General features: G+C 60.2%; 117 protein-coding genes, 1 tRNA gene, 1 other RNA gene and 2 pseudogenes (1 of these 121 cut by a window edge). 54 read left to right on the plus strand and 67 right to left on the minus strand.

Translation table 11 applies throughout. From position 1 onward, the window contains the following. Positions 1-550: IS66 family transposase (tnpC, locus tag AAFN47_RS12550; RefSeq protein WP_499809580.1), on the plus strand; the 550-nt coding region annotated here is incomplete at its 5' end. Here the strand turns inward: tnpC and AAFN47_RS12555 are convergent. The 3 genes from AAFN47_RS12555 to AAFN47_RS12565 all read right to left on the minus strand — a co-directional run bounded on the left by AAFN47_RS12555 (position 532) and on the right by AAFN47_RS12565 (position 2,105). After that, on the minus strand, positions 532-684 hold the full coding sequence (locus tag AAFN47_RS12555) for a hypothetical protein (protein ID WP_499809581.1): 153 nt from the start codon (positions 682-684) through the stop codon (positions 532-534). The genes tnpC and AAFN47_RS12555 overlap by 19 nt on opposite strands. Before the next feature lie 225 nt (positions 685-909). Further along, complete coding sequence (locus AAFN47_RS12560) at positions 910-1,638, minus strand: hypothetical protein (protein ID WP_499809582.1); 729 nt, start codon at positions 1,636-1,638, stop codon at positions 910-912. Beyond that, positions 1,638-2,105: a hypothetical protein gene (locus tag AAFN47_RS12565; protein WP_499809583.1), complete on the minus strand. Its 468-nt coding sequence runs from the start codon at positions 2,103-2,105 to the stop codon at positions 1,638-1,640. Before AAFN47_RS12565 ends, AAFN47_RS12560 begins: the two co-directional genes overlap by 1 nt. 342 nt (positions 2,106-2,447) lie before the next feature. Here AAFN47_RS12565 and AAFN47_RS12570 point away from each other — a divergent pair, with 342 nt between their 5' ends. Continuing rightward, positions 2,448-2,858 carry a DUF8243 domain-containing protein gene (locus AAFN47_RS12570; RefSeq protein ID WP_499809584.1) on the plus strand — a complete coding sequence of 137 codons (411 nt, stop codon included), beginning with the start codon at positions 2,448-2,450 and terminating at the stop codon, positions 2,856-2,858. Between the two features lie 86 nt (positions 2,859-2,944). On the opposite strand, the gene AAFN47_RS12575 is transcribed toward AAFN47_RS12570, so the two are convergent. Genes AAFN47_RS12575 through AAFN47_RS12585 form a run of 3 tightly spaced genes read right to left on the minus strand, consistent with a single transcriptional unit; the run spans position 2,945 to position 4,808 of the window. Beyond that, positions 2,945-3,799, minus strand: a complete 855-nt coding sequence (locus AAFN47_RS12575) for a hypothetical protein (protein ID WP_499809585.1) — start codon at positions 3,797-3,799, stop codon at positions 2,945-2,947. An 11-nt stretch (positions 3,800-3,810) separates the two neighbouring features. Then, positions 3,811-4,173 carry a hypothetical protein gene (locus AAFN47_RS12580; protein ID WP_499809586.1) on the minus strand — a complete coding sequence of 121 codons (363 nt, stop codon included), beginning with the start codon at positions 4,171-4,173 and terminating at the stop codon, positions 3,811-3,813. Between the two features lie 11 nt (positions 4,174-4,184). Next, the gene (locus AAFN47_RS12585; RefSeq protein ID WP_499809587.1) at positions 4,185-4,808 is read right to left on the minus strand and encodes a portal protein; all 624 of its coding nucleotides are present in this window, start codon (positions 4,806-4,808) and stop codon (positions 4,185-4,187) included. A gap of 204 nt (positions 4,809-5,012) precedes the next feature. On the opposite strand from AAFN47_RS12585, the gene AAFN47_RS12590 reads away from it, so the two are divergent. From AAFN47_RS12590 to cls, 3 genes are all read left to right on the plus strand, one after another. Beyond that, a complete protein-coding gene (locus AAFN47_RS12590) occupies positions 5,013-5,432 on the plus strand; it encodes a hypothetical protein (RefSeq protein WP_499809588.1) in 420 nt (139 codons plus the stop codon). Next, positions 5,425-6,618 (plus strand): HlyD family secretion protein, encoded by a 1,194-nt coding sequence (locus AAFN47_RS12595; RefSeq protein ID WP_499809589.1) that lies wholly within the window; start codon positions 5,425-5,427, stop codon positions 6,616-6,618. Before AAFN47_RS12590 ends, AAFN47_RS12595 begins: the two co-directional genes overlap by 8 nt. Before the next feature lie 479 nt (positions 6,619-7,097). Then, the gene (gene cls / locus AAFN47_RS12600; RefSeq protein WP_499809590.1) at positions 7,098-8,528 is read left to right on the plus strand and encodes a cardiolipin synthase; all 1,431 of its coding nucleotides are present in this window, start codon (positions 7,098-7,100) and stop codon (positions 8,526-8,528) included. Between the two features lie 102 nt (positions 8,529-8,630). Here cls and AAFN47_RS12605 read toward each other — a convergent pair whose 3' ends face one another. Next, a complete protein-coding gene (locus AAFN47_RS12605; RefSeq protein ID WP_499809591.1) occupies positions 8,631-8,957 on the minus strand; it encodes a hypothetical protein in 327 nt (108 codons plus the stop codon). A gap of 236 nt (positions 8,958-9,193) precedes the next feature. Here AAFN47_RS12605 and AAFN47_RS12610 point away from each other — a divergent pair, with 236 nt between their 5' ends. From AAFN47_RS12610 to AAFN47_RS12620, 3 genes are all read left to right on the plus strand, one after another. Continuing rightward, positions 9,194-9,844, plus strand: coding sequence for a TetR/AcrR family transcriptional regulator (locus tag AAFN47_RS12610; protein WP_499809592.1), 651 nt, complete (start codon positions 9,194-9,196; stop codon positions 9,842-9,844). 104 nt (positions 9,845-9,948) lie between these two features. Continuing rightward, positions 9,949-10,458 carry a GFA family protein gene (locus tag AAFN47_RS12615; RefSeq protein ID WP_499809593.1) on the plus strand — a complete coding sequence of 170 codons (510 nt, stop codon included), beginning with the start codon at positions 9,949-9,951 and terminating at the stop codon, positions 10,456-10,458. After that, a complete protein-coding gene (locus AAFN47_RS12620; protein WP_499809594.1) occupies positions 10,451-10,744 on the plus strand; it encodes a DUF6958 family protein in 294 nt (97 codons plus the stop codon). Before AAFN47_RS12615 ends, AAFN47_RS12620 begins: the two co-directional genes overlap by 8 nt. A 244-nt stretch (positions 10,745-10,988) precedes the next feature. Here AAFN47_RS12620 and AAFN47_RS12625 read toward each other — a convergent pair whose 3' ends face one another. The 7 genes from AAFN47_RS12625 to AAFN47_RS12655 form a co-directional block, all read right to left on the minus strand. Next, positions 10,989-11,273 carry a hypothetical protein gene (locus AAFN47_RS12625; RefSeq protein WP_499809595.1) on the minus strand — a complete coding sequence of 95 codons (285 nt, stop codon included), beginning with the start codon at positions 11,271-11,273 and terminating at the stop codon, positions 10,989-10,991. A 129-nt stretch (positions 11,274-11,402) separates the two neighbouring features. Next, entirely contained in the window at positions 11,403-11,804 is a 402-nt protein-coding gene (locus AAFN47_RS12630) for a hypothetical protein (protein ID WP_499809596.1), read from the minus strand. Positions 11,805-11,845: 41 nt separating this feature from the next. After that, positions 11,846-11,921: transfer RNA gene (locus tag AAFN47_RS12635), tRNA-Lys, on the minus strand. Positions 11,922-12,013: 92 nt separating this feature from the next. Continuing rightward, complete coding sequence (locus tag AAFN47_RS12640; RefSeq protein ID WP_499809597.1) at positions 12,014-12,934, minus strand: PhzF family phenazine biosynthesis protein; 921 nt, start codon at positions 12,932-12,934, stop codon at positions 12,014-12,016. An 84-nt stretch (positions 12,935-13,018) separates the two neighbouring features. Continuing rightward, positions 13,019-14,128 carry an endonuclease/exonuclease/phosphatase family protein gene (locus AAFN47_RS12645; RefSeq protein WP_499809598.1) on the minus strand — a complete coding sequence of 370 codons (1,110 nt, stop codon included), beginning with the start codon at positions 14,126-14,128 and terminating at the stop codon, positions 13,019-13,021. A 126-nt stretch (positions 14,129-14,254) separates the two neighbouring features. Then, complete coding sequence (gene ilvC / locus AAFN47_RS12650) at positions 14,255-15,274, minus strand: ketol-acid reductoisomerase (RefSeq protein WP_499809599.1); 1,020 nt, start codon at positions 15,272-15,274, stop codon at positions 14,255-14,257. Positions 15,275-15,294: 20 nt separating this feature from the next. Beyond that, the gene (locus AAFN47_RS12655; protein ID WP_499809600.1) at positions 15,295-15,981 is read right to left on the minus strand and encodes a TetR/AcrR family transcriptional regulator; all 687 of its coding nucleotides are present in this window, start codon (positions 15,979-15,981) and stop codon (positions 15,295-15,297) included. Positions 15,982-16,169: 188 nt separating this feature from the next. Between AAFN47_RS12655 and AAFN47_RS12660 the strand changes: the two are divergent. The 3 genes and pseudogenes from AAFN47_RS12660 to AAFN47_RS12670 form a co-directional block, all read left to right on the plus strand. Next, positions 16,170-16,481: pseudogene (locus AAFN47_RS12660) on the plus strand (ArsR/SmtB family transcription factor); the annotation flags it as partial. Positions 16,482-16,541: 60 nt separating this feature from the next. Continuing rightward, a pseudogene (locus AAFN47_RS12665) lies at positions 16,542-16,928 on the plus strand (SRPBCC family protein); the annotation flags it as partial. A 20-nt stretch (positions 16,929-16,948) separates the two neighbouring features. Next, the gene (locus AAFN47_RS12670) at positions 16,949-17,365 is read left to right on the plus strand and encodes a GFA family protein (protein WP_499809601.1); all 417 of its coding nucleotides are present in this window, start codon (positions 16,949-16,951) and stop codon (positions 17,363-17,365) included. 86 nt (positions 17,366-17,451) lie between these two features. Here AAFN47_RS12670 and AAFN47_RS12675 read toward each other — a convergent pair whose 3' ends face one another. Continuing rightward, positions 17,452-18,099: a glutathione S-transferase family protein gene (locus tag AAFN47_RS12675; RefSeq protein ID WP_499809602.1), complete on the minus strand. Its 648-nt coding sequence runs from the start codon at positions 18,097-18,099 to the stop codon at positions 17,452-17,454. Positions 18,100-18,579: 480 nt separating this feature from the next. On the opposite strand from AAFN47_RS12675, the gene AAFN47_RS12680 reads away from it, so the two are divergent. From AAFN47_RS12680 to AAFN47_RS12695, 4 genes are all read left to right on the plus strand, one after another. Next, complete coding sequence (locus AAFN47_RS12680; RefSeq protein WP_499809603.1) at positions 18,580-18,789, plus strand: SEC-C metal-binding domain-containing protein; 210 nt, start codon at positions 18,580-18,582, stop codon at positions 18,787-18,789. Beyond that, positions 18,786-19,373 (plus strand): YdeI/OmpD-associated family protein, encoded by a 588-nt coding sequence (locus tag AAFN47_RS12685; protein WP_499809604.1) that lies wholly within the window; start codon positions 18,786-18,788, stop codon positions 19,371-19,373. The genes AAFN47_RS12680 and AAFN47_RS12685 overlap by 4 nt, the downstream gene beginning before the upstream one ends. Before the next feature lie 175 nt (positions 19,374-19,548). After that, positions 19,549-20,127: an outer membrane protein gene (locus tag AAFN47_RS12690; protein ID WP_499809605.1), complete on the plus strand. Its 579-nt coding sequence runs from the start codon at positions 19,549-19,551 to the stop codon at positions 20,125-20,127. 133 nt (positions 20,128-20,260) lie between these two features. Then, positions 20,261-20,809 (plus strand): GNAT family N-acetyltransferase, encoded by a 549-nt coding sequence (locus AAFN47_RS12695; protein WP_499809606.1) that lies wholly within the window; start codon positions 20,261-20,263, stop codon positions 20,807-20,809. Between the two features lie 18 nt (positions 20,810-20,827). On the opposite strand, the gene AAFN47_RS12700 is transcribed toward AAFN47_RS12695, so the two are convergent. Further along, on the minus strand, positions 20,828-21,592 hold the full coding sequence (locus AAFN47_RS12700; protein ID WP_499809607.1) for a pyridoxine 5'-phosphate synthase: 765 nt from the start codon (positions 21,590-21,592) through the stop codon (positions 20,828-20,830). 174 nt (positions 21,593-21,766) lie between these two features. On the opposite strand from AAFN47_RS12700, the gene AAFN47_RS12705 reads away from it, so the two are divergent. Further along, entirely contained in the window at positions 21,767-22,057 is a 291-nt protein-coding gene (locus AAFN47_RS12705) for a SpoIIAA family protein (protein ID WP_499809608.1), read from the plus strand. Positions 22,058-22,194: 137 nt separating this feature from the next. On the opposite strand, the gene AAFN47_RS12710 is transcribed toward AAFN47_RS12705, so the two are convergent. The 8 genes from AAFN47_RS12710 to AAFN47_RS12745 all read right to left on the minus strand — a co-directional run bounded on the left by AAFN47_RS12710 (position 22,195) and on the right by AAFN47_RS12745 (position 29,327). Next, positions 22,195-23,322, minus strand: coding sequence for an ATP-dependent DNA helicase (locus AAFN47_RS12710; protein WP_499809609.1), 1,128 nt, complete (start codon positions 23,320-23,322; stop codon positions 22,195-22,197). A gap of 499 nt (positions 23,323-23,821) precedes the next feature. Further along, positions 23,822-24,643 (minus strand): thioesterase family protein, encoded by an 822-nt coding sequence (locus tag AAFN47_RS12715; protein ID WP_499809610.1) that lies wholly within the window; start codon positions 24,641-24,643, stop codon positions 23,822-23,824. Beyond that, the gene (locus AAFN47_RS12720; protein ID WP_499809611.1) at positions 24,643-24,987 is read right to left on the minus strand and encodes a nitrile hydratase accessory protein; all 345 of its coding nucleotides are present in this window, start codon (positions 24,985-24,987) and stop codon (positions 24,643-24,645) included. Before AAFN47_RS12720 ends, AAFN47_RS12715 begins: the two co-directional genes overlap by 1 nt. After that, entirely contained in the window at positions 24,974-25,627 is a 654-nt protein-coding gene (nthB, locus tag AAFN47_RS12725; RefSeq protein WP_499809612.1) for a nitrile hydratase subunit beta, read from the minus strand. Before nthB ends, AAFN47_RS12720 begins: the two co-directional genes overlap by 14 nt. Beyond that, complete coding sequence (gene nthA, locus AAFN47_RS12730; protein WP_499809613.1) at positions 25,624-26,241, minus strand: nitrile hydratase subunit alpha; 618 nt, start codon at positions 26,239-26,241, stop codon at positions 25,624-25,626. The genes nthB and nthA overlap by 4 nt, the downstream gene beginning before the upstream one ends. Positions 26,242-26,315: 74 nt before the next feature. After that, complete coding sequence (locus tag AAFN47_RS12735; protein ID WP_499809614.1) at positions 26,316-26,909, minus strand: LysE family translocator; 594 nt, start codon at positions 26,907-26,909, stop codon at positions 26,316-26,318. A gap of 45 nt (positions 26,910-26,954) precedes the next feature. Further along, positions 26,955-27,527 (minus strand): acetolactate synthase small subunit, encoded by a 573-nt coding sequence (gene ilvN, locus AAFN47_RS12740; RefSeq protein ID WP_499809615.1) that lies wholly within the window; start codon positions 27,525-27,527, stop codon positions 26,955-26,957. A gap of 21 nt (positions 27,528-27,548) precedes the next feature. After that, entirely contained in the window at positions 27,549-29,327 is a 1,779-nt protein-coding gene (locus tag AAFN47_RS12745; RefSeq protein WP_499809616.1) for an acetolactate synthase 3 large subunit, read from the minus strand. Positions 29,328-29,637: 310 nt separating this feature from the next. On the opposite strand from AAFN47_RS12745, the gene AAFN47_RS12750 reads away from it, so the two are divergent. Together AAFN47_RS12750 and AAFN47_RS12755 are read left to right on the plus strand one after the other, a co-directional pair. Continuing rightward, positions 29,638-31,506, plus strand: a complete 1,869-nt coding sequence (locus AAFN47_RS12750; protein WP_499809617.1) for an ATP-binding protein — start codon at positions 29,638-29,640, stop codon at positions 31,504-31,506. Between the two features lie 286 nt (positions 31,507-31,792). Beyond that, on the plus strand, positions 31,793-32,038 hold the full coding sequence (locus AAFN47_RS12755) for a hypothetical protein (protein ID WP_499809618.1): 246 nt from the start codon (positions 31,793-31,795) through the stop codon (positions 32,036-32,038). Positions 32,039-32,173: 135 nt separating this feature from the next. Here the strand turns inward: AAFN47_RS12755 and AAFN47_RS12760 are convergent, their stop codons facing one another. Continuing rightward, positions 32,174-34,015, minus strand: a complete 1,842-nt coding sequence (locus AAFN47_RS12760) for an amidohydrolase (protein ID WP_499809619.1) — start codon at positions 34,013-34,015, stop codon at positions 32,174-32,176. A gap of 442 nt (positions 34,016-34,457) precedes the next feature. Between AAFN47_RS12760 and AAFN47_RS12765 the strand changes: the two genes are divergently transcribed. Continuing rightward, the gene (locus tag AAFN47_RS12765) at positions 34,458-34,877 is read left to right on the plus strand and encodes an ester cyclase (protein ID WP_499809620.1); all 420 of its coding nucleotides are present in this window, start codon (positions 34,458-34,460) and stop codon (positions 34,875-34,877) included. Between the two features lie 157 nt (positions 34,878-35,034). Further along, entirely contained in the window at positions 35,035-35,331 is a 297-nt protein-coding gene (locus AAFN47_RS12770) for a hypothetical protein (protein ID WP_499809621.1), read from the plus strand. 12 nt (positions 35,332-35,343) lie between these two features. On the opposite strand, the gene AAFN47_RS12775 is transcribed toward AAFN47_RS12770, so the two are convergent. Then, complete coding sequence (locus AAFN47_RS12775) at positions 35,344-35,649, minus strand: YciI family protein (protein ID WP_499809622.1); 306 nt, start codon at positions 35,647-35,649, stop codon at positions 35,344-35,346. 169 nt (positions 35,650-35,818) lie between these two features. Between AAFN47_RS12775 and AAFN47_RS12780 the strand changes: the two genes are divergently transcribed. After that, complete coding sequence (locus tag AAFN47_RS12780; protein WP_499809623.1) at positions 35,819-36,301, plus strand: hypothetical protein; 483 nt, start codon at positions 35,819-35,821, stop codon at positions 36,299-36,301. Positions 36,302-36,316: 15 nt separating this feature from the next. Here the strand turns inward: AAFN47_RS12780 and miaA are convergent, their stop codons facing one another. Continuing rightward, entirely contained in the window at positions 36,317-37,189 is an 873-nt protein-coding gene (miaA, locus tag AAFN47_RS12785; protein WP_499809624.1) for a tRNA (adenosine(37)-N6)-dimethylallyltransferase MiaA, read from the minus strand. Between the two features lie 27 nt (positions 37,190-37,216). On the opposite strand from miaA, the gene serB reads away from it, so the two are divergent. Beyond that, positions 37,217-38,107 (plus strand): phosphoserine phosphatase SerB, encoded by an 891-nt coding sequence (gene serB / locus AAFN47_RS12790; protein WP_499809625.1) that lies wholly within the window; start codon positions 37,217-37,219, stop codon positions 38,105-38,107. Beyond that, positions 38,104-38,676 (plus strand): GNAT family N-acetyltransferase, encoded by a 573-nt coding sequence (locus AAFN47_RS12795; RefSeq protein ID WP_499809626.1) that lies wholly within the window; start codon positions 38,104-38,106, stop codon positions 38,674-38,676. Before serB ends, AAFN47_RS12795 begins: the two co-directional genes overlap by 4 nt. Before the next feature lie 185 nt (positions 38,677-38,861). On the opposite strand, the gene AAFN47_RS12800 is transcribed toward AAFN47_RS12795, so the two are convergent. From AAFN47_RS12800 to AAFN47_RS12825, 6 genes are all read right to left on the minus strand, one after another. Further along, positions 38,862-40,337, minus strand: a complete 1,476-nt coding sequence (locus AAFN47_RS12800) for a Do family serine endopeptidase (RefSeq protein WP_499809627.1) — start codon at positions 40,335-40,337, stop codon at positions 38,862-38,864. A gap of 103 nt (positions 40,338-40,440) precedes the next feature. Next, complete coding sequence (locus AAFN47_RS12805) at positions 40,441-40,626, minus strand: DUF2065 domain-containing protein (RefSeq protein WP_499809628.1); 186 nt, start codon at positions 40,624-40,626, stop codon at positions 40,441-40,443. A 9-nt stretch (positions 40,627-40,635) separates the two neighbouring features. Continuing rightward, complete coding sequence (gene hflC / locus AAFN47_RS12810; protein WP_499809629.1) at positions 40,636-41,568, minus strand: protease modulator HflC; 933 nt, start codon at positions 41,566-41,568, stop codon at positions 40,636-40,638. Beyond that, positions 41,568-42,647 (minus strand): FtsH protease activity modulator HflK, encoded by a 1,080-nt coding sequence (gene hflK, locus AAFN47_RS12815; RefSeq protein ID WP_499809630.1) that lies wholly within the window; start codon positions 42,645-42,647, stop codon positions 41,568-41,570. Before hflK ends, hflC begins: the two co-directional genes overlap by 1 nt. Before the next feature lie 204 nt (positions 42,648-42,851). After that, a complete protein-coding gene (locus tag AAFN47_RS12820) occupies positions 42,852-43,379 on the minus strand; it encodes a dihydrofolate reductase (protein WP_499809631.1) in 528 nt (175 codons plus the stop codon). Continuing rightward, entirely contained in the window at positions 43,376-44,170 is a 795-nt protein-coding gene (locus AAFN47_RS12825; protein WP_499809632.1) for a thymidylate synthase, read from the minus strand. Before AAFN47_RS12825 ends, AAFN47_RS12820 begins: the two co-directional genes overlap by 4 nt. A gap of 159 nt (positions 44,171-44,329) precedes the next feature. On the opposite strand from AAFN47_RS12825, the gene ssrA reads away from it, so the two are divergent. After that, positions 44,330-44,687: a transfer-messenger RNA gene (gene ssrA, locus AAFN47_RS12830) on the plus strand. 45 nt (positions 44,688-44,732) lie between these two features. On the opposite strand, the gene AAFN47_RS12835 is transcribed toward ssrA, so the two are convergent. Beyond that, positions 44,733-45,092, minus strand: a complete 360-nt coding sequence (locus AAFN47_RS12835) for an alanine:cation symporter family protein (RefSeq protein ID WP_499809633.1) — start codon at positions 45,090-45,092, stop codon at positions 44,733-44,735. Positions 45,093-45,352: 260 nt separating this feature from the next. Between AAFN47_RS12835 and AAFN47_RS12840 the strand changes: the two genes are divergently transcribed. From AAFN47_RS12840 to AAFN47_RS12850, 3 genes are read left to right on the plus strand one after another with little or no spacing between them, the layout of a single operon-like run. Then, positions 45,353-45,949 carry an SspB family protein gene (locus tag AAFN47_RS12840; RefSeq protein ID WP_499809634.1) on the plus strand — a complete coding sequence of 199 codons (597 nt, stop codon included), beginning with the start codon at positions 45,353-45,355 and terminating at the stop codon, positions 45,947-45,949. 4 nt (positions 45,950-45,953) lie between these two features. Then, positions 45,954-46,151: a DUF4169 family protein gene (locus tag AAFN47_RS12845; RefSeq protein WP_499809635.1), complete on the plus strand. Its 198-nt coding sequence runs from the start codon at positions 45,954-45,956 to the stop codon at positions 46,149-46,151. Continuing rightward, complete coding sequence (locus tag AAFN47_RS12850; RefSeq protein ID WP_499809636.1) at positions 46,148-46,360, plus strand: ribbon-helix-helix domain-containing protein; 213 nt, start codon at positions 46,148-46,150, stop codon at positions 46,358-46,360. Before AAFN47_RS12845 ends, AAFN47_RS12850 begins: the two co-directional genes overlap by 4 nt. Positions 46,361-46,372: 12 nt before the next feature. Here the strand turns inward: AAFN47_RS12850 and AAFN47_RS12855 are convergent, their stop codons facing one another. Next, entirely contained in the window at positions 46,373-50,167 is a 3,795-nt protein-coding gene (locus AAFN47_RS12855) for an AsmA family protein (RefSeq protein ID WP_499809839.1), read from the minus strand. Between the two features lie 162 nt (positions 50,168-50,329). Further along, on the minus strand, positions 50,330-51,739 hold the full coding sequence (locus tag AAFN47_RS12860; protein WP_499809637.1) for an FAD-binding oxidoreductase: 1,410 nt from the start codon (positions 51,737-51,739) through the stop codon (positions 50,330-50,332). A gap of 110 nt (positions 51,740-51,849) precedes the next feature. Between AAFN47_RS12860 and AAFN47_RS12865 the strand changes: the two genes are divergently transcribed. From AAFN47_RS12865 to AAFN47_RS12880, 4 genes are all read left to right on the plus strand, one after another. After that, a complete protein-coding gene (locus AAFN47_RS12865) occupies positions 51,850-52,329 on the plus strand; it encodes a thioesterase family protein (RefSeq protein WP_499809840.1) in 480 nt (159 codons plus the stop codon). Between the two features lie 10 nt (positions 52,330-52,339). After that, positions 52,340-53,971: a chloride channel protein gene (locus AAFN47_RS12870; RefSeq protein WP_499809841.1), complete on the plus strand. Its 1,632-nt coding sequence runs from the start codon at positions 52,340-52,342 to the stop codon at positions 53,969-53,971. A gap of 16 nt (positions 53,972-53,987) precedes the next feature. Further along, a complete protein-coding gene (locus AAFN47_RS12875) occupies positions 53,988-55,166 on the plus strand; it encodes a winged helix-turn-helix domain-containing protein (protein ID WP_499809638.1) in 1,179 nt (392 codons plus the stop codon). An 84-nt stretch (positions 55,167-55,250) separates the two neighbouring features. Beyond that, complete coding sequence (locus tag AAFN47_RS12880) at positions 55,251-56,312, plus strand: serine/threonine protein kinase (protein ID WP_499809639.1); 1,062 nt, start codon at positions 55,251-55,253, stop codon at positions 56,310-56,312. 8 nt (positions 56,313-56,320) lie between these two features. Here the strand turns inward: AAFN47_RS12880 and AAFN47_RS12885 are convergent, their stop codons facing one another. The 3 genes from AAFN47_RS12885 to AAFN47_RS12895 form a co-directional block, all read right to left on the minus strand. Then, the gene (locus tag AAFN47_RS12885) at positions 56,321-56,782 is read right to left on the minus strand and encodes a MarR family winged helix-turn-helix transcriptional regulator (RefSeq protein ID WP_499809640.1); all 462 of its coding nucleotides are present in this window, start codon (positions 56,780-56,782) and stop codon (positions 56,321-56,323) included. Then, entirely contained in the window at positions 56,779-57,939 is a 1,161-nt protein-coding gene (locus tag AAFN47_RS12890) for an Acg family FMN-binding oxidoreductase (protein ID WP_499809641.1), read from the minus strand. Before AAFN47_RS12890 ends, AAFN47_RS12885 begins: the two co-directional genes overlap by 4 nt. Before the next feature lie 93 nt (positions 57,940-58,032). Then, the gene (locus tag AAFN47_RS12895; RefSeq protein WP_499809642.1) at positions 58,033-58,920 is read right to left on the minus strand and encodes an AEC family transporter; all 888 of its coding nucleotides are present in this window, start codon (positions 58,918-58,920) and stop codon (positions 58,033-58,035) included. Between the two features lie 152 nt (positions 58,921-59,072). Here AAFN47_RS12895 and AAFN47_RS12900 point away from each other — a divergent pair, with 152 nt between their 5' ends. The 7 genes from AAFN47_RS12900 (at position 59,073) to AAFN47_RS12930 (ending at position 69,247) form a co-directional block, all read left to right on the plus strand. Further along, positions 59,073-61,544: an ATP-dependent helicase gene (locus AAFN47_RS12900; RefSeq protein WP_499809643.1), complete on the plus strand. Its 2,472-nt coding sequence runs from the start codon at positions 59,073-59,075 to the stop codon at positions 61,542-61,544. 173 nt (positions 61,545-61,717) lie between these two features. Next, entirely contained in the window at positions 61,718-63,697 is a 1,980-nt protein-coding gene (locus AAFN47_RS12905) for a bifunctional 2',3'-cyclic-nucleotide 2'-phosphodiesterase/3'-nucleotidase (RefSeq protein WP_499809644.1), read from the plus strand. Between the two features lie 115 nt (positions 63,698-63,812). Further along, positions 63,813-65,582, plus strand: a complete 1,770-nt coding sequence (gene ggt, locus AAFN47_RS12910; protein ID WP_499809645.1) for a gamma-glutamyltransferase — start codon at positions 63,813-63,815, stop codon at positions 65,580-65,582. A 40-nt stretch (positions 65,583-65,622) separates the two neighbouring features. Next, positions 65,623-65,781 (plus strand): hypothetical protein, encoded by a 159-nt coding sequence (locus AAFN47_RS12915; RefSeq protein ID WP_499809646.1) that lies wholly within the window; start codon positions 65,623-65,625, stop codon positions 65,779-65,781. A 105-nt stretch (positions 65,782-65,886) separates the two neighbouring features. Next, positions 65,887-66,486: an SCO family protein gene (locus tag AAFN47_RS12920; protein WP_499809647.1), complete on the plus strand. Its 600-nt coding sequence runs from the start codon at positions 65,887-65,889 to the stop codon at positions 66,484-66,486. 80 nt (positions 66,487-66,566) lie between these two features. Further along, positions 66,567-68,366, plus strand: coding sequence for a cation:proton antiporter (locus AAFN47_RS12925; protein WP_499809648.1), 1,800 nt, complete (start codon positions 66,567-66,569; stop codon positions 68,364-68,366). Then, positions 68,363-69,247 (plus strand): 50S ribosomal protein L11 methyltransferase, encoded by an 885-nt coding sequence (locus tag AAFN47_RS12930; RefSeq protein WP_499809649.1) that lies wholly within the window; start codon positions 68,363-68,365, stop codon positions 69,245-69,247. Before AAFN47_RS12925 ends, AAFN47_RS12930 begins: the two co-directional genes overlap by 4 nt. 5 nt (positions 69,248-69,252) lie before the next feature. On the opposite strand, the gene AAFN47_RS12935 is transcribed toward AAFN47_RS12930, so the two are convergent. Then, positions 69,253-69,426, minus strand: coding sequence for a hypothetical protein (locus AAFN47_RS12935; protein ID WP_499809650.1), 174 nt, complete (start codon positions 69,424-69,426; stop codon positions 69,253-69,255). A gap of 182 nt (positions 69,427-69,608) precedes the next feature. On the opposite strand from AAFN47_RS12935, the gene AAFN47_RS12940 reads away from it, so the two are divergent. Both AAFN47_RS12940 and AAFN47_RS12945 read left to right on the plus strand, forming a co-directional pair. Further along, a complete protein-coding gene (locus tag AAFN47_RS12940; RefSeq protein WP_499809651.1) occupies positions 69,609-71,453 on the plus strand; it encodes an aminopeptidase P family protein in 1,845 nt (614 codons plus the stop codon). Then, a complete protein-coding gene (locus AAFN47_RS12945; protein WP_499809652.1) occupies positions 71,450-71,866 on the plus strand; it encodes a DUF1801 domain-containing protein in 417 nt (138 codons plus the stop codon). Before AAFN47_RS12940 ends, AAFN47_RS12945 begins: the two co-directional genes overlap by 4 nt. 1 nt (position 71,867) lies before the next feature. Here AAFN47_RS12945 and AAFN47_RS12950 read toward each other — a convergent pair whose 3' ends face one another. The 11 genes from AAFN47_RS12950 to AAFN47_RS13000 all read right to left on the minus strand — a co-directional run bounded on the left by AAFN47_RS12950 (position 71,868) and on the right by AAFN47_RS13000 (position 84,920). Next, the gene (locus AAFN47_RS12950) at positions 71,868-72,176 is read right to left on the minus strand and encodes an AzlD family protein (RefSeq protein ID WP_499809653.1); all 309 of its coding nucleotides are present in this window, start codon (positions 72,174-72,176) and stop codon (positions 71,868-71,870) included. Beyond that, positions 72,176-72,904, minus strand: a complete 729-nt coding sequence (locus tag AAFN47_RS12955; protein ID WP_499809654.1) for an AzlC family ABC transporter permease — start codon at positions 72,902-72,904, stop codon at positions 72,176-72,178. Before AAFN47_RS12955 ends, AAFN47_RS12950 begins: the two co-directional genes overlap by 1 nt. Before the next feature lie 148 nt (positions 72,905-73,052). Continuing rightward, positions 73,053-75,191, minus strand: coding sequence for an NAD-dependent DNA ligase LigA (ligA, locus tag AAFN47_RS12960; RefSeq protein WP_499809655.1), 2,139 nt, complete (start codon positions 75,189-75,191; stop codon positions 73,053-73,055). Between the two features lie 141 nt (positions 75,192-75,332). Continuing rightward, a complete protein-coding gene (recN, locus tag AAFN47_RS12965; protein ID WP_499809656.1) occupies positions 75,333-77,000 on the minus strand; it encodes a DNA repair protein RecN in 1,668 nt (555 codons plus the stop codon). A gap of 8 nt (positions 77,001-77,008) precedes the next feature. Further along, positions 77,009-77,866, minus strand: a complete 858-nt coding sequence (locus tag AAFN47_RS12970; RefSeq protein WP_499809657.1) for an outer membrane protein assembly factor BamD — start codon at positions 77,864-77,866, stop codon at positions 77,009-77,011. Between the two features lie 273 nt (positions 77,867-78,139). Further along, positions 78,140-79,093, minus strand: a complete 954-nt coding sequence (gene lpxC, locus AAFN47_RS12975) for a UDP-3-O-acyl-N-acetylglucosamine deacetylase (protein ID WP_499809658.1) — start codon at positions 79,091-79,093, stop codon at positions 78,140-78,142. Between the two features lie 339 nt (positions 79,094-79,432). Continuing rightward, positions 79,433-81,142: a cell division protein FtsZ gene (ftsZ, locus tag AAFN47_RS12980; RefSeq protein ID WP_499809659.1), complete on the minus strand. Its 1,710-nt coding sequence runs from the start codon at positions 81,140-81,142 to the stop codon at positions 79,433-79,435. A gap of 57 nt (positions 81,143-81,199) precedes the next feature. After that, positions 81,200-82,531, minus strand: coding sequence for a cell division protein FtsA (gene ftsA, locus AAFN47_RS12985; RefSeq protein ID WP_499809660.1), 1,332 nt, complete (start codon positions 82,529-82,531; stop codon positions 81,200-81,202). Next, complete coding sequence (locus tag AAFN47_RS12990; protein ID WP_499809661.1) at positions 82,528-83,466, minus strand: cell division protein FtsQ/DivIB; 939 nt, start codon at positions 83,464-83,466, stop codon at positions 82,528-82,530. Before AAFN47_RS12990 ends, ftsA begins: the two co-directional genes overlap by 4 nt. Further along, positions 83,454-84,380, minus strand: a complete 927-nt coding sequence (locus AAFN47_RS12995; protein ID WP_499809662.1) for a D-alanine--D-alanine ligase — start codon at positions 84,378-84,380, stop codon at positions 83,454-83,456. Before AAFN47_RS12995 ends, AAFN47_RS12990 begins: the two co-directional genes overlap by 13 nt. A gap of 162 nt (positions 84,381-84,542) precedes the next feature. Next, on the minus strand, positions 84,543-84,920 hold the full coding sequence (locus tag AAFN47_RS13000) for a hypothetical protein (RefSeq protein WP_499809663.1): 378 nt from the start codon (positions 84,918-84,920) through the stop codon (positions 84,543-84,545). A 128-nt stretch (positions 84,921-85,048) separates the two neighbouring features. On the opposite strand from AAFN47_RS13000, the gene AAFN47_RS13005 reads away from it, so the two are divergent. Next, complete coding sequence (locus AAFN47_RS13005) at positions 85,049-85,456, plus strand: DUF6249 domain-containing protein (protein WP_499809664.1); 408 nt, start codon at positions 85,049-85,051, stop codon at positions 85,454-85,456. 40 nt (positions 85,457-85,496) lie between these two features. Here the strand turns inward: AAFN47_RS13005 and cyaB are convergent, their stop codons facing one another. Then, on the minus strand, positions 85,497-86,054 hold the full coding sequence (gene cyaB, locus AAFN47_RS13010; RefSeq protein WP_499809665.1) for a class IV adenylate cyclase: 558 nt from the start codon (positions 86,052-86,054) through the stop codon (positions 85,497-85,499). A gap of 115 nt (positions 86,055-86,169) precedes the next feature. On the opposite strand from cyaB, the gene AAFN47_RS13015 reads away from it, so the two are divergent. Both AAFN47_RS13015 and AAFN47_RS13020 read left to right on the plus strand, forming a co-directional pair. Next, positions 86,170-86,631 (plus strand): GNAT family N-acetyltransferase, encoded by a 462-nt coding sequence (locus AAFN47_RS13015; protein WP_499809666.1) that lies wholly within the window; start codon positions 86,170-86,172, stop codon positions 86,629-86,631. 136 nt (positions 86,632-86,767) lie between these two features. Further along, positions 86,768-87,622, plus strand: a complete 855-nt coding sequence (locus AAFN47_RS13020) for an alpha/beta hydrolase family protein (protein WP_499809667.1) — start codon at positions 86,768-86,770, stop codon at positions 87,620-87,622. 21 nt (positions 87,623-87,643) lie between these two features. Here the strand turns inward: AAFN47_RS13020 and murB are convergent, their stop codons facing one another. The 11 genes from murB to mraZ form a co-directional block, all read right to left on the minus strand. Beyond that, on the minus strand, positions 87,644-88,615 hold the full coding sequence (murB, locus tag AAFN47_RS13025; protein ID WP_499809668.1) for a UDP-N-acetylmuramate dehydrogenase: 972 nt from the start codon (positions 88,613-88,615) through the stop codon (positions 87,644-87,646). After that, positions 88,608-90,026: a UDP-N-acetylmuramate--L-alanine ligase gene (murC, locus tag AAFN47_RS13030; RefSeq protein WP_499809669.1), complete on the minus strand. Its 1,419-nt coding sequence runs from the start codon at positions 90,024-90,026 to the stop codon at positions 88,608-88,610. The genes murB and murC overlap by 8 nt, the downstream gene beginning before the upstream one ends. A 26-nt stretch (positions 90,027-90,052) precedes the next feature. Next, positions 90,053-91,144, minus strand: a complete 1,092-nt coding sequence (gene murG / locus AAFN47_RS13035) for an undecaprenyldiphospho-muramoylpentapeptide beta-N-acetylglucosaminyltransferase (RefSeq protein ID WP_499809670.1) — start codon at positions 91,142-91,144, stop codon at positions 90,053-90,055. 2 nt (positions 91,145-91,146) lie between these two features. Continuing rightward, positions 91,147-92,307, minus strand: coding sequence for an FtsW/RodA/SpoVE family cell cycle protein (locus AAFN47_RS13040; RefSeq protein WP_499809671.1), 1,161 nt, complete (start codon positions 92,305-92,307; stop codon positions 91,147-91,149). Then, positions 92,304-93,716 (minus strand): UDP-N-acetylmuramoyl-L-alanine--D-glutamate ligase, encoded by a 1,413-nt coding sequence (gene murD, locus AAFN47_RS13045; RefSeq protein ID WP_499809672.1) that lies wholly within the window; start codon positions 93,714-93,716, stop codon positions 92,304-92,306. The genes AAFN47_RS13040 and murD overlap by 4 nt, the downstream gene beginning before the upstream one ends. A 4-nt stretch (positions 93,717-93,720) precedes the next feature. Beyond that, positions 93,721-94,818, minus strand: coding sequence for a phospho-N-acetylmuramoyl-pentapeptide-transferase (gene mraY / locus AAFN47_RS13050; RefSeq protein WP_499809673.1), 1,098 nt, complete (start codon positions 94,816-94,818; stop codon positions 93,721-93,723). Beyond that, a complete protein-coding gene (locus AAFN47_RS13055; RefSeq protein ID WP_499809674.1) occupies positions 94,818-97,718 on the minus strand; it encodes a UDP-N-acetylmuramoyl-L-alanyl-D-glutamate--2,6-diaminopimelate ligase in 2,901 nt (966 codons plus the stop codon). Before AAFN47_RS13055 ends, mraY begins: the two co-directional genes overlap by 1 nt. Positions 97,719-97,806: 88 nt before the next feature. Beyond that, on the minus strand, positions 97,807-99,474 hold the full coding sequence (locus AAFN47_RS13060) for a peptidoglycan D,D-transpeptidase FtsI family protein (protein ID WP_499809675.1): 1,668 nt from the start codon (positions 99,472-99,474) through the stop codon (positions 97,807-97,809). Between the two features lie 56 nt (positions 99,475-99,530). Next, positions 99,531-99,893: a cell division protein FtsL gene (ftsL, locus tag AAFN47_RS13065; RefSeq protein ID WP_499809676.1), complete on the minus strand. Its 363-nt coding sequence runs from the start codon at positions 99,891-99,893 to the stop codon at positions 99,531-99,533. A gap of 5 nt (positions 99,894-99,898) precedes the next feature. Next, entirely contained in the window at positions 99,899-100,924 is a 1,026-nt protein-coding gene (rsmH, locus tag AAFN47_RS13070) for a 16S rRNA (cytosine(1402)-N(4))-methyltransferase RsmH (protein WP_499809677.1), read from the minus strand. Next, the gene (gene mraZ, locus AAFN47_RS13075; protein ID WP_499809678.1) at positions 100,921-101,379 is read right to left on the minus strand and encodes a division/cell wall cluster transcriptional repressor MraZ; all 459 of its coding nucleotides are present in this window, start codon (positions 101,377-101,379) and stop codon (positions 100,921-100,923) included. The genes rsmH and mraZ overlap by 4 nt, the downstream gene beginning before the upstream one ends. A gap of 479 nt (positions 101,380-101,858) precedes the next feature. Here mraZ and AAFN47_RS13080 point away from each other — a divergent pair, with 479 nt between their 5' ends. The 10 genes from AAFN47_RS13080 (at position 101,859) to AAFN47_RS13125 (ending at position 109,320) form a co-directional block, all read left to right on the plus strand. Further along, on the plus strand, positions 101,859-102,560 hold the full coding sequence (locus tag AAFN47_RS13080) for a GntR family transcriptional regulator (RefSeq protein WP_499809679.1): 702 nt from the start codon (positions 101,859-101,861) through the stop codon (positions 102,558-102,560). Between the two features lie 2 nt (positions 102,561-102,562). Then, positions 102,563-103,591, plus strand: a complete 1,029-nt coding sequence (locus AAFN47_RS13085) for an ADP-ribosylglycohydrolase family protein (protein ID WP_499809680.1) — start codon at positions 102,563-102,565, stop codon at positions 103,589-103,591. After that, the gene (locus AAFN47_RS13090; RefSeq protein WP_499809681.1) at positions 103,588-104,526 is read left to right on the plus strand and encodes a PfkB family carbohydrate kinase; all 939 of its coding nucleotides are present in this window, start codon (positions 103,588-103,590) and stop codon (positions 104,524-104,526) included. The genes AAFN47_RS13085 and AAFN47_RS13090 overlap by 4 nt, the downstream gene beginning before the upstream one ends. Positions 104,527-104,560: 34 nt before the next feature. Continuing rightward, positions 104,561-105,601: an ABC transporter substrate-binding protein gene (locus tag AAFN47_RS13095; protein ID WP_499809682.1), complete on the plus strand. Its 1,041-nt coding sequence runs from the start codon at positions 104,561-104,563 to the stop codon at positions 105,599-105,601. A 29-nt stretch (positions 105,602-105,630) separates the two neighbouring features. Then, positions 105,631-106,491, plus strand: a complete 861-nt coding sequence (locus AAFN47_RS13100) for an ABC transporter permease (RefSeq protein WP_499809683.1) — start codon at positions 105,631-105,633, stop codon at positions 106,489-106,491. Next, positions 106,488-107,273 (plus strand): ABC transporter permease, encoded by a 786-nt coding sequence (locus AAFN47_RS13105; RefSeq protein WP_499809684.1) that lies wholly within the window; start codon positions 106,488-106,490, stop codon positions 107,271-107,273. Before AAFN47_RS13100 ends, AAFN47_RS13105 begins: the two co-directional genes overlap by 4 nt. Further along, entirely contained in the window at positions 107,273-108,322 is a 1,050-nt protein-coding gene (locus tag AAFN47_RS13110) for an ABC transporter ATP-binding protein (protein ID WP_499809685.1), read from the plus strand. The genes AAFN47_RS13105 and AAFN47_RS13110 overlap by 1 nt, the downstream gene beginning before the upstream one ends. 131 nt (positions 108,323-108,453) lie before the next feature. Further along, on the plus strand, positions 108,454-108,705 hold the full coding sequence (locus tag AAFN47_RS13115) for an AbrB/MazE/SpoVT family DNA-binding domain-containing protein (RefSeq protein WP_499809686.1): 252 nt from the start codon (positions 108,454-108,456) through the stop codon (positions 108,703-108,705). Continuing rightward, positions 108,699-109,034, plus strand: coding sequence for a type II toxin-antitoxin system PemK/MazF family toxin (locus AAFN47_RS13120; protein ID WP_499809687.1), 336 nt, complete (start codon positions 108,699-108,701; stop codon positions 109,032-109,034). The genes AAFN47_RS13115 and AAFN47_RS13120 overlap by 7 nt, the downstream gene beginning before the upstream one ends. Before the next feature lie 100 nt (positions 109,035-109,134). Beyond that, complete coding sequence (locus AAFN47_RS13125) at positions 109,135-109,320, plus strand: DUF1059 domain-containing protein (RefSeq protein ID WP_499809688.1); 186 nt, start codon at positions 109,135-109,137, stop codon at positions 109,318-109,320. A 75-nt stretch (positions 109,321-109,395) separates the two neighbouring features. Here the strand turns inward: AAFN47_RS13125 and AAFN47_RS13130 are convergent, their stop codons facing one another. Beyond that, the gene (locus AAFN47_RS13130; RefSeq protein WP_499809689.1) at positions 109,396-109,815 is read right to left on the minus strand and encodes a VOC family protein; all 420 of its coding nucleotides are present in this window, start codon (positions 109,813-109,815) and stop codon (positions 109,396-109,398) included. A gap of 69 nt (positions 109,816-109,884) precedes the next feature. On the opposite strand from AAFN47_RS13130, the gene AAFN47_RS13135 reads away from it, so the two are divergent. Continuing rightward, positions 109,885-110,475, plus strand: a complete 591-nt coding sequence (locus AAFN47_RS13135) for a TetR/AcrR family transcriptional regulator (RefSeq protein WP_499809690.1) — start codon at positions 109,885-109,887, stop codon at positions 110,473-110,475. 1 nt (position 110,476) lies between these two features. On the opposite strand, the gene AAFN47_RS13140 is transcribed toward AAFN47_RS13135, so the two are convergent. From AAFN47_RS13140 to AAFN47_RS13150, 3 genes are all read right to left on the minus strand, one after another. After that, complete coding sequence (locus AAFN47_RS13140) at positions 110,477-110,827, minus strand: type II toxin-antitoxin system HicB family antitoxin (RefSeq protein WP_499809691.1); 351 nt, start codon at positions 110,825-110,827, stop codon at positions 110,477-110,479. Further along, complete coding sequence (locus tag AAFN47_RS13145; RefSeq protein ID WP_499809692.1) at positions 110,824-111,102, minus strand: type II toxin-antitoxin system HicA family toxin; 279 nt, start codon at positions 111,100-111,102, stop codon at positions 110,824-110,826. The genes AAFN47_RS13140 and AAFN47_RS13145 overlap by 4 nt, the downstream gene beginning before the upstream one ends. A gap of 343 nt (positions 111,103-111,445) precedes the next feature. After that, positions 111,446-111,703 carry the 3' portion of a hypothetical protein gene (locus tag AAFN47_RS13150; protein WP_499809693.1) on the minus strand. Its footprint extends 12 nt past the window's final position, so only the last 258 of its 270 coding nucleotides appear in the window; its start codon lies off the right edge, out of view; its stop codon occupies positions 111,446-111,448.

Genomic DNA, 111,703 nt, shown 5'->3' on the forward strand with positions numbered 1-111,703 from the left:
CTGGGCTCATGCAAGACGCAAACTACACGACCTCACCCAATCCGGCGCGGCCCCGGTTGCGCAAGAAGGCTTGGCGCAAATCCAAGAACTCTATCGCATCGAAAAAGATCTGCGCGGTCAGACCACCGACCAGCGCCGTGCTGCAAGGCAGGACCGCTCAAAACCCATCATCGATGCCTTCAAGCTTTGGCTTGCCCAAAACCGGGCCCGTATCTCGGCCAAATCGCCAACCGGAGAAGCTCTGAAATACATCGCCAAATACTGGGACGGGCTCTGCCTGTTCCTCAGCGACGGCCGCATCGAGTTAGACAACAATACCGTCGAGCGCACCATCCGCCCAATCGCCCTTAATCGGAAAAACGCGCTCTTCGCCGGGCACGATGCTGGCGCTCAAAACTGGGCAATCGTCGCGTCGCTGATCGAAACATGCAAACTCAACGGGATCGAACCCCACGGCTATCTGTCAGGTATCCTGACTGCAATTGCACAGGGCCACAAACAGGCCGACATCAACGAACTGCTTCCCTGGAACTACGCAAAGACCCTGTGACCGGCGCACCGCTTACTTTCGATCCGCCCGGCCGTGCTGATCGTCGGGCGCAGACGGTTGCCCTTCTGCTGGTAGATGTGCATGGCGCGGTTGGCGTACTGGGTGGTGTTCCAGTTGGGTGCATTGGTGGTCACGGTTGATCCTCGATGTCACGGTGTCATGGAAACATCGGAGAGGAGAGGCCGCGAACGCTGGCAGGCCCCGCCAGTATCTCGCCAGGGCAGTCGCTCCAGAGTGCTTGTCGAAATACAGGCGGGGGAGGCCGCCAGCTGCGCAGGTCCGCCCGAATGATGGGCTCAGGTTATGGGGAGAGAGGTGGGGTAAACTCGACTTTCGAAATGTGTCATCAACCCGGTTAATTATAGAAGATCAGTAAATCGCGTTAGCAGTTCCAACACACGCTTCAGCGCAAGTCCCAAGCCAATTTCTGCACCTTTCTTGACGGCCGTGTTGGCACCTTCTTCAGCGGCATTGCCAAGTCTCTTTAATAGGCCTTTTTCAACCAGTGGCGCCTTCAGCATCTGGAGTGCTGTTTCTAGCAGATCGATCAATGCCTTTCGCTGGAACTCCGTAAACGCCGCCTTATCCGGCGGCAGGTTTGTGTTGCTGGCTCGGGAAACAGCTTCGTCCAGTAATTCGGTGAGTTCAGCAATCAATTCGGCATTTTGAGCTCGATCATTTCTAACCCATTCTATGGCAACGACTTGAAGAGCTTTTTCGGGAGGGTCAGACGAGGAAGAGTCCTCTGGTGCCAATGTCTTGCGCGATGTATCAGCTATGCTTCGAATTGTTCCTTCCGCTTCTCGCATCAAAGTCATCAGCCGAGACGCGAGTTGCCTAAGCACGCTAATATTGACGGTGCCATTCAGACGATGGAACTTATACAGATCCGTGCCTGACAGACCGAAACGATTTGAAAACCCCAGTTCATCTAGAAACTGCACTGCTTCCGAAATGCCGTTATAATTATAAACTTCTACGGATTTTCGACGGTCTGCTTGGAGTTTTCTTACATCTTCTTCAAGCTCATCGAGGATCTCATAAATGATATCTATGGCACGGATGCTCGCCCCGTCTTCACTCGCCATCAGCGGAGGATCTCGCAGTTTGCCTTCATGTATTTTGTTGTGGCTATAGAAGCTTTTAGTTCGTCGCTTGTTACATAGTCAGCCGGATCCAAAGGTATGCCGTTTGGGTCCTCCGCAACGACGTCATCGTAGGCATCGCGAGCAGCACTCTCAAAGATACGGCCCAATACGAATTCGGGTGTGGGACCAGCCATTAGTAATACGACTACATATGGTACAACAGCCTTTCGCTCTTCTTTAGTTATTGTACCGGCTAGTGCAGCGTCCATAAATTGCCTACCATTCTGGTAACCGAGTTTGAAAAGCCGATCTTGTGCGGCAGTATCATGCTTTAGCTCCGCATAGATACTGCAAAGCCACGCGGAATACATAATCTTTGCAGCTTCGGCGTCCTTCTCAGCTGCACAAGCAAGAGATGTGCAAGCAACACAAATTGCAGCCACAACCATGATGAGCGTTGAGTACATCCACTACTCTCCCTGCTAGAAGTATTTAACAAGAACGGGGTTCCAAGGAAAACCCAAAAAACTCGCATTGGAAAAACTATTCAGCCCGAGACTGGACCACTGTACCCAATTTGCAAAAGAACCAAAGCAAGCTTCTGCGGGTCGGAGTTGAGCTACTTAAAACCTGTTCGCGTCTCGCAAAAGCAATCAATGGCGACCTAGGCAAACGCACCTCCTATAGCAACCGTCAGGCGAGTACCGTACGAAAAAGGTTGCAAAAACGATCATTAGCTTTCATCGTATACCTACAACAGATCAAAGTCTGAATATACCTACACGCGATCAAATGGAGGACATCAAAAAATGTTTAATTATCTATCCGCCGAGTCTCTTACAAAAGAAGAATTTCAAAAGAAGAAAGTAAATCTAATCGATAGTGATAATTCTATTTTAACTAGCCCAGAAGACATATCTAGAATCGAAAATATTCTTGATCTTTCCGAAGGTTTACTGGAAGGAATGAAATTCTATGTTTCAAAAATGCAATGTGACTGCGGACGGCAGTTGTCTTTTTACGACCTGATATTTACCGCATTGGTTGAGCAGTGGCACGATCCGTCGTTTATCGCACATACGCTAATTGGCTCTAAGTATTTTGTTAACGAGCCAGGTCCATTCAGATGTTCAAGTTGTGGTCGTTCATCACATCGTATCGCAAGAGGAGGGTTTATTGGTCATTATGACCTACCTGCTTATGGGTGTTGTCTGCCCTAAGAGGTATTGAGCAAAAACCAAACGTTCGTGATTACCGTAGCGAAACTCCCGTATCACAATCGTAAAGTATGCATCTGAGGTACAAGTTACCCAAAATGATGCGCATATGCCGCATCATAGCGCCTGCGTAGATCCTCGTCATAACGCTTGTCCCGGTCCGGGTGCTCGCGGTTGCGCGGGTCGATGCGCGGGTCGCTGTCGAGCTTCTTCAGATCGTCCTTGGTGAGCGCGCCCTGCTGGCCGCCCTCGCCGCTGATACGGATGCCGTTCTCCTGCAGCCGCGCCGATAGTCCCTGCAGCAGGAAGTTGCCGGCGGCCGTGTTGGTGAGATCCAGCAGAGTCGCCGACACCTGATCCTTCATGGCGTCCGGAACGCCCTTGAGCTGCTCGCCCAGCCCCTTGGCGAAGGCGAGGCTGTTCGTCAGCGCCTCGCTTGCCGCCCTGCTGTCGAGACCAGCGGCCTCCATGTATGAATTCACCTGTTTTTCGGCGCTGTAGGGTTCGTTCAGCAGCCCGCCCTCGATCGCGCCGCCATAGACCGCCTCGAGGAAGTTCGAAAATCCTTCCTGCGAAATGCCGGCCTCGTGCGCGGCCTTTCGCGCAATACCGAACATCGGATCGTTGTTGACGTCGCCGAAATACGGCTTCGTCCTTTCGGATGGCTCGAAGGTGTAGGCGTCCGGGCTGTCGGGCGCCGCCGGCGTCTGCGCAAGCTTGGTTCTCAAGCCCTCCGCCCTTGTGTGGACTTCCTGATAGCCGCCGAACAGCTTGCCGATCGTCTCGTCGGCCGTCTCGCCCCGGAACTGGTCCGGAAAGCCGTCAGGCACCGTGAAGGCCGGCGCGTTGTTCTCGCCGCCAGCACCTTCGTCCGCGCCACCCTCACCGCCGCCGAGGCCCTCGCCTTCGAAAAATGGTCGGTATCGTTCAAGCAAAGTCCGCATCGTGGTTCCTTTCAGCTGTCTCTGGGTTTGGACTGTTCACCGCGTCCGATGGCGATCTGGCGGGCAATCTCCTGCGCAAGCGCATTCTGGCCTTCGCGGAAACAGCCGAAGGCGGCCATCGCCTGCATGTCGCCGCCGAGATTGACGAACCAGACCGTGCGGCGCAGCGTCGTATCGAACAGCCGGTCGAGGGCCTTCCGCCCCTCCGGGCTTGCCGCAAAATCCGCCCAGGCGCGGGAGATCGCTTTCGCCTCTTCCTCATTGCGCGCCTGCTCGACATCGAGCTTCTTTCTGACCGCTGGATCGGCGATCTGGTTGAACCAATCCCAGCCTCCACGGGCGGCGCTGCTGACGATGGTCTCGAAATCCTGCATCCCGTCTCCCTTCAGGCGGCCGCGCCGGCAGCGCCGGCGGCAAGCGCGAGCGCCTGTTGCTGATCCTGCTGTTTCAGCTTCTCACGCTCCTCGACCGAGACGATGAAGGCCTCGTCGACGCCGAGACGCCGGCCGATGTCGGTCAAGGCCTCCTCGATCTTCGCGACGTAGCGCGCCACGCCCGGCTGGCCGACAGCCCCGGCCATGGAAACGACGATCTCCAGCCACTGCACGATCCGCTGGATCTTCGTTGCCTCGCGGGCAAGCGCGATCGGAGATTTGACACGCACCCGCACGAGGAGTTGGTCGATGTCGATCTCGCTCGAAAGCAGGCCCTTGTTGTAGGCGAGCTCGATCACCCGCTTGACCGCAGGCACGACCACTTCCTTCACCAGCCGGCCATAGGCCCCGAGATGATCGGAAGCGAGCCGCTTGACCCGCTCGAGGATCTCGGTGGCAGACCGCACCGCCGCCCCGTCCGGCGGCAAAGACTGGTCCATCATGGTGCTTTTGACACCCATCTGCATGTCCTTCATCACCATGCTGGAGAGATCCAGCCGGGGATCGGGAAAGCGCGCGACGGAAGGCCCGAGCGCGTTTGAATCGGACGCACCCTGGTTTAGCCGAGAAGACATCAATCATCACAGTATCAATCCGTGCATCTGAAAAAGATGTAATGAAATCGGAAACTACTTCGCATGTGTTTGCGCAGAATGGTGGGATGATCATGTTTCTGGCAGCGTCAGCCAAAGACTCTGTGTAGCAGTTGACATTTTGTAGATCAGGTCGTTACTGCCGCCGCTACAATCACATTTCTTTGCACCAGAATGGAAAAACCAATGTCGGACAGCGAGTCCCCATCGAATCATGCACTCGACCCGTCTCCGTTCTGGTGGGTGGAGCCCTCCGCCACGGACTGGATGGCCTGGATAGCCATTGCGGTCATAGCGCTCGCTATCTATCTTGTAATTGTTCTCTACGCGAAATTTGATCATTGGGCCGAGAACAAATCCAAAGGTACACCGCTTGCCAGGACGATTCCGACGATGCTGGCTGTTGCGCTGCTGTATGAAATTTTCCCGCTGGATCATTTCCATATTCTGCTGCCCGTGAGCGCCATTCTGGTTGCGTTGATGGCCGATTTTATGCATGCGCAATCGATGAGAAATGCAATCAAGCAGAATACTGATTCCGTCGCAGAGCCTCATGCCAATGATGTCGAAACATCGCCCGCAGCAGGGGGCGTGACGGATGCTTGAACTCCTTTTCACCTCGTTTCCCGCTGTCATTAGGTATTACCAATTGCGTCGTCGAGGAGAGGCGATGACGGTGTCAAACATGAAGACAGCCGTTTTTCTGTGGCTGCTGATGGCATTCTTTCTGTTCCTCGCAATTTTTTACTATCACCCGAAATCATATACCGGAATCGTGCCGTTTCGCACCGTGTCCGTTGTTGCCCAGACGGGCGGCCCCGTCACTCGCATTCACGTAGGAAACGAGCAGCGGGTTAAGGCCGGCGATCTTCTTTTTGAAATTGAAGATTCCGCGCAGCAGGCCGCGCTCAAACAGGCGACGGCTGAATTTGAAAACATTGACGCCCAAGAAGCTAAAGCAAAAAGTGCAGTAGAGGTCGCACAAGCGAATGTCGAAGCGGCCAACGCCCAGATAAAGCAGCTCACCGTGGACCTTGCTAGTGCCGAGGAATTGCTTCGCAAGAAAGTCGGCACGGCAGATGCGGCGAGAAAATTGAGCACGGCACTGGACACTGCCAAATTTTCACTGGACGCCGCGCAGGCACAAGTGAAGCAGGCGCAGACCGAGTTGACTGACGTGTTGCCTGCTGCTCGCAAATCGGCGGAAGCAGCCGTTGAGGCGGCAAAGGTTCAGTTAGAAAGGACACGGGTAGAGGCCTTTTCAGACGGTACGGTGACCCAGATGCTACTCAGTGTCGGCAGTCCTGCCTCCCAGTTTGTGCGTAATCCGGCAATGATAATTATTCCAGATCGGGTCGCGGAAGAGCCGACCAGAGTCGTCGCCGGGTTTTCCCAAGTCGCCTATGACGTCCTGCACGAGGGAATGCCGGCTGAAATTGCCTGCGACAGCAATTCCAATATTGCCATGAAGAACTCCGTCATCCCGGCCAGGATCTACGCAATACAACCGGCCGTCGCCGCGGGTCAGGTAACGCCGGAGGCGGGACTGGTCGAAATCGGAACCCGGATTGAACGTGGGTCTGTGCTGACGATTTTCGAGATTGAGCATGCGGAACACCGCGACATGCTGCTTGACGGCACAGGCTGCATTGTCCAGACCTACACCAACAACATGCATGGTGCCTTCGGCCACATCATCGCAGCAACTGGCGCCATCAAGGCCTTCCTTCTGCGCACTAAGATCTGGGGTGTGCTGGTTGTCGGCGTTGGACTGGGCGGTGGCGAACATTGACTCTGGCGTTCACAATACCCTGCAACGAACATTGCCGAGGGCTTCTCAAGGGAAATTAGTAGATGCGCACGCAATAAATGTCCGCATCATCATGGACTTTGAGCTTGCTACGCGTGTGGCGCAGCACGCCACCCGACAAGTCGTCGTTCAGTGTTTGGAATCGCGGGGAATCGCTTTAATCCCCGAGAATGGAGGTGGCGCAGGGGTGAGGCTTGAGAGCCGGAGCGAGTGGTGGAGCGCACGCCTCTTTTGGGCTGGCTATTCAAGTTACCCAAACGACCTTTTGAAGCGCGATCATCCGGCACTTGCTGAGTGATCAACTCAGACCAATAGCTGGTAAGCTCGCATCACATATACGCACTCGCTGGCCTGCTTGTCGCAGGCCAGCGTAGTCTAGTTTCTATTCCTGTAGCACAACTTCACTCGGCCGCCAGCTTTTGTCGAAGAATGGCGGAAGTGGGCTATAAAGGCGCAAGATAATGATCTGGATCATTCTGAGTTACGTTTTCATATTCATCGTTGCGATTCGTATATTGTTGCGATCCAATCGCACGCCCGCCTCACGGCTCGCCTGGCTCACAGTGATTTTCGCTCTACCGGGCGTCGGTAACATTATCTATTTGCTTTTCGGTGAGACCAATATTGGCGCGAAGCGCACCAAACGCGTCCGACAAATCATGGAGAGCTTGCCTCAACTGCATCGCATCGAAGGCATGAAAATGGCGATCTCATCTGCCACCCTCAGTTCCCAGATGGAGCCGCTGGTGAGCGTAGGTCGATCCATTTCCGGTTATGACGCCGTCGGGGGCAACCGGGCCGAACTCATGGCCGACTCCGACGCGACGATCGAACGAATGGTAGCCGATATCGATGTGGCACAACGGCATGTGCACCTGATGTTCTACATCTGGCTGCCGGACAACAACGGTCTCAAAATGGTCGATGCGTTGAAGCGCGCCGCACGCCGCGGCGTGACAGTTCGCGCAATGGTTGACGATCTCGGTTCTCGCACGCTTATCCGCAGTTCGCACTGGCAGGACATGGAATCGGCTGGAATCAAGCTCGGACGCGCCCTGAAAATCGGCCATCTGATTCTGAGGATCATTGGCGGCCGGATCGATCTGCGAAACCACCGCAAGATTCTGGTCATCGACAATTCAGTGACATTTTGCGGAAGCCAGAATTGCGCCGATCCTGCTTTTTTGCCGAAAGCGAAATATGCGCCATGGGTTGACGCTGTGATGCGTTTCGAAGGGCCTGTTGCGCGGGCGAACCAGCACGTGTTCGCGACCGACTGGATGTCCAGCACCGATGAGGACATCACGGATGTTCTGCTTGAACCCATGAATGACGCCGGAACCGGATTTCCGGCTCAGGTCATCGCGACGGGTCCAACCATGCGATCCTCCGCCATGCCTGAAATGTTCGCCTCCTGCATGTATGCGGCCAGAAAACGCCTTGTCATTTCCACTCCGTACTATGTCCCGAATGAAACGGTTCAAAGCGCCCTCGCCTCGGCGGCGTTGAGAGGCGTGGATACAACGATCATTGTGCCCCGTCACAATGACGATTTCGCTGTCGGCGCCACCGCAAGAAGCTACTACAGGGATTTGCTGGCTTCCGGGGTTCGGATATTCGAATATAAACCAGGACTGCTGCACACGAAATCAATGACCATTGATGATGACGTCACGCTAATAGGTTCAGCGAACATGGATAGACGAAGCTTTGACCTGAACTATGAGAACAACATATTGCTGCAAGACGAAGCGCTCACAGCCGACATGCGCGCGCGCCAGATGGAGTATGTGGCTGATAGCGTTGAAGTAACACTTGCCGAGGTGCAGTCCTGGCCCTGGCGCCGACAGCTCTGGTATAATGCGGTTGCAGTCACCAGCCCGATTCTTTGAAAGGGCTTGGGCGCCTTCGCCAAAAGCCCTTATGCCGAACAGCGCGCGTTCCCGGGAAAAACCGGATTAATTTCAGCCAACATAGTCCTCAAAAACTGCCTATTATGTATAACCCGGCGGCGCCGAACTCCATGCATTCCCGCTCAAGGCTTCCTGATAGCCAAGTTCATACAGCGTGTTCATGTAGTTGAGATCGAACGGCTCGGTCGATTTCACATTCAAGTCAGCATTCGACGGGATGTTGCGCTGGTTGCGGGTCTTCTTCACGGCCCTGGATGTGCCGGCAAGCCAGAAGACGGCGGTCTTGTTGTTTTCGATCAGGCCTGCCGTGCTGATCGTCGGGCGCAGACGGTTGCCCTTCTGCTGGTAGATGTGCATGGCGCGGTTGGCGTACTGGGTGGTGTTCCAGTTGGGTGCATTGATGGTCACGGTTGATCCTCGATGTCACGGTGTCAGGGAAACATCGGAAAGGAGAGGCCGCGAGAAGCTGGCAGGCCCCGCCGGTATTCCGGGCGATTGCTTGTCGAAATACAGGCGGGGGAGGCCGCCAGTTGCGCAGGTCTGCTGGATTGATAAGCTTAGGTTATGGGAATGGAGGTGGGGTCAACCTGGAAGAGATTTCTGCTCAAATTGACAAAATACCAACTGGTTGGTATTGATATCCTATGTCACGCCCAACGAAACTCACACCGGAACGCGGTGATGCCAGGACCAGGCTCCTTGAAGTAGCCCGCGATATCTTGAGGACCAAGGGGTTCGCCGCCACAACTGTCGATGCACTCTGCGATGCGGCCGGGGTGACGAAAGGGGCGTTTTTTCATCACTTCAAGTCAAAGGACGATCTCGGCGTTGCCGTGGCGGATTTCTGGACCGAGACAACGAGCACCTTCTTCGAGGGGGCGCCCTATCACACGCCAGGCGATCCGCTCGAACGCGTCTTGGCCTATATCGCCTTCCGTCGCGCGATCATTACCGACAACATACCGGATTTCACCTGCCTGGTTGGCACCCTGGCACAAGAAGTTCATTCAACAGCGCCGGAGATACGCGATGCGGCCGGCGCCAGCATTTTTGGTCATGCCGAAACGCTCGAGGCCGATATCGCCGCAGCCATCCTTGCGCGTGGTATCGAGCCGGACGGATGGACACCAGCGTCACTTGCCCGCCATTTTCAAACTGTTATTCAGGGCGGTTTCATTCTTGCCAAAGCAGGCAACGACCCAGACCTTGCCCGCGAGGCTCTGGATCATCTCGATCGCTATGTCCGCTGTCTGTTCGGCGTCCATGCGGTCGCCCAATCAGGAGTTTCACAATGACTGACCGACCGGGAGACGGCGGGCCGTGCGCAAGCCGCTATGATGATGGGCATGAAGAAAATCGACATCGTCGCCATGCGCACCGCGTTTGACGGTTTAATCGCATGACCGAGATTGCCTGCGCTTGTGGCGCTGTGGCGCTTTCACTCGTCGGCCAGCCGATATTGGCCGCCGAATGCCACTGCACTTCTTGCCGCAGGGCCGCTGCCCGTCTGAGTGCTGCAATCACCGAGCAGAATGGAGGCACCCGCTTCGTGATTCAACGCAAGGACCAGGCAACGATGCGAAGAGGCGCAGAACATCTCGCTTCCTTCCGACTGGAACCGCAAGCTCACACGCAACGGATCGTGGCCACATGCTGCAACAGCCCTATGTGGCTGGAGTTCAAGGGCGGCCACTGGATCAGCATTTATGCCGTCCGGTGGCCCGATGGCACCGCACCCGCGCCGACGCTCCGCACGATGACCCGCGATGCCCCCGATCCCCTACCTGACGATCTGCCCAATGCGCGCACGCAGTCTGCGGGTTTCATGGCGCGGCTATTCTGGGCTTGGGTGCGCATGGGATTCCGCAATCCGCCTGTTGCAGATGTAAGGAGAACGCTGGATGCGTGACGACAAGATTGAAGTTGAGAATCCGAGTACACCGGGCCGCACCCAACGGCTCGACCGTGCAAAATACGAGGCGATGCGGAAAGCGCTTTTGCCCGTTTTGCCGGAGGCGCCGCCCGGCATCAAAGTCGCAGAGGTCAAAGCGGCATTGCTGCCTCATCTGGACCAGAACCTATTTCCGGGGGGTGCGAAGGCGGGCTGGTGGCTGAAGGCTGTGCAGCTTGACCTCGAAGCGAAAGGCATAATCACCCGCGCAGCTGGAAGCCCGGTACGTCTCTACCGGACGTGACTTAAGCGTCGGAATTGTGGTCCGCGCAGCGAACACCGGCCCGACCTTCTGATACCCTTGCAAATGCAACAGTGATCGCGCCTTCGACCATAGGCAGCCATGTCCGCATAGCAATACTATAGGGTCCATCTTGAAGGCTCACCCGAAATGATGCGCATAGGCCGCATCATACCGCCGTCGCAGATCCTCGTCGTAGCGCTTGTCCCGATCCAGATGCTCGCGATTGCGCGGGTCGCCGACCAACCTACGTATTCTGGAAGGCAACTATTATCTGATAAATCTCGGCGATGGCCAGGACAGTAAATCCTATGTTGGGCGTGACAAAGGTTTGATCCGGTTTTCTCCCGATTCTTGCAGCTAGCCAACCGCTTGAGACTGCAACCACAGGCGCCACTATCGTAACGAAAAAAACATTGAACAACGCTGTTTCGATCGGATCATCGCGTAAATAGGAATGAATGGCGAACAACAATCCCAAGGTTGGCGCCATTACATAAGTGACTTTTGGATTTTTTATGATCTCAAACATTCGTGGCCCTCAAGACAGGCAAACCTATTTCGGAAGAGATAAATCGCATTCGATCGGCGTAAGAAACTTTCATATCGATTGCCATCGTGCAACCAATTGAAGAAATGCGGAACGATCAACGGGGCTTACCTACCCAAAATGATGCGCATAGGCCGCGTCGTACCGCCTCCGTAAATCCTCGTCGTAGCGCTGGTCCCGGTCCGGATGCTCGCGGTTGCGCGGGTCAATACGCGGGTCGCTGTCGAGCCTCTTCAGATCGTCCTTTGTCAACGCTCCCTGCTGGCCGCCTTCGCCGCTGATGCGGATGCCGTTCTCCTGCAGCCGCGCGGATAGCCCCTGCAGCAGGAAGTTGCCGGCGGCCGTGTTGGTGAGATCCAGCAGCGTCGCCGCCACCTGATCCTTCATCGCGTCCGGAACGCCCTTGAGCTGCTCGCCCATGCCCTTCGCGAACGCAAGGCTGTTGGTCAGCGCCTCGCTCGCGGCTTTGCTGTCGAGACCCGCCGCCTCCATGTAGGAGCGCCCCATGTTCACGGTCTGTTTCGATGCACTATGTGCTAACTATTTGATTTTATTGGTGGGTGAGCAGGGACTCGAACCCTGGACCCGCTGATTAAGAGTCAGCTGCTCTACCATCTGAGCTACACACCCGTCATCCGACGCCGGATTGAGCGCCGCATATAAACGGCTTCGGTCGAACTGTCCAGCGTCCAACGCCAGAAAATCTGGCGTTGTGCGTTGTGCTATACGCCGAGCAGCACGCCTTCGGCGGCCTTGACCGCATTGCCGCCGATGCGACCCTGGGTGATCTTGCCCTCGTCCACCTCCAGATGCAGGTGGATTTTCGAGGGGCGGCCCATCTCCACGCCCTGCTCGATCTGCAGCGCGTGATGACCGTCGAGCAACTCGTCGAACTGATGAACCGTCCCGGAGAAAGCGGCGGCGGCGGAGCCTGTCGCCGGATCTTCGGCGATGCCGACATGCGGCGCGAACATTCGGGCATGGAAATGCGCCTCATGATCGATCCCTCCGCGGCAATAGACGAAGGCGTCGGCGAGTTGGCCGCCGGCGAGCGGCGCGAGCTTCTCCCACTGGATCGCGTTGCATTCGACGCTCGCGGCGACGGACAGATCACGCACCGGCGTCATGACGAAAGGAACGCCCGCGTCCCACACGGAAATGCGGTGGTTTTCGAAGCCGATATCCTGCGGCTTTAGACCCAAGGCAATCGCCACCGCCTCCCGGTCGGGTTCGGCGCGAACCGGCTCGGACAATCTCGGCAGATCGAATTCGGCAAAGCTGCATCCGTTCTTTTCAAGCCGCGTGACGCAGCGCACGGGCCCGACCTTTTCCTCGAACACGGCCATCACGTCGAGATCGGCCCCTTCCCCGCCCGTCTGGCGTTCGGCAAGCGCAATCGCCGCGCCGACGGTGGGATGGCCTGCGAAGGGAAGCTCGCGCGCCGGGGTGAAGATGCGCAGCTTCGCCGAATGCGCCGATTGTTCCGCAGGCAGGACGAAGACGGTCTCCGAAAGGTTGAATTCCGCCGCGACCTTCTGCATCGCCTCGTCCGAAAGCCCCTCGCCGTCAAAGACGACGGCAAGCGGATTCCCGGTCAAAACCCTGTCGGTGAACACATCGTAGATTGCATAGTCTCTCGCCATTGTCCGTCGCCACCCCTGCACGTGTTGGAGACCTTGTGGCATAGCCGAATTGCCAGGGGCGCACAAGGAAGCGGACCGCGCCAATCAGGCCATATCCAGCCTTATGACGACCGGACAGTGATCAGACGCCTTCGGCCGGTCCCACCCGGTGCGCGGATAGCGCTCGACCTCCTGGTCAGGCGGAAAGATCGTTCGGTGCGGCTGGCCGGCGCGTACGATCTCCGGAACCTGCTGGGCGTTGCGCGCGGCGAGCGACGACGACAGCAGGATATAGTCGAGCTGGCACAGATGCCGCTCTTGCGGTCCGCGCGTGTGATAAAGCGTCCAGCGGTCCATCTCCGGCAAACGCTCGACGATGTTTTCCGCAAAGCAGTCTGCTGTCAGCACATCCAGCGCGCTGGTCTCTTCCTTGACCGGCGTGAAGCTGTAGCCGTCAACGCCATCGCCGCCGATCACGACGCGTTCGCCATAGTCGTTGAAATCGCCACAGATCGCCCAGCGTTTCGAGGCGGCGCGCTGTGCGCCGAAGCGTTGTTCGATGATATGGCGGATGGCGAGCGCCTCAGCCCGGCGCACCGGCATGCTGGCCGTGCGGCCGTCGAGCCCGGCGCGCGGCGAACCCATCGATTTCAGATGAACGACGTACAGCGTCAGCGGCCGCCCGCCAACCGTCACGTCGATCTCCAGACAATCGCGCCGGAAGACGAAGTCGTCCTCGACATTGGTCTCGGCGATTTCCGGCGTGAACAAGCCAAGCTCGCCATAGGTCAGATGCGCGTGGCTCTGCATGTTGCGAAATTCAATCTTCTGCCCGTCGCGGGTCTCCTCGCGCATCATCACGGCGACGTCGATGCCGCGTGAATCATTGCCTTCGACCATGTATTTGTTGAGATAGCCGCGGCCGACCATCTTGTAGAGATAGCCGTATTCGAAGGCCTGCAGCGCGGCCATGTTGTCGACCTCCTGCAGGCAGAGGATGTCGGCCCGAGTCTCGGCGATCGCGAGCGCGCTGAGCTGCCGCTTGTCGTCGGCGATGGAGATCGCGCGCGCCTGTTCGAGCGCCCGATAGTCTTCCTTGGAATCAATGTCGAACATCCGCAACACCCGGTCCTGACGCAACTCGTTGCGAAAGCCGGAGAAATCGAACCGGTTCATCAGGTTTTCGATGTTGAAGGTGGCGAGGCGGAGCGACATGCGAAGCGAGCCGATTGTTTGCTGGGAGCTATTTCTTAAACGCTCGGCGCGTTCGGGGAAACCTCGGACATAAAAAAGCCGCGGGGCGCCAACCCCGCGGCTTTCAAATATGCGCTTGAGCGCGGATCAGTTGCGGGTCTTGTCGACCAGCGCGTTGGACTTGATCCACGGCATCATGCCGCGCAGCTTTTCGCCGACTTCCTCGATCTGGTGCGCGTCGTTGACGCGGCGAATGCCCTTGAAGCGGGCGGCGCCGGCGCGGTATTCCTGCATCCATTCCGAGGTGAACTTGCCGGTCTGGATGTCGTTCAGGACCCGCTTCATCTCCGCCTTGGTTTCCTCGGTGATGATGCGCGGACCGGAGACGTATTCGCCCCACTCGGCCGTGTTGGAGATCGAGTAGTTCATGTTGGCGATTCCGCCTTCATAGATCAGGTCGACGATCAGCTTGACTTCGTGCAGACACTCGAAATAGGCCATTTCCGGGGCGTAGCCGGCTTCCACCAGCGTTTCGAAACCGGCGCGGATGAGCTCCACCAGACCGCCGCAGAGCACGACCTGCTCGCCGAAGAGGTCGGTCTCGCATTCTTCGCGGAAATTGGTCTCGATGATGCCGGAGCGACCGCCGCCGACGCCGCAGGCGTAGGACAGGCCGAGATCGTGGGCGTTGCCCGACGGATCCTGGTGAACGGCGATCAGGCACGGCACGCCGCCGCCCTTCTGGTACTCGCCGCGCACCGTGTGGCCGGGGCCCTTCGGCGCAATCATCAGCACATCGACGGATTCCTTCGGCTCGATGAGGCCGAAATGAACGTTGAGGCCGTGCGCGAATGCGATAGCCGCGCCGTCGCGAATGTTCGGCGCGATATGCTCCCTGTAGATATCGGCCTGCAGTTCGTCGGGCGTCGCCATCATCATCAGGTCGGCCCAGGCGGCTGCGTCGGCGACGGACTTGACTTCGAAGCCGTCAGCTTCCGCCTTCTTGGCGGTGGCGGAGCCTTCGCGCAGCGCGATGACGATATTGGGCGCGCCCGAATCCTTGAGGTTGAGCGCATGGGCGCGGCCCTGGCTTCCGTAGCCGATGATCGCGACCTTCTTCGATTTGATGAGATTGAGATCGGCGTCCCGATCGTAATAGACACGCATGGCAGTTTCCTTTCCTTCGATCAGTGTTGATTGTGGTTTTTGCCGGAAGGCTTCCCTTCCGGATCAGCGGTTCCGTAGAGACGGAAGAACTGTGCAATGGCGCGCTGCGCCTGACCGTGAAAATCGCGATCCGCCCCGGCGGGCTCGTCGCCGAGCAGCATGCGCACATGCAGGTCGCCGACGACGAGGCCGTAGAGCGCGCGATAGGCGCGGTCGATATCGGTGAATTCGAGGTGACCCATGTCGAGGCCGGAGCGCAGAAGCGCGCTCGCCCGCTGGCGGATGGCGTCGCGCCCGCGCTTCAGCACAAGCCCGCCAAGCCGGGAATCGTCGCGGCTTGCCTGGCCGATCGCCAGCCGGTTGAGCGCCAGCGACACGTCACCGGAAAGCACCGTCAGCAGGTCGCTTGCGAACCCCTCCAGCCGCTGCCGGAAATCGGCGCCGTCGGCGGGCGTGTCGCTGCTGGTGCGGACCCGCACCTTTGCGGCCTGCCAGGAAACCATCGCGGCCAGCAGATCGTCACGATCGCCGAACCACTTGTAAAGGCTTTCCTTGGAGCAGTTGGCGGCGCGCGCAATCGCCGCCGTCGTCAGCGCCCTGTCGCCGCCTTCGACGAGCAGCCGCAGCGCCTCTTCCAGCACGGCGCTCTGGCGCGGTGTATAGTCCGGCGCGTCGGAAACACGATCCTGTACGAGAGCGTCTGACAAGCGGAGTCTCTTGCGGTTCGAGTCACTCAATAGAGTACCGTACGGTACGGTTCCGTGGACATAAATGCCAGTGCATTTCCAGTCAAGTGGGATCTGGCAGTCTATCAGACAAAAATTATGCAGTTTTTTACCTGCCTGTCTTGATATGCAGGCAAAAACCTGCATATAATGCCGAAATGGAGAAACGGATGGATGACGACAAGGTGTTCAAGGCTCTGGGAGATCCGACGCGACGCACGCTGCTTGACCAGTTGCGTCGTCAGAACGGCCAGACGCTCGGCGAGCTCTGCGGCGTTCTCAGCATGACGCGCCAGTCCGTCACCCAGCATCTCGGGCTTCTGGAAGACGCGAATCTGATCAGCACCCGGAAGCGGGGGCGCGAAAAGCTGCATTTCATCAATCCGGTGCCGCTGCACGACGTGTACGAGCGATGGGTTCGGAAATTCGAAGAGGCGCGGCTTGGCCTTCTTCACGACATCAAGAGTCAACTCGAAAGGGAAAACGCCATGACTGAAAAATCGAAATTTCTCTATGTGACCTACATCCGCACGACGCCAGAAAAAGTCTTCGAGGCGATCACGAAGCCGGGCCTCGCGCGTCAGTATTGGGGACACGAAAACGTTTCCGACTGGAAGCCCGGCTCGAAATGGGAGCATGTGCGCGCCAATGACGAAAGAACCGTGGAGCTTGTCGGCGAAGTGGTTGAATCCGATCCGCCGCGCCGGCTCGTCATCACCTGGGCTGCGGTCTCGAAGGCCGACGATCCAGAGGAGTACAGTCGCGTCACCTTCGACATCGAGGAAAGCGGCGCGATGGTCAAGCTGACGGTGACGCATGACCAGCTCCAGCCCGGCAGCGGCATGGAAGCAGGGATCAGCAAGGGCTGGCCGCTGGTGCTTTCCAGCATGAAATCGTTTCTCGAAACCGGAACCGGCATGGAGCTGTAATCAAGCGAAAGGAAAATACCATGACGACGATTTTTGAAGGTGGATGCGCCTGCGGAGCCATCCGCTATGTGGCCAAGGGCGAACCCGTCGCCCAGAGCCATTGCCAGTGCCGCCACTGCCAGATGCGCAGCGGCGGCGGCCATGGCTCCTATCTGGTATTCGCAGGCGACGACGCTGTGACTGTCACGGGCAAGCCGAAGACCTGGCGCATCGCCGGCGACAGCGGCAATGAAAAAATACACGCATTCTGCCCGGATTGCGGCGCGCCAGTCTGCCTCACCTTCGCAGCGATGCCCGGCGTCACCGCGATCCATGCGGGTAGTCTGGATGAGCCGGCGCGTTTTCGCCCGACAGCGGTTACATACACCGCGTCCGGACCGGGATGGGATACACTCGACTCCTCGCTCGCCGCCTTCGCGGGAATGCCGCCCGGTTGACGCCGGGCAAACCAGCGACCGGGTCCGCTCGACATCGTTATTACAAATCCCGCAACAGCAAACCGATACCGACCACATGTCTGTCTCTAGGCTGATGATGCTTTCTTGTAGACTTCATGTTGCGCTTCGAAGGCACGCCTGTAGGCAGGCCTATGTGTCGCGCGCGTTATGTAATCAGTAAGCACAGGATAGCTTTCAAGAATTCCCGAACCTTCAAGCCTGCGTATCGCGTGGACCATTAAAATATCGGCTGCGCTGAACGAACTGACGAGCCAATCTGACGTTCCAATTGCGGCTTCGAGTTGGTCAAGTCTTGTTCTGATGCGTCCATCCACCGTCTCAAATCGCTCGCTCTGCCAGCTTTTCCCGGCCTCGAAATATTTAACATTATCGCGCTCGATGATGGGTATCTCGACGGTGTTCAGGGCTGCGAACATCCAACTGATTGCTTTCGCCCGTTCAGTTATGTCGGTCGGTAGCAAGCCGCGGTGACTTTCCGAGATATGAAGAACGATGGCGCCGGATTCAAAAATGGCGAGATCGCCCTCCTGATAGGTCGGAATTTGGCCAAATGGCTGTATTGCAAGGTGCGCTGGCTCCTTCATCTCCTTGAAGCTAACGAGCCTGACATCATAAGGCTGACCGGTTTCCTCCATTGCCCAGCGAATCCGTATGTCTCTGGCCAACCCTGCGCCTTTGTCGGGCGAATTCTTGAATGCTGTTATTGTCGGCATCTCGTTCCTCCAGTCCGATAAATTCTCGATCTGTCAGTAGATGTTTTTGCAGTTTGCCAACGACCTTGCAAAGCACAGAATCATACTCACTGCTTTCCTGAGTTCACCTAATGCCCGAAAACTCTCCCACCATCCGGCCCCTTGCCCGGCATCCCCTTCCCGGCCGTCAGTAAAACACCTACCCGAATCTACGCTGTCAGGCGCTGCTGGCGCTTGAAGGCGGCGTTGACTTCCGGCTCGGCCAGATATTGAAGCGCGTCCGTCAACAGACGTTCCAAGGCACCCCGACGCCGGGAAATTGGACGGCTGGCGTTCTGGCACGGTCGGCGCTATAAGCCGCGCGTGTTCGTTCCAATCAATGGAGGTTGTCATGTCAAAGCGCATACCATTCGAAGACCGCCCCTCCTTTCGAGGTCATGTCCAAGCGGCGTAGGTCCTTCCCGTCCGAAACGCGGGTCAAGACTGGCGACCGCATGGTGCATGGGCGATGTCGAACTTCAGGAAAAACTCGGTCGCAACGACCCCTGCCCCTGCGGCTCGGGCAAGCGCTACAAGCGCTGCTGCCTGAAGAGCGGTAGATATGACGGCAGAGGCCGGGATCACTACTTTCAGGGAGCGCCGTTAGGCCGGCGCTCATCATTCCGCCGGCGGCCGGATCATGGAGGCGGCGAACAGGAGGCAAGGCCATGAGTGAGACGCAACCGGACATCGACAAGCTTCTTGCGCAGGAGCAATGGAACGCGGAGCGCAGGCTGCTGCGGGAAATTCTGCTCGATTGCGGCCTTGAGGAAAACGTCAAATGGGGCAAGCTCTGCTATGCCTTCGACGGCGGGAACGTCGCCATCATCTTTGCCCTGAAGGATTATTGCGCCGTCGGCTTTTTCAAGGGATCGCTCCTTGAGGATGACGAAAACGTCCTCGTCAGTCCGGGCGAACATTCACAAGCCATGCGCCAGTTGAGGTTCACCGGTGAAAGCGAGATTGCGGACGGCAAAGGCCGTCTCGTCAAATACATCCGAAGGGCGATCGACGTCGAACGACAGGGCCTGAAAGTAGAGTTTTCCGAAAAGGATCAACTCGAATTGCCTGACGAACTGACCGAGATTTTGAGTGAAGATCCCGAATTCTCACGCGCCTTCGACGCCCTGACTCCAGGCCGTCGCCGCGGCTATGTCATCCATTTTGCGAGCGCGAAACAATCACAGACCCGCACTGCGCGCATTCATAAAAGCAGAGACAAGATTCTGGCCGGCAAGGGCGTCACCGAACGTTAGAGGAGAGAAATTCTTTACTGTTCGCGCATAAAGTATACCTGTTGCAAAAGCGCAACGGGCCAGAGAATCCGTGCGCCCTGCCTCAATGTAAACTCAACATTGACACATTTTGCATAAAAAACAGGCTCAGGCGCAGATGATAAATAACCTGCGAGTAACCGAAGAGGATGAGTAAGTGAGAGTACTTCTAGCAACAACAGCCATAGCGCTGATTACGACAGCTTCCTATGCAGCGGACCTGGTCGAGACGACTCCGATGGCGCCGCCGGTAGTTATCGTCGAAGAATCCAATCCGTTCGATGGATTCTATCTTGGTATCCATGGCGGTTACGGCTGGCAGTCGGGATCCTATTCTGGAGACGGCTGGCTGCTTGGCGGCCAGGGCGGTTACAACTGGGTCTCCCCTTCCGGCTTCCTGCTCGGCGCTGAAATCAGCGGTTCCTGGGTCGATGTCGGCGGTTCGCAGTCGAATGTGAACGGTCTGGGCATTGCACAGGGCAAGCTCGGTTGGGCAAACGACACGGTTGCGCTTTACGGCACGGCCGGCGGCGCGATTGCAAGCCTGAAGTCGAGCGGTTTCGCTCCGGGCTTCGACGACACGCCAGGCGGCTGGACAGTCGGCGCCGGCATCGACTTCATGGTCGTCGAAGACTGGTCGCTCGGCGCGAGCTACAACTACATCGATTTCGGATCGGACAATTCTGGCGGTTCCGACATCAATGTTCTGAAGCTCAACCTGAACTACAATTTCTGATCCCTGCGGACAGAATGAAGAAAAGGGCGCCCTCGCGGCGCCCTTTTTTGTTTGTGGATGGCGTTATTGAACCTTGTAGCCAACCGCCATCAATGCAAAGACATCCGCGATAGCGCCCTCGGGACTTACCTGGATGACACACGACAGATCTGGCGCAGTGACTTTGCGCGAACCCGTCGCGACAGACGCGGAGATTCACGTCTCCTATTTTCCGCCCGTCGAGTTCGTACGCATGTACGGGGGCGACTGCGAATCCATTCAACGGCCAGAACTCGCGGCATCGCACCGATGGGTAGAGTGGCTGAAGCAACAACCATATGCAAAAATCATTGAAGCCGATGGCGCCGCCGTCGGCCATCTGCGACTGCACACCCTATCGCATTCAGATCACAATGCGCGACTGGCTATCGGCATGTTCGCGACGGATTTTGTGGGAAGGGGCATCGGGCGCAAGGCTATCATGCTCGCGCTCGACCATGCTTTCGGCGTGATGCGTCTACACCGGATCGACCTTCGCGTTCTTGCCTATAATGAGCGGGCCATCCGATGCTATCGCGCCTGCGGTTTCCGCCATGAAGGCACGGGGCGGGAGGCTGCCTTCGTCGACGGAAAATGGCATGACGACTGGATCATGGGCGTCCTCGCTCAGGAGCACGAATTACACCGTTCGGAACAGATCTGAAACCGCGATAGCTGCGGTTCAGGCTTTATGCCCGCAGGCCCGCAGAAAACGACGGACGGCGCCGGCCATGCCGTGCTCCAAGGCGTCCGCCGTCAGGCCGTGGCCGATCGAAACTTCCCGGATCTGCGGTATGCGCGCGAGCAGCGGCGGCAGATTGTCGACCGTGAGGTCGTGACCGGCGTTCAGATCCATTCCCTCGGACAGCGCTGCTTCCGCGGTTCTGGCCAGCCGCTCGATCACTTCCGCCCTTCGGCCAGGAGCGTCGTGGCAGCCGCCATAGGGCCCGGTGTAAAGCTCCAGGCGGTCCGTCCCGGTCTGCTTTGCAAAGCCGACGGCGCGAGCGTCGCAATCAGGGTCCGCGAATAGCGACACCCGAACGCCGCCGCGCTTCAGCCGGTCGACGGCGTCCGCCAGAAATTCCGCGTGTTTTTCGAAATCCCAGCCGTGATCCGAAGTCGCCTGCGCCGGATCGTCGGGCACCAGCGTCGCCTGTTCGGGCTCGGCGGCCTCAACCAGCGCCAAGAAGTCCTCGCTCGGATAGCCCTCAATATTGAACTCTGCGCCGGGAAACTCGTCGTCAATGAGCGCGCGGAGTTCGGGAACGTCGCTTCTGCGAATATGGCGTTCGTCGGGTCGCGGATGCACGGTCAGCCCATGTGCGCCGGCGGCGAGCGCGATGCGCCCGAGACCTGTGACGCTCGGCCAGGGTAGGTCGCGGCGATTGCGCAGCATCGCCACCGCGTTGAGATTGACCGACAGTTTTGTCGCGTGCCCATCCGTCATGAAAGACCTGTCCTGCGATGTTGTAGCCCGCCTTCACTACATTCTGCCGGAGCGGGCTTCAAGGCAGGAATGTTGATGCAAATATTCGTGATACTGATCCGTCTGTTCGTTTGCGCGCCATCATAGTTCTGACATCCCTCATAGGTAGTATTGAAAGGACTGCGGGAGGAAAACATGTTGCTTGAAAAGCAAAAGCGCGCCGTCAGAAGACTTTCCACCGAACGTGAAGACGTTTTCGCCTATGAGGTGGACGGCCATGTCAGCACCGGGGAACTTGACGACATCAGCCTCGAACTCGACAAGGCTTACCGGGGGTTCGACAGGATAAACCTGCTTGTGCGCATGCGCTGCTGGAACGGCGTCGACTGGACCTCCGCATTCTCCGAGACGTCCTTAATCGGGCGGCTGCGCGCGCTCAGCCACGTCGATCGCTATGCGGTCGTGGGCGGCCCCCGTCCTGGGTAGCCCTCGCCATCAGGTTCTGCCCGCAGCTCTTCAGCATGGAAGCGCGGCATCTCGACGAGACGCGCGCCGATGAAGCCTGGGCATGGGTGCATGAGGATGTCGGCAGACGCCGCGCGGCCTGATACACTGCTACGGCTTTACCTGACGATCGTCAGCCGCTCGGCGGCGCGGGTTATCGCCGTATAGAGCCAGCGTTCCCGCATATCCCGAAAGGCGAAGCTCTCGTCGAACAGAACCACCTCGTTCCATTGAGAGCCCTGCGCCTTGTGGACCGTCAGCGCGTAACCATAGTCGAAATCGTCGTAGCGCCGTTTCGTCTGCCAGGGGATGTCCGCGTCCGGATCCTCGAACTGGGCCTTCAGGAGCTTGATGCGCGCCGCGCCGCGATCCATGTCGTCATCCTCCGGCCGCACCAGGAGATTGATGCCGGGTTTAACCGTTTCCTTCGACGAGGTCATGACCTGCCAGAGCGATCCGTTAAGCAGCCCCTTGGCAGGATCATTGCGAAGGCAGACGAGCTTGTCGCCCGCCTGGGGGTGGGCGGCGTCGAAGCCTTTCAGCTCCCGCAATCTCTGATTATATCTGCGCCGCGTCCGGTTGATGCCGAGCAGCACCTGGTCGGCCTGCAGCACAAGTTCGGAAGTGACGTCGGAGCGGTGAATGACCTTGGCTGCGCCGAGGTCGCCGTAGCCGATCTCGCCTTCCTCGCGCACGCGCATGGCCAGATCGATGATCGGGTTGTCGCGCGCCTGCCTGTGTATTTCGGTCAGCAGGATATCGGGATCGTGTTCGGTGAAATAGCCGCCGCCGGAGATCGGCGGAAGCTGTCCTGGATCGCCCAGCACGAGGATCGGCGTTCCGAAGCTCATCAGATCCCGACCGAGGTCCTCGTCCACCATCGAGCATTCGTCGACGATGATCAGCGCGGCCTTGGCGACGGGGCTCTGGCGGTTCAGCGAGAACATCGGGGATACGGATGTTTTTCCGGTTTCCTCGTCTTCCACGGTTTCCTCGCCGCGGGGGCGATAGATCAGCGAATGGATGGTCTTGGCGTTGCTCGCGCCTTTCGAGCGCAGCACCTGCGCCGCCTTGCCGGTAAACGCTGCGAACTGGACGTCGCCGTCGATATGTTCTGCAAAATGCCGGGCAAGCGTCGTCTTGCCGGTGCCGGCGTAGCCAAAGAGCCGGAAGAGCGGGGAGTCGCCCCGCTTCAACCAGGATGATACGGATTTGAGAGCCTCGTCCTGCTCTTTCGAAAACTGCATGGCCTCACTTGGCTAGATTCGTTTCGGCAGGGCAAGCGCGAATGACGCGCGCACCTGCCGAGAGATGGAAAAAGCGCCGCACTCCGAAGAGCGCGACGCCTTTCACGGCGACCCGAGAGGCGCGAAACGGGTCGCCAGATGAAACTTTTTACAGGCTGTCCTGTTGTATTACGGTTACCGAACGAGATCGGTTCACATCGGCGGACGCCGCCAGACCGTATTGTTGTCGGGTGCGCGCCTTACTCCAGTCAACCATCGCGAAGCCCAATACATTCGCAGCCTTTCGCGCGGGAAATTGCTCTCTTTGGTTGTTGGAGATGAGAATATGAGGTGCTGTATAATTCAAAACAACGGACTCTGTCCGATCACCAATCATTCAAATGTAAGAAAAGATTTCAAATTCAGCCGGATTCTGCGCATTGGGTGACATTTTAGCATTTTGATTGAATGCACGACCAGTTTACGGTGTAGCGATTGCTAATACACGCAGCGGAGGAAATCACAATTCCCTGTCATACCAGACCATCTGGTGCGACGTCGCAAGCAGAGACCCGTGCTTTTCAAAAAACCTCGAGTGCTGATCGTAAAAGCCGCCGTTCGATCGCTCGCAGACGGAGTCGCACAGCACATAATCGTCTGCGACGCCCGCCAGTTCGCTCAGGCTGACATGAAAGTACGTCGTCATCGTGACGGTGGAAATGCTCGAAGCTCGCCCTGTGGCGATGAACAACCGCGGAAACGGACTGTCGCAGAGCGCCGCCAGCGACAGGTAGTCCAGCGGACGGCCGTCAGCCTCGCGGATCCACTCGAGGGAATGCGCATCCTGCTTTCCCTCGCCCATTCTGCCCTTGACGATGCGGCAGTCATAGAGCTTCGCCCATTGCACCGGCATGAAGGTTCTGCTGCCGTCGGCAGCCTCTTCAGCCGGCAATGTCTCAGGCATGCGCTGCTTCGAAAAAGCAAGGGTGCTTCGATGCGGGCCGAGTGTAACGAGCGACCGGGCGCAGAGCCGGCCGTCAGGCGTCTCGAGGTCGACGCGCCAGAACGCCGTGGTGCGCCCGGCGCGGTCGCACTGACGCCGCATAACGAGCGGCCCCTTCGGCGGCGCCTTGAGGAAATCCACCGTCATGGCCACCGGTTCGAACACTGGATCGTTGTCGGCGAGCGCCGCCTTGAGCATCAGCGCCGCCATCCAGCCGCCGAACGGCCCGATCATGTTCCAGAACCGGTCGTCGGTGTGCGACGCGTAGAGATCCTCGCCGCTGCGCTCCAGAGTCAACGTTTGATCGAGGATAAACCCGGGTTCCACGGTTGCATCCATTATTGCGTCTCCCCGTCAGGTCCGGGATCGTTTTCAAGCAGGATCGGGCTGCCGTGCGGAGTGGCGTGCGCGGCGCGCCGCCATGCCTCGGCGACCGACCCGATTTGCGATCCCGACACAATGCCTTTCGAAGCAAGCAGCTTCTCCAGAGCCGCAAGCCAGCAATCGTAATAGTCGCTGCCATCGGCTGCCGCGTCAGGGCGGCCAAGTTCCGCAGACAGCGCCTCGGCCCAGTCGCTCCAGTCCAGAAGCCCCTTTTCGTTCAGCTGGACGACCATGGCGAAGGCCTGGGCCTGCCAGGGCTCCTTAAAAGCAGGCGTGTCAGCCCCTTCATGCAAGTTCAAGATAGCTCTCCCATGCGTCGACCGACACGGACAGTCCGGCCTCGGCGCCCTCGCCCCACAAATCCTCGCCGGTGAATGTCACCGTGTAGAGCCATTGCGGCTGTTCGCCCTTGCCGTGCGCATTGGCGTCGGGAAAGACAAAACTGCCGGCGACCGCATCGATGACGCCGCGCCTGCCCTTCGCATAGCCCGGTATCCGTGTATGGCCATGCGGATTGAGGTTGCGCATGCGCACCTGCTGGCCGACCGCAAAGGCGGGGTCCGTCGTAACCGGGCGATCGCACGGGCCGCCCGCACCGAGAACCGCCGGCACGCGATCGGCTGTCAGGATATCGCGATGCGCGACGCCCTGCGCCCTACCCGTCGCCAATTCATCGCGGGTGATACAATCGTGGCGCATCAGCAGATTCTCAAGCGCCTTGATCCAGATCTCGTAATAACTCGACGCGTAATAGTCGGCCGGATGCAGCGACTCGCGCGCATGCCTGCTTTCATCAAGCGTCCAGTGACCCAACGCGCCGGCGCACAGCGTGACGCCAAGCGCCCGCTTCTCCCATGCCGCGTGAAAAACAGGCTCGTCCTGTTCCGGCGCCACCGGGCCGAAGCCCATGCGTCCGCCGAGATCGTGCGGTCCGTTCACCGTGGCGCCTCCGCAAACGCCGTTCCGATCAAGGAATCGCGCGTGACCAGATCCGCCAGTTGCTCTTGCGTCATGCCGTCCGTTTCTTCCGGCCGCATCGGCACGACGAGATAGCGCAACTCCGCAGTCGAATCCCACACGCGAATACGCACGTCTTCCGGCAAATGCGCGCCGAATTCGGCGAGCACGCTACGCGGCTCCATGACGGCGCGGGACCGGTAGGGCGGCGACTTGTACCAGACCGGCGGCAGGCCGAGCACGCTCCACGGATAACAGGAGCACAGGGTGCAGACGACGAGGTTATGCTCCTGCGGCGTATTGAACACCGCCTTCATGTGCTCGCCCTGGCGCCCATAGAATCCCATCGAGGCGATGGCAGCGGTGGCGTCCCGCTTCAGCCAGTCGCAAAACTCCGGATCGCTCCACGCGCGGGCGACGACGCGCGCGCCGTTTCGAGGTCCGACCTTGTTCTGATAGGTGTCGACGATAGCGTCGATGGCGGCCGGATCAATCAACCCCTTGTCGCTCAGAAGCGTCTCCAGCGCGCGGACGCGCGCCGTCATCGGGTCCATGTCGTTGTCGTGATCGTGGTCGTCATCGTGATCATGCGTCATGCGCCGACATTACTGCATCTTACGTGCAAGTAAATTAAAGAATGCCGTTCCGGCCGATGACGACGTCTGCGCGCCTAGCGCAACATCGGCACGAGCGTCGCGACCAGCAGCACCGCCATGACGATGTTGAACCATTTGAGGCGTTGCGGGTCGTCGAGGAAACTGCGCAGCATGGTTCCAAACCCCGCCCACAGCGAAACGCTTGGAAAATTGACGATGACGAAAGACAGCGCAACCAGCGGAACCGTGACGCCGGGATTCAGCGGGTCGGCGTAGAGGGCCATTGCGGTGATCGACATCATCCAGGCCTTCGGGTTGACCCACTGGAAAGCGGCGGCCTGCAGCAATGTGATTGGTTTCGACGCCTTGCCGGCGCTGCCCATCGTGCGGCTGCCGGCGATTTTCCAGGCAAGGTACAGCAGATAGGCGGCGCCCGCAGCCTTAAGCGCTATGCCAAGCGCCGGCAAGGCGATCAGCAGCGCGCCAAGACCGAGACCGACGCTTAAAAGCAGGCTACCGAAGCCGAGCGCAATTCCGAACATGTGCGGGATCGTGCGCACGAAACCGAAATTTACGCCCGAGGCGAGCAGCATCAGGTTGTTCGGGCCCGGCGTGACGGACGTCACGAGGGCGAACACCACCATCCAGAGGAATGTTTCCAGGGGCATCGGAAATCCGGACTATCGAAAGAGGTCAGGTGAAACGCTGGGCGCCTACATGCCGTCAGCGCCGCGGTTGAGAGCGGCGACGCCCGTGCGGCAGACCTCCACAAGACCGAGCGGCCGCATGATCGCGATAAACTGCTCGATCTTCGACACCCGGCCCGTGATCTCGAAGGTGAAATGCTCGGTATTGGCGTCGATGACCTGTGCACGAAAGGCGTCCGCGAGCCGCAGCGCCTCAACGCGGTGATCGCCCGTTCCCTTCACCTTGATCAGCGCCAGTTCGCGCTCGATCGGCTTCTCATGTCCGAATTCACGCGCCCGCAGCGTCAGATCGATGACGCGGTGAACCGGCACGATGCGCTCGAGCTGGTGCTTGATCTGCTCCAGCACGTGCGGCGTGCCGAAAGTGACGATCGTGATGCGCGAGAGGTGCTTCTCGTGTTCGGTTTCCGAGACGGTGAGGCTTTCGATATTGTAGCCGCGTCCGGAGAACAGGCCGATGACCCGGGCGAGGACGCCTGGCTCGTTGTCGACCAGCACGGAGAGCGTTCTTGTTTCTGGCTGCTCGGTCTCCTTTGCGATGAAATAGGCCGAGCCGGTAGGTTGATGTTGCGCGTTCATGTGTTTCTTTCCGAAATTCCGTTAGACCAGAGCCTTGCCTTTTTCGTCGATGACACTGCCGACGACGTCGTCGGAAGCCTCGTCGGGCAGCAGCATCTCGTTATGCGCCTTGCCGGACGGGATCATCGGGAAGCAGTTCGCCAGATTGGCGACCCGGCAGTCGAACAGCACCGGCTTGTCGACGGCGATCATCTCGTTGATGGCGTCGTCAAGGTCGCCCGGCTTGTCCGCCCTAAGTCCAACGCCACCATAGGCTTCGGCCAGCTTGACGAAGTCCGGCATCGCCTCCGTGTAGGAATGCGACAGGCGGTTGCCGTGCAGAAGCTGCTGCCACTGGCGCACCATGCCCATATACTGGTTGTTGAGGATGAAGATCTTGATCGGCGCCTCGTGCTGGACGGCCGCCGACATCTCCTGGATCGTCATCTGGACGGAGGCGTCGCCGCCGATATCGATGACGAGGCTGTCGGGATGGGCGATCTGCACCCCAAGCGCCGCCGGCAGGCCGTAGCCCATCGTGCCGAGTCCGCCCGACGTCATCCAGCGATTGGGCTCCTCGAACTTGATGAACTGGGCCGCCCACATCTGGTGCTGGCCGACTTCGGTGGTGAAGTAGACGTCCTTGTCCTTCGTCAGTTCATGCAGCCGCTCCATGGCGTATTGCGGCATGATGACGTCCTTGTTCGGCTTGTAGGCGAGCGAATTGCGCGCGCGCCAAGCATCGACCTGCGACCACCATTCGCCGAGCGCTTTCTTGTCGACCGTCGAGGCGGAGGCTCGCCACAGCCGCACCATGTCTTCCAGCACATGCGCTGCGTCGCCGATGATCGGAATGTCGACGCGAACATTCTTGTTGATCGAGGACGGGTCGATGTCGATGTGGATTTTGCGGGAGTGCGGCGAAAACGCATCGAGACGGCCGGTGATCCGGTCGTCGAAACGGGCGCCGACGCACAGCATGACGTCGCAGTCATGCATGGCCATGTTCGCCTCGTAGGTTCCGTGCATGCCGAGCATGCCCAGCCAGTTCTTGCCCGACGCCGGATAGGCGCCCAGCCCCATCAGCGTCGAGGTGATCGGAAAGTCGGTGAGCTGGACCAGTTCGCGCAGCAGGTGGCTTGCTTCCGGCCCGGCGTTGATGACGCCGCCGCCGGAATAGATGACCGGCTTGCGGGCGCTGCTCATCAGTTCGACAGCCGCACGTATCGATTCCAGATCCCCCTGAAGTTGCGGCTGGTAGCTCTTCAGGCCGCCATCGGTCGCCGGACTGACATACTCTCCGGTGGCGAACTGGATGTCTTTCGGAATGTCGACGACGACCGGACCAGGCCTGCCGGACCGGGCGATACGAAAGGCTTCGTGCAGCGTGCGCGCCAGATCGTTGACGTCGCGCACCAGCCAGTTGTGCTTGGTGCAGGGCCGCGTGATGCCGACGGTGTCGCATTCCTGGAAGGCGTCGGAGCCGATCAGGGAGGTCGGGACCTGGCCGGTGATGCAGACCATCGGAATGGAATCCATCAGCGCATCCTGAAGCGCCGTCACGATGTTGGTGGCGCCGGGACCCGACGTCACCAGCGCGACGCCGACCTTGCCGGTGGACCGGGCGTAGCCTTCGGCCGCGTGACCGGCGCCCTGTTCGTGACGGACGAGGATGTGCTTGATGTCTTCCTGCTGGAAGATCTCGTCATAGATCGGCAACACCGCGCCGCCGGGATATCCGAATACGTCCGCGACGCCATTGTCCTTCATCGCCCGAACGACCATCTCCGCCCCGGTGATCTGATTATTGTCTGCGCTCATCTCTTTGCCTGCTTTGTCTTTTCGATCCCTGCCAGACCACCGCCCGGCCATAAAAAAAGGCCCCTTCCGGAGCCTCGTTCTGCGCATGGGTGGCTGTCGCCGGACGGTTACACCGTCCTGCCCATGCGCTTCACCACCACAATAAGTGCCTTCTTCAACATGCGCGGGAACCTATCCGCAAATTTCTGACCCGTCAATCCTGCAAAACGCCTTTCGGGTCAACCGGAAACGACCGGCGGCGCGGGTTGAAAACGGGATGTTAACGTTGGGGTGCGATTCTCGCGCAACCGCCGGGAACCAGGTGCAGGAAGTGAATTCAGACCATTCGTTCAAAGAACAGCGCTCGCACCCCGATACGGCGCGTATTCTCGGCCATATCGTTGACTGCAACGGATCGCGCGCAACGATCGCCTCCACGACCGGCAGCCGCGACCAGGCGCTCGCCAAGGAATTGTCCGTCGGCAAGCTGATTACGATCAAGGTCGGAAAATCGCGCATCGTCGCCCTCGTCTACAGCATGCAATGCCCGTCGGAACTCTGGTCGGAAACCTCCGGCAACACCATGCATTTCCAGGTGGAGCTCGTCGGCGAAATCCGCGACGACGACGGCGGCGTCGTCTTCAGCGCCGGCATTTCCGACTATCCGCGCCTTGGCGATCCGGCCCACAATATCAGGGCAGAGGACCTGGACGCGATCTACTCCGTGACCGGCGTCAATCCGATCAAGATCGGGCATCTCTCCCAGAACTCCGACATCGCCGCATCGATTTCGGCCGACGCGCTGCTCAACCGGCATTTCGCGATCGTCGGCACAACCGGGGTCGGCAAGTCGACCGCCGTGTCGCTGATCGTCAACCGGGTCGTCGAGGCCTGTCCGGACCTGCGCGTTCTCATCCTCGATCCGCACAACGAATTCGCCGCCGCCTTCAAGGAAAAGGCGCATCTCATCGACACCGAGCATCTGGACCTGCCCTTCTGGCTGTTCCGGCTGGAAGAGTTCGCCGAGGTGATCTTCCGCGGCCGGCAGACGGTGGTCGAGGAAGTCGACGTACTCAGGGAGCTGATCGCCGAAGCCAAACGCGATTTCCGGGGCGCCTCCGACAGCGCCCGCGTCTACCGTCGCGCCGACCAGTCCGTGATCACGTCGGACACGCCGATCCCCTATCGCGTGGCCGACCTGCTGGCGCTGATCGACGAGCGCATCGGCCAGCTCGACCGGCGCGAGGAAAAACCCGTTCTGCGTTCCCTGAAGGTGCGCATCCAGTCGGCGATCAACGATCCGCGCTTCCGCTTCATGTTCTCCTCGAACACGATCATGGACAACATCTCGGACATCCTGCGCGATATCTTCCGCATTCCCGGCGACGGACGACCGATAACCTCCTTCCAGCTTTCCGGCATTCCATCGGAGGTGGTTAACGCCGTCGCCTCCGTTCTGTGCCGCCTCGCCTTCGAGATTGCGCTGTGGAGCAACGGCGCCATGCGCATTCTCGTCTTGTGCGAAGAGGCCCACCGCTATGTCCCGGCCGACAAGGAGCTCGGCTTCTATCCGACCCGGCAGGCCGTGGCGCGCATCGCCAAGGAAGGCCGCAAATACGGCGTGGGCCTGGGCGTCGTGACCCAGCGCCCCGGCGAACTCGACCCGACGATCCTGTCGCAATGTTCGACGGTCTTCGCCATGCGGCTTGCCAACGATCACGACCAGGAGATCATCCGTTCGGCGATCTCAAACTCGTCGAGTTCGACGACAAGCTTCCTGTCGTCCATCGGCAATGGCGAGGCAATCGCCTTCGGCGAGGCCGTGCCGGTGCCCATGCGCATGTGTTTCGAACGCCTGCGTCGGCATGATCTGCCTCGAACGTCCAGCAACGACCGCAAGAAATTCCGCGGCTCGCGCTCCAGCGACGGCCTTCCGGATATCGAGTTCATCGTCCAGCAGATGCGCCACACGGAACTGCCGATGAGCACCACCGGCATGTCGCCGGAGATGAAGGCCTCGCTGCAGCCTGCGCTCGACAGCCTGCGCCCCTTCGGCGCCGCCGACGACGAGACGGACGACGACGAGGCGCCACAGCCGGTATCACCGCCGATGTCCGTCGAACCCGAGAAAGGCGCGGCACGACCCCGCTCGAACTCCGTGCGGGATTTCACGTTCAGACCGCTCAGGCAGCGGGACTGACGCGGGATTGATGATGTGAATCTGAACGAAAATAGATATTTTCCAATAAATTCAATTATTTAAAATATTCTGGCTTTGTTTCGGGAATGTGCATTTTTCGTATCTTCAATGCTGGCCAGACCGGAAACGAGCGTCTGGCTTTGTTTCGGGATTTCGCTATTCAAGCCTGCACACTGCGCGAACCTGGCTTTGTTTCGGTAAATCGGGATTCTGGCGCTCATGCACAATCTGGCTTTGTTTCGGGAATTTGCGATTTTCACATCTTAAGACGTGTCGGACTGGAAATATGTGTCTGGCTTCGTTTCGGGATTTCGGGAATCTGATCTACTGGCTGCGGGAATCTGGCTTTGTTTCGGAAAATCGAGTTTCCATCGCTCATCAGCATTCTGGCTTTGTTTCGGGAATCTTCGTTTTTCAGGTTATTGGCACCCTGGCGGCGAAGGAAATCATGTTGTTGCAGCATAGCACAAACCGCCGTGCAATGCAGTACAAATGTTCCATTTTTGTTCTGATTGCGCTCAAATTTCGCTGATTATCCTCGTGCGGATCAGCGTCAGAGAATCATCGCAAAGGAGATGGCGCAACTGTCTGCAGGTCCGCCCGAATGACAGGCTTAGTTTACGGGGATCCAGGTGGGATCAACATTGGTCTTACAAGCGAGGTCTGGTCAGCCCTGGAACACTGGCTTGCCATCCATCCAGGTCTGCAGCACCTTGATATCCTTGATCGTGTCCGGATCCACTTTGCGTGGATCCTTGTCGAGAATCACGAAATCCGCCAGTTTGCCCGGTTCGAGGCTGCCGACCTCGTGCTCGGAACCGAGTTGCCAGGCTGCCTCCGACGTCAGCGCCCGGATGGCGGATTCGACGGAAATTCTTTCGTCGGGGGCCAAGACGTATTCCGGCTCCTTCCATGTCCGGCGGGTCACGGCCATTTCGATCATGTGTAGCGGATCAGGATCGGTGACGAAGAAATCGGACTGGATTGTGAAACCAATGCCAGCCTCTTCGACGCTGCGGCAGCGATCGAGCAGCATGGCCTTCTCCTCGCCGAACACTTCGTCGCGCATTGCGACACCCCAATAGTGGACGTGTCCGATCAGGAAGCTCGGTGAGACGCCCAGGTTCTTGATCCGCGAGATTTGGTCATCATGCAGGATCGAGCAGTGTTCGATCCGTGGCCGAAGGCCTGCGAGATCGATACCCTCGTCGTTCGCAGCCTGCAGGGCATCCAGAATATTGTCGATGGCCTTGTCGCCGTTACCGTGGATCGCCAGGGGCCAACCCTGTTTGCCCCGTTTGACGATGAAGTATTTGAGTTCCTCCGGCGTCAGGTAGGCGAGGCCGGTATCGGTCGAGTTGAGGTAAGGCTCGCGTTGCAGACCTGTAAAGCCCTGGTTGGAGCCGTCGGCTAACAACTTGAAGCCCGCCACCCGGACCAAGGCATCGCCGTCACCCGGCATTGTACCAGCTTCGTCCCACATCTCATCGACGGTGTAGATCGGATAGACTCGCATGCGGGCCGTCAATCGTCCGGAAGCCCCGGCTTCTTGATAGTTTTCCCAATCCAGTGGACCGTAAAGCCCGCCCATCGCCAGGTCGCTCAGCGTCGTCAGTCCCACTTTCGAGAAATCTTCGGTGACCTGAATGAGCGACTCGATCGGGTTGGCGGCGCTCAATGCGGGATAGTGTTCGAGAATGCGAAGAAACGCGACATTGTTCTTGATCGTACCGGAAAGGTTGCCGGATGAATCACGAACGAACTCGGCTCCCTCCGGGTTCTTGACGTCTTCGCCGATTCCGGCGGCTTTGAAGGCGGCGCGGTTGGCATAAGCCAAGTGTCCGGACGAGTTGAGCACAAAGACCGGATGGTCTGTGGACACGCTGTCCAGCTCTGCAAACGTCAGGGCTTCCGGCCCTTCCTGCAGAGACGGATCGAAATTGCGCGCAACGACCCACTCGCCCGGGGTCTTCGTTGACGCGAAATCTCGCAGATAATCGACCACCTCGGCGGTCATTGAAAAGCGGGCCACGCCGACATATTCCATCAGGCTGGCAATCAGCGATCCGGACATCATGTGCGTGTGCGGATCGATAAAGCCAGGAAGCATGACCCGCCCGTCGAGATCAATGAGTTCCGCGCCGGGTCCCGCTGCATTGCGCACCTGGTCCCTATCGCCAACTGCGAGAATTTCATTGCCACGGATCGCGATCGCCTCGGCCTCGGAGAAGTCTCCATCGACGGTCAGAATGGTCCCGCCGGTGAAGACGCGCGCCACGCGGTCCTGCGCATGCGCGGGATGAGTCCCCAGTTCGGTCGTGCAGATAAACGCGCCGCCGACCAGCGCCGCTGTACCACGGTTGAAGCTGCGTCTGGAGATGCCGAAGTGTTTGTGCGACGGACTTTCCCCGCCGCTAACCGACGCTGCCCCGGCCACCGAGCGGTTGTACTTGAGAAGCTGCGAGATGAACGGACTGCAGCACAGACAGTCGTATCTTTCGTGAGGCATGGATTTCTCCTGGTTCTGTCTGGCGGTTTAGCAGATAAGAGCCTTCCCGCGCGGTCCCGCACACATTCGCTAGACTGCACGTAAGACAAGCAGCCTAGCGACTTGGAATAGCCCCCTTGCTCAACTTGCACATAAGGCAATAATACCAGAGAGCGGCATCAGATGCTTGACCTCCATCAATAATTGCGCAGCGCTGGTGTCACTTTGATTTATCGTCCTGCGATCAGACTATGGAATGCCGATGTAGACGACGACTTGATCGTCCAGAAAACCGGCACCTAACAGTATGTGTCAGCCAATCGAATTATGCGCGCAGGCCGCGTTTTTCCTTTTTTGCAGATACTCCTCGTAGCGCTTGTCCCGGTCCGGATGTTCGCGGTCGCCCCTCTCAGCGCAATCACCTGTTGTACCGCGTCCACCCGCTTGGTAGCCTCCCGCCATCATGACGACGCCGAGAGATCTGGTTGAAAGTTTTTACGCGGACGTGTGGAATCGGCGCGATGTCGACGCGGCGCGCCGGATACTCGCGACTGATTTCCGGTTTCGCGGGTCGCTTGGGCCGGAAAAGCGAGGCGTAGACGGCTTTGTCACCTATCTCGACGCCGTGCACACGGCGCTCGGAGGGTTCACCTGTATCATCGAGGATCTGGTGGAGACCCCCGATCGCGCGGCGGCGCGGATGCTCTTCAGGGGCGTTCATCAGGCGGAGCTCTTTGGCGTTCCCGCGACCGGCAAGAAGATCGAATGGTCCGGCGCGGCCTTCTTCACGGTCCGTCAGGAACAACTCGCCGAATTGTGGGTGCTCGGCGACGTCGACCCGGTCAAACGCCAATTGGGGCCGGCCGCGACCTCGGACTTCTGATAAGCCAGACGATCCGGAACGCAAACGCTCCTGGTTTCCAGTCACGCGCGAATTCGTTTGATCGCTCGTGCCAGTTCACTACAGTCGCCCCATACGCGATCGACGGGCGCCGTTCACGCCAGGGTCGTGCGATTTCCGGACAGGAGGATGACTCGCCATGCGCATGATGCTGAAGATAAAAATCCCGCCGGAGGCCGGAAACAGGGCCGTAAAGGACGGTTCCATGACCAGAGCTTTCGAGAACCTCAAGGAAAAGTTCAAACCCGAAGCCACCTATTTCACGATGGAAGACGGCTTGAGGTGCGCCTATTTCTTCTATGAAATCGAGGAAAACTACCATCTCCTCGAACTGCATGAACCGCTGTTCAACGCCATGGGCGCGCTGATCTACGATTCACCCGTGTTGACATGGGATGATATGGCGAAGGGCTGGAAAGCGCTCGAGGAAAACTAGTCCCTGCAAGCATCAAGCCTTGAGTTGCGGCGCGACCCTTCCGGGCCGGAACTCGGTGATCGAGTATTCCGCCAACCGCTCCTTCTTGAATGGATCATCCTCCAGCAGGCGCTCCAGCGCCGACCGGCTTTGCGCCGTTGCGATGATGACGCCGCCGGTTCTCGGAACCTTTGCGCCCGAGGCGATGAAGCAACCCGAAGCATAGTACCTGTCCAGGAATTCGAGATGCGGCTCGATGTGAGGCTCGATCTCCTCGAGCGGGACAATGTAATGCAGATCCACGACAAAGAGGTTTTGTTCGTCTTGAACAAGGGGCATCGACGTCTCCCATTGGCGACCGTGTGAACGACATCCAACTGTTCACAGCGGGACGCAAAAGGCAACGTCCTCAGCCTAACTCCGCCATCGCGCCGACCGGCCAAGGATCTTGATCCCGCAGCCTGAATACAACTATAGATAGATTTATTTCAGAAGGAATTTCATTGCGATGAACCGATTGATTGGAACTGCAGGTCTATTCGCCGCCGCGCTCTTTTTCACGATGCCGGACGCCCGGGCGATCGAAACATGTGAACCTTTTCGCCTTGTCTCCAACCCTGACAAGAGACTGGTGGAACTGATCGATCATGGAGAGCCCGGAGCGAGCCACGGCGACATCCGGATCGGCTACACAACAATGCATGATGAGACAGGAAGCGAGGTCGGTTACATCCGATGGACAGTGCATGCCCTCGGCCGGAATGAGAACCTGGGCAATGCGATTATCGTGCTCGAAAACGGCCAGATTCATCTTCAGTACCTGTTCCAGCCCGCCAGGCCGCATGACGAGTCGCATTCGACCGTTCTGACGCATGGAACGGAAGGGATCGTGCTTGGCGGAACAGGAACGTTCGCACACGCCGACGGTGTTTTTGTCCTGTCCGTCGACGGGGACAGTGCAACATTCGACATGCGTCTGCACTGCGACTGACGCCGCAAGCCGCGTTCACACCGGCTTCCACTCCCAGTCGTCGCCGAACTGGTTGCGAAACCAGGTCATCTGGCGCTTGGCGTATTGCGCCGTGGCAATGACGGCGCGCTCCACCGCCTCGTCCCTTTTCATTTCGCCGGCAAGCCAGGCGGCGATCTCGCGCACGCCGATGGCGCGCATCGCCGGCAGATCCGGGGGCAGGTTCATGGCGAGAAGGGCTTGCGCCTCCTCGACGGCGCCGGCGTCCATCATCGCCTCGAAGCGGGCGCGGATACGCTGTCTCAGCGCCGCCCGGTCGGGCGAAAGAACGATCCTGCGCACAATCGGGCCTTCGAGCAGAGTCTTGCCCTTGGCCTGTTGAAAATGACCGATCGACTTGCCTGAGGCCTCATGCACTTCCAGCGCGCGGACGATCCGCTGGCTGTCCCCGGGTTTGAGCCTTGCGGCGAGATCCGGATCGCGCGCAGCGAGTTCGTGATGCAATGGGTGCGACCCCTCGGCAGCCAGCCTGTCGCGCCACCTTTGGCGGATCTTCTCTGGAATATCCGGCATTTCGGACAGTCCGCCCGTCAGCGCCTTGAAATAGAGTCCCGTGCCGCCGACAAAGATCGCCGTGCGACGCCCGCCTTCCTGCTCAGCAAGCAGCCGCGCGACATCGCGGCTCCACGCGCCCACGGAATAGCTCTGTGAGGCCGGGACATGGCCGTACAGGCGGTGCGGCGCCGCGCGCATGTCGTCTTTCGACGGCCGTGCTGTCAGAACCCGTAGCGTGTCGTAGACCTGCATGGAATCCGTGTTGACGATCACGCCGTCGAGCTCTGCGGCCAGCTCCAGCGCCAAAGAGGACTTGCCGCTGGCGGTGGGCCCCGCTATCAGAACCGCATCCATCGTCCCGCCATCTCAGGTAAATTCTTCATGCCTCTCGTTGCCACGCTTGTCGCCAATCCGTCAAATCCCGTTCTGGGCGTGGATATCGGCGCGGCTGCCAGCAAGGCCGCCGGCGCAGCCGAACCGGACTGGCTCGCAGACGGCGTCGCCTGCGATTTGCAACTGCCGGACGGCGCCGACGCGGATGCGACGCGGACGGCGCTGGAGGCGGTCCTTGGCGAGCTGCCTGTTGATATCGTCATCCGGCCGGCAGCCGACCGCCGCAAGACAATCCTGCTCGCCGATATGGACTCCACCATGATCGAGCAGGAATGCATCGACGAACTGGCTGCCGAAATCGGCATCAAGGACCATGTGGCCGACATCACGCGCCGGGCGATGAATGGCGAGATGGAGTTCGAGGCCGCCCTGAAGGAAAGGGTTGCGCTTCTGAAGGGGCTGGACAAGTCGGCGATAGACAGCGTGCTTGAAAACCGCATCACGCTGGCGCCGGGCGGGCGTGAACTCGTCGCCACGATGAAGGCGCATGGCGGCTACACCGCGCTCGTTTCGGGTGGGTTTACCGCATTTACCGCACGTGTCGCGGCGATGCTCGGCTTCGACGAGAACAGCGCGAACGTATTGCTGGAGCGCGGCGGCGTGCTGACCGGAGAGGTCGCCGAGCCGATCCTCGGACGGCAGGCCAAGGTCGACACGCTGCTTGCCCTCGCCGACCGTCTGAAACGGACGCCGCAGGACGTCATCGCCGTCGGCGACGGCGCGAACGATCTCGGCATGCTCGGTCTCGCCGGCAGCGGCGTGGCCTTGCACGCCAAGCCCGCGGTCGCCGCGCAATGCGACATCCGCATCGATCATGGCGACCTGACGGCGCTTCTCTACATCCAGGGCTATCGCAAGACGGACTTCGCCGCGCCATGACGATGATTACGCAAACGCCCCGGCTGGTCATCCGCAACTGGCGACCGGACGATCTCGACCCGTTCTGGCGGCTCAACTCGGACGAAACCGTGATGGAGTTCTTTCCGATGCGCCGCAACCGGACAGAGGCGGCCGATATAATGGCGCAGCTGACGGAGATGATCGCGACGACCGGCTACGGGTTCTTCGCGCTCGAGCAGAAAAGCGACTCGGCGCTAGTCGGCTTTGTGGGCCTTGCCCGGACCGATCTCGCGCCGGCGCTGCCGAAAGGCGCCGTGGAGGTGGGCTGGCGATTGCTGCCGGACTATTGGGGATTGGGATACGCCACGGAATCGGCGCAGCGCATGTTGCGGCTCGGTTTCGAAGAGCGCGGACTTTCGGAAATCGTGTCCTTTGCGGTGGAAAAAAACACACGCTCGACGGCCGTCATGCGGCGCCTCGGCATGACGCGCGCGCCGGACCGCGACTTCGATCATCCGCGCGTTCCCGACACCCATCCGCACCTGAAGCGCCACATGCTGCATGCGATGACGTCGGATCAGTGGCGAACGATCCGAGAGAACCGTTGATCGGCTGAAACAAGGTCAGCGCTGCGGACCTGTCCGCAAAGCCCCGGCAGGCGGCGCCTGACGCCGGATCACGTCCACTGCCGTCCGGCGTCAGGGAAATGTTTGACGCTTATATAAATTCCCCCAAGACGGGGGCTCTCCGCGCCGCGTCTGCGGCGCGGAAGACAATTTGACCGGTCGCCCCGTCACCGCATCGGGACGGTGACGAAACGCAGTTCTCCGGTTTCGTTGGCGATCATCAGCAGCGCGTTGCGGCGGCCGTCGTCCTGCAACTCCTCGATCCGGTCTTCGACCTCCTGCGGCGTCCGAACCGCCTCCTGGGCGATCTCGACGATGACGTTGCCGGGCACGATGCGCTTTTCGGCTGCGGAGGAGTCCTCGTCGACGCTGGTGATGACAACGCCTTCGACGTCCTCGGATATGCCGTACTGCTCGCGCAAGGCGTCGTCCAGGCCAGCGATATCCATGCCGAGGATGCTCACCGTTTCCGGCTCTTCGGCGGCCTCTGTCTCGGCGATCATCTTCTCGCCGTCCTCCAGGCGCCCGAGCTCGATCTGGAATGTCTTTTCCTCGCCCTTGCGAATGACGACGACGTCGACTTCCTTGCCGATCGGGCTTTCCGCCACGATGCGGGGAAGATCGCGCATCTCGTCGATGTCCTTGCCGTCGAAACGGATGATGACGTCGCCCGGCATGATGGTGCCGTTGTCGACCGGACCACCCTCGACGATGCCTGCGACGAGCGCGCCTGCGGCGCGGTCCATATCGAGACTTTCGGCGATGTCGTCGGTCACGGGCTGGATACGCACGCCGAGCCAGCCACGGCGCGTCTCACCGTATTCCATCAGCTGGGCGAGCACCGACTGGACGATGTCGGCCGGAACGGCGAAGCCGATGCCGATCGAGCCGCCGGTCGGCGAAATGATCGCGGTGTTGATGCCGATGACCTCGCCATTCTGGTTGAACAGCGGTCCGCCGGAATTGCCGCGATTTATGGCGGCGTCCGTCTGGATGAAATTGTCATATGGACCGGCGTTGATGTCGCGTTCACGCGCCGAGATGATGCCGGTGGTGACCGTGCCGCCGAGACCGAACGGGTTGCCGATCGCCATCACCCAGTCGCCGATGCGCATGGCTTCGGAATCGCCAAAAGGAACAAACGGCAGCGGTTTGCCTGCATCGACGCGCAGGAGCGCGATATCCGTCTTCGGATCGGTTCCGACCAGTTCAGCCGGCAGCTTGGAGCCGTCCGCGAAATTGACCTCGATATCGTCGGCGTCGGCGATCACGTGATTATTGGTCACGATCAGCCCGTCCGCGTCGATCACGAAGCCGGAACCCAGCGAATTGACCCTGCGTGAACGCGGCGTATTCGGCATTTCGCCGCCGCGATCACCGAAGAAGTCGTCAAAGAAATCCTCAAAGGGGGAGCCTTCAGGCACCCGGGGACGCGGCACATTGTTGTTGCCGGAAACCCGCTGGGAGGTCGAGATGTTGACCACGGAATCAAGTAATGTTTCCGCCAGATCGGCGACCGATTCCGGCCCTTGAGCGGCTGTGGCGGGCGTCACGGTGAAGGCTGTTCCCTGCACGCCGGCTGCGACGATCATCGACGCGGCGGTCACGATCCGGATGGGCTTGAAGATTTTGTCCAATGCCATTGCAGGCTCTCTCCTGGTGTTTGCAGCGCTGTCGCAGATCATAGGGCCCACGACGCCTGCTTCCAATTCACGCTAGCGCGAGTTCCGTTCGAAAATATGGAGCTCAGCCGCGTATTATCCAGACGACGAAGACTCCGAAAGCAACCGCGGCCAAACCGCAGCCGCGGAGAAGCCTGTCGTCGATATTCGGCAGTTCTTCCGCCATCCTTCGAACGAGTTGAGGGGCCAGCGCATACACCAGCCCCTCTATAACTAGGAACAGACCAAGTCCGATGATCAGATCGCTCATGCGGCCCGTTTAGTCCGTGCTCGAGGTCGTCTCCTGGCTCGGCGCCGGAGCCGGGGCGGGCGCAGCCTCGCCCGCTTCCTTGAAGAAACGGAAGAATTCCGAATCCGGCGACACGATGACCGTCGTGTCGGTGTCGGCGAGCGACTTGCGATAGGCCTCCATGGAACGGTAGAAATCGAAGAAGTTCTCGTCCTTCGAAAACGCTTCCGCGAAGATCTTGTTTCGCTCGGCGTCGCCTTCACCGCGGGTGATTTCAGAATCCCTGCGCGCTTTCGATTCCAGCTCGACCACCTGCCTGTCGGCGATGGCGCGAATGCGCTGACCCGCCTCACGTCCGCGGGCGCGGATCAGTTCGGCTTCAGCGAGACGTTCCGCCTTCATCCGGTCATAGGTCTGCTGGGAAACTTCCTGCGTCAGGTCCGTTCGGCGGATGCGCACGTCCTCGATCGTCAGGCCCAGTGATTCCGCGTCCGGCCGCAACTGATCGCGAACCTCGCGCATCATCTCGGCGCGGGCGTCGGAGAGCGCCGCCTCGAAGCCGCGCAGACCGTAGACGCGGCGCAGGGCCGAATCGAGACGGGTGCGCAACCGCTGTTCGGCGGCGACCGTGTCTCCGGACACCGTTTCGCGGAAACGCTCCGGATCGGTGATCTTGTAGACGACGAAGGCGTCGACCTCATAGAACTTGCCGCCCGAAACCTGGACGCGGATGTCGTCGAGATCGAAGCGAATGGCGCGCTTCTGGATCATCTGCACATTGTCGGCTTCGATGAAACCGAAGGGCAGCTTGAAGTAGATGCCGGGCTCCGTCTTGACCGAGCGGATCTGGCCAAACCGAAGAACGATCGCCTGCTCGCCCGCCTGCACGACGAAGAACGACGAATAGGCCAGCCCCAGAATAATGACGACGGCGATGATGATAGCGGGAAGACGATTACCCATCAGTTCGAACCTCCCTTGCTTTTCTGCTTGTACAGTTCGTTGAGCGGCAGGTAGGGCACGACCCCCTGCTCGCCGTTCTGTTCGACAATGAACTTGTTGGACGTGCGGTAGACCTCTTCCAGCGTTTCCAGAAACAGGCGCTTGCGGGTCACTTCCGGCGCGATTGCGTATTCCGTGTAGATCGCCTCGAAGCGCTGTGCTTCACCCTCGGCTTCGTTGACGACGCGGTTCTTGTAGCCGGCCGCCTCTTCCCGGATCTGCGCCGCCTCGCCGCGGGCCCGGCCAAGCTGCTGGTTGGAATACTGGTTGGCTTCCTCGACGAAACGGTCCTCGTCCTGTTCGGCGCGCTGCACCTCGTCGAAGGCGTCGGCCACTTCGCGCGGCGGCGCCGCGTCCTCGATGGAAACGGTGTTGATCGAAATGCCGGCGCCGTAGGTGTCCATGGTTTCCTGGATCGTGATCTTCACGCTGTCGGCGATCGCCTGGCGATTGTCGCGGAAGATGTCCTGGGCGGGACGCCGGCCAACGACTTCGCGCATGGCGCTCTCGGCGACCTGACGAAGCGTATCTTCCGGATTCTCGACGTCGAACAGGTAATCCTGCGGATTGGTGATCGAATAGAGAACCGAAAACTGCACGTCGACGATGTTCTGGTCGCCCGTTAGCATCAGGCTCTGGGCGGCGCCGCGCGGGGAACTGCCGCCGATATTGATCTGTTTCTCAACGATACTGACTTTTTCGACCCGTTCGATTGGCCACCAGAGGAAATGCAGGCCCGGCTGGGAAACTTCTGTTTTCGGCTTTCCGAAAAGCAGAACCACGCCGCGTTCGTCCGGCTGCACGGTGTAGATCGCTTGAAACGCCCAGAGAAGTACGAGACCGATGACTACGATGATAGCGATAAGCCCGCCGCCGGATCCGCCCGGCAGGGCGTTGCGCAACTGGTCCTGCGAGCGCCGGATGATGTCTTCAAGATCCGGCGGTTGTCCGCCGCCGCCTGTTTTTCGTGGACCGCGCGGACCCTGCCCCCACGGCCCTTGTCCGTTACCGCCACTTCCGTTCTGATTGCTCCAGGGCATGAATTCCTCTTTCCTCGCCGGGCACGGGGCCGTTCATGGCCATTCCTGTACCGGTTTTGCATTCCGTTCTTATAATTGGCCCTTCGATACGCGCGCCGACCGAGTGCGGTCAAGTTGAAATGGCAAGTGTATTTAACGGGCTATCCAGCGGTTATAGGTATCGCGACCCGCGCTTTCAACGCGCTGCCGGCCGCATCTTGCTGATTACGGGGCTTTTTTGTCGTAAATCACGTAGCGGGTGGCGAATGTGTCCTTCTCGCCCTCGCTGACCTGCTCTTCGTGGACAGGCTCCCAAATGGCCCGGTCGATCGCCGGAAAGACGGTGTCGCCATCCGGTTCACACTGCACATGGGTGATATGCAGTCGGTCGGTCAGCGGCATCGCGAGCCTGTAAATTTCACCGCCGCCTACGACGCAGATCGCATCAGCGTCGTCCGACCGGGCCCGTTCTGCGGCGACGCGGATGGCTTCCTCCAACGAGGACGCGATCGTTATGCCTTCAGGCTCGTAGTCCTTGCTGCGCGTCACCACGATGTTCAGGCGCCCTGGAAGCGGCTGACCGATCGATTCGAAGGTCTTGCGGCCCATGATCACCGGCTTGCCCAGCGTTATGGACTTGAAGCGCTTCAGATCCGTGGAAAGCCGCCACGGCATGTCGCCGTCCGCGCCGATCACGTCGTTGGCGGCGATCGCAGCCACGATCACGACGCTGACTGGCATGACGTGGGTCATACGGAAACCTTCGCGGCGATATGCGGGTGCGGGTCGTAATTTTCGAGCGTGAAATCTTCCGGCGTGAAGGAGAAAATATCCCGACGTTCCGGATTGATCCGCATGGTCGGCAGCGCCCGCGGCGCGCGGCGAAGCTGGAGCTCGGCCTTTTCCAGGTGATCGGCGTAGAGATGCGCGTCGCCCAGCGTGTGCACGAAATCACCTGGCTCCAGCCGCGTGACCTGCGCCATCATCATGGTCAGCAGCGCGTAGGAGGCGATATTGAAGGGCACGCCCAGAAAGATATCCGCCGAACGCTGGTAGAGCTGGCAGGAAAGCCGCCCGTTCGCCACATAGAACTGGAAGAGGCAGTGGCATGGCGGCAGGGCCATATCGTTGACAAGCGCCGGATTCCAGGCTGACACGATGAGCCGCCGGGAATTCGGATTGAGCTTGATCATCTCGACCACCTCGGAAATCTGGTCTATCGCCTGTCCGTCGGGCGCCGGCCAGGAGCGCCACTGATAGCCGTAGACGGGGCCGAGATCGCCGTTTTCGTCAGCCCATTCGTCCCAGATCGACACGCCTTGCTCCTTGAGCCAGGCAATGTTCGTATCGCCGCGCAGAAACCACAAGAGTTCGACGATGATCGACTTCAGATGCAGTTTCTTCGTCGTCAGGACCGGAAAGCCTTTCGCGAGATCGAACCGCATCTGGTGACCGAACACCGAGCGCGTGCCGGTGCCGGTGCGGTCGGAGCGGTCAACGCCGGTGTCGAGGACACGGCGCATGAGGTCGTGATATTGCTTCATCGTCTTGCCTGGCGCGATTCGTTTCGGTCCATCATATCGGGTTGAAGCGACTGCGGCGAGCGGTCAGCGCCGCTTGATCCACAGGTCGCGAAGCAACCCGCTTTCATTCGCTTTTACGCGCCTTACCTGTCATTCCGCGGATTATCGCGCTGGATCACCCCCCTTTTCAAACAGGCTCCGCGGCCTTATATCAGGAGTGCTGTTTCGACAGCTATGGCGATAAACGGGAGATGCAATAAACCCATCGGACCCGGGGGCAGTACCCGGCGCCTCCACCATGACAGGCCGCGCTTGACGGCCTGTGATGCTGGGGGCGACACAGGATCGACGAGGGCGTAAAGATCAACTTTTTGCTCGGCATGGTTCCGCCGTTATCGGGCCGTTACAATAGTTGCAAACGACAACTATGCGGAAGCACGTCTCGCCGCTTAATGCGGTGCGACAGCTTCAAATAAACTCCTGACGGTTCGCACCGTCAGGCGGGGTTCGGAGGCACCTGGCAACAGAAGCCTCCACTAAATCCCCTGAGAAAACGCCAAACCGGGCGTCATCCTCGTGCGTATCACTCCGACGTTTGGGCGATTGGCTTCCAGGCTGTGCGATCGATGTCGAGATCGGTGTAGTCGTCCGGATTAAGGACCGGCCGATCGATCCCCGACGCCAGCTGCTGCCGGAAATCCCTGAGTATTCGCAGACAGATCGGCATCAACATCATCATGGCGACGAGGTTCACAATCGCCAGGATTCCCATCATCGGATCCGAGAAGAAGAACACGGATGTCGCGGCCGGCGCGGCGGCGCCGACGAAAATGATGGCGATCAGCACGGTGATGAATATGCCGAGGACGACGAGAAGCGGTTGCAGCGACCATCCCCAGGTCAGATCGCCGATGACAACGAAGAACTCCTCAAGAAACGCCATGCTGAATCTTCTTTTCGAGTAAAGGCAATCTGAACACGCAGTCACATACTTTACATATTAAACACGCCCAAAGTAATCGCACTAGCCGTAAACGGCTTATGCGCAACGAACCTGATCGAGCCCGGCTTGCAGGCGCCGCCGGATCTTCTGTTCCACAGGTTCGGAATCCTTCTCTTTGATTTCGCCCCTATCCTTAGTAAAATATGAATGATAACCCGAACACATTGTTGCCCGAAAACCGGAACACCTGTACCAAGGCAATGAGTGAATCGAGGCGGAGTCCGGCAGTGCAAGACCACATCAGATATGACATTCTCGCCCAGGACGCGCTCAGAAGCGTCATTCGCAAGGTGCTGTCTGAAGTCGCCTCCACCGGCGCCCTGCCCGGCGAGCATCATTTCTTCATCACTTTTATGACGAATGCGCCCGGCGTGCGCATCTCCAGCCATCTGCGCGAAAAATACGCCGAGCAGATGACCATCGTTGTCCAGCACCAGTTCTGGGACCTGAAGGTCACGGAAAGCCATTTCGAGATCGGCCTGTCCTTTTCCGACAAACCCGAAAAACTGCACATCCCGTTTGCGGCCGTCCGGGGGTTCTACGACCCTTCCGTCAATTTCGAACTCGAATTCGACACCATGATCGCCGACAACGAAGACAGCCCCGCCGTTGGACTTGTGTCGCCGGAGCACTCCGAAATCTCGCGTGATCCGGTCAATTCCGACGAAGAAGGCGCCGAGGTTCCCGACGACGCGGACACCGAAGCCGCAGACGCCTATGAGGAACTGACGGAAGACGAGAGCGAGAAGGCCGGCGCGGACGTCGTGTCGCTGGACGCCTTCCGCAAGAAGAACTAGGGCCATGACCTCAAACGTCGTCAATCTGCGTCAGGCAAGAAAACGCAAGGCGCGCGACGAGAACGACCGTCAGGCCGAAGCCAATCGCGTCGCCTTCGGGCGAACCAAGGCGGAAAAAACCACGACCCGCGCCGAAAACCTGAAATCGCTTCGCGACCAGGAGCAGAAACGGCTCGAAAAATCGCCGCGAGACAGTGATTGATCCGCAAGCGCTCCATCACCATTCGCGGACATCGCACAAGCCTGTCGCTTGAAGATCAGTTCTGGGACGCGCTTCAGCATATTGCGGCGGAGCGGCGCCTGGCGATGGCGGCGCTGGTTACGGAAATCGACGAACAGCGAAACGTGGACGACAATCTGTCGTCGGCGGCCCGGATCTACGTTCTGGAGTGGTTTCGCAAGGACGACTGACAGATTGACCGTTCAGTTGTTTGGAAACACCGCCTCTTCCAGTTTCTTGTAAAGATCGTCGAAGACGAGCGGCACGCCGTCGCCGCCATTCGTCGGCGCAGTGTCGGGCGCGGGCCTTGGCGTCGGCACATTGGACGGCGCGGTGTCCCGCACCGGCTGCGTGTCTTCTTCAACCCGCACGGCTGCGCGTTCCTGCGCGCGAGTTTCGCGAAGCAGTTCTTCCTCCTGCTTCAGGCGCTCTTCTTCCTGCCGCTGCCGTTCCTCCTCGACCTTCCTTTGCTCTTCCTGATGCTGGAGTTCGAGACGCCGGATGCGGATTCGCTGTTGCTGGTAGTCGCGAGACAGCATGACTTCGCGCCGCATGCGCTGCTTTTCCAGGACCACCGCCTGCAGCAGTTCCACGCGCCGCCTCTCGCGCTCGAAGGCTCGCAATGACAGGAAATTGGTCAGTTCGGCGGCGTTGACTTGCACCGAAGGCGCACTGATTGGGCCGGAAAATTCCAGCGTGACGGCGGGCACGGCGCCCGTCAGGGCTTCAAGACCGGGATCGTATTCGACACGGAACTCCGACTCCATGTCGTCTTGCGGCAGATCGATCCGCGCATCGCCCGTCACGGTCACGCCCGTGTCCTCGAACCGCATGTTAGAAACCCGGATGACGCCCGCCGCAATCGTAAAGGGCGCCGAGACCCGGGCGCTGTAAAGCCCGCCATTGCGTGTGATCCGGCTGGCGACGTCAGCGACATTATCCGCTTCCGTTTCGAAGCCTTCCCTGTCGGCGGCGTCGAGCAGCCTGCCGAGCGCATCGCTTCCGATCCCGCGAATTTCCAGATCGCGCGCCGTCGCAATTCCGGTTCCGGTCAAGGAGGTGACGAGGCCCTGCATGCTTTTGCCCGATCCCTCCAGCGTCAGCGACAGGTCCAGACCGCCGCTGGCGACGGGCTGGCCGCGATAGTCCCAAAACAGGGGCGCCAATTGCGCGTCGCCAAGTTCGAACCGGCCCGAAACGATCCCGGTTCCGCCGCGGTTGGAAAGCGAGATGCTTCCGCCGAGATCGCCGTCGAGCCAGCGCGCTGCCAGGTCGCGCAATTGCAGTTCACCGTCTTCGAGAACCAGCTTGCCCTTGAAATCCCGAATTGCCTGCGAAGCCGGCAACAGCGCGCTTTGCGCTGTCACGTCGATATCAAAACGCGTTTGACCAAAAGACGATGGAGCAAACCCGGCGTTGCTCCAGGTTCCATCGTAGAAGGAGACAGCCCCCTCACCCAGAACCGTTTCTGCAAGCCACCCGAGGTCAAGTTCCGAGAGGGCGAGATCGCCGGAAAGCGCAATCTCTGTCTCATCGCGCGGCATAGTGAGATTTCCGGAGAACCCGATATTTTCAACCGAGCCTTCCATGGACTGAAGCGACAACGTCTCGGCGTCTGCCTTGACGCGCGCGCTGAGTTTCGTCGGCAGGATCACCTGCGGGCCGCCGAAAGAGAATCCTGCAGCCAGCAGATAGGGCGACAGGTCGCTCGACGTCATGTCGAACGCGAAGTCGCCAAGCAGCCGGTCTTCCTCGTCGCCCCAGGCCTGCCCCCTTGCGTTGAACTGAAGGTCGCCGGACAGATAGCCGAGCGTGAAATTGGCGTTCGTGTCGGCGTTGTCGCTCATCTGCAGCGAGGCGCTCGCTGCGCTGTCGGCGCTGGCGTCCAGCAGATCGACGCCAAACTGACGAAGCATTGTGCGCGAAGAATAATTGTTGACGTCGATCTTCGCCGACATGTCGTTCTGGTTCATCGGCGCGTGGATGTTCTTCTTTTCGAAGACTGCGTTGAACTGGCTGCCGCCGGTGTTGCCTGAAGCACGCGCGATAAGCTGCGTCGCGCCGCCCTGCGGCGTCAGGAAACGGGCCCTGGCGTTGACCGTCGTATTGTTAAAAAGATCGGCATTGCGCCGCAGGTGATCGGTCGCCGGGTGGATAAACCCAAGATCGCCGAGCGCCTTTGCGACGTCGCCCAACTGCTCCGCCGTCAGCGTGATGTCCAGATCGCCGGCGGGAGCGGTGAACGCATTGTCCAACCGGCCGACCATTGTCACCGAAACGCCGGCGAGATCGTTGACCGTCAGGCGATCGATATCGAGCGTTCCGCTCTTCAGGCGCACCGCAATGTCGAGATCGTTGGCGTCGAGACCGGCGAATTGCAGGCTGTCTGCGCTCATCCGCACGCCAATGTCGTGACCGGAAAGCCTGTTGGCCTCATGGTCGCCCGCCACAAGGGCGGAAAACGCCCGCAAGGCGTCCGCGTCGATGGTTTCTCCTTCAAGCACCAACGACAGCGTCGGTCGTCCCTGCCTCGGCACGATCCGCTCAAGCCGCCCGTTGAGGGTCGCCGAACCGACGGCGATCTCGAGATCTTCCATCCGCTGCAGTTGCGGCGACAACTCGACCGAGGCCGACAGGCCCGCCCTGTCCAGGCGGCGAATGCTGGGATCGACCGAATCGCTCAGCCAGGAGGCGAAGCCCGAAGGCTGGAGCGAGGCGACGACGATTTCGCCGCTGAAACCATAATCGGCGTCCACGCCAAGCCGACCATTGGCCAGAAAGGTCGTGCGTCCCGGGAGCTTGGCTTCAAGCTTTTCGAGCTTCCAGGCCCCGTTCTCCGGCACCGCCTCAAGTGAAATGTCGCGAAAGGTTGTGTCGCCCGCAACAATCGCAGGCAGCGCGACAGACACCTTGCCCGGCATTTGCGGCACAGGCGCGAGCGAGACGAATTTGTGGAATTCGGCGAGCCTTTGCCGGAACGGGCGGGACCCGGCGAAATCCGCCAGATTGGCGTCTTCGGCGTCGATCCGGTCCAGATTGAACTGCTGACCATCGGCGATCAGCAGGAATTCCGGATCGGGACCGGTGTCGAAAGTCGCTTCGCCGGTGACGATATAGGGGTTGTCCTTCGGCCCGGTCTGCAGCCGGTATTCCGGCAGGCGAAGCCGCTCGTTATCCAGTTCGAACTTGCCCGTCACGCGGGTTTGCTCCGGACGGTCGTTCCTTCTCCCGTTGTCTTCCGCGTTCTCGTCGGCCGACCGCGCCGTGATGTCGGCGGTGAAATTGCCGCTGTAGCGGGGCTTCAGATCCTCGATCCGCGCATCGCCCTCTAGCTGTATCGCAACCGGCAGCGCATCCGGATAAATGCCGGCCCGCAGCCGGACGCCACCGCTCTCAAGCGGCGCGCCGGTCAACAGGGAAAAGGCGCTTGCGTAGCCGTCGAAACGGCCGGCGCCGTCGATCTGCCACGGCCCCTCGATGGACTTCGCCGACATCCGCAGATCAAGATCCTCGGCTGTATGACGGCGGCCGTTCTGATCGTCGATAATAGTGATGTCACCGCCCGTAACGGTGATGTTTTCCAGGATGACGGGCTGACCGGAAAAGGATTTCTCGCTTCTGAGCGCCCAGTCGAGTTCGCCGTCTTCTGAGAGCCGGACAAAGGCCTTCGGACCTTCGATGCGCATGTCGAAGATGCGGACCTCGCCGCTGAGGAAGGGCGCAAGCTCCACATCCATCGCGAAGCGGTCGATCGTCATCATCGGCTCGCCGTCACTGGCTTCGCCGACGGCCACGTCGCCGAACGTCACGGAGGGAAAGGGCAGAAGCCGGGCTTCCGCGCTGCCGCGCACCTGCACCTTCTGGCCGAGAATGCGCCCGGCCTCGCGCTCAAAGTCCTGCCGGTAGCTGCTCCAGTCGATGAAATAGGGTCCAATCAGCGCAGCAAACAGCGCCAGAACGAGCAGACCTCCGAAAATGACGAACAGACGAACCAGGATGGGCTCCTAAATTGCAACGGCGCAGACGCCGCGGCGCGATTAACACTTGCCGTCGATCATAGCGCTTTCGACCGCGAGTTAAATGACAAATCGTTCCGCGCCGGCCTGTTTCCAGGGCGGCGTGACGGCGCAGGCGATCGGGACGCTTTGCGCCATTCCAGCTCAGATGGAGAATATCTTGCCAGGATTCATGATATTGTCCGGATCGAGCACCCGCTTGATGGCGCGCATGACGTCCAGGCTCTCTCCGGCTTCAGTGCGCAGCGCAGTCTGCTTCCCCTGCCCGACGCCATGTTCGCCCGTACACGTGCCTTCCATCGACAGCGCCCGTTCATTCAGCCGCGCGACGAATGCCTCGCCCTGTCTGACTTCTTCGTGATCGTTGGGGTCGATCATCACCATGACGTGGAAATTGCCGTCGCCGACATGGCCGGCGATCGGCGCAAGCAGCCCGGACTCCTCAATGTCGCGGTGCGTTTCATGGATGCACTCGGTCAGGCGGGAAATTGGCACGCAGACATCGGTCGTGATGTTGGTGCAGCCCGGACGCATGGCCATGCCGGCGAAATAGGCGTTGTGCCGCGCCTTCCACAGGCGATTGCGTTCTTCCAGCTCGCTGGCCCAGAGAAACTCGCCGGCGTCGAATTCCGCAGCGATCTCGCCAAACGTCATGGCCTGCTCCTCGGCGAAGGCGTCCGTACCGTGAAACTCGAGAAAGAGCAGTGGCGTTTCCGGATAGTCGAGCCCCCCATAGGCGTTCACGCCCCTGACCATCGCCGGATCCAGCAATTCGATACGAGCCACCGGCAAGCCCATCTGGATGGTCATGATGACGGCGTTGACCGCATTGTCGATCGACGGGAATGGACAGACGCCGGCGGTGATCTTCTGCGGGATGCCGTAGAGCCGGAGCGCAATGGACGTGACGATCCCGAGCGTGCCTTCCGATCCGACAAAGAGCCGCGTCAGGTCGTAGCCGGCGGATGACTTGCGGGCGCGCGTTCCTGTGTGAATCTCCTTGCCGTCGGCGGTCACCACGGTCAGAGCCAGGACGTTTTCGCGCATTGTGCCGTAACGCACCGCATTTGTGCCTGACGCGCGCGTCGAGGCCATGCCGCCGATCGAAGCATTTGCGCCCGGATCGATCGGAAAGAACAGGCCGGTGTCGCGCAGATAGGTGTTGAGCTCCTCACGTGTCACCCCGGGCTCGACGACACAGTCGAGGTCTTCTGGATTGACCTTCAGAATCCGGTTCATGCGAGACGTGTCGACGCTGATCCCGCCATTCGGCGCGTTGAGATGGCCTTCGAGCGAGGTGCCGGCTCCGAAGGGTATGATCGGCACGCGATATTCGGCGCAAATGCGCACGATCTCCGAAATTTCGCCGGCGGTTTCGGGAAAGGCGACACCGTCGGGCAATTGGCCCGGAATATAGGTGGTGGTATGGGTATGCTGGGCGCGAAAGGCTTCGCCCGTCTGAAAGCTCTCGCCGAAACGCTGCTTGAGTATCCCGAGAACCGCTGCAATGCCCGTTTCGTTACGCAAGCCGGCGCCCGCATCCGCCAGTACCATCCTGTACCTCCCTAATGCCGTTTCCCGCAGGATGCCCCTTGTGGCGCCTGCTTCAACGAGTAAAGTAATTCGGGCGTATCAATATGGCGAAACGGGAAGAGGAACAACAGGTGAAAACGACCGCGCCATTCCTCGCGCCCCCGGCCGAAATAAAGGCAGACTGGATCGACTACAACGGCCATCTCAACATGGCCTATTACAATGTTCTTTTCGACGAAGGGGCGGACAAGGCCTTCAGCGAATTCGGCATGACGGCTGACTATGTGCGGCAAAACGGGTTGAGCTTCTACGTCGCCGAACTCCATGTCTGCTATCTGCGGGAGGTCCATCAGCGCGACAGCGTCCGTGTCAGCTTTCGTGTTCTCGACCTCGACGAGAAACGCATACACGCCTATCAGGAACTGATACACGCCGACGGCTGGGTATCGGCGACGTCTGAAGTGCTTTACCTGCACATAGACGCCTCAGGACCGAAGGTCGCCAAGATTCCAACCGACATGTACAACGCTATCGACGAGATGCGCCGGCTTCAGTCGAGCCTGCCCTGGCCCGATAAGGCCGGTCGAAGCATCGGAATCAACAGGAATTAGCGACAGAGTGATGTTGCCCGAATATATCCGATCGCTGCCGCGGCAAATCCGGCTCTGGGTGACGCCGAACATCCGGTCGTTCCTCGACGAAAAACAGCCTCGTTTGTGGCTGCTTTCGCTCGCCGTCGGGCTTGCGGTGACGATCGCGGCCATTATTTTTCGTGAACTGATCGGCCTGGTTCAACTCGCCTGGCTTCGTGACAGCACCGAAAATGTCATTTCCGCCGCCCGCAAGGTTCCGTGGTACATGGTGGTGTTCGCGCCAGCGGTTGGCGGACTTGTCGTCGGCCAGATGCTGCGGTTCCTGCCTCAGCGGCGAACGCTTGCAGTGGCGGACGTCATCGAGGCGCGGGCCGTCTCCGGCAAGCGCCTCAGTTTTCGCGAGGGTATCTTTTCGGCATTGCTCTCGGCAATTTCTCTTGGATCCGGTGCAAGCGCCGGCCGCGAAGGGCCGATCATCCATCTCGGCGCAACGCTCGCAGCGGCGATCGCCCGCCACAGCAAAATGCCGTCATGGTGCGATCGCACTCTGCTCGGCTGCGGCGTGGCCGGAGCGATTTCGGCAAGCTTCAATGCGCCGATCGCCGGGGTCCTGTTCGCGCACGAGGTAATACTGGGCCACTATTCCCTGCGGTCCTTCGTACCGATCGTCATATCCTCCACCGTCGCGGCCATCCTGTCGCGAAACTGGTTCGGAGAGGTGGTCACCTTCACCGTCCCGAACTATACGGTCGTCTCCTATTGGGAATTTCCGGGTTTCGCCATACTCGGGATCATTTCAGCGATCGTCGCAATTTCTTTCCAGTTCTCGCTCTTTTCCACCGACTTCCTGGCCCGCAAGATGACAATGCCATTGTGGCTGCGTCCGGTGGTCGGCGGACTGGCGGTCGGTTGTATCGGCTACTTCCTGCCGCAAATTCTGGGCGTCGGATATGAAGCGACGGACGAAGCCCTCTGGGGACGTCTCTCGCTGGCGATGATGCTGACGCTGATCGTCGCGAAGACAGCCGCCACCTCCATTACGCTTGCATCGCGTTTCGGCGGCGGCGTCTTCTCGCCCTCCCTTTATCTTGGCGCCATGACCGGCGGCGCCTACGGCATTATCGCCGCATCGGCCTTTCCGGATCTGGCGTCCAGTTCGGCCCTCTATTCCTTCCTCGGCATGGGAGCGGTGGTCGGCGCCGTTCTCGGCGCGCCGATCTCGACAACGCTGATCGTTTTTGAGCTGACAGGCGGCTATGAACTGTCCATTGCCCTGCTTCTTACCGTGGCGATCGCGCACGGCATCAACCAGGCGATCCACGGACATTCCTATTTCAACTGGCAGCTGGAGATGCGCGGCATCTTCGTCCAGGCGGGTCCTCAGCATATTGTGGTCAGCAATGTGAAGGTCATGGATTTCATGACACCGGTCGACACTAACGACGAACCTGTCGAATATAAAAAGGAACGGAGCATGTCGCTAAAACCGACCGATACGCTGGACAAGGCCTTGCGTATTTTCGACACCGGTGGAGCGTCGCGCCTGCCGGTGGTTGACGAGAAGCATGGAACCCACATCATTGCGTGGGCGACTCACGTCAAAGCGCTGGCCTATTTCAACAAGCGGCTTATCGATGTCGCCAAGGAAGAACACCTTTAAGATCTGACATGTCCCAATGCCCTTGAGGATTTCCAATCGCGACGCGCGCCGGCTCTGGCTATTCGCGCAAGGTCTCGCCGAAACGCCAACCGGCCCGCTCGACCTGATGGGTACGATCCATTCGCTCGGCTTCGTACAGCTCGACACGATCCGCAACGTGACACGCGCCCATCACCACATCCTGTGGAGCCGCAACCAGAACTATCGCGAACCCATGCTCGGAAAGCTGCTGGCCAAGGACCGGCTGATCTTCGAACACTACACGCATGACGCATCGGTCATCCCGGTGGAATTCTACCCGATGTGGCGTCGCCAGTTCGACAGAATGCGCGAACGGCTCCATCGGTCAAGCTACTACGGTCCCGCCCTCGACGCTGCCGAACAGAAGATCATTCGGGACAGGATCGAAAATGAAGGACCGTTGTCGACCCATGCCTTCGACACAAAGATCGAAGGCGCGCGGGAAATGTGGGCGCGCCCGCCGCACAAGAAGGCGCTGGACTACCTCTGGTATGTCGGCGATCTCTCTACATCCCACCGTGAAAATTTCATCAAATACTACGATCTCACGCACCGGGTGATCCCCGAAGACCTGCGCACACGGGAGATTGCGCATGACCGGCAGGTGGACTGGCTGTGCGACGCCGCCCTCTCCCGCCTGACTTTCGCAAGTCCGGGAGAAGTCCAGCGCTTCTGGGAAGCGACGACGCCGGCGGAAGTCCGCCAGTGGATCGAAAGGCGAAACGGCGCACTCGTCGAGGTCGAGATACAAACAGCCGACAGGCAATGGGTCAAGGCGCTGGCCGTTCCCGACATCGAGCAGAAACTTGCCGATACGCCGGATCCGACGAGCCGGCTGCGCATCATAAACCCCTTCGACCCCGCAATCCGGGACCGCACCCGCACTGAGCGCCTTTTCGGCTTCGACTACCGGATCGAGATTTTCGTGCCGGCGGAAAAACGTCTCTGGGGATATTACGTCTATCCGTTGCTGGAGGGCGACCGTTTCGTCGGCCGCATGGAAATCAAGGCGGATCGCAACGCCGGCTTCATCTGTGCGACGCGTTTCTGGCCGGAACCGCGCGTGCAATGGAGCGCAAAGCGTCACGCCCGCCTTGAAGCCGAACTTCATCGGCTTGCGCGTCTGATCGGCGTTTCGGAAGTGCGCTACGGCGACGACTTCGCCAGCGATTGACCGGGCGCCGGAGACGCCGGGGAAGTATACGCACAGTATTGCGCGGCGTCGGCCGATCGCATAACAGAGCGTAACGAGGACACCATGTCAGAATTCGTCTCCGACACAGTATTCAAACGCGACGTCTTTTCCGAGACGCGCGCCGGCCATTTCAGCGACCGGCCCGACGAGCGGGTCGCCCGGCGCATCGTGTCGGCTTCGCCTCTCTGGTCCCGGCCGCTCGCCTGGTTTCTCGCCAATCGCGAAATCAGGGCGTTGAAAGCTGTTTCGGGGATCGCCGGAACGCCGCAACTGATCGAGGTCGACCGCGACGGGCTTTTCCGATCCTGGACGGAAGGCGCCCCGCTGCATCTTGCGCGGCCGGACAATGCGACGTGGTATCGCGACGCCGGCCGCCTGCTGCGCGATCTGCGCCGCCGCGGCATTACCCATAACGATCTCGCCAAGCCTCAGAACTGGCTGATGCTGCCGGACGGCAAGGCGGCGGTGATCGATTTCCAGCTCGCGTCCTGTCACCGCCGGAAAGGACGTTACTATCGCACGCTCGCCTACGAGGATCTCAGGCATCTCATCAAGCAGAAACGATCCTTCGCGCCGCATCTGATGACCGCGACGGAAAAGCGGATCCTTGCGCGCAAGTCCCTGCCGTCGCGGATTTGGATGGCGACCGGCAAGAAGGTCTACAACCTCGTCACCCGCGGCCTGTTTTCCTGGTCGGACGGCGAGGGAACCGGCGATCGCATCGAGCGCGAGGGGCCGACGATCAACAAGGTGTTGCGCTCAGATCCGGCTATCCGCGACGTGGCTCTCAGCCTCTACCCGCTGCCCCGCAAGGGCGTCGGCATCTATGCATTCGTCGAGACCGACGAAAAGGAAATTGACCTGCCGGAATTCAATGCGCGCATCCGCAAGCAGAATCGGGACGCGAACCTCGACATGGCGCAGCCCGTCAGGGCTCTGCCCCGGCGTTCCGACGGCGGCGTTCGCGACGACATATTGCGATTGATCGCCATGAACCAGATGACGGAGCTCGACGATCTCTTGAACCGCGAACCCGACATCGCCGGCGACGTCCGTAAGATCATGGCCGAGCGGCTGAACTGGACGGACCGGCGCATAAGCCAACTGGAAGAAAAACAGGCCTGATCTCTCGGTTACGAGCGGTTGTCATCAAGATAGCGGCGGATTTTTTCCAGCAGCGGCAGCGCCTCGATCATGTCTGGCGCGGAAACACTTTTGGCGAGCTCCAGCAGTTCCGGCGCGATCGCGGCCACCGCGTTGTCGCGCGCTTCAAGTCCGGCGTCCGTCAGGCGCACACGTTTGCTCCGCCGGTCACGTTCATCCGGCGTCACCGCGACGTATCCCTTCTTTTCCAGCCGTGCGATCGTGTTGGTCATGGCGCCTTTGGTGACCTGCATGGCGCGGGCGATCTCCACAAGGCTCGGCTCGCCGCCGAGCCGCGCCAGGTGATTGAGCACCGAAAAATGCGCCATCTTGAGTTCGTGAGGCAGTACGCGCTCAATCGCGTGGCCGGAGAGCTGCGCAATTTTGCCGATCTCGTTGAAAAAGCGGAATATGGCAGCTCCCGTCTCAGGTTTGCCGGCGCTGTTGTTCATGCATTTCCTATTCGGCTCTCATACGGCCATCGCGGCGATGGCTCGATTGACGGACCATAACCCAGCCGAACGAACATTTGCAGCGTGCTATCGTCGTCAATGCCGAGTTTCTCCCTGATCGCCGCGTAATGGTCCGCCATTTCCGGATATTCCTGCAGCGACTGGGAAAAGGGCTGCAGCGCCAATCCCTCCTGTGTCGCCGCAAGATGGAAACGCAGATAGTCGCGACCGGCGGCAAACTGATCCAGGCGCGTATTGCCGGCAGTCGACATCCAGGCAAAGGCCATGGCGGTGTCGAAGGGCGCTTTAAGCATGGGCAATCCCTGGCGAAAAGGCATCGAGTCGACATCGGCAAGGACTTGCCGGCTGATCATTCCGGTCGCCGAAAGCAACTCCATCATCGGACCTTCGAGCACAATACCGTCCGGATTGTCGTCGATCTGCCGCGAACCGATGCGCATCACGTCGATGCTTTCCTGATAGGTGCGCGGCGTGTAAAGCTCCATCTCCATGGCTGACCAGGAGAAATCGCGCAGGTCGGCGACACGACCGTTGTCATTGATGTATCCGATATCGGAATATCGCGCGCTTTGACCTATCCTTTCCAGGATTTCTTCAGAAACCGGTTTTTCGGTGTCGAAGGCTTCCCGATTGGTGCGCCGGGCGAGCGCATGCTCGAAGAGTGGATCAAACGCCAAGGCGTCATCCTTGCTGAAGACGAAACGCGCCACTGGCCGCTGATCGAGTTCCGGCAGCGGCTCGCCTTCCGGAAAAGGGATCATACCAACACTGTAGCCGGCCCTACGCGCAGCCATGACCAAAAGCTCTGAAAAGCAGCCGAGCCCGATCACGATCTGCCGGTCGTGAGGGTCTGTATGGGGAAGTTTGCGCTCGGGATCGCAATAAAGAACGACCGTGTCCGGTTTGGAAAGGTCAGCGATCCATGGCTGCATGTTGTGCGGATTGGGCGCCAGAATGGCGTAGGAAAGCGCCAAATGTCGGACATCCCTCGCCCGCTCCCCTTTTGGCGCCTCGGCCGCCTGCGACCAGGGCTGTCTGGCAGTCGCAGGCTTCCGGCTCGCGATCCAGGCAGTTCCGGCTGCGGCGAGCACGACGCCGCCGCCCGCCAGCTTCAGAAATTTGCGTCTCGTCGTCATGACCGTCTCCAATATGGTTTAACGATATACTATATAGTATAATGGTGAACCATATTCAATGGCTTGCAGCGTCGACCGGTTCCAGCGGTTCGTTCACACCCATACGGTGAGCGCGACAGTCAGCACCAAGACGGTGAGCAGGGTCGAAACAAGAATGAAGCTCGCCACCGCTCCCGCTTGTTCGGGAACGTATCGCTCGACGAAGAGGTAGGTGGCAACGGACACCGGCATCAGGGTTCCTATGACAAACGCGCCTTTCTGCACGCCGGTAAAGCCGAACAGCCACACGACGCCGGCGGCGACGGCCGCCGCCATCGCGATGTGAATCAGGCTGAGCGCCAATCCGAGCCATAGCGTGCTGAATTTCAATGTCGCAAGCGTGTAGCCGAGGGTAAGAAGCATCAGGGGAATGGTCATGCCGCCAAGAATATCGAACGCCTGGCTGACCGCTTTCGGCAGTTCGTAGTCGGTCGACATCAGCACTAGCGTGAGGATGACCGAATAGATGATCGGGGATGTGAGCAGGTCCCGCAACGAAAAGCGGCCCATCGGGATCCACATGCCTACGGTGAAGATGCCGATCACAACCACGACGACATAGGCCATGGTGAAGGACATGCCCGCGCTACCCAGGGCGAGCAGTGATATGGGAAGGCCGATATTGCCGACATTGTTGAGCATCATCGGAGACAGGAAAGCGCGAACCGGCAGGCGCATGAGTTTCAGGACGACGAAACCGATAACGCCGAAACAAATGACCGCCAGCGCCGCGGCCAGCATGAAATCCAGAAATTCGGCGACGTTCACATGCCGTTTGCTCAGATGCGAAATGATGAGCGTCGGATAGCCGACATTGGTCACCAGACCGCTGATCGTGTTCTTGTCGAAGGGTATTTTCGCAAGCGCAAGCCCGTAGCCAATCGCGGCGCAGACGAGCACCGGCAGAATGACGTTGGTGATATTCACAAACAGTTCCGCCATGCCGCATTCCCCCCGGGGCGCCCCCTTTCCAACCCATCATCGGCGTCACTATTTAAACAAACCGGGAAAATAACAACTGTATAGCGGCTGGATTTGTTGTGCCGCTGACAAGTTTTCTGGCCTTTCAGAGCCGAATCACTACATTGGGGACGATGAGCGATCCGGAAGACGACATACCCTTTTTCGGCGAAGAACAGGCAAAACCGTCCGGCGACGCGCCGACAGGCCTCGCCGCGCGCGCCATGGCTGCGCGCAACCGCGTCAACTCTCAGCCCGGCTATCTGGAAGGATTGAACGCGGAACAGCGGCGCGCCGTCGAATCGCTCGACGGCCCCGTTCTGGTTCTGGCCGGAGCAGGAACGGGCAAGACGCGCGTTCTGACGACCCGCATCGCCCATATTCTCGCCTCCGCAAAGGCCTATCCGAGCCAGATTCTCGCCGTGACCTTCACCAACAAGGCCGCGCGCGAAATGAAGCAGCGCATCGGCGTTCTGGTCGGAGGCGCCGTGGAAGGCATGCCCTGGCTGGGAACATTCCATTCCATCGGCGTTCGGCTGCTGCGCCGCCACGCCGAACTCGTCGGTCTGCGCTCCGATTTCTCGATCCTCGACACCGATGACCAGATCCGGCTCTTGAAGCAACTGATCCAGGCCGAAGGGCTCGACGACAAACGCTGGCCGGCGCGCCAGTTCGCCATGATGATCGACGGCTGGAAGAACAAGGGCTACGGACCCGCCGACATTCCCGAAGGCGATGCGCGCGCTTTCGCCAACGGACGCGGCCGCGACCTCTTTGAAGCTTACCAGAACCGGCTCAAGACGCTGAACGCCTGCGACTTCGGCGACCTTCTGTGCCATCCGATCCGCATTTTCCGCTCGCATCCGGACGTGCTGAAGGAATACCACGCAAAATTCCGCTATATCCTGGTCGACGAATACCAGGACACCAACACCGCCCAGTATATGTGGCTCAGGCTGATCGCGCAGGGCTCGCACAATGTGTGCTGCGTCGGCGATGACGACCAGTCGATCTATGGCTGGCGCGGCGCGGATGTCGACAACATCCTGCGCTTCGAAAAGGATTTCCCGGGCGCCGTCGTCATACGTCTGGAGCGCAATTATCGCTCGACGCCGCATATTCTGGGCGCCGCCTCGCATCTGATTTCCCACAATGAAGGCCGTCTCGGCAAAACACTCTTCACCGACATCACGCACGAGGACGAGACGAAGGTCATGGTCCACGCCGCCTGGGACTCGGAAGAAGAGGCGCGGGCCATCGGCGAGGAGATCGAGCAGCTTCAGCGCCAGGGCCATTTGCTCAACGACATGGCGATCCTGGTGCGCGCCTCGTTCCAGATGCGGGAATTCGAAGATCGTTTCGTGACGCTCGGCCTCAATTACCGGGTCGTCGGCGGGCCGCGCTTTTATGAGCGGCTCGAAATCCGCGACGCCATGGCCTATTTCCGCGTGGTCAGCCAACCGGCCGACGACCTCGCTTTCGAGCGCATCGTCAACACGCCAAAACGCGGTCTCGGCGACGCTGCGATCCGCCAGATCCACGACTATGCGCGGGCCCGCGATATCCCGATGCTGCAGGCGGCGGCAGACCTCGTCATGACTGAGGAAATGAAGCCGCGGCCGCGCAAGTCGCTGACCGACGTGGTCGAGAATTTCCGCCGCTGGTCGCAGCTTCTCGAAAACACCCCTCATACGGAGCTCGCCGAGACGATTCTCGAAGAGAGCGGCTACACAGCCATGTGGCAGAACGACCGGTCCGCGGAAGCGCCGGGCCGTCTCGACAACCTCAAGGAACTGATCCGCTCGATGGACGAGTTCGAATCCATGCGCGGCTTTCTCGAGCATGTCAGCCTCGTGATGGACGCCGAGCAGAACGAGAATCTTGACGCGGTTTCGCTGATGACCCTGCACTCGGCCAAGGGACTGGAGTTTGAAACCGTGTTCCTGCCGGGTTGGGAGGAAGGGCTGTTTCCGCACCAGCGCGCGCTGGACGAAGGCGGCCGGTCGGGCCTCGAGGAAGAGCGCCGCCTCGCCTATGTCGGGCTGACGCGCGCAAAGCGCAACTGCCACATCTGGTTCGTTTCGAACCGCCGCATCCACGGTCTGTGGCAATCGACGATCCCGTCGCGGTTTCTGGACGAGCTTCCGTCCGAGCATGTCGACGTCGCGGAGCCGGAAACCTCCTATGGCGGTTACGGGGCGGCGTCCGCCGGCGGCGGATACGGCGCCTCGCGTTTCGACCAGGCGGACCCTTTCACGCGCAGTTACGACACGCCCGGCTGGCGGCGCGCTCAGGTCAACAGCAACGAGGCGACGCGCCGCAACTGGGGTTCCAGATCCGGCCACGCGGTGGAGCATGTGGGCTATGGCGAGGCCGATTCCGGCTACGGAGCGGGCCGTGGGTCGGTCAAGCCGAAGACAATCGAGGGCGAACTCGTCGCGCGGTCGGTCGCTGATCGGCCGTCAGGGTTCTCGCCCGGCGACCGGGTGTTTCATATGAAGTTCGGCAACGGAAATATTGCATCCATAGACGGCAACAAGCTGACGATCGATTTCGACAAGGCCGGTCAGAAACGCGTTCTCGACAATTACGTCGAGAAGGTGTGATCCGGGTCAGCCGTCCACAACCCACGCGATTTTTCTGCGAATTCAGCGCTGCTGTCATATTAATGCAGCCTTTCTGGACGCATGTGGCATTCGGCAGTAAGCTGTCGGCCTCAAACACAAGGATCGCGGCGGTTTCGGGACAAGAGCGGGAATTGCCGGACGGGAGCATCACCATGACCAGACGCCCAGAATTTCTGATTAACCGACGCACTTTTCTCAGAGGCACGGCCGCCGCCGGCTCGCTTGCCCTCCTGCACCCGTTTTCGGTCCATGCAGCCGACAATCAGGCCCATCTGCGTCTGATGGAAACGACTGACCTGCATGTCCACGTCTACCCGTACGACTACTACGGCGATCGTCCTTCTGATTCGGTTGGCCTGTCGCGCACTGCGACGCTGATCAAGAAGTTCCGCGACGAAGCAACCAACTCCATGCTGATCGACAATGGCGACTTCCTCCAGGGCAACCCGATGGGCGACTACATCGCCTACGAGCGCGGCATGAAGGAAGGCGACATGCATCCGATCATCCAGGCGATGAACACGCTCGGATTTGAAGCCTCGACGCTCGGCAACCACGAATTCAACTACGGCCTGGACTTCCTGTTCAAGACGCTCAATGGCGCCAATTTCCCGGTCGTATCCGCCAACGTGACGAAGGGCATGCTCGCCTCCAATGCGCGCGACGACGAGCTCTTCCTGAAACCCTATGTGATCCTTGAAAAGACCATCACGGACGGCGCAGGCGCCGCGCATCCGGTCAAGATCGGTCTGATCGGGTTCGTGCCGCCGCAGATCATGAACTGGGACCGCCGCCACCTCGAAGGCAACGCCAATACGCGCGACATCGTCCAGGCCGCAGAAGCCTGGGTACCGGAAATGAAGGAAGCAGGCGCCGACATCGTCATAGCCCTGTCGCACTCCGGCATCGACGCCGCGAGCCAGACCGACGGCATGGAGAACGCATCTCTCCATCTTGCCGGCGTGGACGGCATCGACGCGCTGTTTACGGGTCATCACCACCTCGTCTTCCCCGGCCCGAAATATAAAGGTCTGGACGGCGTCGACGCCGAAAAGGGCACGCTGCAGGGCAAACCGGCAGCCATGGGCGGCTTCTGGGGCTCCAACCTCGGCATCATCGACCTGATGCTGGAGCGCGACGGCAACAAGTGGAAGATCGCAAGCTTCACCACCAGCGCCCCTTCGATCTACGAGCGCGACGGCCGCAAGGTCGTGCCGCTGGTCGAAGATCAGCAGGAAGTGCTGGACTCGGTCACGAAGGAACACGAGGCGACGCTCCAATATATCCGCCGGCCCGTCGGCAAGACATCGGCGCCGCTCCACTCCTATTTCGCCCTCGTCGCCGACGACCCGTCGGTACAGATCGTCAGTCAGGCGCAGACCTGGTACATCGACCAGATGATGATGGGCACGCAGTGGGAAGGCCTGCCGATCCTTTCGGCCGCAGCCCCCTTCAAGGCCGGTGGTCGCGGCGGCCCCGACTACTACACGGACGTGGCGCCCGGTGACGTCGCAATCAAGAACGTGTCGGACCTTTACCTCTATCCGAATACGGTGCGCGCCGTCGCCATCACCGGCGCGCAGGTCAAGGACTGGCTGGAGCGCTCCGCCGGCATCTTCAACCAGGTCGAGCCGGGCAAGGCGGACCAGCCGCTCATCAATAGCGGCTTCCCGTCCTACAATTTCGACGTGATCGACGGCGTGACCTACAAGATCGATCTTACACAGCCTTCGAAATACGATCCGGACGGCAAGCTGCTCGACGCCAACGCCAATCGCATTGTCGACCTGAAGTTCAACGGCGAACCGATCGATCCGGACCAGAAGTTCGTTGTGGCGACGAACAACTATCGCGCCGGCGGCGGCGGCAACTTCCCCGGCGTCAACGACGACGTGGTGATCTTCATCGCGCCCGACACGAACCGCGACGTGATCGTTCGCTACATCGTCGAGAAAGGCACGATCAACCCGTCCGCCGACAGCAACTGGACCTTCGCCCCTGTTGAAGGCGCAACGGCCATCTTCGAAACCGGCCCGAAGGCAAAGGCGTTCATGGCCGACGTCAAGGACGTAAAAATCGAATCCGCGGGAGACGGCGCCGAAGGCTTCGCCAAATACCGCATCACGCTGTAAGCCGCAGCGCCACCATCAATGATTTCGAAAGGCCGTCCTCCGGGGCGGCCTTTTTCACTTGAAAAGATGCTGGCATCTGTGGCCGGATGAGCGAAGCGTCACGGAGGAAACCAAGATGCCCTGGAAAGCCGCTCCATTTCTGAAGCCGATCGTCCTCGCTGCATTTCTGCTGGCAGCCGGGCCTACCGCCGCGCAGCAGGCGACGGACGCCGTGGCGCCGGAAAGCGCGACCGGAACCGCGGAGCGCCAGCTGGCGACGGCCAAGGATTTCATGATCGCGACGGCGCATCCGCTCGCGAGCAAGGCGGGCTACGACGTTCTGGCGCAAGGCGGCGGCGCCATAGACGCCATGGTGACGGTTCAGCTTGTGCTCGGTCTTGTCGAGCCGCAATCCTCCGGCATCGGCGGCGGCGGATTTCTCGTCTATTTTGATGCGACTAACGACCGGCTGACAACCTTCGACGGACGCGAGACCGCGCCACGTGACGCCACGCCGGATCTCTTTCTGGATGAGAACGGCGAACCGCTCGGTTTCTTCGACGCGGTGGTTGGCGGGCGATCCGTCGGGACGCCGGGTACGCTGAAACTCTTGTATGACACCCACCAACGCTACGGAACACTTGCGTGGCCCGACCTCGTTGCGCCGGCGATCGATCTTGCCGAGAACGGATTCGAGGTCACGCCGCGGCTGAACGCGCTGCTGGCGCTGGATGCGGAGCGCCTCACCACCTATCCCGGTCCCCGCGGCTATTTCTACGATGACAAGCTGCAGTCGCTTCCTGTCGGGCATATTCTCAAGAACCCTGACTACGCGCAGACCCTGCGGATGATAGCGGAGAATGGGCCAGACGCCCTCTATCGGGGACCGCTCGCCCAACGGATCGTCGAAACGGTGCAGACAGCGGACAACAATCCCGGCATACTGTCCTTAGAGGATCTTGCCGCCTATCGCATCGTGGAGAGAGAGCCGGTCTGCATGAGCTACCGCACCCACGACGTATGCGGCATGGGACCGCCCTCCTCGGGCGCGCTGACGATCGGACAGATCCTCGGCATGCTGGAGCCGTTCGATCTCGCGACCCTCGGGCCGGACAATCCGGAAAGCTGGCGGCTGATCGGCGACGCCTCCCGCCTCGCCTTCGCCGATCGTGGTCGTTACATGGCCGATATCGATTTCGTGCCGATGCCGCTGAAGGGTCTGCTCGACCGCGCCTATCTCGACGAGCGCGCCAGATTGCTGGAGCCGGGCGTCGTCCTTGCGCCTGACGCGGTCGCCCCCGGCGAACCGCATTGGGATCATGCGCGATTATACGCCGAGGACGAAAGCCTCGAACTGCCGTCCACCACGCATTTTTCAATCGTCGACGCAGGTGGCAACGTCGTTTCCATGACGTCGACGGTCGAGAACTACTTCGGCTCTCGCCTCATGGTTGGCGGCTTTATTCTGAATAACGAATTGACCGATTTTTCATTCCGCACCCATCGCGACGGCGTTCCGATCGCCAACCGCGTCGAGCCGGGCAAGCGGCCACGCTCATCCATGGCGCCAACCATCGTCATGCAGGACGGCGAGCCGGTCATGGCGATCGGCTCTCCCGGCGGCAGCCGGATCATCGGTTATGTCGCGCAGGCCCTGATCGCGCAGATCGACTGGGGCATGGACGTCCAGCAAGCGGTCGCCATGCCGCATCTGGTCAACCGCTTCGGCGCATTCGACGTAGAAGACGGCGCGCAGGCGGAGAACCTTTCCGAAAAGCTGACGGCGATGGGTTACGAGGTCAAAATCCGCGAGCTGAATTCCGGCCTGCACGGCGTCGTGATTCGCGACGGCCAGCTGGAAGGCGGCGCAGACCCCCGGCGCGAAGGACTGGTGCTGGGGCAATAATCTCATTGGAACACGACCCTTCCCACGCTATATTAGCCTCATGAAGACGCCACGCTCCACATTCGACCGTATTCTCATCGGCGCAATCGTCGCGCTTGTGGCAAGCGGCGCGGCGACTGTCGCTTTCGCAGGGTGGTACCGGCACGGCGCGGATATCTTTATGACCTATGCGTCGACCGGCTTTTCCTGGTGTTTTTGAACGTCAGTCGTATCCGTGTGGCAAATTATCATGGTGACGCGGGCGGCGCTGCGCCCCATATAGTCGCTCACGAAATCTGAAAACCTGCCTGAAACCGGAGCGGCCATGACGGCAATACGCATCTTCCTCCTTACTTTCGTCGTCGTGCTCGCAGGCGCATTCGGCTGGATCGCCTATCAATGGTCGAGCAGCAACGAAGCGCTGCTGGAAAAGCCCTATGGCGTCGCATTCGACCTCGTCGACCAGCATGGCGACCGCTTCACGGACAAGGAGCTCCATTCGCAGCCGACCGCGCTTTTCTTCGGCTTCACGCACTGTCCGGAGATATGCCCTACGACCCTGTTCGAACTCGACGGCTGGCTGAAGCAGGTGGATCCGGACGGCGATGAAATTCAGTCCTATTTCGTGACGATCGATCCCGAGCGCGACCCGCCGGAAATCCTCGACAGCTACGTTTCCAACGTTTCGAAGCGGATCATTGGCGTCTCCGGCGATCCCGAAAAAGTGCGGGACATGGCCAGGGGCTTCAAGGTCTATTTCAAGAAGGTTCCGACGGACGAGGACAATCCGGACGAAAACTACACGATGGACCATACAGCGAGCGTCTTCCTGCTCGACAAGGACGGCCACTTCCGCGGCACGATTTCCTTTGGCGAGGACGGCGACACGGCCGTCAAGAAGTTGCAGAACCTGATCAGCGGTTAGATCAGACTACAAGGCGGGAGTTTCCTTTCACCGCCTGATCCTCTACATCTGGGAGACTTGCGAACCCCGGACCCTTCCCGATGCACGACCTGTCTTTGAAAATCGCGCTGATCGGCACGGCCGGCATTGCCGCGCAATGGATTGCGTGGCGTTTGCGGCTACCCTCCATCGTCCTGCTGCTGATCGCCGGCTTTGTCGCCGGTCCGATTACCGGCTATATCAACCCTGCGCAGGATTTCGGCGACGTTTACCAGCCGTTGGTGGGGCTCGCCGTGGCGATCATCCTGTTCGAAGGCGGTCTGACGCTCAATTTCCGGGAAATTCGCGAAACGTCGACCGCCGTCCGCCGCATCATCCTGATCAGCGGACCGTTGGTCTGGATCATGTCTGTTCTGGCCGGTCACTATATCGCGGGTCTTTCATGGCCGACCGCGGCCGTGCTTGGCGCTATCCTGATCGTTACGGGACCGACCGTCATTGCGCCATTGCTGCGACAGGCGCGGCTGTCGTCGCGCGCGGCGTCGCTTCTGCGATGGGAATCGATCGTCAACGATCCGATCGGGGCGCTGGCCGCCGTAATGACATTCGAAGTGTTCCTGATCCTGCATGGCGGGCATGAAGCGTCCCACCTCGCCATGATGGCGCCGCTTGCGCTCATCGTCGCGGTGGGCGGCGGGTGGCTTGTCGCCCGCTTTCTGCAGTGGGCCTTCATCCGCGGCTACGTCGCAGAATTCCTGAAAGCGCCGATCCTCCTTGTCGCCGTGCTGCTCGCCTATGCCGTCACAAACATGATCCTGGAAGAAGCCGGCCTCCTGACGGTCACGATAATGGGCGTCGCCATCGCCAACACAAGGATCGCCAGTCTGGTCGAGATCCGCCGGTTCAAGGAAACAATCACCGTTGTGCTTGTCTCCGGCGTCTTCATCCTGCTGACTGCGTCCCTGACGATGGACGACATCGCGTCGCTGGACTGGCGGGTGTTCGCCTTCGTGGCGGCGCTTCTCTTCGTCATTCGCCCGATCGCCATTTTCATTGCGACCATCGGAACCGGCCTCAGCTGGCAGGAGCGCCTGCTGACAGGCTGGATCGCGCCGCGCGGCATCGTTGCGGTCGCCGTATCCGGCCTGTTCGGTTCGGCGCTCGGCACAATGGGCGTGGAGGACGGCTCAAGAATGGTCGCGGTGACCTTCGCCGTCGTGATCCTGTCCATCATCCTTCACGGATTTTCCCTGTCGCCTCTGGCTGGCCTGCTGGGGCTCAAATCCAGGGGCGTTGCGGGGGTGCTCATCGTAGGCGGTTCGACCTGGGCGCGGAAACTGGCCGTTCTTCTCAAGGATCTGGAAATTCCGGTGCTGATCACCGACCGGAACTGGAACCGGCTGAAAGAGGCCCGGTTCGCCAATATCCCGATCTATTTCGGGGAGATCCTGTCGGAGGACGCGCATCACACGGTCCATTTCCACGACTACTCCGCGCTGATGGCCATCTCCGACAACGACGCCTACAACACGCTGGTCTGCACGAATTTCGGGCCGGAACTCGGCCGTTCCAACGTGTTCCAGATCGCGCCGGACAACGGCAGTTCAAAACGCCAGTCCGTAACCTTTACGCTTGGCGGCCGTCCGCTTTCCGATCCGCCGCTGACCCATCACGACCTGAATATGAAGGAACTGGAGGGGTGGGACTTCCGCATCACAAAGCTTACCGAGGACTTCAACATCGCGGACTATCGCAAGAGCCGTTCGGAAGAAAATATCGTCCTGTTGTGGATCAGGCCCAATGGCCAGCTCGTATTTGCAACCACCGCCTCCACCGAACCGGCCGCCAATGACCGCATACTGAGCTATGGTCCAAAACCCCGGGGAGACACGCCACATTGAGCCAGATTCGCCTTTTCATCCGCGGCAGCGAAAGCGACTGCAATCTCGCTATGGACCTTTTGGCCGACTGGATGGAGGAAGAAGGCCTGCCGCTCGCCACGATGGAAGTGGACGAGACACAGGACCTCTGGGAAACATCGGTCTATGTGAACGACGCCGACGTCGATGACGTCCGCGCCGTCATGCACGCGCGGCTGGCAAGTGCATTCCCCGATAGTATTGTGGAAACGGAAACCCTGCCAGACGTTGACTGGGTCAGCCGCTCGCTGGAGGGCTTGAAGCTGGTGCGCGCCGGGCGTTTCGTTGTTTTCGGCTCGCATGATCGCAGGGCGGCGCAGCCACATGAACTGGCGATCGAGATCGAAGCCGGTCAGGCGTTCGGAACCGGTCATCACGGCACGACGGCCGGCTGCCTGGAGATGATCGGCCGGCTTGCGAAAGCGCGCCATTACTCCAACGCGCTGGATCTGGGTACGGGAAGCGGTGTGTTGGCCATCGCGCTTGCCAGACAGGGGCTCTGCGACATTCTCGCCACTGATATCGACCCGGTGGCGGTCGAGGTCGCCCGTCGCAACAGCAAGCTGAACGAAACGGCGTCAGCGATTTCGTTCGAAACCGCCGCAGGATTTCATTCGGCGATTTTCGACAGAAAAGGTCCGTTCGACCTGATCGTCGCAAACATTCTGGCGCGTCCCTTGATGAGGATGGCGCCTTCGATCGCCAGGCATTTGGCGCCCGGCGGCTCGATCGTGCTTTCAGGAATACTGGCGAGCCAGAGATGGAAAGTCCTGGCCGCTTTCGCTAGCCAGGGACTTTATCATCGCCATACTCTGTGGCGCGGAGGGTGGGTCACCCTGCACCTGTCCGCCAACAGAAGTTAATTGGTTCAGAACGGCAGAGCGGAGTAACCGGAGCGGCGAAGCTCTTCGCGGCTGTGGCCGAGGCTCTTGAGCGTTTCGTCGTCCATGGTCATCAGCACGCTGTTGACATAGCGGCGAGCCTGCTTTTCGCGAGCGGCTGCAATACGATCGAATGCACTGCGGAAAAACGAACTGGACATGGGCTTATTCCTTTCAGGAATTGGTGTCGAACTGTGTTGTTCCGTATATACTCCCTGCCGCAAACGCCTGTTAGACGGGAAAACGCATGGTAGCCGTGCAAATGTTGCATATGCGAACAATTATGCTGCAGTTGCGAATAAAATAGGCAAAAACAGCCAAAACAACAGCAGAAGAGTGTTGAATGTTCCAGGAATTCGAAACTTCGGCCTCGCCGGACAAGGGAAAAGAACGGGTCGATGCGTTGCGCAGCCTGTTCGACGAACTTGAAATCGACGCGTTTCTGGTTCCGCGATCGGATGCTTTCCAGGGCGAGTACATTCCTGACTCAGAAGCGCGGCTCGCCTGGCTCACCGGCTTCACCGGTTCTGCGGGCGTCGCCCTTGTCATGCGAAAGACCGCCCATGTCTTCGTGGACGGTCGCTACCGCTCACAGGTATCGGACCAGGTTGATACGGCGGTGTTCACGCCGGAAGACCTAGTCGAAAACCCGCCGTCCAAATGGCTGAAGCTCAATGGCCATAAGGGCCTTCGGATCGGCGTGGACCCCTGGCTGCACACAATTGCCGAGATAACGGCGCTCGAAAAGACCGCCGATGAAATCGGCGCAACGCTCGTTCGTCTGTCCGCCAACCCGGTCGATCGCATCTGGCGAGACCGGCCGGCAGCGCCTTCCGGCAAGGTCTCGATCCAGCCGCTGGAATACGCCGGCGCGCCGCCGAAAGAAAAGCTGGCCGCCATTCGCCAGGCCATATCAAAGGCGAAAGCCGACGCCTGCATCCTGACCGACCCCTCCTCCGTCGCCTGGGCGTTCAATATACGCGGACAGGATGTGCCGCATACGCCGCATCCCCTCGCCTTCGCAATCATCGAAAAGGGTGAAACCGCCGCGATCTTCATCGACGAAGCCAAGCTCGATCGCAAGACCAGGGCCTATCTGACCCAACTCGCGGATATTCGCGATCCGGACGCATTCGCGGACGCGATAGCCGATCTGGCTTCAAGGAATTGCGCCATTATGCTCGATCCGGCGCTTGCTTCATCTCAAATCGCCAGCCTGATCACTGATGGCGGCGGCAGACTTGTCGAACATCCCGATCCCGCGCGGCTCCCCAGAGCCATCAAGAACGAAACCGAAATCAAGGGCAGTCGCGCGGCGCACAGGCGCGACGGCGCCGCCATGACGGCGTTTCTTGCCTGGCTCGACCGCCAGCAGCCTGGCTCAGTTGACGAGATCAGCGCGGTCAAGGCGCTTGAGAAGGCCCGTCGAACGACAGGCGAACGCATGCAGGCGCCGTTGAAGGACATCTCCTTCGATACGATATCCGGCGCCGGGCCTGACGGCGCGATCATCCACTACCGGGTAACGACAACCACGAACCGGACACTAGAGCCCGGACAGCTCTATCTGGTCGATTCCGGCGGTCAATATGTCGACGGCACGACGGACATCACCCGCACGGTTGCGATCGGCGCTGTGGGCGAAGAAGAAAAGCGCTGGTTCACACTCGTGCTCAAGGGCATGATTTCCATCACATTACTCCGGTTTCCGGAAAACACCCGCGGCGTCGACATTGACGCATTCGCGCGCATCGCGCTCTGGAAAGCCGGCGACGACTACGCCCATGGCACCGGACACGGTGTGGGTTCCTATCTCTCAGTGCATGAAGGCCCTCAGAGTATCTCGCGCCGCGGCATGCAGTCTCTCGAACCCGGCATGGTGATCTCCAACGAGCCAGGGTATTACCGCGACGGCGCCTTCGGCATTCGCATCGAGAACCTGGTTCTGGTTCACGAGCCGCAACCGATCGAAGGGGGAGACAAGCCCATGCTTGGCTTCGAAACCCTCACGCTTTGCCCGATTGACCGCCGTCTCATCCTCCCCGGCCTTTTGGACAGGGACGAGTTGCAATGGCTGAACGCCTATCATGCGAGGGTTCGCGATGAACTCGCGCCGCTCATCAAAACCGAAGAGGATCGCGACTGGCTGATCCAGGCGACACAACCGATTGAGCAGAATGCGTCATGACGGATACGGACAAGCCCAGGCTCTCTTCGTGCGGCAATCCCTATATTAAAAAAGGTGACGGCGCCGCAGTCGTGCAAACCTATATCGCAGCTATGCCGGAGTGGAAAAGCGCGGTTGGCGAACGGATCGACGCCGTTGTCGAAAAGGTGTTTCCCGACGTGCGCAAACAGGTCCGATGGAATACGCCGTTCTATGGCAAGGAGGACGGATGGTTCCTCGCCATGTACTGCTACAGCAAATATGTGCAGATCACGTTCCTGTCCGGCGCGTTACTCGATCCAATGCCGCCGAAAGCTTCGAAGGTCGGCGACACACGGTATTGGGAGATCCACGAAGATGACGATTTCGACGCGGAGCAGCTGGCGGACTGGGTTCGACAATCATTGAAACTGGATGGTCACAAACTGACTTAGGTCAGCCGAAGAGATGGCGCAGCGCGACGATGCTGACGCAGGCGGTAATCAACATCGCGGTCATGTTGAAGCGTAGTCCAACCAGCAACACCAATCCCATTGCGATCGCCTCGGGCCAGCCATTTGTCAGGGCTACCGGCGCAAAAAGCGTCGTCATGACGGCGGCGGGCACCGCGTCGAGCGCTGCAAGGACGCGCGGCGGCACGGACTTGAAGCGCGAGAGCACGACGTGGCCGCCGAAGCGCGCCATATAGGTGAGAACCGCGCCGGCGACGATGATCCAGGTGATTTCGGAGGATGCAGCATCCATCACGCATCCCCCGCTTCGTAATCCGCAACCGCTTCCGGCGAGGCCGGTTTGGCCATGATCGCCGCAAGCGCCACACCGGCGATTGCGCCAATGCTGACGTGCCAGGGCGAACCGACCGTCTTGTAGGCGATGACCGAGATCGCGCCGCTCGTCAAAACAACCGGAAGCCAGTTGCGACGTCTGCGAAAACCGATGACAAGTCCGAGGAAATAGGCGGGCAAAAGAAAATCGAGGCCATAGGCCGTCGGATCGCCGATGAACTTTCCGAAATAGGCGCCGATGGCGGCCTCCGTCACCCAGCAGCAATAGGTTGGAATGGCCATGCCCAGATACCAGGAAAAGCTGATTGGCTTGCCGCGCTCGGCGCGCCTCTCGGATTCGGCGAATTGGGGATCGACCAGCAGGAAAAACGCCAGCGCCTTCTTCGCGAAACTGAAGGACTTGAGCCTTGGCCCGATCGTCGCCGAATAAAGGACATGCCGGAAATTGACGGCGAAAATGGAAAGGACGATCAGCCAGGGCGCAACATTTGAGCCGAACAGGTCGATGCCAACCATCTGGCTGGCGCCGGCATAAATGGTCGCGCTCATCAGCACCGCCTGGTACATGCTCATGCCGTTATCAACGGCGAGCGCGCCGAACAGAACGCCGAAAGCGCCGGATCCCAGAACAATGGGAACACAGTCCTTCATGCCTTGAAGGAAATCTGCCCGGTCTGCGTCTGTCATGGATCCTCGCCTGGAACGCGCCGGCGGAAACGGCGATATCAGTCAAAACGGATACGAGCGTCACCCTCAGATTGCAAGGCGGGTCAGCCATGCAACACTGACATAGCAGACATTGTCATAGACGCATCACTGTGCGTGATAACTCAGCTCAGGCGCCGACCCTTTCGAACCACTCGTCTTCGTCAATGACTTCGACGCCAAGTTCGGTCGCCTTTTTCAGCTTTGATCCGGCGCCCGGACCAGCCACGACGAGGTCGGTCTTTTTAGAAACCGAACCGGAGGTTTTTGCGCCCAGCCGCTCCGCCATCGCCTTTGCCTCGTCGCGCGACATGCGCTCCAGGGAGCCGGTGAAGACGATCGTCTTGCCGGAAAAGAGTGAGTCAGCCGCCACCTGCTCGGCGTCGGTGGGCTGCACCTGCTCGAGCAACTGCTCCACGATCGCTCGGTTATGCGGCTCGGCAAAAAAGGCGACGATCGCCTGCGCGACCTTGGGGCCGATGCCGTCGATATTGTTGAGATCGGACCAGGCTTCACCCTCGTCGTCGCTCGCCTCTTCCACTGCAGTCAGGAATTGGTCGGCGGTTCCATAGGTCCGCGCCAGGATCTTGGCGTTCCCCTCGCCGACGTGACGGATGCCGAGCGCAAAAATGAAACGGTGCAGATCGACGGTGCGCCGGGCGTCGATGGCGTCGAACAGGTTAGCGGCGCTCTGTTCGCCCCATCCTTCTCGATCCCTCAATCGCGGTTCGTCTGTTTCGTCCTTTTCCCGAAGCGAGAAGATATCGGCCGGATTCTTGATCAGGCCTGCGTTGTAAAACGCCTCGGCCTGTTTTTCGCCGAAGCCGTCGATGTCGAAAGCGTTGCGGGAGACGAAGTGGCGTATCTTCTCGATCGCCTGCGCCGGGCAAAACAAATCGCCGGTGCAGCGGCGAACGGAGTCCGCCCGCCCCGTCGTTTCGTTGATTTCGCGCACCGCCGGACTGCCGCAGACCGGACAGACGGTCGGAAATTCGTAACGTTTGCTGTCTTTCGGCCGCAGGGAGAGATCGACATCCACGACTTTGGGGATGACGTCGCCGGCGCGATAGACCGTCACCGTGTCGCCGATCCTGATGTCCTTTCCATCCCGGATCGGCTGTCCGTCGCTGCCGATACCGGCGATATAGTCTTCGTTATGCAGGGTGGCGTTGGACACCACGACGCCGCCAACGGTGACCGGATCGAGCCGGGCGACGGGACTCAAGGCGCCGGTACGTCCGACCTGGATTTCAATGTCGCGCAGGACCGTCGTCGCCTTTTCAGCCGGAAACTTGTGGGCGATCGCCCAGCGCGGACTGCGCGATATATATCCAAGCCGGTTCTGAAGCGCGAGATCGTTGACCTTGTAGACCACTCCGTCGATGTCATAGGGGAGATTTGCGCGTTGCTGCTCGATCTCACGGTAATGACGGATCATGCCATCGGCGGAATCGAACACCTGCATCAACGGATTGATGACGAACCCCCAGGCGCCGAGTTGCTCGACCATTCCCATTTGCGTGTCAGCGGGCAGTTCGGAGGCTTGTCCCCAGGCATAGGCGAAGAATTTCAGCGGACGCTGCGCCGTGATCGACGAATCGAGCTGGCGCAGGGACCCTGCGGCCGTGTTGCGCGGATTGACGTAGGTCGGTTTGCCCGCTTCCGCCTGGCGGCGGTTTAATTCGGCGAAATCCGATTTCGTCATATAGACCTCGCCGCGCACCTCGAACACGTCCGGCGCGTCGCCTTTAAGCGTCGTCGGGATATCCACGATGGTCCTGGCGTTGGCCGTGACGTTCTCGCCAACCGTCCCGTCTCCCCGGGTCGCCGCCACCGTCAGCTTGCCGGACTCATAAAGGAGAGACAGCGACAGGCCGTCGATCTTCGGTTCGGCGGTCATGACGAGCGGGTCATCGGCAGTCATCTTCAGGAAACGCCGCACCCGATTGCCGAATTCGATCACGTCCTCGTCGGAAAAGGCGTTGTCGAGAGACAGCATCGGCGCCCGGTGCGTCACCTTCTCGAATTTGTCGAGCACCGCGCCGCCAATGCGGTCCGACGGCGAGTCGGTGCGTTTCAGTTCGGGAAACTTCTCTTCGATCGCCAGGTTGCGGCGCTTCAGCGCATCATACTCGGCGTCCGAAATCTCCGGCGCGTCCTGTGTGTGGTAACGAAGATTGTGCTTTTCGATTTCGGCGGCGAGCCAGGCGAGTTCTTCCCTCGCCTGCTCGGCGCTCAGTTCGTCAACGGGGATGGGAGATTTAGGCATGGGTCGCATCCTGATTCCTGCCCCTATTTAATCCACCGCGACGGGTCTGGAAACAGTTGGCGCTTCCGCATATAGCGTTGATCTCAAATGTCGTAAATTTTCGCGTCACGTTATCATCGGACAATCGGATTTTATCGCCGGTTACGCGCTCTCGGCAAGCAACCGCCCGGCGGCCGCCCGCGCTTCTTCGGTGATCGTGGCGCCGGCCAGCATCCGCGCAATTTCTTCCCTGCGGGCGTCCTCGTCCATGACGCGGACCCTGGTCGTCACCGAAGCGTCGCCAGCGTCTCCCTTGGCGATCAGGAAATGCGAATTGGCGCGCGCCGCCACCTGGGGCGCATGGGTGACCGAGAGCACCTGTACGGTCTCGGACAACCGCTTCAATCTTTTGCCAATGGCGTCTGCGACGGCGCCGCCAACGCCGGTGTCAATCTCGTCAAAGATCAGCGTTGGCGCGGATCCCTTGTCGGCAAGCGCGACCTTGAGCGCCAGCAGGAAACGCGACAATTCGCCGCCCGAGGCGACTTTCAGGATCGGGCCCGGCCGGGCGCCGGGGTTGGTCTGGACCTGAAAGGACACCTGGTCGATCCCGTCCGGACCGGCGCGCGCCATGTCGCTGTCGACATCGACGAAGAACCGCGCCCGCTCCAGCTTGAGCGCAGGCAGCTCGGCCATGACGGCTTCGGACAAGGCGATTGCGGCGCTGTGGCGTTTTTCGGAAAGCGACACGGCCGCGACCTCGTAGTCTTTGCACGCTTCCGAAACCCGGACTGACAATTGCGCCAGCATCTCTTCGCCGGCGTCGAGTTCCGCGAGGTCAGAAACCATCCGCTCCGCAAGCGCCGGCAGTTCGCTGACCGGCACCGAATATTTGCGCGACGCCGCCCGCAACGCAAACAGGCGTTCCTCGCAGGCTTCCAGTTCATGCGGATCGAACTCGGCGTCCCGCATCGCCCCGTCAATCGCCGTCTGGGCGTCGCCGAGGCTGTTGAGAGCGCCGTCCAGCGCGTTGACGATATCATCAAGCAAGCCGGGCACTTCGGATGATTTGCGTTCGAGCCGCCGGACAAGCGAACTCAGGACAGGCACAGGCGATCCATGGCCCGTCATGATCTCGTTGGCCTCGTTGATGTCCGCGGCGATCTTTTCCGCCTTCATCATCCGCGCCCGTCGCTCTGCCAGGTCTTCTTCCTCGCCGTCCACCGGCGCAAGTAGCTCCAGTTCATCCACCGATGATCGCAGGTAATCGGCCTCGCGCGCGGCGGCCTCGACCTTTTCCCGATGCTCTACCAGCGTCTTTTCCGCTTTGCGCCAAGCCTGGTGCAGCGCTGTGACGGCAGACGCCTGTTCCTGAAGTCCGCCGAAGGCATCGAGAAGCCGGCGGTGCGCGTTGGGATCGACCAGGGCGCGATCATCATGTTGACCGTGGATTTCGACCAGCGTGCGACCGACATCGCGCATCAGACCGACGCTGGCCGGTTGATCGTTGATAAAGACCTTCGTGCGTCCGTCCGCCGTCTGGGAGCGCCTGAGAATAATGTCGCCATCGTCGTCCAGGCCGTTTTCGCGGATCAGCAGGCGCGCCGGATGATCCGCCGGCACGTCGAACACAGCGGTGACCTGACCGCGCTCCTCGTCATGACGCACGAGACCGCCGTCGCCGCGCGCGCCAAGCGCCAGAGAAAGACTGTCAAGAAGAATCGATTTACCTGCGCCGGTTTCACCGGTCAGAACAGAAAGGCCTCTCTCAAATCCAATATCGAGCCGGTCTATCAGAACGATATCCCGGATCGAGAGTTGCGAGAGCATACAGCGTTCTAACTGTCGTCATCCGAACCGACGACGAGCGTGCCGACCCTGGCCAGCCAGGATCCCTTATTCTCGCGCGGTTCAAGCCCTTCGGTCTGCAGCAGTTTGTAGGAATCGGCGTACCACTGGCTGTCCGGGAAATTGTGTCCAAGAACGGCCGCGGCCTCCTGGGCGTTTTCGACCAGACCCATGGTGAAGTAGACTTCAACCAGCCGCGCCAGAGCTTCCTCGACCTGAGGCGTATTGGGATAGACCTCGACGACGCCCTTGAAGCGGTTGATCGCCGCGGCGTATTCCTTGCGCTCCATGTAGTACCGGCCGATCTGCATTTCCTTGCCGGCCAGCTGGTCGCGCGCAAACCGGATCTTCTCCTCGGCCTCAGGCACGTATTCCGAATCCGGGAATCGCTCGATCAGCGCGCGGAAGGCCTGGATCGATCTCAGCGCCGTTTTCTGGTCGCGCGTGACCTGCGGGATTTGCTTGTTGTAGGAAAGTCCGATCAGGAAATAGGCGTAAGCCGTGTCCTCCGAATTCGGATAGAGGCCGATGTAGCGGCGAGCCGCGTTGATCGATTCGGAGTATCGCCCCATCTTGTAGTTGACGTAGGAATTCATCACCATCGCCTTTCGGGCATATTCCGAATAGGGATGTTGCTTGTCGATGGCCTCGAACTTGCGGGAGGCTTCCTTGAGCTTGCCGGCCTCGATATTGGCCAGCGCCTGATTGTATAGCACGTCCGCCGGATCAATTTCATAGCTGAGCGCTGTGATGTCGATGTCAGGATCGCTCTGGCAACCGCCGAGAACACCGGCGACGGCCAGCCCTGCTGCGACGATAGTACCCCTTATGATGTGTCTCACCGACATTCTCCCCGATACAGGACTGGGTGTGACGCAACGGAGCGGATGTGGTCTTTCCGCATCGTCGTAGCGTCACTACGCGTTCAGGAACCGCACGGTACGGGCGCCCCACCTTGCGCCGTGCAGTCTTAGTCTCAAATATAGCACTACCGCAATCAAATGTCCGGATTTTCGTACATTTTTAAGGCAGCGCCTCGTTCATCCTAACAAAACAGGCACGAACGTTTGTCCGTGCCTGCATATGTCGTCTTGAGCAGTCTGCTCAATAGTGTTTTGCGCTCACAGAGCCCATGGCGCAAACATCGGCCCGCTGATGGCCACCAGTTCACCGCCGCGCATTTCTTCTTCGCGCTGCTGCGTCTCAACAACCTCGTAGGCGGTCGGATCGTTCAGCAGGGCTTTCAGAGCCATCGAATTCAGCTTATGGCCGCCGCGATAGGACCGGTAGCACCCGATGAACTTGGCGCCGGCCAGGGCGAGGTCGCCAACCGCGTCCAGCGTCTTGTGGCGAACGAATTCGTTCTCGTAGCGCAGGCCTTCGATATTGATGACCTTGTCGTCGTCGCTGATGACGACTGAATTTTCAAGCGACGAGCCCAGCGCATGTCCGGAGGCCCAGAGAAACTCCACGTCGCGCATGAAGCCGAAGGTTCTGGCGCGGGCCAGTTCGCCGCGGAAAGTTTCGGCGGTGATGTCGCCCTTCCAGGCCTGACGGCCGATAACGCCGGAGTCGAAATGAATGTCGATTTCAAAACGGGTTCCTTCGTAGGGAACGAATTCCGCCCAGGAACTGCCGGATTCGATGCGAACCGGTTTGACGACCTTCAGATAACGACGCTTCGACGACAGGATCTCGATGCCGGAGCGCTCCAGAGCCTCGATGAATACGATCGAACTGCCGTCCATGATCGGAATTTCAGTTCCGTCGATATCCACGATGATATTGTCGATCTCGAGCGCATAAAACGCAGCCATGAGATGCTCGACGGTCGCCACACTTGCGCCGGCTGCATCTCCCAAAACTGTACAAAGATCAGTTGCGGCTACGTTCGAGACAACAGCCCGAATTTCGTGCGTTTCGCCATTGTCGAGTTGACGTTTGAATACGATACCGCTGTCGGCGTCCGCCGGCTGAAATGTAATAGAAACCTTCGCCCCACTGTGCACCCCTACGCCAGAGAGAGTGGTCTCATTTACAATCGTCGTCTGATAGCCAAAGAAGTCTATACTCATTCAACAAGCCTGCTACCTGTGACCGCGAGAAACCGAGTATGCAACATGGACGCGCCAATTATTAGCTACGAACATTTCATGCACCTTTTCGGAGATCCCCTGTCCAGTCATGTCCCCACCGGAATCAAAGATACGTGCCAGATTTCTACAATCCAAATCACGGTTTCTTACTCTTTGTTACGACGAAAAACACCAGTGGATTCAACTATATAAATTGAACCGTAAATATTAAGGAACTGTTATCTTACATAGACTGTGAACAAGCCTGAATGGCAACGGGGCGAATCCAGCGGATTCGCCCCGAAAATGCAGCTTTGAATGATTCGTTTTAAAGAGCTTTTACAGCGCCTGACGACGCAGGAAAGCCGGAATCTCGAGCTGATCTTCTTCGCTTTGTCCCTGGGCCGGTTGCTCCGCGCGAACCGGCTTTTCAGCGCCTGCGCGACGCGGCGCATACATGCTGGCTTCCGGCGAAAGCGCGCGACGTTCAGGCGCCTGCGCACGCTGCGGACGGGCCTGGGCCTCGGCCGGCGCGTCCACCTCTTCGTCTTCCCTGCGGCCGAGGCTGCTGGAAATACGCTTGAGAAGCCCCATCGGACCACGCTCGTCGTGGATCGAAGGATCGCCCTCATGCCTGCGCGCATGCTCCATCTCCGCTTTCACGACGGGTGGAAAGTCCTCGATGCGCGGCATTTTCGGAGCAACTGCCTGCTGCTGAACCGGCTGCTGTCGCGGCTGCTGGGGCGCCGGCTGGCGATATCCCGCCTGCGGCGTGGCCCGGCTGACGGGAGCAGCTTTCTGCTGCGGCGGCCTGGAAAACAGGCGGCTGGCCGGACGGAACTCTTCAGCCGGAGCGGCTTCGACAGCCTCGGGAACTTCGATGTTCAGTTCCTGCTCCAGTTCAGCTTCTGCAAGTCGAATGGTTTCTTCAACCGGGTCTTCCTCCACAAGCATTTCGGCTTCCGGCTCATATTCGGGCTCGGATTCATAGGCCGGCTGCTGCGGGATAACCGGAGCCGGACGGTTTGCGAGCTCCTGGGTATTGGTGCGCAGCGACGGCAGTTCCTGCGGGATCATGTTTTCGTCGCGATCGATGCCGGTGGCGACGACCGACACCCGAATGATGCCCTCGAGTTCTTCGTCGAACGTCGCGCCAAGGATGATGTTGGCGTCCGCGTCAACTTCCTCGCGGATGCGCGTCGCGGCTTCGTCGACCTCGAACAGCGTCATGTCGCGACCACCGGTGATGGAGATCAGCAATCCCTGAGCGCCCTTCATCGAGGTTTCGTCGAGCAGCGGATTGGCGATCGCGGCTTCCGCCGCGGCCAGCGCCCTGCCCTCGCCTGACGATTCGCCGGTTCCCATCATGGCCTTGCCCATTTCGCGCATGACCGAGCGGACATCGGCGAAATCAAGATTGATCAGGCCTTCCTTGACCATCAGGTCGGTGATGCAGGCGACGCCGGAATAGAGGACCTGGTCGGCCATGCCGAAAGCGTCGGCGAAAGTCGTCTTGTCATTCGCGATGCGGAAGAGGTTCTGGTTCGGAATGACGATCAGGGTGTCGACGCAAGCCTGCAGTTCCTTGATGCCGTCATCGGCGATGCGCATGCGCCGCTGACCTTCGAAATGGAAAGGCTTGGTGACGACGCCGACCGTCAATATGCCGCGCTCCCGGGCCGTCTTTGCAACTACCGGGGCAGCGCCCGTTCCGGTTCCGCCGCCCATGCCAGCAGTGACGAAACACATATGCGTGCTGTTGAGATGATCGTTGATCTCGTCGATGCATTCCTCGGCGGCGGCCCGTCCGACCTCCGGCTGGGATCCTGCTCCCAACCCCTCGGTTACGGCCACGCCCATCTGGATGATGCGACCCGCCTTGGACATGGACAGCGCCTGGGCGTCGGTGTTGGCGACCACGAAGTCGACGCCTTCGAGCCCCGCATTGATCATGTTGTTGACGGCGTTGCCGCCGCCGCCACCCACACCGAAGACGGTGATGCGTGGCTTAAGCTCGGTGATATCGGGCTTTTGCAGATTGATAGTCATTTGTCCTCGTTCCCTTTTCAACTCACGGCCATACCGCCACGTAGACCAATGGATTGCCTAAAAACTCTCTTTGAGCCACTGCCCGACGCGGGCGAGACGCCCGCCGCCGACCACCGGTCCATACCGACCGCGACCGGCATTGCCGCGGCTCTCAAGTGATGCGATTTGTGGATAGATCATCAGCCCCACAGCCGTTGCGAAAGCAGGACCCTTCGCCGCCGCAGGCATGCCGGCAACGCCCAGCGGACGTCCGATTCGAACATTGCGAGACAGAATTCGCCGTGCGGCGTCGCTGATGCCGGTCAACTGGCTGGCGCCTCCGGTGAGCACGATGCGGCGCCCAACCACGGATGCGTAGCCGGAACGCTGGATGCGGTCCCGGATCAGTTCCAGCGTCTCGTCGATGCGCGCCCGCACGATGCGCACGACCAGCGCCTTGGGCATTTGAAGGGGCGTTTCGCTGTCGCTGTCGCCAATCGGCGGCACGGAAACCGTATCGCTGTCGTCACCGGCGACCGGAAAGGCCGAGCCGTGGACGACTTTCAGACGTTCGGCGTCTTCAAGTCCCGTTGAAAGCCCCCGCGCCAGGTCCATCGTGACGTGATGGCCGCCGAGCGCAATGGCGTCAGCCCAGACCATGCGTCCTTCCGAAAACACGGAAATCGTTGTTGTGCCGCCGCCCATATCGATGCAGGCGCAGCCGATTTCAGCCTCGTCCTCGACCAGCGCCGAAAGACCGCTGGCGTAGGGCGTCGCGACCATCGCCTCAACGGTCAGATGTGACCGGTTGATACAGAGCTCAAGATTGCGCAAAGGCGGTTGCTCAGCCGTCAGCACATGCATGTTCACGCCAAGATTTTCGCCGTACATTCCCAGCGGATCGCGTATCGATTTCTCGCCGTCGAGACGGAAAGACACAGGCAGGGAATGCAGAGCCACCCTTTGCGGATCGCTTATTTGCCGCGCCGCTGCCGCGAGAACCTTTTTCAGATCCGCCGATTCCACCTCATGGCCGCCGATATCGAGATCCGACGTGTATCGCTCGCTCTTCAGACGTCCAGCCGACACATTGACGATCAGTGATTCGACCGTCAGTCCGGCGCGCCGCTCCGCGGCGTGCACTGCCTTGCGGACGGAGCTCTCCACAGCCTCGACATCGACAATCACGCCGGCCTTGACGCCGTGCGACTTGTGGTGGCCGACGCCGATGATCTCGATTGTATGCGTGCGACCGGGCAGGATCTGGCTTTCCTCGCGCGGCGTCAGGCGTCCGATCAGGCAAACGACCTTGGTCGTGCCGATGTCCAGCACGGTGACCGTCGTTGCGCGACGCGCTGCGATCGGGCGCAAATGCGGCACTGTAAAGGAGGGCGGCCGAAACACGCTCATGTCTGGCTGCTCCTCTGTTTCAGGATCTTTGCGCGTTCGTCCAGCGCTTCAAGCCGACGTTCGACGGCGCGGTCCGTCAATCCGACGACGATCCGGTCTGCAAGACGAAGATCAACCGACTTGATATCGCGTTCGAGAAGGTCGTGCTCCTGCTCCATGGCGACCAGTACGTTCAGCGCCTCAGCCGCCCGCGTTTCTGGAAGAAGCACAGTCACGCCATTGTCCAGACGCAGGTCCCAGCGCCGGTCGGCCACTCTGATATAGGCCTTGATCCGGGCCTTCACCTCGGGCCATCCGGCAAGCAGCGTATCGATCTCGACAGCGTTCTGATCGGCGCCGAAACCGACGAACAGCGGCAGGTCGATGAATTTGCCTTCAGCCATCGGCGCAATCACGCTGCCGTTCTTTTCGATGAGCGACAGGTCCTTGCCATGCTGCCAGATGCCAAACGCCTCGCGCTCGGAAATCACGATGTCGATCGCGCCGGGATAGACCTTGCGCACCTCTGCGTCTGCGACCCAGGGAAGCTGCTTGACGAGCGCGCGCGCCTCATCGACATCGAGCGTGATGAGCGAGGAATTGTCGCCATCAAGGCCGATTTGCTGAAAGACGTCGATCGGAGACGTTTCCACATTGCCGGAGACGTTGATGTCGTCGACAGCGAACCCCATGGACGAGGTCGAAGCGCGCAGCATGGTCTCGAGGTGCCCACCAACGGCGACGCCGTAAATCAGCGTCAGACCGATCAGACCGCTCGCGGCATAGCTGCCCAGATGTCTCGGGATCGTGATGCGTTCGTCGACAAGGGCCTGAAAGAAGCGAACCGGGCGGCGAAGCGGACGCGGTAAAACAAGGGCGCGATCGATCGCGGGCGCAATGCCCCCTCTCGGGCTGCGCCGTCCTATTTTTCGTCCGATCCGAGTCAACGCAAACACGATGCGTCCTCCACCATCCAGGAAACCAGCGCCCCGAAATCATATCCGGCGAGCTGGGCGAGTTCCGGCACCAGAGAGGTCGGAGTCATGCCAGGCTGTGTGTTGATCTCAAGCCAGACGACCTCTCCGTCAGGAGAAAAACGGTCATCGTAGCGAAAGTCAGAACGGCTCACCCCGCGGCACCCGATAGCCTCATGGGCCATGAGCGACAGTTTCTGAATCTTTTGGTAAATATTTGGTAAAATATTTGCAGGGAATTCGTGTTTTGAGCCCCCCGTAACATATTTTGATTCATAATCGTAAAAACTTGACCCGACTGGGAAAATCTCGGTCACGTCCAGCACCTGATCACCCATGACGGCGCAGGTCAGTTCACGGCCGTATACGAATCGCTCGACCATTACGCGATCGCCGTAAGGCCAGTCGGAAGAGGTCAGAATCTGCGGCGGATGCGACTGATCCTCGCCGACGATGATGACGCCGAAACTCGACCCCTCATTGACCGGCTTGACGACGTAGGGCGTATCCATCGGATGCTCGTGACCGATATCGAAACGGCTCATAATCCGCTCCTCGGCGACCGGAAGGCCAATCGCCGACGCGATGCGCTTCGCCTGCTGCTTGTCCATGGCCACGGCCGAGGCGAGCACGCCGGAATGCGTGTAGGGAATTTGCAGATATTCGAGAATGCCCTGTATGGCGCCATCCTCGCCATAGGGGCCGTGAAGCGCATTGAAGGCCACGTCCGGCCGCAATTCACGCAGAACGGTTGCGACATCGCGGCCGACATCGACGCGGGTCACCCGGTATCCGACGCCTTCCAGCGCGTCGGCGCAGGACTCACCCGAGGAGAGGCTGACCGGACGCTCCGAAGAGAAACCGCCCATGAGAACCGCAACGTGTTTCCCCGACATCAAACCCCCTTTGAAAGCCTCCGGGCCGCATGATGGAGTCCGAGTCCTCCCGCGAGCCGGGCGGGACGAAACGACTCAACATACGGAGACTCTTGTCTCAGAGAATCAGAGAGTTAGACCTACCGCAAGTCTTTTTGCTATTTTTTTGAGCATTGCCGGATTTCAGTAGGAAAGCGCGTCTGGCGTAACGTCGGTGTAGTCAGGCTCCGGCGTGCGCTCAAACCGCACGCTGAGAATTGTCGAACGGTTTTCCAGGAGCGCCTTCGCCGCCCTGTGCATGCCGTCCATGAGCCGGCCCTCGGCGCACAGAATGACGGGGTAGCACAGATCCGCATCCTCCGTCAGTCGGAAATGCTCTACAATACGGCGGCAGGTCGGTGAGACCGCCGAACCTGCAAACCAGTAATCCTCGTCCAGTTCGCGGATGGCTTCCAGCGGCGTCTCCCGCACTTCGAAGCCCGCCGACAGACGTATAAGACGATGCACGTCCCAGGCGTGAAATCCATTCGGGCTCGGTCGGAAATGGTACTGCTTTCTCATGACACTGTTTTAGGCCGATAGCGACCGCTCGATAACCATCCGTAGGAATTTTCCCGAAACACGATCCAGATCAAATTCCTTGCGTTTACTTTTGGCTACAATCTTGAGGTGAAAACAGGAGGCAGGATATGTTTGATATTGGATTTGGAGCCGGAATGGCGGCCACCGCCTTCTGGGTCTTCGTCGCCGTTTGTGTTGTGGCCGGGATCTGGGACGGAATCCACAAGAGAGAAACCCGCCACGAGACGATCCGAAGAATCATCGAGAGCGGTCAGTCCATCGACCAGGAAATGCTGGACGAGTTGCTCGGACCGCGCTTGCGCCCGGACCAGTCACTGAGAATTGGCGGCCTTCTGACGCTGTTTCTGGCTCCGGGTCTCGCGGTGCTGGGATGGCTGATCGGGCTTGGATGGCATCAGGCCTTTCTGCCGTTGCTTGGGTGCGCGGCTCTGGTCGGAATTCTCGGCGTCGGGTTGATGATCGCGGCCGGAATGCTGCGTCAGGAGATCCCTCTGGCGCATGATCGCAAAAGATAGCGATCGCAGCAAAGCTCAAGGTGGGACCCGTTTCAGCGCCTCAGGCGCTTTCAGCAAGCATCGCCCGGTAGGACCGCGTGCGCAGTGACGACGGCGCCAACGCCAGTTTCTCGGCGAAGGCGTCGATTTTTACGGTCCAGGAGGGAAGCGCATTCTCGTCGTCTGTCATCACCGCCAGTTCCACAAACGCGCCAAGGCGCGGGACCTGATCCAGCGTGACATGAAAATCGCCGACGAAGTAGATATCGCGATGCTTGACGACACGCCCGGTCTCTTCGAATCCGAGAGAAGACAACATCTCCAGCGCTCGGTCGAACTGTTCGAGATCCATCGCCACGCACGCGTCGGCTCCAGGCCCCTTGGAAATCCACAACACACGTTGCGAAGGCTCCATGAGACGCAGAACCTGTTGCTGGCGGTTGACTGCAAGACAACGGTCGGGCGTGTCCAGAAAAATGTCTGTTTCATGGTTGCCCAATACGAAGGGCACGGCGGCCAGCGCCTCCAGCCTGACTCGCATCACGGACAGATCGTCGACCGCAAATTTGCGTTCAACCTCGAATCGTCCGGTGAAATGATCGCCGGGATCAACAAGCATTCCCCGACACTGCAATGGTTCGGCCTGCATCGTACAGATTGACCCTTTTTGCTGGACGCGCCCATATGCTATTTTGCCCAGGCGGCCCGACCGCCAGCCAAACAGGGAAATTCGGATGGAAATCACCCTGCGAGTCGGCGATCCACAGGATGCGATGATTCTGACCGACCTGTCGATGCGCTCGAAACAGTCAAACGGCTATGACGACGCCTTCATGGACGCGTGCCGTGATGAATTGTCCGTGACGCCGGAGCTGTTGCGCGCGCACAGGTACTGGATTGCGGAAGCCGGAAACAGCGTTTGCGGATACGCCTGCCTTGCAGTCGACGACGACGGCGCGCAGGGCGAGGTCGCCGCGTTTTTTGTCGATCCGGCATGGAAGCGAAAGGGCGTTGGCCGCATGCTCTGGGAAACACTGCTGACGGGCGCACGGGAATTGCAGCTCAAGACTCTTTATCTCGACGCAGATCCTTCCGCCGTCCCGTTCTACGAGGCGCTGGGCTTCGGCAAGATCAAAGATGCGCCTTCCGGTTCGATACCTGGCAGAACCATACCGCATATGCGGATCAGTCTGTAAGACGATGCGCACAGCCGGAAGACTGGAAAAGCATCATGCTCGGCCCAAATGACAACCAGATTCAAAGGCGTAGCACCGACCGCCGGAATGCATTAGACTTGAATTTTGGTGTGCTCCTGATTATCCGGAGGAAATGTTGATCCCGGAGGCTAAACTCATCTTCAGACTGATTGTGACCTTTGTCCTTGCGCTGACGACGACGGGCGCCTTTGCCGCCTTCGATTCCGAGTTCCCGCGCGCCGACGGCAAAATGGTTCCAGTGAAGATCTATCAAGGCAGCAGCGATCCCTGCCCACCCCTTCTGGTGATCTCTCACAGTTTCGGCGGCTCGAGAAACACTTTTTCGAACATCGCCGAAGCAGCAGAAAAGGCCGGCTTTCTGGTGATCGTCATGGAACACGCCGAAAGCGGGCGGGAAGCCTTTCGCGAAATAGCGGAAGGCGCAAATTCAAGACAGGATTTCCGCGACGCAATCGGCAGCCAAGAGCGGCACCAGGCGCGTTTTCTCGATCTCGACGCGATCTGGGACAAGGTCACACGCTTTTGCGATCCGCCGTTCACCGCCCTTGTCGGACATTCGATGGGCGCTCAGACAACCATGATGGAAGCCGGAACCGTGGCGAGGATCGGCCGGTTTGGCGCGGATCGCTTCGACGCCTATGTTGCGCTGTCGCCCCAGGGCGTCGGAACCCATTTCGAAGAAAACGCCTGGAGAAACGTCAACAAGCCGGTTCTCATGATCACCGGCACAAAAGACAACGGCGAGGACGGCACGTACGAAAACAGGCTTACCGCCTTTGAAGGTCTGCCGCCCGGCTCCAAGCGTATCGTTGTGATCGACAACGCCTCAAGCCGCGATATCAGTGGGCGCGGGGCCAACAGCGTGCGCGATCTCATACCCCAGGTCGTCATGGAGTTTCTGGATAATGTCCGCAACAACAAGATGGGCCAGCCAAAGCTGCATACCGGGGTCACGGTAAGCGACAAATGATCGTGCGGTTCCGCCCGGAGATCAGAGCATCAGGCCGAGGAACTCCTGGACGAGGTGGCCGGACCTGAACAGGCCGATGCGCTTGATCTCCCATTCCAGACGAATTCCGGATTGTTCGAGAACTTTTGCCCGGACCGTTTCGCCGAGCACTTCGAGGTCATAGGCCGTGGCGGTCCCGGTATTGATCATGAAATTGCAGTGCATGGGTGACATCTGGGCAGCACCCACCATGAGACCACGGCAACCGGCGTTGTCGATCTCCTTCCAGGCGGATGTGCCGGGCGGATTCTTGAAGGTCGAACCACCGGTCTTTTCGCGGATCGGTTGGACCGCCTCGCGATGATTCTGGACAACGTCCATGTCACGGCGGATCGTGTCCCGATCTTCGCGGTAACCCTCGAAAATCGCCCGGGTAAAGATCAGACCATCCGGCGCGCCGGAATGCCGATAGGCGTATTTCATGTCGTCATTTGTCAGCACAAGAGGCTTGCCTCGTCGGTCGATCGCATGGATTTCGACCACGCGCTCACGGGTCTCGACGTCGTTGGCGCCGGCGTTCATGCGCAGGGCGCCGCCGACGGCGCCGGGAATGCCGTGGTAAAAGTGAAAACCGCCAATGCCGGCATAGTGGGCGGCTGACGCCAGCCGCTTGTCCGGACAGGCGGCCCCGGCCTCCATGCGTGTTTCGGTTACCTGGTTCACACTGCCGAAACCCTTGGCGGTCAGACGGATTACGACCCCGGGTATTCCGCCGTCGCGCACCAGGATATTCGAACCCGTTCCGACAACCGTGACAGGAACATCCATGGGCAAAGATTTAAGAAACGTGGACAGATCTTCTTCATCCTCCGGCTGAAACAGCAGTTCTGCCGGTCCGCCAACCCTGAACCAGGTCACGCCGGACATCGGGCTGTCCGGCGTCAGCCGCCCGCGAACGGATTTCAGCGCAGGCTCCAGGGGCCCGAGCAGCTTTTTTCCGTCGACTTCAGCCATCCTGTTTCCCTTCCAGCGCCCTTAGCTTGTCAGCGAGGGACGCCGCCCAGCCGGTTATGCTTCCGGCTCCAAGACAGACGACGAAATCGCCGTCGCGCGCGACAGAGGCGACGGTCTCGGCAAGCTGATCCGGATCGTCCAGCAACCGCGCGTCGCGATGACCCGCCGCTTTGAGACGCGTCACGAGCTCCGCGGAATCCACGCCTTCTATCGGGTCTTCTCCAGCGGGATAGACCGGAGCGATGACAACGGTGTGGGCGTCGTTGAAGCAAGCCGCAAACTCTCCGAACAAGCTCTGCAGGCGGGTGTAGCGATGCGGCTGCGCAATGGCGACGACGTTGCCGCTGCAGGCTTCCCGCGCGGCGGACAGAACCGCCTTGATCTCGACCGGGTGATGTCCGTAATCGTCGAAGATCGTGACGCCGTTCCACTCGCCGACATTGGTGAAGCGCCGTTTCACACCGCCGAAGCCGGACAGTCCGCTTGCGATCGCTTCCGGTGATATTCCAAGTTCGTGGGCGACTGCGATCGCCGCCGTTGCATTGGAGACGTTGTGTCGGCCCGGCATCGGTAGCCTGAGCCCAGGAATGTCGATTATTTCTCCGGTCTTGCGCTCGCGGATCGCAACATCAAAAACCGAAACCGCGCCGTCCATACGATGATTGTGATACCGCACATCGGCCTGCGGGTTCTCGCCATAGGTCACGATGCGCCGGTCCTCGATCCTGCTGACCAGCGACTGGACTTCGGGATGGTCCAGGCACATCACCCCGTAACCGTAGAACGGCACGTTCTCGACGAACTGGGCAAAGGCCTCTCGCACCCTGTCGAAGGTCTTGTAGTGATCAAGATGTTCCGGATCGATATTGGTGACGACGGCGATGTCCGCCGGCAGCTTGAGAAACGTGCCGTCGGATTCGTCAGCTTCGACCACCATCCAGTCGCCCTCGCCCATGCGGGCGTTGGTGCCGTAGGCGTTAATAATCCCGCCGTTGATGACGGTCGGGTCAAGCCCGCCGGCGTCGAGCAGGGTCGCGACCATCGACGTGGTCGTGGTCTTGCCATGCGTGCCGCCGATCGCCACGGCGTTGCGAAACCGCATGAGCTCGGCGAGCATCTCTGCGCGGCGCACAATCGGAAGCGTGCGTTCGCGCGCGGCGACGAGCTCCGGATTGTCTATGTGGATCGCCGTTGACACGACAACCACCTCGGCCTCGCCAAGGTTCTCGGCCGCATGGCCGATCGCGACCGGAATGCCCTTTTCCCGCAGGCGCTGCACATTGGCGTTGTCCGAGATGTCGGATCCCTGGACGGAGTGACCAAGATTGGAGAGCATTTCTGCAATGCCGCTCATGCCTATTCCGCCGATGCCGATGAAATGGACCAGACCGATATTCTGCGGCATTTTCACTGGACGTTCCCCCGCATGCTTTTCCTTTATTTTTCGCCTACAGTCAGAACCAGATTGGCCAGGCGTTCCGCCGCGTCAGGCTTTCCCGTAGCCTTGGCGTTGGCCGCCATATCGGCGAGTCGCCCGTCATCCTGCATCAAACCTACCAGAATTTCGGAAAGTTTTTCAGGATCGAGTTCCGATTGGCGAAAAACCATGGCGCCGCCCTTTTGCTCGAGGGCAGTCGCATTCGCCGCCTGATCGTGATCGAGCGCGTAGGGATACGGAACCAGCACGGCCGGCCGGCCGATGACCGAGATTTCCGACACCGTCGAGGCGCCTGACCGGCAAATGACCAGATGCGCATGTGCGATTCGTTGCGCCATGTCGTTGAAGAACGGCGAGACCTCAGCAGAGACGCCGGCCACCTGATAGAACCGTTTCAGTTCATCTTCGTCCTCCGGCCTTGCCTGCTGGGTCACCCTAAGCCGATTGCGGCTCGCTTCGTCCATTCGGTTGACGACCTGCGGCATGACTTCCGAGAAGAAATGCGCGCCCTGGCTTCCGCCGAAAATCAGAAGATTGAACGGCTCTCCGTCGCCCGGCGGCGCATAGGACGTCGATGCGGATTCGATCACGTCCGGCCGCACCGGATTGCCGGTTTCCTCGATCTTGTCGCCGTGTTGTCCTGCTCCGGCTGGAAGAAAGCCGCCAGCGATTGCCGAGACGCGGCTGGCGAGGAACCGGTTCGCGCGGCCCATGACGGCATTCTGTTCGTGAATCACCGTTGGAACGCCCAGCGACGACGCGGCCATCACGGGCGGCAGCGTCGGATACCCCCCGAAGCCGACGACAACGTCAGGTTTGATGCGTTGAATAAGCCGTCTGGCGTCTAGATAGCCGCCATACAACGCCATGAGGGTTCGAAACAGGGCTATCGGATTCTTCGAGGCGATCGTTGCGGACCGCACCACATGCGTTTCGTCTGCGGGAAACTGCTTTGCGTATTTTTCGGCCCGGTCATCCGTGACGAGGTGAACGCGGACACTCCTTTCCCGCAGCGCGTGGGCCAGGGCCTGCGCCGGGAAAAGATGGCCGCCGGTTCCGCCAGCGCAAAGAAAGACAGTCTTTTGCTCCAAAGTTACACCTGCTCGGCGGCGAGCGGCCGAATGACAAACCTTTTCTGACGACCACTGGCCCGCTTTTCCGGATTGCGTCGGGTCAACGCCAAAAGGAAGCCCGCCGTGATGGAGATCGCCAGCATGGACGATCCCCCATAGGAGATCAGCGGCAGGGTCATTCCCTTGGCCGGCAGCAGTTCGAGATTGACGCCGATATGGATCGTCGACTGCAAGCCGACAAGCAGCGTCAGCCCGGCGATCGCAAGACGCGTGAATTCGTCGCCTTCCCTGTTGGCGTGCTTCAGGCCGCGAAAGACGATGAAGAAGAAGATCAGCGCCAGCGCCATGCAGAACAGGATGCCGAATTCTTCGGCCGCCACCGAATAGATGAAGTCCGTGTGACTGTCCGGCAGGATGCGCTTGATGGTGCCCTCGCCAGGGCCCTGCCCGAACCAGTCTCCGCGAACGATTGCCTCACGCGCCGTATCGACCTGATGCGTATCGCCCTCGCCGGTCAGAAACCGGTCGATGCGCGCAGCCACGTGCGGCAGGGTGAGGTAGGCGGTCACGAACATGCCGACCGCCATGAAGGCGAGCAGCGCGATCCAGAACCACGGAATGCCAGCCATGAAGAAGAGCGCGCCCCAGGTGATCGTCACCAGAATGGTCTGGCCAAAATCCGGCTGCGCCACCAGAAGGGCGACGACAATTGCGTAGAGAATGATTGCGAAGAGATTGCCCGGAATGTCGGGATTGCGCGAATGCTCTGAAAACAGCCAGGCGCAGATAATGATGAAGGCGGGTTTTAAAAATTCCGACGACTGGACGGAAAAACCTGCGATCGAGAACCACCGGCGCGATCCCTTGGCCTCGAAACCGTAGAACTGGGTAAAGACCATCATGGCGATTGAAACCGCCAATAGAACGAGCGCCCATCGGCGGACCTGGCGCGGCGTGAGAAAGGACAGCGAGATCATGATCACCAGCGCCGGGACAATAAACAGCGCATGACGTTTGACGAAGTGAAAATGATCGATGTCGAGTCGCTCGGCGACGCCGGGACTCGCCGCAAAGGAAAGCATGAAACCAAGGCCGATCAATGCGACGAAAGTCGCCAGCATGTATCGGTCGATTGTCCAGAACCAGTCCGAAACCAGCCCCCGTCTCTCACGGTTCATCATGTGCGTATCTCCTGCTGCCCCACCAGCATGTTCACGCCGTCGAGCTTCGACACATGCTCGACGAAGGCGTCACCCCTGATCTCGAAATTGCGATATTGGTCGAAACTCGCGCAGGCCGGCGACAGGAGCACCACCGGCTCGCTGCTCTGGTCCCGCGCGGCGTCCTCCGCCGCGTGAAGCACGGCGCGATCCAGCGTCCCGGAAATTTCATACGGAACCCGATCGCCGAGCGTCGCCGCAAATGCAGGCGCTGCTTCGCCAATGAAATAGGCCTTGCGCACCCGATTGAACAAACCGGAAAGGCTGGCGATGCCGCCCTGTTTCGGCAGCCCGCCGGCAATCCAGTAAACGTCTTTGAATGTCGAGAGCGCCGGCGCGGTCGCTTCGGCGTTCGTCGCCTTTGAATCGTTGACGAACAACACGCGCCCGGATCTCGCAATCGGCTGCATGCGATGATTGAGACCGGCGAACTCCGGTAACGCCGCCTTGATCTCGTTGATTGAAAGCCCGACCGCCAGACAGGCCGCGATGGCCGCCGCGGCGTTCTGCGCGTTGTGCGCCCCGCGCAATGTCGCAATTCCTGCGAGGTCGACAACGGCGCTCGAAGCGCCGTTTTGCGCCTGCATCAAAACTTCGCCTTCCGCGTATATTCCTTCCGCCACCGCATGGCGCTTCGAAATGCGCGTCACCTTGCGGCCTTCATGCTCAAGGCGGTCTGCAATCATGACGCACCAGTTGTCGTCGACGCCGATCACGGCCGTGTCGCTGCCTGCGACCAGCCGTTCCTTGACGTCGGCGTAGTGCTGCATGGTTCCGTGGCGATCGAGATGATCGGCCGTCAGATTGAGCAGAATGCCGGCGGTGGGATTTAGCGTCGGCGCAAGGTCGATCTGGTAGGACGAACACTCCAGTACATAGAACCGGCCGTCCTTTGGCGGCTCAAGCGACATCACGGCGACGCCGATATTGCCGCCCATCTGAACGTCGCGCCCCGCATGCTGCAAAATGTGGGCGACGAGCGCGGTGGTCGTGGATTTGCCGTTTGTGCCGGTTAACGCAATGAATGGACATTCGGGCGCGTCCATGCGGCGTTGCCGCGCGAACAGTTCGATATCCCCGATGATTTCCACGCCGGCCGCAGTTGCAAGATCGACGGTCCAGTGCGGACGCGGATGTGTGAGCGGCACGCCGGGCGCCAGCACGAGCGCATCGGCGCCGCCCCAGTCGATCCTTCGCAGATCCTGCGTCGAGATGCCCGCCTCCCCGGCAGCCGCGACCCGATCCCGATTGTCGTCATAGGCGATGACGTCCGCGCCGCCCGCCGCGAGCGCATGCGCCGTCGCCATGCCGGACCCGCCGAGGCCGAACAGCGCGATCTTTTTTCCCTGGAAGGCGGTCGCTGCGATCATCGACTTACCGCAGTTTCAGCGTCGCAAGGCCAAGCATCGCGAGGCCAACGGAAATGATCCAGAAGCGAATGACCACCTGGCTCTCGGTCCAGCCGAGCTTTTCGAAATGGTGGTGGATCGGCGCCATCAGAAAAATACGCTTTCCCGTGAGCTTGAACGACGCCACCTGCATGATCACCGACAGCGCCTCCATAACGAACAGGCCGCCGATGATCGCCATGACGATCTCGTGCTTGGTGGCGACGGCGACGGTTCCGACAAGACCGCCCAGCGCCAGCGAGCCGGTGTCGCCCATGAAAATCGCAGCCGGCGGCGCGTTGAACCACAAAAAGCCGAGGCCTGCGCCGATGACCGCGCCGAGCACCACCGCCAGTTCCCCGGTTCCGGGAACGAAATTGATCTGCAGATAGTTGGAGAACACCGCGTTGCCCGACAGATAGGCGATCACGCCGAATGAAGCCGCCGCGATCATGATCGGAACGATGGCGAGCCCGTCAAGACCGTCCGTCAGATTGACCGCATTGCCGGCGCCGACAATGACGAAAGCCCCGAACAGCACGAAGAAGATGCCGAGATCGATGACGAAATCCTTGAAGAAGGGAAACGCCAGAGACGAGCCGAAAGTGGAGCCGTTGCTTGCCGCCAGCGACGCCGTCATGATGAAATAGACGGCAAGGCCGGCGATCAGGAATTCTATGAGCAACCGCATCTTTCCGGAGAATCCGCGATCGGTCTGCTTCGTCACTTTCAGATAGTCGTCATAGAATCCGATCAGGCCGAAGCCCAGGGTGACGAGCAGCGTCACGACAACGTAAATGTTCGACAGGTCGGCCCAGAAAAGCGAACTCGCCACGATGCCGGTCAGCATCATCAGGCCGCCCATGGTCGGCGTGCCGGCCTTCTTGAAATGGGTTTGCGGTCCGTCGGCGCGGATCGGCTGACCCCGACCCTGACGGGCGCTGAGAGAGGCGATGATTCTCGGTCCGAACAGGAAGACGATCAGCGCCGACGTCGCCATGGCCGCGCCGGTGCGAAACGTCAGATATCTGAACAGGTTGAAGAACTGGAAAAAGTCCGAAAGTTCGACGAGCCAGATTAGCATCAGCCGGATACCCCCACCTTCTGTTGCTGCAGCTCGCCCGCCGCCGCGTGTTTTTCGAGCAAGGCCTTCACCACCATTGAGAAGCCTATTCCATTGGACGATTTGATCATCACGACATCGCCCGCTTTCACTGTTCGCAACAGGACGGGCATGAGATCGTCGGTTGTCAGAAAATGTTCGACATGCAACGCGCCATCCAGCCGCTCACGGAGAACCTCGATCTCGGGTCCCGCCAGCAAAACGATGTCGGCTCCGCCTTCGACCAGCGGCGTCTCCAGGTCACCGTGCAGCTTTGTGGAAAACTGCCCGAGTTCGAGCATGTCTCCCAGCACCGCAATCCGTCGGCCGCCCTTGCCCGGAGCCGTGTCGCGAAGCAGCGCAATGCCTGCGCGCATGGATTCGGGATTGGCGTTGTAGCTTTCGTCGATCAGCGTGAAGGAGCCGCCGTCGATTTCGAGTTCGTGTCTGGCGCCGCGCCCCGCCGCCGGCTCCATATCCGCGAAAGCTCCAACCACTTCGTCGGGATCACAGCCGGCGAATTTGGCGGCGCCAAGCACGGCGAGTGCGTTTTGCACGATATGGCGGCCCGGAATGCCGATATCGAATTCCAGCACCTGCTTGTCGATCTCCACAACGGCGTGCGACGACTCCGGCCCCAGGGCAACGTTCAGCAACTGGATATCGGACTGCTTGTGCTCGCCGAAGGAATGGACGTTTGCGATCCCGTTGGCGGCGGCGGCCTTTTTCAAGGCGGCGAATTTCTCGCTGTCGCGGTTCAAAAGCACATGGCCGTCCGGCTCCACGCCTTCGAAGATTTCAGCCTTCGCGGCGGCGATCTCACCGAGGTTCTTGAAGAAACCCAAATGGGCGCTCGCAATCGCCGTGATGATTGCGATGTGCGGACGGACCATCTTGACCAGCGGCTGAATTTCGCCCGGATGGTTCATTCCGATTTCGAAAACGCCGAACTGCGTGTCGCGCGGCATGCGCGCCAGCGTCAGAGGAACGCCCCAGTGATTGTTGAAGGAAGCGACCGAGGCATGCGTCTTGCCCTGGGCGGACAGGAGCTGTCGCAGCATCTCCTTCGTGGTCGTCTTGCCGACGGAGCCGGTGACGGCGATGATCTGCGCCTTGCTGCGCACACGGGAGGCGACCGCAAGGCGACGGAGCGCCTCCAGCACGTCGTGAACAACGATAAGCGGCACCTGAAGATGTCCCATCGCGGGCAGCTTCGCCTCCGACACGATGAGCACGCCAGCGCCGTTCGCCATGGCGGAACTCGCGTAGTCATGGCCGTCAACCCGGTCCCCCTTGATGGCGAAGAAGGCTTCGCCCCTTTTCAGGCTCCGGCTATCGATGGAAATTCCGTTTACGCCTTCAGGCAGGGCGCCGGCGGGACGCCCGCCCATCGCCGTGACCATCTCGGAAGACGCCCAGAGCCATTGCGAGGAACGGACACTATCCATGGCCTTGCGGATCTCGGCGTGGTCCGAGAACGGCAGCACTTTGCCTGCGATGGTCTGACCTTCCTCATGCCCCTTGCCGGCGACGATCAGCGTGTCGCCCTCCTCGAGCATCGAAACAGCTTTGGCGATCGCCATGGAGCGGTCGCCGATTTCTATGGCGCCCGGCGCTTCGGCCATGATCTCGGAGCGGATTGCGGCTGGCTCTTCACTGCGCGGATTGTCGTCGGTCACGATCACCACATCCGCCAGGCGCGTTGCGATTTCTCCCATAATCGGGCGCTTTCCGCGATCACGATCGCCGCCGCATCCGAAAACGACAATCACCTGGTGCGTCGTGAATGGCCTGACCGACGTCAGCACCTGTTCGAGGGCGTCCGGTTTGTGGGCGTAATCGACATAGGCGGGCGACCCGGCGGTGTTCGTCGCCACCAGTTCCAGCCGTCCCGACGCGCCGTGAAGATGCTCCAGCGAAGCCATCGCCTCATCCACCGGAACACCGGTCGCGATGGCCAGACCTGCGGCGACCAGAGCGTTCGCCAGCTGAAAATCGCCGGCCAGCGGCAGGTTCACTTCGTAGATCCTGTCGAGATGATGGATCTCGGCGACTTGCCGATTGCGCTGGTGCTCGAGCCGCTTGAGGCAGAGAAACGATCCCTTTCGCCCGACGGTCAGCACGTTGAGACCGGCGGCCAACGCCGCCTCTTCTGCCCTGCCCGACCATTCGTCGTCGGACCAGATGACGGCCGGCGCGCCCTGCGGAAGCAGATCGGAGAACAGCCGCATCTTTGCGGCGAAATAGTCTTCCATGTCTCGATGATAGTCGAGATGGTCGCGGCCGAGATTGGTGAAGGCGCCGGCCGCAAGCCTGACGCCATCGAGCCTGTGCTGGTCGAGGCCGTGGCTGGAGGCTTCCATCGAGCAATGGGTGACGCCGTCGCGCGCGAGATCCGCAAGCAGCGCATGCAGCTCCACGGGATCAGGCGTCGTCAACTGACCGTAGACATGGCCCTTCGGCGTGGTTACGCCAGTCGTCCCCACCATTGCGGCGGCGGCGCCGGCGCGCTCCCAGATCTGCCGCGTGAAGGAGGCGACGGATGTCTTGCCGGCGGTTCCCGTGACGGCGACCATGACGCCGGGCTGGGACCGGTAGAAACGCGCTGCGGCCTGGGCGAGAAATGTCCTTGGGTCGCGGACCCGGATCACCGGGACACCCGGATCGGGAAATACGCTCTCGCCGGAAGCGACGATTGCGGCCGCGCCCCTGTCAACGGCGTCACTGATGAAATCAGCCCCGTCCTGCCTGTAGCCCGCAAGCGCCACAAAAAGATTGCCGGGAACAATCTTGCGGCTGTCGGACGCCAGTCCAGTCAGCGCGATTTCGGCGATTTCGTGCGGTAGATCCGCCGTGTCTCCGGCAAGGTCAGAAAATTTCATCGTGTCGTATCGCGCTTCCCCGGTATGTATCCCGCAAATGCCCCGATTCCCATCCTACTCATTCTTGATGCGGCAGCTAATGACAGCATCAATATGACTCAAGCAAGGCGGTCGCATCGTCTCCGAATGTTGGCCTTACGCCGAGTATGGATGCGGAGCGCCGAATGATCGCCTTGACCGTCGGCGCCGCGTTCATACCGGCGGTGGCCGAATGCTGCCCTTCGGCCGGCTTCGGTTCGTCGACAATCACCAGGACGACATATTCCGGATCGTCGATCGGGAAAGCCGACAGGAAGGCGTTGAAGCGGACATTCGAGGAGTACCGGCCATTGATCACCTTTTCGGCCGTCCCCGTCTTGCCGCCGACGCGGTATCCCTCGACTTCGGCCCTGCGTCCTGACCCCTTTGCAACGTTGAGTTCCATCAGCTCCCGCATCTGTTTGCTGGTTTGTGGCTTGACCACCTGCACGGCGACGGCGTTCGCCTCCTCCTCCGTTCGCGGGAGGAAGGTCGGCGGGATGAGCTTCCCGCCATTCATCAGGGCGGCCGCGGCGACGGCGGTCTGAAGCGGCGTTGTGGCGACGCCATGTCCAAAGGAAATGGTGATCGAGTTGATCTTCTTCCATTCATTCGGCTGGACGGGCGTCTTGACTTCGGGCAACTCGGTCGTCAGCCGCGAAAGCAGACCGATCCGGGTAAGAAATTCCCTGTGCTGCTCGATGCCGACGATGTCTGCCATCTTCGCCGTCGCGATGTTCGACGAGTAGATGAAGATTTCCGGAACCGTGAGCACACGATGCTTGCCGTGAAAATCGTTGATCGTATGCCCGGCGATCCGCAGAGGACGGGTTGCGTCGAACGTGTCATTCATGCCGACGAGACCGGAATCGAGCGCCATGGCCGTCGTGAAGGTCTTGAAGGTCGACCCCATCTCGTAGGTGCCCGCCGACATGCGGTTCATGCGGTCCTTTTCGAGCGCCTGGGCGGGAATGTTGGGATCGTAATCCGGTAGCGACGACATTGCCAGCACTTCGCCGGTCTTGACGTTGAGCACCACTGCGCCGGCGGCGATCGCCTTGTAGCGCTGCATCGCGGCTGCAAGTTCGTTGCGCACGATATGCTGGACCCTAAGATCGATCGAAAGCTCAACAGGCTCCAGGTTCTGCTCAATTGTCATGCCGGCTTCGGCGAGGGCCGCAAGGCCCTGATCGTCGACATATTTCTCCATGCCGGCGATACCCTTGTTGTCGATATTGACGATGCCGACAATATGCGAAGCCGTAGGCCCGCCGGGGTAGAAACGGCGCTTTTCCGGCCGGAAGCCGACGCCTGGAAGGCCAAGCGCAAGGATTTCGCTCTGCTGGCGCGGCGTCAGTTGCCGCGAGAGCCACTGGAAACGGGAGTTCGACGTCAGCTTTCGATAGACGCTGCGCGCGTCGAGATCCGGAAGCACGGTCGTCAGCTTCTCAATCACTTCGTCCGGATCGGTGACCTTGTGCGGCTCCGCGTAGAGCGAAACCGTGCGAATGTCCGTCGCCAGCACATTTCCGTTCCTGTCGAGAAGGTCGGGGCGTGAGGCGAGCAGGGCGTCGCCCCTGGCGATGCTTGAAACCGTCATTTCGTCCCGCAGACCATATTCGACCAGCCGTCCGGCGATAACCGCATAGACGACGCAGACACCGGCCATGACGATCATGATCCGGTTCTGCGCCCGCTTGCCGGAGGTCTTGCGCGCGCCCTCGACGCGTCCCGCCATAGGACGCTCTTCAAAGTCAGCGCTGGCCTTTGTCCTCGTTTTGCGACGAAACAACATTACCTGTTCACCGACCCCGTCACGATGCTCTCCACAGTCTGCTCTTCTTCGGCCACCTCGGCCGGAGGCAGATCGCTGACCCTTGCGGGAAGCTCCTGCGGACGCACGATCTGGTTCGCCTCCGTGATTTCGAGGCCAAGCTGATCGTGATAAATCTCGACCAGATCCTGAATGCGAGACGGCTGGTTAAGCAGGCTCCAGTCGGCCTCCAGCAAATCGATCGTATTTTCCTCAAGCTGGATTTCAGCCTTCAGGCGCTCCACCTTTTCAAGCTCTTTTTCCGCCTCGAACTTGGTCTGGAAGGTGAAGACCGCGACAGCGGCCATGCCGCCAATGAATATGAAGTCGGTCGTTCTCAACATGGCGGCTATCCCCGAACCTCCGAAAGCGGCGGCAACGCCGGAAGAGAAAACAACGACAGGTTCGTTGCCATGGCGGGCGCGTCTGTGCGGCGTCCGACGCGCAGCTTGGCCGAACGGGAGCGCGGATTTGCTTCCGCTTCCCGCTCGCTGGCGGCAATCATTGGCTTGCCTACCGGCTCGAAAGAGGCAGGCGGCAATTCGGCGGCCGGCAGATGTCGGGAACCGCCTGTCCGAGCAAACCTGTCCTGGAAGAAGCGTTTGACGATGCGGTCTTCCAGCGAATGGAACGTCACGACGACCAGTCGGCCGCCGGTCTTCAAGGCCCGCTCGGAGGCAAAGAGCGCGAACGCCAGCTCCTGCAGTTCCTCGTTCACATAGATGCGCAAGGCCTGGAACACGCGGGTGGCCGGATGGATCTTGTCTTTCGCCTTGCGCGGCGCAACGGTCTCGATCAGCGAGGCGAGGTCGCGTGTGGTTTGAAACGGCGAATCCAGTCGTCTCTTTTCGATCGCCCTGGCAATGCGGCCGGCCTGCCGTTCCTCGCCGTAGAAACCGAATATGCGCGCGAGGTCGCCCGACTTCAGTCGATTGACGACATCCGCCGCCGTCGGCCCGTCGCCGGCCATGCGCATATCGAGCGGCCCATCCTTCTGGAAGGAAAAGCCGCGCTCCGCCTCGTCGATCTGCATCGAGGATACGCCGATATCGAGAACTACCGCATCAAGCCCCTGTTCGGGCGCATAGTTTGCAAGTTCGCTGAACCGCGCCTGGATCAGCCGAAGCCTGTCCCCGTAGGTCTCTACCATGGATCGAGCCCCGGCGATCGCCTCCGGATCGCGGTCGAGCGCGATCACGTTGCAACCGGCGTCGAGCAGCGCGCGGCTGTAGCCGCCAGCGCCGAAAGTGCCGTCAAGCACGATCCGGCCCGGCGCGGGCTCCACTGCGTTGAGAACCTCGTCAAGAAGAACCGGGATGTGGCGAACTGGTCCGCCACCGGCGCCATGAGACATGCCGCCAGCGTTCGCCATCATCCCGTCTCTCCATGCCCGGCGCCGGCGCGTCCCCGCGCCATTCGCCTTTCCAGGGCCGCCCGCCTTGCGTCCTCGTAGCGGACAGGCTCCCAAAGTTGAAAGTGATCGGACCGGCCGACGAAGGTCACATGGTCCGTAATTCCGGTGTAGTCGCGAATGAAGTCCGTCACCATGAGCCGGCCTTCGCCATCCAGTTTCATGAACACGCCGCCGCCATGGATGAGCAGCGACATGTCGGCGTCCTCTTCCGAAAACAGATCGCCAGCGCCGGTCTGCTGTTCGTAACGGTCGAGCATGTCCGGCCCGCCGATGGTGATCGCCGGATAGACAAAATCCTGAATTGCATAGAGTTCCTGGATATCCAGTCGCGCAAGAACGTTGCGAAAGGGAGCCGGCACAGAGACCCTCCCCTTGGCATCGATCTTGTTCGTTGCATTCGACAGGAACCGGTTCATTACGCAGAACTGCCGCTTCCGAGCCTGTGGACCATAACATGACGCCTCCGGAAAACTCCCGCCGCTCGGACAGTGGCGGTAACGCTGACGACGGGCATGGAGCTCGCCTGCACGCCTGCCGCTTGATCACAAAGGACACTTCCCGGGCAGCTGATTTGGGATAACATGGGTGCATTTGTGCGTCAATGGGATTAGCTCCCATTTCTATTCTGCATGATCGCGCAAATGTCCCACAGACATGGTTAACAGAACACTAATTCAGCGCACGAAACTCTTGAATCAAAACGGGTTGCGGTCTGCGTCCATAAGGCCTGCGCTCAAACCCGAAACCTTGTGTCTTCTGTCTGAGGATCGTCGCCGTATCCTTGAAAACTAGAGCGACGTTCTCGCCACGCATCACTTGGCTGAAACAAATCTGTTCCATCCTGCTCAAAAAATCTGTACTATCCTGTGCAAAGCGAGAAAGCGGGGAAGAACAGGTGGTCGCGGAGGCGAAATATGAGCGGATTGCCGCAGTGCTCGAGTCGGAAATCAGGTCCGGCCGGGTGATTGCAGGCGACGCCATCGCCAGCGAGAGCGAACTGGTTCGCCGTTTCTCCGTCAGTCGCAACACTGTGCGCAAGGGCCTGGGAATACTCGCCGAAAAAGGTTTGATCGCCGCCCGCGTCGGCAGCGGTTCCTTCGTCACCTACAAGGGCGAACTCATCGATGACGCTTCCGGCTGGACAGTCGCCCTCTCCTCCCGCGACGCACGGCTGCAATCGCGCATTATCCGACTGGCGCGCGCGCCCATGGATTTCGCCGAAGCCGGCATTCCGGAAGGGACCGACTGTCTTCATGTCGACCGGCTGCGGTTTCTGCTCGAGACCGGCCGCGGCGTGTCGCTGGAGCGCAGCCGCATCCCCTGGCGCGAAAGCCTTGGCGACGTTCCGGACAGGGGGCTGACCAACGGATCGCTGACGGCGACGCTCGAGGAGCGGGGCCTGATCCGCGCGCGAGGTCAGGAATGGGCGGGTGTGGAGCGCAGCCTCGGCGAAGCCGACGCCCGGCTGCTTGGACGCCCGCCAGGGGAACCGATGCTGAAGCTGCGCCGGCTGACCCGCGCCGCCGACGGATCCATCACCGAATATGTCGAGAGCCTACTCGATCCCGATCTTTTCGGCCTGCGCATGGAGTTCTGACCATGGCGGCTTCAACTTCCGATATCCGTGACAGGGCAATGGGCAGCCTTCTTGGTCTCGCCATCGGTGATGCGCTCGGCATGCCGTCGCAAACGCTGAACCGCGCGAGCATCCGCAAGCATTATGGCCGGATTGAAGATTTCGTCGCCCCGTATCCGGGCCATCCCGTATCCCACGGACTGCCGGCCGCCGCAGTCACTGACGATACGGAACAGGCGCTGCTTCTCGCCAGGCGTCTGATTGCGGAACCGGTGTTTGACCCGCTCGCCTGGGCGCAGGATCTGCTCGCATGGGAAGCAGACGTCCAACGCCGCGGGCTTCGCGATCTGCTCGGACCGTCGAGCAAGGCGGCGCTCGAGGCGATCGGCCGGGGCGTCGATCCGGGAGAGGCGGCGAAGAACGGCACGACGAACGGCGCCGCCATGCGGATCGCCCCTATCGGCGTCGCAACCCCGGTCGAAGACGTCGTCTCTTTCGTCGACGCGGTCGAGACGGCGAGCCGCGTGACCCATAACACCGGGGAAAGCGTCGCGGCGGCGTCAGCTGTGGCGGCGATGGTCAGCGCAAGAATTGCGGGGGCGGATTTCGCGGCAGGTCTCGCCTGCGCACTGCAAGCGGCGGAAGAGGGACAGAAGCGCGGTTACCCCAACGGCGCAACAAATATCGCCAGCTACATTGCCCGCGCTGTCGAGTTCGCCGAAAACGGATTGGTGCTCGAGGCCTTCGCCGACGCCGTCGGCGTCTCCGTCGCCTCGCACGAATCCGTACCCGCGGCCTTCGGCATCCTGCGCTTGTCCGGCGACGATGTCTGGAAAGCCGCCGTCATGGCCGCGAATATCGGCGACGACACCGACACGATCGGCGCGATGGCCGGGGCGATGGCGGGCGCAGCGTCCGGCGCTTCCGCCCTGCCGAGCGACAAAACAGATCGCCTCCTGGCCGTCAACGCTCTGGCGCTGGACGACATCGTCGACGGGCTTCTGCGCTTACGCGAGGGCGCGCGGATGCGAATGTTGGGGGCAGCGCAATGACGGGATCCCCCCGGCTTCTCCAGCTCCATGGCGTGATCGTGGACCTCCTCTATAACGTGGTGGCCCTGCCGCCTTCGGGCGGAGAGGCGATCGTCACCGGTTTCCAGATTGCACCCGGCGGCGGCTTCAACGCCATGGTCGCCGCATCCCGCTCGGGTCTGCCGGTGAGCTACGGCGGCGCGGTCGGCGCAGGCCCGTTTGGCGATGTCGTCGCCGGGGCGCTGGCGCGGGAAGCCATTGAAACCCTCTTGCCGCGCGATCCCGATCACGATCAGGGATGCTGCGCCGTCATGATCGAGCCGTCCGGCGAACGCACCTTCGTCGCCAGCGAGGGCGCAGAAGGCCACGTCCGAAAGGCCGATCTGGACAATATTGTCGACAGCCGCTTCGAATGGGCGCTGCTCTCCGGATACCAGCTTCACTATCCGGGCTCCAGGGATGCTTTCGTCGGCTGGCTGCGCGAGCGAAAGCCCGTCCCGAACCTCGTCTTCGACCCATCGCCGGTCATCCAGGCAGTTTCCGCCGAGGCGCGCGAAGCGGCTTTGGCTCGCGCCGTGTGGATCAGCGCCAACCAAGAAGAGGCGGCTTTCCTCACAGGCAAGCCGGATCCCGCGGATGCGGCCGCCGCCCTGGCCCAGAACCGTCCGGAAAGCGGTGGAGCGCTGGTGCGCCTTGGCGCACGCGGTTGCGTGGTCGCCTGCGGCGGACGCGTGACGTCCGTTCCCGGCTACAAGGTGGACACGGTCGACACCAACGGCGCCGGCGACGCCCATATAGGAGCATTTGTCGCCGCGATGGCGCGCGGCGCTTCGCCGGAGGCCGCAGCACAGTACGCCAATATCGGCGCTGCGCTTTCCACCACGAAACACGGTCCGTCCACGGCTCCGGACCGGGCGGCGATCGATGAGATCCTTCGCTATCAAAAAGCCGGATGAGAAACGTCAACGACAACCAACAGGGAACCGAACCATGAATCATTTCAGGACTTTCGCAGCGGTCTCCGCGCTGATGATGACAACGACGGGCGTCCTTGCCGACGAAATCCGCGTGCTCAACTGGCAAGGCTACGGCACCGACCTCGGCTGGGCGGTCGAGGCCTTCGAGGAAGCGACCGGCGACACCGTTGTCCACGAATATTTCAATTCCGAACAGGAAATGCTCACGAAGCTGCGCACCAATCCAGGCGCCTATGACGTGGTTCTGATCAATGTGGCCTTCACGCCGCAGGCTCGCGAGGAAGGTCTGATCGCGCCCATCGACAAGTCAAAGGTCCCGAACCTCGCAGACGTGTCGCCGGACTTCGCCAACAACGACGCGCTCAATGCCGAAGGCGAACTCTGGGGCGTGCCGTGGACATGGGGGCTGACTTCTTTCGCCGTCAACACCCAGACCGTTTCCGAAATCCCGACGTCGATCCAGGTGCTTTGGGATCCGGCGTACAAGGGACGCGTCTCGATCCGCGACGACGCTCTGGAATCGGTTCAACTCGGGGCGCTCGCGACCGGTCAGAGCATCAACCAGATCGACGATCTCAATTCAGTCGAACAGAAACTGTCCGAACTGATGCCACAGATCCGCACCTTCTGGGGATCCGAGAACGACTGGAACCAGTTCATGGCCGCCGGTGAACTTGATCTCGCCACCTACTGGTCCGGTTCGGCGTCGCGCTCGCAGGCTTCTGGCCTTCCGGTTCAGTTCGTGGTGCCGGAAGAAGGCGCAATCGGCTGGCTCGATGGACTGTCGGTCCCGGCGACCTCCGAACACAAGGATGCAGCCTACGCTTTCATCAACTGGATGATCGATCCCGAATTCTATGTGCGCTGGGACAAGGAAGGCGCGCCGGCGTCGGCCAACGCCAAGGCGGCCGCGGCTCTTCCCGAAGACGCCTTCAACCGCCGGGTGCTCGGAGATCCGGAGGTCGCAGCCCGCGTCCAGTTCCAGAAGCCGGTTCCGGACGAAACGCGTGAACAGTATCTCGCCCTGTGGCAAAAGCTGAAGGCGGCCCAATAAGGTCCGTATCAGACCTCGGGGAGCGTCGCATGGCGAAAGCATGGACCCGCGACGGGCTGCGCGCTATGGCGCTCCTTTCTCCGGCCTATCTCTGGCTGACGGCGGCGGTGTTTCTGCCGCTGTCAGCCATGCTCTTTTACAGCCTGCTTTCGGATGTGCCCTTCGGGGGCGCGGAATGGCGCATAACGCTCGACAACTACCGGGCTTTTTTCGAAACCGGCACATACGCTGCGCTTTTATGGAAATCGATCCGCCTCGGCCTGACGGTGACGGTCGTGTGCATTCTGATCGGCTTTCCCTGCGCCTATGTGCTTGCCAAGACCATCCGCGGCCGTTCTCGCGAGGCGTTGTTCCTGCTCATCATCCTGCCCTTCTGGTCGAACTCGCTCGTCCGCATCTTCTCATGGGCGATCGTGTTGAGGGGAAACGGCGTTCTCGAACTTGCCGTCAACGCCGTCCTGCCTTTCGACATCCGGCTCAACCTGATGTTTACGCAGACCGCCGTCGTCATCGGACTGGTCCATTCCTATCTGCCGTACGTCATTTTGACGACCTATCTGGCGTTACAGGCGATCGACGACACGCTGATCGACGCCGCCCGTTCTATGGGGGCCGGCAAGCTGACGATCCTGAGGAGGCTGATCCTGCCCCTGTCCCTTCCCGGATTGCTCGCCGGCGCGGTTCTCGTCTTCGTGCCGGTCGTCGGCGCATTCATGGAGCCGCGCATTCTCGGCGGCCGTTTCGGCACCTACTATGGCACAGTGATCGAGGACCAGTTCGTCGCGGTTTTCAACTGGCCGCTCGGCGCGGCGCTTTCCTTCATCCTGCTCGCCGTGGTGCTACTCATACTGGCCTTGTCGAGCCCGATCCTCAGGAGGTCGCGGGCATGAGCGGCAATTGGCTTGCGCGGGCGGGCAAGATCTGGCTCGTCCTGATCCTGATTTTCCTCTATGCGCCGATCTTCATCATGGGCGCGATGTCCTTCAACGCCTCGCCTTTCTACCAGTTGCCATTTGAATTCTCGCTGAACTGGTATGCGGCCCTCTCCGAGAACGACGCAATTCGGACCGCCGCGATCCGGTCCGTCGGCATTGCGCTCGCCACGATGGTGATCGCGACCGCGCTCGGCACGGCGGCCTCGCTCGCATTCTTCCGATACGAATTTCGCGGCAAATTTATCCTGCAGACGCTGCTGTTCCCGCCGATCGCCATTCCCTGGCTGATTACCGGCACGGCAATGCTGATCTTCTTCTTCGGCATTGGTCTGGGCCGCGGCACGCCGTCGGTGCTGGTCGGGCATGTGGCGTTGGCTCTGCCCTATGTCATCGTCGTAGTGAGCGCGCGGCTCGCCACCTTCGACCGGACGCTGGAGGAGGCTGCCCGTTCGCTCGGTGCCGGGGCGTGGACAGTCACGCGGCGGGTCACCCTGCCATGGATCATGCCGGGGGTCGTCGCCGGCGCGCTGTTCGCCTTCGCGGTGAGCTTCGACCAGTTCGTCGTCTCCTATTTCCTGTCCGAGCCCGGCGACGCAACGCTTCCGGTGCTGATCTATACGTCGATCCGCAAGGGCTTCACGCCGGAGATCAACGCGGTCTCCACCATCATCATAATAATATCCATGGCGGTGATGCTCGTCGCCGCCCGCTTTTCCAATTTCGGGGGAGACCGCTGATGGCGGAGGTTTCGGTCGAGAATATCACGAAGACCTTCGGCGCGACAAAGGCGCTCGATTCGGTGTCGATGGATTTTCCGAATGGCGGGTTCTTCGCGCTACTCGGGCCGTCGGGAAGCGGCAAGACGACCCTGTTGCGCGTTATCGCCGGCTTCATTCTCGCCGACAAAGGGCATATCCGGATCGGCGGCGAGCCGGTGGAGCGCGTGCCGGTCGAAAGACGCGATATCGGCATGATGTTCCAGAACTACGCGCTCTTTCCCAACATGACGGTCGCCGACAATGTCGGATTCGGGCTGCGGGTGCGCAAAGTTGGAGCTGCAGAAGAGAAACGCCGCATCGCCGAAGCGCTGGAACTGGTGCAGATGGGTTCTCTCCGCGACCGCAAGCCGCACGAGCTCTCCGGCGGCCAACGGCAGCGCGTGGCGCTCGCCCGCGCCTTCGTCACCAATCCGCGCGTACTGCTCCTCGACGAACCGCTCTCGGCGCTCGACAAGGCGCTGCGCGTCGATATGCAGATCGAACTCAAGCGCATCCAGCGCGAGATCGGCATCACGACAATCTTCGTCACCCATGATCAGGAAGAGGCGCTGACGCTTTCCGACAAGATCGGCATCCTCCGCAATGGCCGCATGGTGCAGGCGGGCGCGCCGCGCGACGTCTACAATACGCCGGACAGCGTCTTCGTCGCAGAATTCCTGGGCGACGCCAACATCATTTCCGGAAAGGTGGAAGACGGCGCGCTCCGCATCGCCGGCGGCCACGCCATACGCATTCCAAAGGGCGCAGAGGACGCGAACACATTCGCCATCCGCTCCGAGGACATGGCGATCTCGCTTGAGGAACCGACCGGCGGAGACACAAACCGGATCCGCGCCGACCTGGTGCAGCGGGTCTTCGCCGGCGCCATGGCGACATGCATCGTCGAGATCGAGGACCGACGCATGAAAGTCATCGCGCGCGAACGCGACCTGCCTGCATTGCCGGACGAAGGTCCGGTCTGGCTGAGCTGGGAAACCGATCGGCTCAAGCCGGTGAAGGACGAATAGCAGCGACGCGTTATCGCCGGGTTCCGAATGGGAATTCAGTCACATTTGACCCGATTGCAATCACCAAAGACCCCGGACTTGAAATCAGCCGCTACTGTGATTACAAAGTAATTACATCAGGAGACTTGAGCATGAAGATCAATCTCGTATCCATCGGCAACTCGAAAGGAGTTCGCATCCCGGCGTCGATCGTCAAGGAATGTGGGCTTGGCGACGAGTTGGAAATGCGTGTGGAGGACGGTGTTATCATGCTTGCGCCGGTGCGAAGCCTGCGTGAAGGCTGGGCTGAATCCTTCAAGAAAATGGCGACGAACGGCGATGACGCCGCCCTCCTCGATGATGCACTTGAAAACGAATTCGACGCAGAAGACTGGACGTGGTGAAGCCGGTCCGGCAGTACGAGATTCATCTGGTCAATCTTGATCCGACGCAAGGATCGGAAATTCGCAAGACACGTCCATGCGTCGTTGTCTCACCCGATGAAATGAACCGCTATCTGCGAACCGTCATCATTGCGCCCCTGACTTCCACACAGAAGGACTATCCGTCCCGGGTCAATATCACCTTTCAGCGAAAAAAAGGCCAGGTCGTCCTCGATCAGATCAGGACCGTCGACAAGTCCCGCCTTACGAAGCGCCTTGGAACGTTGACGGACGCCCGCGCAAAGGATGTGGCAAGTCTATTGCAGGAAATGTTCGCCTACGGCTTTTGACGGAACACAGCCGCTCGGTTCGCGTTCCCGCTTCAGTTACCGAAGTGACGTAAATTTGGTACAATCAAGATGAACGACAACGACAATCAAGGAGGAGACGATGAAGGTATTTCAATGCGGAACGCTTGTTCCCGGCTGCAGCTGGCAAACCTCCGCCGAAGATGAGGCCGAGGTTGTTCACCGCGCTGTTGCGCACCTGAAGGCCGCGCACTCCGAAGGCGTTGTGCGCGAGACCATGGTGGAAAACATCAAGCAGCGCATCAGGCAGTCCGAAACGACCTCCTGACGACCAATTTTGAGATAGTGAATCCGGACACGTCTTCAGAGGAAGCCTCGGAGCGGCGTGCCCGGAGACATGAACTCAGCCAGCTTCCGTCCCGTACATCGCCAGGAATTCGGCCGTGGGCGGGATCGGCTTGATGATATCGATCAGGACGCCATTCGGATCCTGCGTTATGAAATGCCGCTGCCCGAACGGTTCGTCCCTGAGATCGAGGAGCATTTCCAGTCCATCCGACTTCATTTGGGCATAGACGGCGTCGACATCGTCCACTTCGAAATTGAGCAATACGCCCGACGCCCGGCCCCGTCCGGAAGCCGGGATCGTTTCGTGATCGCCTTGCAGTATCGCCAGGTTGACGGCGTCATCCTCGCTCGACTGGAGATGGATGTACCAGTCGCTGTCGAAGACGGGCCGGAGCCGCAGATGCGTCCGGTAGAACTCGGCGGTTCCCGCGACGTCGTCCGTCATGAGAACCGGATAGTACTGGTTGGATTTCACGGCTTTCCTCGCTTTCGCAAAAAGAATACAGTCTGTATGTATATTTGAATTAACATACAGGCTGCATGTATGCAAGAGCTTCCGACCCCTCGCACGAACCGCGAGCGCACCGAGACGACCACCTCCGCCCTGATCGCTGCGGCGAGAGATCTGTTTCTGTCAAAGGGATATGCCGGCACGGGAACGCCGGAGATCGTGAAAAAGGCGGGCGTCACGCGCGGCGCGCTTTATCACCACTTTGAGGACAAGAAGGCATTGTTCGCCGCGGTGGTCGAGGCGGAGCTTTCAGCGGTCGCCGATCAGATCGAACGCGCAACGCCCGAAGCGGCGGTGCCCTTTGACGCCCTCGTCGAAGGGGGACACGCTTTCTTCGATGCAATGGCCGTGGAGGCAAGAACCCGTCTGATCCTGATTGAGGCGCCGGCGGTTCTCGGCTGGGAGAAGTTGCGCGACATGGACCGCAAACATGGGGGCCGAACCCTGCATGAGGGCCTCGACGCAGCAATGAAAGAAGGCGTCATCGCAAAGTTGCCGCTCGAAACGCTGGCGACCATGCTGTCGGCGCTCTTCGACCGCGGCGCGCTGGCCATCGAAAGCGGCGCAAACCCCGGCGAGGTTCAGCAGGTAATCGCGGCGATTTTCGATGGACTGAGAAGCTGACTCAGGCCACTTTGTCTTCCCGATCAAGATATCGGCGCAGGGCGTCGCTCACGACTGTATTGAGATTTAGCCCGCGCCGTACGGCAAAGAGCATGGCGCGGCGATGCAAGTCACGTCCGGGACGCACATTGAAACTGCCCTTCAGCGGCATATCGGGTTTGCGTCCTTCCGCTTCACACAGCGCCAGATAATCATCCACCGCCTCCCTGAAGGAAGCCTTCAGGCCTTTCGCATCTACGCCTTCATAGGTCACCAGATCGCGAATGAACTCCAGTCGACCGTGAAAAACTTCATCCTCGTCGCTGAATTCGACAGAGCCGAGATAGCCCTTGTATTCCAGCATCGTACTCATATCAGCTTTTCCTCAGACAGCACGCGCAGCACTTCATCGATAACGTACATTTTGACGATGTTGCCCGGGTGAGGTTTGTGCAACGCGATTACCGGCGCCGTGTCGTGAATAAACCGCCGACGGGAGCCCCCCGTCTTTCCTGCCTGGGCCTCACTGTATCCGACATCCCGAAGCAAGCGCACCAATTCTTCCCATGTGAAGTCCTTAGGTCTGCCCTTCAGCCGACCGACCAGCTTTTCCCGCCGACTCATATCGCCCCTTGTCTGCACGGTCATTACAGACCTGCAATATGGGATCAAACCAACGGAATTGCAACTAAAAACAGTTGCACGTGATGATGGACAAGTAACTGTCCAATTCACTGCTCTTCAGCAAGCTCGAGGGCATAGTGTCTGAAGGACCATCAAGCGGCTTCCTTTCCTGCAACTCTCCGCTTATGGTCTGCAAAGTTTCAACCGACCCTGCGAACCGATGTTCTGGAAAAGCAGCCCCCCTCTCGATAAAGACGATCTTGAGTGGCAGCTCGAATGCTGGGGCTGGCTTCTGTCCAATTTTGGCGGATTGGAAGCTCTCGAAGACACACCGATGATCCTGCCCACGGGCGCCTTTTTCGCGCCGTCAGAAAGCCAGGGGCATGATCGCGCGCAGGTTCTGTTTGAGACCATCGCTCGCTACATGTCCGTCGATCCAGGCGAGTTCGATCTTGTCCCTCAGGATGAATCGATTGATCCCAAGCTCGGCGACCTTGCGATCGTGCAGAACGCCCCGTCGTCGCCCGCCGGCACGTTTCAATTCGGTGCGGACCAGCGGTTGCGCGTCACCTACGACCCGGAAAGCGTCGAAAGGCCGATGGAACTCATCGCCACGCTTGCGCAC

This window comes from Hoeflea sp. CAU 1731 (assembly GCF_039888615.1).
GTDB lineage: Bacteria > Pseudomonadota > Alphaproteobacteria > Rhizobiales > Rhizobiaceae > Flavimaribacter.

Coding starts and splice junctions, on each gene's coding strand:
- AAFN47_RS12560 (WP_499809582.1), bottom strand. CDS start 1,638: ATGGCGAGTGAAGACGGGGCGAGCATCCGTGCCATAGATATCATTTAT.
- AAFN47_RS12565 (WP_499809583.1), bottom strand. CDS start 2,105: ATGTACTCAACGCTCATCATGGTTGTGGCTGCAATTTGTGTTGCTTGC.
- AAFN47_RS12570 (WP_499809584.1), top strand. CDS start 2,448: ATGTTTAATTATCTATCCGCCGAGTCTCTTACAAAAGAAGAATTTCAA.
- AAFN47_RS12575 (WP_499809585.1), bottom strand. CDS start 3,799: ATGCGGACTTTGCTTGAACGATACCGACCATTTTTCGAAGGCGAGGGC.
- AAFN47_RS12580 (WP_499809586.1), bottom strand. CDS start 4,173: ATGCAGGATTTCGAGACCATCGTCAGCAGCGCCGCCCGTGGAGGCTGG.
- AAFN47_RS12585 (WP_499809587.1), bottom strand. CDS start 4,808: ATGTCTTCTCGGCTAAACCAGGGTGCGTCCGATTCAAACGCGCTCGGG.
- AAFN47_RS12590 (WP_499809588.1), top strand. CDS start 5,013: ATGTCGGACAGCGAGTCCCCATCGAATCATGCACTCGACCCGTCTCCG.
- AAFN47_RS12595 (WP_499809589.1), top strand. CDS start 5,425: ATGCTTGAACTCCTTTTCACCTCGTTTCCCGCTGTCATTAGGTATTAC.
- cls (WP_499809590.1), top strand. CDS start 7,098: ATGATCTGGATCATTCTGAGTTACGTTTTCATATTCATCGTTGCGATT.
- AAFN47_RS12610 (WP_499809592.1), top strand. CDS start 9,194: ATGTCACGCCCAACGAAACTCACACCGGAACGCGGTGATGCCAGGACC.
- AAFN47_RS12615 (WP_499809593.1), top strand. CDS start 9,949: ATGACCGAGATTGCCTGCGCTTGTGGCGCTGTGGCGCTTTCACTCGTC.
- AAFN47_RS12620 (WP_499809594.1), top strand. CDS start 10,451: ATGCGTGACGACAAGATTGAAGTTGAGAATCCGAGTACACCGGGCCGC.
- AAFN47_RS12625 (WP_499809595.1), bottom strand. CDS start 11,273: ATGTTTGAGATCATAAAAAATCCAAAAGTCACTTATGTAATGGCGCCA.
- AAFN47_RS12640 (WP_499809597.1), bottom strand. CDS start 12,934: ATGGCGAGAGACTATGCAATCTACGATGTGTTCACCGACAGGGTTTTG.
- AAFN47_RS12645 (WP_499809598.1), bottom strand. CDS start 14,128: ATGTCGCTCCGCCTCGCCACCTTCAACATCGAAAACCTGATGAACCGG.
- ilvC (WP_499809599.1), bottom strand. CDS start 15,274: ATGCGTGTCTATTACGATCGGGACGCCGATCTCAATCTCATCAAATCG.
- AAFN47_RS12670 (WP_499809601.1), top strand. CDS start 16,949: ATGACGACGATTTTTGAAGGTGGATGCGCCTGCGGAGCCATCCGCTAT.
- AAFN47_RS12675 (WP_499809602.1), bottom strand. CDS start 18,099: ATGCCGACAATAACAGCATTCAAGAATTCGCCCGACAAAGGCGCAGGG.
- AAFN47_RS12680 (WP_499809603.1), top strand. CDS start 18,580: ATGGGCGATGTCGAACTTCAGGAAAAACTCGGTCGCAACGACCCCTGC.
- AAFN47_RS12685 (WP_499809604.1), top strand. CDS start 18,786: ATGAGTGAGACGCAACCGGACATCGACAAGCTTCTTGCGCAGGAGCAA.
- AAFN47_RS12695 (WP_499809606.1), top strand. CDS start 20,261: ATGACACACGACAGATCTGGCGCAGTGACTTTGCGCGAACCCGTCGCG.
- AAFN47_RS12700 (WP_499809607.1), bottom strand. CDS start 21,592: ATGACGGATGGGCACGCGACAAAACTGTCGGTCAATCTCAACGCGGTG.
- AAFN47_RS12705 (WP_499809608.1), top strand. CDS start 21,767: ATGTTGCTTGAAAAGCAAAAGCGCGCCGTCAGAAGACTTTCCACCGAA.
- AAFN47_RS12710 (WP_499809609.1), bottom strand. CDS start 23,322: ATGCAGTTTTCGAAAGAGCAGGACGAGGCTCTCAAATCCGTATCATCC.
- AAFN47_RS12715 (WP_499809610.1), bottom strand. CDS start 24,643: ATGGATGCAACCGTGGAACCCGGGTTTATCCTCGATCAAACGTTGACT.
- nthA (WP_499809613.1), bottom strand. CDS start 26,241: ATGACGCATGATCACGATGACGACCACGATCACGACAACGACATGGAC.
- AAFN47_RS12735 (WP_499809614.1), bottom strand. CDS start 26,909: ATGCCCCTGGAAACATTCCTCTGGATGGTGGTGTTCGCCCTCGTGACG.
- ilvN (WP_499809615.1), bottom strand. CDS start 27,527: ATGAACGCGCAACATCAACCTACCGGCTCGGCCTATTTCATCGCAAAG.
- AAFN47_RS12745 (WP_499809616.1), bottom strand. CDS start 29,327: ATGAGCGCAGACAATAATCAGATCACCGGGGCGGAGATGGTCGTTCGG.
- AAFN47_RS12755 (WP_499809618.1), top strand. CDS start 31,793: ATGTGTCTGGCTTCGTTTCGGGATTTCGGGAATCTGATCTACTGGCTG.
- AAFN47_RS12760 (WP_499809619.1), bottom strand. CDS start 34,015: ATGCCTCACGAAAGATACGACTGTCTGTGCTGCAGTCCGTTCATCTCG.
- AAFN47_RS12765 (WP_499809620.1), top strand. CDS start 34,458: ATGACGACGCCGAGAGATCTGGTTGAAAGTTTTTACGCGGACGTGTGG.
- AAFN47_RS12770 (WP_499809621.1), top strand. CDS start 35,035: ATGCGCATGATGCTGAAGATAAAAATCCCGCCGGAGGCCGGAAACAGG.
- AAFN47_RS12775 (WP_499809622.1), bottom strand. CDS start 35,649: ATGCCCCTTGTTCAAGACGAACAAAACCTCTTTGTCGTGGATCTGCAT.
- AAFN47_RS12780 (WP_499809623.1), top strand. CDS start 35,819: ATGAACCGATTGATTGGAACTGCAGGTCTATTCGCCGCCGCGCTCTTT.
- miaA (WP_499809624.1), bottom strand. CDS start 37,189: ATGGATGCGGTTCTGATAGCGGGGCCCACCGCCAGCGGCAAGTCCTCT.
- serB (WP_499809625.1), top strand. CDS start 37,217: ATGCCTCTCGTTGCCACGCTTGTCGCCAATCCGTCAAATCCCGTTCTG.
- AAFN47_RS12795 (WP_499809626.1), top strand. CDS start 38,104: ATGACGATGATTACGCAAACGCCCCGGCTGGTCATCCGCAACTGGCGA.
- AAFN47_RS12800 (WP_499809627.1), bottom strand. CDS start 40,337: ATGGCATTGGACAAAATCTTCAAGCCCATCCGGATCGTGACCGCCGCG.
- AAFN47_RS12805 (WP_499809628.1), bottom strand. CDS start 40,626: ATGAGCGATCTGATCATCGGACTTGGTCTGTTCCTAGTTATAGAGGGG.
- hflC (WP_499809629.1), bottom strand. CDS start 41,568: ATGGGTAATCGTCTTCCCGCTATCATCATCGCCGTCGTCATTATTCTG.
- hflK (WP_499809630.1), bottom strand. CDS start 42,647: ATGCCCTGGAGCAATCAGAACGGAAGTGGCGGTAACGGACAAGGGCCG.
- AAFN47_RS12820 (WP_499809631.1), bottom strand. CDS start 43,379: ATGACCCACGTCATGCCAGTCAGCGTCGTGATCGTGGCTGCGATCGCC.
- AAFN47_RS12825 (WP_499809632.1), bottom strand. CDS start 44,170: ATGAAGCAATATCACGACCTCATGCGCCGTGTCCTCGACACCGGCGTT.
- AAFN47_RS12835 (WP_499809633.1), bottom strand. CDS start 45,092: ATGGCGTTTCTTGAGGAGTTCTTCGTTGTCATCGGCGATCTGACCTGG.
- AAFN47_RS12840 (WP_499809634.1), top strand. CDS start 45,353: ATGAGTGAATCGAGGCGGAGTCCGGCAGTGCAAGACCACATCAGATAT.
- AAFN47_RS12845 (WP_499809635.1), top strand. CDS start 45,954: ATGACCTCAAACGTCGTCAATCTGCGTCAGGCAAGAAAACGCAAGGCG.
- AAFN47_RS12860 (WP_499809637.1), bottom strand. CDS start 51,739: ATGGTACTGGCGGATGCGGGCGCCGGCTTGCGTAACGAAACGGGCATT.
- AAFN47_RS12870 (WP_499809841.1), top strand. CDS start 52,340: ATGTTGCCCGAATATATCCGATCGCTGCCGCGGCAAATCCGGCTCTGG.
- AAFN47_RS12875 (WP_499809638.1), top strand. CDS start 53,988: ATGCCCTTGAGGATTTCCAATCGCGACGCGCGCCGGCTCTGGCTATTC.
- AAFN47_RS12880 (WP_499809639.1), top strand. CDS start 55,251: ATGTCAGAATTCGTCTCCGACACAGTATTCAAACGCGACGTCTTTTCC.
- AAFN47_RS12885 (WP_499809640.1), bottom strand. CDS start 56,782: ATGAACAACAGCGCCGGCAAACCTGAGACGGGAGCTGCCATATTCCGC.
- AAFN47_RS12890 (WP_499809641.1), bottom strand. CDS start 57,939: ATGACGACGAGACGCAAATTTCTGAAGCTGGCGGGCGGCGGCGTCGTG.
- AAFN47_RS12895 (WP_499809642.1), bottom strand. CDS start 58,920: ATGGCGGAACTGTTTGTGAATATCACCAACGTCATTCTGCCGGTGCTC.
- AAFN47_RS12900 (WP_499809643.1), top strand. CDS start 59,073: ATGAGCGATCCGGAAGACGACATACCCTTTTTCGGCGAAGAACAGGCA.
- AAFN47_RS12905 (WP_499809644.1), top strand. CDS start 61,718: ATGACCAGACGCCCAGAATTTCTGATTAACCGACGCACTTTTCTCAGA.
- ggt (WP_499809645.1), top strand. CDS start 63,813: ATGCCCTGGAAAGCCGCTCCATTTCTGAAGCCGATCGTCCTCGCTGCA.
- AAFN47_RS12915 (WP_499809646.1), top strand. CDS start 65,623: ATGAAGACGCCACGCTCCACATTCGACCGTATTCTCATCGGCGCAATC.
- AAFN47_RS12920 (WP_499809647.1), top strand. CDS start 65,887: ATGACGGCAATACGCATCTTCCTCCTTACTTTCGTCGTCGTGCTCGCA.
- AAFN47_RS12925 (WP_499809648.1), top strand. CDS start 66,567: ATGCACGACCTGTCTTTGAAAATCGCGCTGATCGGCACGGCCGGCATT.
- AAFN47_RS12935 (WP_499809650.1), bottom strand. CDS start 69,426: ATGTCCAGTTCGTTTTTCCGCAGTGCATTCGATCGTATTGCAGCCGCT.
- AAFN47_RS12940 (WP_499809651.1), top strand. CDS start 69,609: ATGTTCCAGGAATTCGAAACTTCGGCCTCGCCGGACAAGGGAAAAGAA.
- AAFN47_RS12945 (WP_499809652.1), top strand. CDS start 71,450: ATGACGGATACGGACAAGCCCAGGCTCTCTTCGTGCGGCAATCCCTAT.
- AAFN47_RS12950 (WP_499809653.1), bottom strand. CDS start 72,176: ATGGATGCTGCATCCTCCGAAATCACCTGGATCATCGTCGCCGGCGCG.
- AAFN47_RS12955 (WP_499809654.1), bottom strand. CDS start 72,904: ATGACAGACGCAGACCGGGCAGATTTCCTTCAAGGCATGAAGGACTGT.
- ligA (WP_499809655.1), bottom strand. CDS start 75,191: ATGCCTAAATCTCCCATCCCCGTTGACGAACTGAGCGCCGAGCAGGCG.
- recN (WP_499809656.1), bottom strand. CDS start 77,000: ATGCTCTCGCAACTCTCGATCCGGGATATCGTTCTGATAGACCGGCTC.
- AAFN47_RS12970 (WP_499809657.1), bottom strand. CDS start 77,866: ATGTCGGTGAGACACATCATAAGGGGTACTATCGTCGCAGCAGGGCTG.
- lpxC (WP_499809658.1), bottom strand. CDS start 79,093: ATGAGTATAGACTTCTTTGGCTATCAGACGACGATTGTAAATGAGACC.
- ftsZ (WP_499809659.1), bottom strand. CDS start 81,142: ATGACTATCAATCTGCAAAAGCCCGATATCACCGAGCTTAAGCCACGC.
- ftsA (WP_499809660.1), bottom strand. CDS start 82,531: ATGAGCGTGTTTCGGCCGCCCTCCTTTACAGTGCCGCATTTGCGCCCG.
- AAFN47_RS12995 (WP_499809662.1), bottom strand. CDS start 84,380: ATGTCGGGGAAACACGTTGCGGTTCTCATGGGCGGTTTCTCTTCGGAG.
- AAFN47_RS13000 (WP_499809663.1), bottom strand. CDS start 84,920: ATGAGAAAGCAGTACCATTTCCGACCGAGCCCGAATGGATTTCACGCC.
- AAFN47_RS13005 (WP_499809664.1), top strand. CDS start 85,049: ATGTTTGATATTGGATTTGGAGCCGGAATGGCGGCCACCGCCTTCTGG.
- cyaB (WP_499809665.1), bottom strand. CDS start 86,054: ATGCTTGTTGATCCCGGCGATCATTTCACCGGACGATTCGAGGTTGAA.
- AAFN47_RS13015 (WP_499809666.1), top strand. CDS start 86,170: ATGGAAATCACCCTGCGAGTCGGCGATCCACAGGATGCGATGATTCTG.
- murB (WP_499809668.1), bottom strand. CDS start 88,615: ATGGCTGAAGTCGACGGAAAAAAGCTGCTCGGGCCCCTGGAGCCTGCG.
- AAFN47_RS13040 (WP_499809671.1), bottom strand. CDS start 92,307: ATGATGAACCGTGAGAGACGGGGGCTGGTTTCGGACTGGTTCTGGACA.
- murD (WP_499809672.1), bottom strand. CDS start 93,716: ATGATCGCAGCGACCGCCTTCCAGGGAAAAAAGATCGCGCTGTTCGGC.
- mraY (WP_499809673.1), bottom strand. CDS start 94,818: ATGCTAATCTGGCTCGTCGAACTTTCGGACTTTTTCCAGTTCTTCAAC.
- AAFN47_RS13055 (WP_499809674.1), bottom strand. CDS start 97,718: ATGAAATTTTCTGACCTTGCCGGAGACACGGCGGATCTACCGCACGAA.
- AAFN47_RS13060 (WP_499809675.1), bottom strand. CDS start 99,474: ATGGCGGGACGCGTCGAGGGCGCGCGCAAGACCTCCGGCAAGCGGGCG.
- ftsL (WP_499809676.1), bottom strand. CDS start 99,893: ATGTTGAGAACGACCGACTTCATATTCATTGGCGGCATGGCCGCTGTC.
- rsmH (WP_499809677.1), bottom strand. CDS start 100,924: ATGATGGCGAACGCTGGCGGCATGTCTCATGGCGCCGGTGGCGGACCA.
- mraZ (WP_499809678.1), bottom strand. CDS start 101,379: ATGAACCGGTTCCTGTCGAATGCAACGAACAAGATCGATGCCAAGGGG.
- AAFN47_RS13085 (WP_499809680.1), top strand. CDS start 102,563: ATGGCGGCTTCAACTTCCGATATCCGTGACAGGGCAATGGGCAGCCTT.
- AAFN47_RS13090 (WP_499809681.1), top strand. CDS start 103,588: ATGACGGGATCCCCCCGGCTTCTCCAGCTCCATGGCGTGATCGTGGAC.
- AAFN47_RS13095 (WP_499809682.1), top strand. CDS start 104,561: ATGAATCATTTCAGGACTTTCGCAGCGGTCTCCGCGCTGATGATGACA.
- AAFN47_RS13100 (WP_499809683.1), top strand. CDS start 105,631: ATGGCGAAAGCATGGACCCGCGACGGGCTGCGCGCTATGGCGCTCCTT.
- AAFN47_RS13105 (WP_499809684.1), top strand. CDS start 106,488: ATGAGCGGCAATTGGCTTGCGCGGGCGGGCAAGATCTGGCTCGTCCTG.
- AAFN47_RS13110 (WP_499809685.1), top strand. CDS start 107,273: ATGGCGGAGGTTTCGGTCGAGAATATCACGAAGACCTTCGGCGCGACA.
- AAFN47_RS13115 (WP_499809686.1), top strand. CDS start 108,454: ATGAAGATCAATCTCGTATCCATCGGCAACTCGAAAGGAGTTCGCATC.
- AAFN47_RS13125 (WP_499809688.1), top strand. CDS start 109,135: ATGAAGGTATTTCAATGCGGAACGCTTGTTCCCGGCTGCAGCTGGCAA.
- AAFN47_RS13135 (WP_499809690.1), top strand. CDS start 109,885: ATGCAAGAGCTTCCGACCCCTCGCACGAACCGCGAGCGCACCGAGACG.
- AAFN47_RS13140 (WP_499809691.1), bottom strand. CDS start 110,827: ATGAGTACGATGCTGGAATACAAGGGCTATCTCGGCTCTGTCGAATTC.
- AAFN47_RS13145 (WP_499809692.1), bottom strand. CDS start 111,102: ATGACCGTGCAGACAAGGGGCGATATGAGTCGGCGGGAAAAGCTGGTC.